Genomic DNA, 115,343 nt, shown 5'->3' with positions numbered 1-115,343 from the left:
GTCCATGCTGTCGGAATCGGAGTACACGGCCCGCCCGGACAGGCCCAGGCGGCGGCATCCGGCCTCCCAGCCCCGCAGCCGGTCCGCGCCCGCGCCCATCATCACCCGCTTTCCCCAGCCCACGAAGGCGATCCGGCGGTGACCGGCCGCGTGCAGCCTGGTGACCAGCTCGGCGCACGCGGCGAACCCGTCGACGTCCACCCAGGGCCCGGGCTGCTCGCCCTGCCGCGGCCAGGTCCGGCCGAACGACGCGAACCGCACCCCGCGCCCGGCCAGCCACTCGTGCCGCGGATCCTCGTCGACGGTGTCGGACAAGATGAAGGCGTCCACGGTCCGCTGGGCGATCAGGTTGGCGTAGGTCGTGAGTCCCTGGTCGCCGTCGGGAGCGGTGAACAGCAGCATGTGCCGCCCGGTCTCCTCGACCGCCTCGGTGAGGGCGTGCAGGAACTGGTCCATGTACAGGCTGTGACCGGGCAGCCCGGCCAGGCAGTAGCCGATCAGACCGGCCTGGCGGGTGGCCAGGCTGCGCGCGGTGCGGCTCGGCTGGTACCCGAGCGCCTCGATGGCGGACCGGACCTTGGCGAGGGTGACCGGGTCGACGCGCTGCGGGGCGTTGATGACGTTCGAGACGGTCTGCCGGGACACGCCGGCGTGCGCGGCGACCTGCCGGAGCGTCACTGCCTGTCCCCGTTCTGTCATCGCCCTCTCCGGACCCTTGGTCGCGACCCGTGTCTGGTGGCATACTTTCCGCGATTTGACCGGTCAAATGCGCGGCAACTGTGACTCACGCCATTCGCCGGTGTCAAGGCCGCGACGGGGTACTGGGAGGAACTGTGACCGGACCGAACTTGTCCCTGCACAACCTCGTCACCGTCCTGCGGGCGCCGTCGGTGGTGCTGTCCGATCAGGACGGGCAGATTCACGGGGACAGTCTCTGTGGCTGGTTCGCCCGGGACAAACGCGCACTCGCTGTTGTCCAAGTGACGCTCGGCGACTCGGGTGTGGTCACCGTCGGTCATCGGCACGATGAGCCGTCCGTGGCGTCGTTCCACGCCGTGGCAAGGGAATCCGGCGCGCAGTGGCGGGACTCCACGGTTCATGTGCGGCGGGACCGCCGGCTGTTCCCGTCGTCGCTTCAGGAGGACGTTGAAGTCACCAATCATGGTGAGGGCGAACGGTTGTTGACGTGCACGGTGCGGCTCGCCACGGACTTCGCCGGTGTGGACGCGGTGAAAGCGGGCCGCGCCGCCTCCTTCGTGCCGCCGGTCGTCGATGGCGGCCGCATTGCCTGGTTGAGCGGCAAGGATTCGGTGACCCTGAGTGCCGAACCCCGGGGCGAGGTGGAGATCGGTCCCGACGGGGTGGTCCAGGCAATGTGGCAGATCCGGCTGGGCGGTGGCGAGTCGTGGCGGCTGGAGCTGGTCGCGGAATCGTCGTTCGCGGCGGCGGAGTTCGAGCAGGTTCCCGCCAGGACGCAGCCGCAGTGGACGCTACCCGCGAACTCCGGCGCCGGGCCCGGTCTCGCTGACTTGCGGGCGTTGCTGCTGGCCGACCCGGCCGAGCCGGCGGATTCCTACCTGGCCGCCGGAAGTCCTTGGTATCTCACGCTTTTCGGGCGGGACTCGATCTGGGCGGCCCGGCTGTTGCTGCCGCTCGGGACCGAGGTCGCCGAGGGCACGTTGCGGACGCTCGCTCGTCGGCAGGGGAGCGGCCATGACCCGGAAACCGAGCAGCAGCCCGGCAAGATCCTGCACGAGATGCGGTCCGGTGCGATCGACACCGGCCAGGTGCGGCTGAGTTCGCGCTACTACGGGACGATCGACGCAACACCGTTGTGGATCTGCCTGTTGCACGAGGCTTGGCGCGCCGGGATGCCCGACGAACGGGTCCGCGCGCTGATGCCGAACCTGCTGGCCGCGATGGGGTGGCTGACCGGCGCGGACGCCGATCCGGACGGCGACGGCCTGATCGAGTACCTGCCGTCGTCCAGTGGCGGGCTGACCCACCAGGGCTGGAAGGACTCGCACGACGCCTTCCTGCACCACGACGGGCGGCACCCGGCGGCGCCGATCGCGTTGTGCGAAGTGCAGGGATACGCGTACGCCGCCGCACTGGCCGGCGCCGAACTGGCGCGGGCATTCGACGAACCGGACGCTCCACAGTGGACTGCCTGGGCGGCGCGGCTGAAGCGTCGGTTCCGGGACGCGTTCTGGGTGGAGGACTCCACGGGCAGGTACCCGGCCATCGCGCTGGACGCGGACAAGAAACCGGTCGAGGGCGCGACCTCCAACATGGCCCACCTGCTGGGCACCGGCCTGCTCGACCCCGCGGAGGCCGCGCTGGTCGCCGAAAGGCTCGGCCGCGCGGATATGATCACCGGCTTCGGCCTGCGCACCTTGAGCGCGGCCAGCCCCATGTACAACCCGTTCAGCTACCACCGCGGCTCCATCTGGCCCCACGACACCGCCATCGCGATGATCGGCCTCGCCGCCGAAGGCCACCACCCCCTCGCCACGCACCTCGCCACCGGCATCCTCCGCGCCACCACCCACTTCGGCGGCCACATCCCTGAGCTCTACGCGGTCCTGGACGAAACGCCGCTGGCCTACCCCGCCGCTTGCGTGCCCCAGGCGTGGTCAGCCGCCGCTGCGGTCCGCTGCGCGCTCTACCTGTCGTCCACCGCGGCCTGAGCCCGTTTGTGGTCACCCTCACGGGTGGGTGACGGTGCCGGTGGCGGCGGGTTGATCATAAGATGGTCGTCACGGATAACGAGGCGGAACGGGGAGCGGCCCTGGACGCTCGATCGGCCGGCCGGGAACGATGATCGTGGCCGCCCCGGATTCGCGGCGCGGATGCTGCCAGGTGGACCTGGCGAAGTCATGGGTGGAAACCACGCGTTTTCCCGCTCGCGTGGGTGGGTGACGATGCGGAATCTGTCCGGCACTATGCGCTACGAAATGGGACTGGCCTCGCGATTCGGCGAAATATCGTTCTACCTCCGATAACGGGCGGCGGCGACCACCCGGGCCCGCGCGGTGAATAGACCAGCGGAATCGACCCGGTGTCGCAGTGATCGGACGTGCGTTCGGCAGGCGGCCGGGCGGGGTGTGCGCGGCCCCGCGAATTCTCTGACAGCGTTGTCGGTCGACAATGGGACGCAGTGTTACGTGCGATCGGCGGATCGCGTCTACGGAAGGTAATTCCTCCGGCACCTGCGGTCGCAGATCCGGCAATCGGCCTTCCGTCACCGGTGCGCCTCGGCGGGTTCGGGGCGTAGAAATTAGGCGGACGGCACTCATGTCACCAATCCGGCTATCGACCAGGCTGATCGGCGTTACTGGGTCGGATGGGGGAAGATCACAATGCGAGCGGCGGTGACCGGAGCTTTGGATTACTCGAAACGGCGATATTCAACGCGAGCCGTGGCGCTCGTGGACCGCATAGGTGGCACGGGACCTCAAGTCGGTGTCAGTGCGACGTCAGCAACCCGGGGTAGGTTTCGAGGAAGAATAGAGGTGCGGTATTGCCAGATCCACAAAAAGGGCGCCCAGTCGAGAACCCGGGCCCGCGCATGATGCGCAGGGGCCCGAGTCCTCGGCGTTAGCGGGCCGGGCGGAGCGCGCGAGAGAAATGGTCGGGACATGATTGCGATCGAGCGGCTGTGCGAGCTTCCGCCTGCTGAGCGGCGTGCGGGACTCGAAGATCTTGTCGTCGCGGAATTCAGGACGACCCTGATGATGTCCGACGACGAGGACCTTCCGTTTGACATCAGTTATTTCGAGCTCGGTTTCACCTCGCTGGGAATCACGGAGATCAAGGAACGGCTCGAAACGCAGCTCGGTCGCAGCGTGAGCACGAACGTGCTGTTCAACAGCCCGACCATGGAAAGCCTCATCGCGTATCTGGCCGACGAGGTCCTCACCGACATATTCGGCGAGCTACCGCTGTAGGCGAACGCCAGCACAGGCCGCGCCGGTCAGGGAAGCGCGCGGCGCGACGCAGAACTGGCGAAAACCCTGCCAAGCATGGATGAAAGGGATGTGCGGCCGTGAACGACCCGAATTCGCAGACGCTGACCGCCCGGTGCGCCGAACACGCCCGGCAGCGCCCCGATCAGCCGGCCGTCATCTGCGAAGGCCGTGAGGTGACCTACGCGGAGTTCCACCGCCGCAGCAACCAGACCGCGCACGCGCTGCTCGCCGAGGGAGTGCGCCGCGGAGCGCGGATCGCCTACCTCGGCCGCGAGTCCGAGTACTACTTCGAACTCGCGCTCGGCTGTGCCAAAAGCGGAACCGTGCTCGTGCCGATCAACTGGCGGCTGACCTCCCGCGAGGTGGACCACGTCCTGCGGGACTCGCATGCCGAGGTGCTGTTCATCGAGCGCGACTTCCGGCCGGTCGCGGACCGGCTGCGGCCGTCGCTGCCGTCGCTGGCCACAGTGATCGAGATGGACACCGCCGACTCGCTGGCCGACGGTTTTCTGCGTTGGCGGGCCGGTCACTCCGACGCGGACCTCGACCCCGGCACCGGTCGCGACGACGCGTTCGTGCAGATGTACACCAGCGGGACGACCGGCCTGCCCAAGGGCGTCGTGCTGGCCCACCGCGCGTACTTCACCTTCGTGGAGCACATGAACCAGGCCGGGCTCGACTGGATCGACTACAGCCCGGCCGACCGGTCCATGAGCTGCTTCTCCGGCCTGCACTCGGCCGGCATGGGCTGGTTCATGTACGGGTTCGGGGTCGGCTGCACGAACGTGGTCATGCGGATGTTCGTCGCCGAGGAAGCCGTGCGGTGCATCCGCGACCACCAGGTGACGATCATGTTCGCGGCACCGGCGATGCTGCGGATGCTGCTGGCCGAGCGGGCCGCCACGCGGGAGGCGTTCACCTCACTGCGCAAGGTGACCTATGGCGGCTCGGTGATCGCGCCTTCGCTGCTGCAGCAGTGCATGGAGAACCTGGACTGCGAGCTCGCGCAGATGTACGCGGCGGCGGAGTCGGGTGCCGGGGTCACCTGCCTGGCTCCCGCCGAGCACCGGCCGGGCAATCCCCGGCTGAACTCGGTCGGGCGGCCCTGTCCGGGCAACGAGGTGAAGATCGTGGGCCGCGACGGCGAGGTCCTCCCCGCCGGCCAGGTCGGCCAGATCTGGGCGAAGAACCCCGCCACCTTCATCGAGTACTGGCAGCAGCCCGAGGCGACCAGGAAAGCGCTCGTGGACGGCTGGCTGATCATGCCCGACGCGGGCTACCTGGACGAGGACGGTTACCTCTTCCTGCTCGACCGGATGGACGACGCCATCATCGTCGCCGGTCAGAACATCTATCCGGCGGAGGTCGAGAAGGCCCTGTCGGAACATCCGGCGATAGCCGACGCCGCCGTGGTCGGCGTGCCGGACCAGCGATGGGGCCAGGCGGTCAAGGCCGTGGTGGTGTTGCACGAAGAGCAGCGGGCGACCGTGCGCGACCTCATGGTGTTCCTGCGCGGCAGGATCGCCGACTTCAAGATCCCCACCCGGTTCGAGTTCGTGGACGCCTTGCCGCGCAACCCGACCGGCAAGGTGCTGCGCCGCTTGCTGCGGGCGGAAACGCGCTGAAGGGGTGTTGGAGCCAGCCGCACCACACCAGGGGTGCGGCCGGCCTGGCTATTTGTTTTTGGGGTGACACAGAGAGCAAGTCACGGGGACGGGAGCTCCTATGATGATCAAATTCTTTGTACTGGGGCCGTTCGAATGTCAATCGGCGAACCGGCCGCTGAACATCTCCGGAACACTTCAACGAGCACTGCTCGCCACATTGCTGGCCGCGGAAGGGGTACCGGTCGCGGTCGACTCACTGGTCTCGGAACTGTGGGGCGACGAGCCTCCGCCCCACTGGGAGAACGCATTACAGGCGCACATCAGCAGGTTACGCAGGCGCATTGACGCCGTCGTCGACGACCGGTCCACCCGGCTCATCGTCGAGCACTCCGGCTACTGCCTGCAGACAGGTGATGACGCCGTCGACGCCAAGGTGTTCATGCGCGAATTCGACTATGCCCGTTACCTCAACACCTCCGATCCGAGATCGGCGGCGGACGCGCTGCGCAATGCGCTTTCGCTGTGGCGGGGCAAGGCTTTCGGCCTGGTGATCCAGGGATCGCTGTGCCGGATCGTCGCGCAACGCTACGAAACCGCCCGCGTGGTGGCCCTGGAGACGCTGTTCGACCTGGAACTGCGCAGCGGGCGGCACACGGACATCATCCCGTCGTTGTCGGAGCTGGTCGAGGCGCCGTCGCTGAACGAGCGCTTCTGCGAGCAGCTGATGATCGCGCTGTACCGGTCCGGGCAGCAGGCACGCGCATTGAGCGCTTACACCCAGATGCGCGACCGGCTCCATGAGGAGCTCGGTGTCGAACCGACGGTGACCTTGCGCAATCTCTTCAACGCCATACTGAACCACCACGAGGCACTTCGCCTCGGTGCCGATCACGCCGTGCTGCGCACGTGACCGGTACGGCAGACGCTTGATGACGCTGGTAGTGAGTCGTTTCGCACAGATCGACTCGCGGCGGCGGGCCCGGATGTACCTGGGAGCCTGCTCTGGGGGCCAGCGCAAGAACTTCCGGAATTACCGCGACCTGACTCCCAGCGGGAGTCTGGCACCGCATGACAGATCTCCGCGCCGGCGCACCTCGCGAGGACCGCCAGCGCCTCTCAGCAGGACGGGCCGCAAGAGCCACCGCCGCCACGGCTGCCGGATCCCCGCGCCGATGAGCAACCTGCTGCAGCGCATCGAGAATCGCCGGATTGTCAGGCACCCTCTTCGTCGGCGAGCCGGATCAGCCGCCGGGTGAAGTCCGACATGACCGCGGCGGCGTGCTCACTGACATAGAAATGCGCGCCCGGATACTCGTGGTGCCCCAGGTACTGGCGGCTGCGTTCGGCCCAGACCTTCATCGCGTCCGGCTCGACCAGCAGCGGATCCGTGTCACCCGCGTAACTCACCAGCGGGCAGTCGAGCACGGCATCGTCGTCCTTGTACTGCACGGCGATCCGGAAGTCCGCGATCACCGGCGGCAACACGAGATCGAGCATGTCCGGATCGGTCCACAGCTCCTCGGGGAACGCGCCGAGGTCCTTGAACATGTCGCCGAACTCGTCCATCGACAGCTTCTCGTGGCCCGCGGGCGCGGTGAAGAAACCCCTGGGCGCCCAGCTGGACATACCGAGCAGCAACGGCGGCTGCTCGCCTCCGGCTTCGAGCCGGGCGGCGATCCGGTAGGCCATCATGGCCCCGGTGCAGTGCCCGAACATGGCGTACGGCCGCTCATCATCCACTGTGGACAGCACCGCGTGGTACAGGTCGTCGAGGAGGGTCTCCCAGTCGGTGGGCAGCGGTTCGGCACGCCGGCCCTGCCGCCCCGGCAGGGTCAGTGCCTGCGCACTGACCCCGGCCGGTAGCAAGCGGTTCCAGGTGCGGTAGGCGGCCGCCCCGCTCCCGGCGTGCGGCATCAGGAGCAGGCGGATCCGGGCCTCGTCCGGCAGCCGCGCGGGAGTGAACCAGCGGCCCGCCGTGACGCCCCGGTCATCCGGCGTCCGCGTGCCTGCCGGGCGCTCGGTCGTGCTCATCGCTCATCCCACCTTCTCTAAGCACCCGTCGAGGAACTCGGCGAGCGCGAGCGGAGTCGGGTTGCTGAAGATCTCCGGTGTGGCGAAGGAGATCGACAGCGACGCGCAGAGCTCCTTGCGGAGCCTGACCGCGAGCAGGGAGTCCATCCCCAGGTCGGTGAAGTCGGTGTCGGCCCCGACAGCGGCGAGGTCGTCGAACTCCAGGACCGCGGCGACCTTCTCGCGGACCAGCGTGGTGATCGCCGTCCGGCGTTCGCCCTCCGGCGTGGGCAGTACCGCCATCTCGACGGCACCGTTGCCGTCAACCGGATCCGTTACCGCTTCGGCGGCCTGACTCACCCCGGCGGCCGGACCGCCGCGTGATGTCCCCACCGGCAACCGGTACGACCCACGATCGAACGCATACGTCGGGAGCTCGACCCGTCGCCGGTGCTGTCCGCGGTGGAAGGCGGGCCACGAGATCGGCTGACCGGCCGCGTAGGCCTTCGCGAGCGCGTCGAGGACGGCGTCGCCGCCCTGGTCGGACGGCCGGACGCTGGCGAGCCAGACGTGCTTTCCCTGCGGGACACACCGTTTGCCCAGCGGAGTCAGTGTCGATGACGGGCCGATCTCGATGAACAGATGCTTGCCCCGCCTGTCCAGCGCCCGCATCGCGGCGACGAAGTTCACCGGTTCGATGATGTGGCGCACCCAGTAGTCGATCGAGAAGTCGCTCTTCCGGGCGATCTGGCCGGACACCGTCGAGACGAGCGTGATCGCGGGCTCGGTGAACCGGATGCCGTCGATGGCCGCCCGCAAGTCCTCGGCCACCTCGGTCATCAACGGGGAGTGGAACGCTTGCGACACCGGGAGAACCGTGAAAGCCATGTCCTGGGCGGTCAGGCCGGCGGTGATCGCCGCAATGGAGTCACGGCCACCGGAGATCACGCATTGCTGTGGCGCGTTGACCGCGGCGATGGTGACGTCCGGGTAGCCGTCCAGCAGCGGGGCGACCGCTTCCATGCCCGCCCCCACGGACACCATGCGGCCAGGGGCGCGGACCGAGTCGATCAACCTGGCTCTGGCGGTGATCAGCGTGGCGGCATCGGCGAGGCTGAACAGCCCGGCCACCGCGCCGGCCACGATCTCGCCCATGCTGTGCCCCGCGACCACGGTCGGCTTGACACCCCACGACATCCACAGCCGGGCCAGCGCGTACTCGAAGGCGAACCGGACCGGTTGTTCGTACCGGACCTGGCTGAGCGCCTCGGCGTCCTGCGGTCCGCCGGTGCCGAGCACCATGCTCTTGACCGGACGCCCGACGAGCGGCGTCAGGAGCTCGTCGCAGGCATCCAGTTCCGCGGCGAACGCCGGGTGCCGCCGGTACAGCCCCGCGCCGATGCCGGGACGCAGCGCCACACCCATGCCGGAGAAGAGGAATCCGACTTTGCGCGGGCCGGATCCGGGCAGCTCGCCGCGTTCCACGGTGCCCAGCAGCTCCTCGAGCCGGGCGGCGAGGTCCTGCGGCCCGGACACCGCGGCGGACACCCGATGACGGAAGTGAGCCCGGCCGACATTGGTGGTGTAACACAGATCCGCGACGTCGGCCGAAGCCCGTTGGTAGCTGCGAAGCTGCGCGGCGAGTGCCGGGACCGACTTGGCCGAGACGGTCAGCACGTGCCCGCCAGGTTCGGTTGCCTGAGGCTCCGGTGGCACTGATGGCACTGCTTTCGGCGCCTCCTCCAGCACAGCGGAGGCGATGGTTCCGGTGAACCCGAACGAGTTCACCAGCCCCCGGCGGACGTCGGCCGCCCACGGCTCCGGCTCAGTGGGAACGCGGACCGGCCAGGTGTCCCAGGCGATGCGGCTGGACGGCTTGTCCAGGTTGATGTGCGGGAACAGGGTGGCGTGCCGCAGTTGCAGCACCGTCTTGATGACGCCGCCGATCCCGGCCGCGGCCTCCATGTGCCCGATGTTGGTCTTGAGCGAGGCGACCAGCAGCGGGTCCCGCCTGCTGTGCGAGGGCCCGAACACCTCGGCGATCGACGCCATCTCGATCGGGTCGCCCAGCGGTGTGCCCGTCCCGTGCGCCTCCACGTACTGGATGTCGCCCGGTTCGAGCCTCGCGTTGGCCAGCGCGGCGCGCATGAGCGCTTCCTGCGCGATGCCGTTGGGGGCGGTGAACCCGGCGCTTTCGCCGTCCTGCCGGACCGCGGTGCCGCGCACCAGCGCGAGCACGGTGTCGCCGTCGCGCTCGGCGTCGCTGAGCCGCTTGAGCACCACCACGCCACAGCCTTCGGCCCGCCCGTAGCCGTCGGCCGACTCGTCGAAGGTCTTGCACCGTCCGTCCGGCGCCAGCGCCTGCATGTCGGTGAGCAGCATGCTGCTGTAGGGGTGGTGGATGACGCTGACGCCACCGCACAACGCGAGCTCACACTCCTTGCCGCGCAAGGCGTTCACCGCCAGGTGCAGCGCCACCAGCGACGAGGAACACGCGGTGTCCACCGACATGCACGGACCCCGCGTGCCCAGGAAGTACGAAACCCGCCCCGACACCGCCGCGTTCAGCAGCCCACCGGCCAGGTAGCCCTCCATGTCCCCGACATCGAGCCCGCCGATCTCCCAGGCGTAGTCCGTGCCGCTGGCGCCGAAGTAGACCCCGACGTTGCCGCGCCGCAGCCCGGCGGGATCGATGTTCGCGTTTTCCAGTGCCTCCCAGGAGGTTTCCAGGGCGAGCCGCTGCTGTGGGTCGATGCAGCGGGCCTCCTTGGGGGAGATGTTGAAGAACGACGTGTCGAACTGGTCGATCCCGGTCAGGAACCCGCCGCTGGCCGAGGCCACGGTGCCGGTGCCGTCGCCCTCGGCGAACTCGCCGGCGTTCCACCGGTCCGGCGGGATGGGCGCGATGGCGGAGCGGCTCGAGGCGAGGTAGCCGGCGAAGTCGTCCAGGGTCGCGCTGCCGCCGGGCATCCGCAGGCCGACTCCCACGATCGCGATGGGCTCGTGCTTCTCGGCGGTCAACTGTGCTATCCGCGACGAGTACTCGCGAATGGTCGCGCGTGCCGCGTCGAGTTCGGCCTCGATCGTCATGAGGGTGCCGTTCCTCCGGTGTAGGGCCCTAAAGAGCGCTGCGGGCGGCGCCGCGCAGCGCGTGGTTGCCGTCGCAGAACGGCTTGAGGGCGGACAGGCCGCACCGGCAGAGCGCGATGGTCTCCCGGCCGGGGTCGATGTCCTTGCGCTCGTTGTCCTGAAGCTTGTAGGCGCCCCGCACGATGACCGGTCCGTTCTCGTAGACCGTGATCTCGACCGGTGGCTGGTCGTCCCGCATGAGTCGCTCCCGTTCTCTCAGACCGCTTTGTCAGACGGCTTTGTCAGACGGCGGCCAGCTCGCGCAGCGATGTGCCCCCGGCCGCCCACGGATCGACGACCGACCTGGCGAACAGGGCCCGGACGCTGAGCGTGGCCAGTGCGCCGATGACCACGCGGTCCCACTCGTCCGGGTAGTCGGCCACGAACGAGCCGCACATGTCGTGGGCGGCCAGCTGCTCGTGCACGGCGTCGGCGAGGATGTGCTCGTCGTAGAACCAGCGCGACCTCTTCGACCCGCCCACCCGGGCCAGGCCCTCGCTGAAGTGGCGGTTGATCAGCGACGAGCCGATCTCGGTCGCCGCGAGGTTGCCGAGGATCCCGCCGCGCCAGCGGCGGTGCAGGCCGAAGAACGACCGGAGGTTGTGCAGGACGATCGCGGCGGCCGGGATCTGCTCGATGTACGCCCCGTACTCCGGGTCGAGGTCCAGTTCGGACATCAGGATCGCGTACAGCTCGGCGTGCAGGCGGCCCGGCATGCCGCCGCCGTACTCGTCGGCCTGGATCTCGATCAACGCGGCCTTGGCGCGGCCGTTCACCCGGGGGATGCCCCACGTGTGGGCGTCGCCCTCGTGCAGGGCGTCGATCGACCGGGTGATCACCAGTTCCTTGAACTGCTCGATGGTCGCTTCCTGTTGCATGAACTTCAGGAACGCGGCCGGGGAGGTGGCGCCGCAGCGCTCCATCAGGAACGCGGGCACCCTTTCCGGAGTCAGGTCCGCCGGAACCTGCGCCTCGGCAAGCAGATCCCGCTCGAACACGGCCTCCAACGCGCCGCGCACGGCCAGCAGCGACGGCTGCCACTCCCACCGCTCGTCGACGCCGTCGAAGCCTTCGTAGGTGAGCCCGTAGCAGACCCACAGGCTGATTTGGACGTCCTCATCGGACCGGGCGTCGGCAGTGGTCACCGGCAGCGCGTCGAGCAGCTCGGTGAGCCGCGACGGCACCGGTCCGGGTTCGCCGGACAGGCAGGCGAACAACTCGGTGCTGATGGGTCCTCGGGGAGCGGGGAGCCGCATGGCGTTCTCCGATCTGGTTGGCCGGCGCGATGACGCGGACCTGTCCTCGCGAGGCCCAATATGCCAACCGTTCTTGACATATCGCTGGCCCGGCGCTGACGTAGAACACGGGTCAGGCCGGTGTCAGCGGCCGATAAGAAGGCCATGCGACTCTTCGGTCAAGACGCCAGCCAATCATTTGGAGTCCTGCCGTGGCCGATCCCTTTGAAATCGAGGACGCGAGCTATCTGGTCCTGGTGAACAACCTTGGTCAGCATTCGCTCTGGCCGGAGGTCATCGACGTGCCGCCCGGCTGGCGGGTGGTGTTCGGTGGCGGTGCGCGGCAGGCGTGCCTCGACTACGTCGCCGCCAACTGGACGGACATCATGCCTGGTGAGCGGGTGTCCGCGCGATGACGGACACCATCGCCGCGACCGAGGCCACGGTGTGCCGGATCCTGGCTGAGGTACTGGAGCTGCAGTTCGTCCACCCCCAGGACGGCTTTTTCGAGGTGGGCGGGGACAGCGTACTCGCCGTTCAGGTCGTGGCCCGCGCGCGCGAAGCCGGTCTCGTTTTCACCGTGCGCGATCTTTTCGACTACCAGACCGCCGAGACATTGGCCGCGATGATCGGCGAACGTCCCAGTGCGGAAAGCGATTCCGCGAGCTCCGCGGCGCCGGAGAAATCACCGTTGCTGAGTTTCGAGGACGGTGAGTTCGGTGAGTTCGGTGACTTCGACCAAACCGGTGGCGCCGACAGCGGTACCGAAGCCGAGTGGGAGACCATCACGTGAGCCAGGCCAGCATCGAGTGCGTCCTGCCGCTGACCCCGTTGCAGGAGGGGCAGTTGTTCCACGCCGAGTTCAACGAGACCGGCGCCAGCCTGTTCAACATGCACCTGTCGGCCCTGCTGTCCGGGCCCGTGGACGTGGCGGCGCTGCGAGCCGCCTGCGCACGGATGCTGGCCCGGCACCAGTGCATGCGGGCCTGCTTCCGGCAGGACCGGGCGAACCGGACCGTTCAGGTCGTCCTGCGCGAGGTGCCGCTGATCTGGCGGCAGGTCGACCTGTCCGCCGTCCCGCAGGCCGAGCGCGGGGCGCGGCTGGACGAGCTGACCAAGGCCTTCGTGGCGCAACGGTTCGACCTCACCAAGCCGCCGCTGACCCGGTTCCTGTTGGTCCGGCTCGCACCGGACCAGTATCGCTTCGTCCTGTGCACGTACCACGCCGTCCTGGACGGGTGGTCGTCCTTGCTGCTGCTGGGCGAACTGGCGCGACTCTACGAGCGGGGCGGTGATGACACCGGCATGCCTGCGCCCCCGCCGTTGGAGGACTACTACCGCTGGCTGTCCACACAGGACCGTGCGGCGGCCGAGAACGCTTGGCGCGCGGCGCTTGCCGGACTGGCCGGCCCGACCCTGCTGGCACCGTCCACTCCGGACCGATGGCTGACTCCCAGCGAGACACTGGACTTCGAGGTACCCGCCGGACTGGTCACGAAGGTGCGCGCCTTCGCCCGCGGCCACGGCCTCACGATGAACAGCGTCTTCCAAGGGGCGATGGGACTGGCCCTCGGCACCGTCACCGGCCGCACCGACGTGGTGTTCGGCGGCACGGTCACCGGCCGTTCCCCGGAGGTGCCGGGCATCGAGAACATGGCGGGAATGTTCCTCAACACGCTGCCCGTCCGGGTGCGCCAGGAGCTGTCGCGGCCCGAGACGGTGGCCGGCCTGATGACGCGGATCCAGGCCGAGCAGTCGCGGCTGATTCCGCACCACCATCTCGGCCTGGTCGACGTCCGGCTCGCGGCGGGACAGCCGGAGCTGTTCGACGCGCACATGTCGTACCAGAACTTCCCCGGGGCCGGCACGACCAACGGTTTCCCGATGACCGACGTGCGGACCGACGTCAAGACCAACTACACCCTGAGCATCGCCGTGCAGCAGCTGGGCGACGCGATCGACATGGACATCGAGTACCGGCCGGACCTGTTCGACCGGGAGCGGGCGAGATCCCTGGCACAGAGCCTGGTGCGGGTGCTGGAAGCGGTGGTGGCCGACCCGGGCGTGCTGGTGAGCCAGGTCCAGGTGCTGGCGCCGCGAGACCGCCAGGCGCTGCTCGACCTCGGCAAAGGCGACTCCGCCGCGGCGGAACCGGAACTGCTGCCGGATGTGTTCGCGGCGCGGGCCGCGCAGGCGCCGGACGTCACGGCGTTGGTGTCCGGCGACGTGTCGATGTCGTTCGCGGAGCTGGCCGGCCGGGTGAACCGGGTGGCTCGCTGGTTGATCGCGGCGGGCGTGGGACCGGGCGACCCGGTGGCCGTGTTCCTGCCGCGGTCGGCCGACGCGGTGGTGGCGTTGCTCGGAGTGCTTGCCGCCGGGGCGATGTACGTGCCGGTCGAAGTGTCCTATCCGGACGAACGAGTGCGGTTCATGCTGGCGGACGCGGCGGCGCACGTGGTGATCACGACCGCCGGACTGGCTCCCCTGGCGGCCGGTTCCCAGTTGCTGGTACTGGATTCCGCCGAGGCACAGGCGGAGCTGGCCGCGCTGGCGGACGCGCCGGTCGGGGCGGCGGAGCGCCGCGGGGTGCTGGCGCCGCTCGACGCGGCGTACATGATCTACACGTCGGGATCGACCGGCCGGCCCAAGGGCGTGGTGCTGACGCACCAGGGTCTGGCCAACCTGGCCGCTTTCGAGCACCGCGAGAAGTTCGAGCCCGCCGCCCGGCGGGCCGGGCGGCGGCTGCGGGTGATCATGGTGGCGGCGCTGTCGTTCGACGCCGTGTGGAACCCGGTGTTGTGGCTGCTGGCCGGCCACGAACTGCACATGCTGGACGACGACATCCGCCGCGACGCACACGCCCTCGTCGGCTACGTGCGCGAACACGCCGTGGACGTCCTGGAGATCACTCCCTCGTACGCCGAGCAACTCCTCGAGGAAGGGCTGGTGGACGGGCCGGTCCGGCCGTCGGTGGTGCAGGTCGGCGGTGAGGCGGTGCGTCCAGGGCTGTGGCGGCGGATCGCCCAGGCCGACGGCGTGACCGGCTACAACGTCTATGGCCCAACGGAATGCACGGTGTTCACGACGATTGCCCGGGTGACCGGTGACCAGCCGGTGCTCGGCCGGCCGGTGCCGGGCACCCGGGCGTACGTGCTGGACGAGTGGCTGCGCCCGGTCCCGGTGGGGGTCGAGGGCGCGCTGTACGTGGCCGGGCCGCAGGTCGGCCGCGGCTACTGGAACCGTCCCAGCCTGACCGCGCAACGGTATGTCGCGGACCCCTTCGGGGCGGAGGGCGAGCGGATGTACCGCACTGGCGACCTGGCCCGGTGGAACGGCGACGGCCTGCTGGAGTTCCTGGGCCGGGCCGACGACCAGGTCAAGATCCGCGGCTTCCGGATCGAACCGGCCGAGGTGGCCGCCGTGCTGGCGGAGAACCCGGCGGTCGGCCGGGCGGTGGTGATCGTCCGCGACGGTGCCCTGCTGGCCTATCTGGTGGCGGCCAACGATTGCATCGACGTCGATGAACTGCGCCGCAGCGCGATGGGCCGGCTGCCGGAGTTCATGATTCCGGCTGCGTTCGTGGTGCTGGACTCGCTTCCGTTGAGCCCCAACGGAAAACTCGACCACAGTGCCCTTCCCGACCCCGCCGGGTCGCATTCCCCCGTCGGCCGCGGTCCGCGCAACGAACGGGAAGAGGTGCTGTGCCGGTTGTTCGTGGAGCTGCTCGGCCGCGAGCCGATCGGGATCGACGACAACTTCTTCACCCTCGGCGGTCACTCCCTGCTCGCCACCCGGCTGACCAGCCGGATCCGCACCGAGCTCGGCGCCGAGCTGTCCGTCCGGGCGGTGTTCCAGGCGCCGACCGTCGCCGACCTGGCCGCGCGGCTGTCCGACGCCCGTCCCGCCCGCCTCGCACTGCGGCGGATGAGCCGTCCGGCGATGACCCGATGATCCCGCTGTCCTTCGCGCAGCGACGGTTGTGGTTCCTGAACAAGCTCGAAGGCCCGAGCGCGACCTACACCATGGCGGGAGCGTTGCGGCTGCGAGGACCGCTGGACCGCGCGGCGATGGCGGCCGCGATCAACGATGTCGTCGCGCGGCATGAACCACTGCGGACGGTTTTCCCCGAGGTCGAGGGGGAGCCGTGCCAGCGGATACTGGATGTGGACGAGGCCCGGCTGGAGCTGGAGGTCGCCGAACCCGACGACCTGGCGGCGGCGATGCTGCGCACCGCGAACCGGGTGTTCGAGCTGAGTGACCGGCCGCCGTTCGGGGCGACGTTGTTCGTCGCCGGCCCGGACGAACACGTGCTGATGATCGTGGGGCACCACATCGCCGGGGACGGCTGGTCGACGGGCCGGCTGCTGCGCGACGCCGGGCGCGCCTACCAGGCGCGGTCGCAGGGCCGGGCGCCGGACTGGCCGCCGCTTGCGGTCCAGTACGTGGACTACACGTTGTGGCAGACGGAAATGCTCGGTGCGGCCGACGATCCCGGCAGTGTGCTCGCGGGTCAGCTGGCGTTCTGGGTGAAGGAGCTGGCCGGTGCGCCGGACTGCCTGCCGCTGCCCACTGACCGCCCGCGGCCCGCGTTCGCTTCGCATCGCGGCGACAGCGTGCCGTTGACCGTGGACGCCGCTCTGCACGCGGGGCTCGCCGACCTCGCCCGCAAGAGCGAGGCGACGCTGTTCATGGTGCTGCACGCCGGTTTGGCGGTGTTGCTGAGCCGCTGGGGTGCGGGGCTGGACATCCCCGTCGGGTCACCGTTGGCGGGCCGCACCGATGAGGCGCTGGACGAGCTGGTCGGGTTCTTCGTCAACACGGTGGTCGTGCGCACGGACCTGTCCGGTGATCCGAGCTTCACCGACCTGCTGGGCCGGGTCCGTGAGCGGGTGCTCGCGGTGCTGGAGAACCAGGACGCGCCGTTCGAGCTGGTGGTAGAGCACGTCAATCCGGAGCGGTCGCCGGCCCGCAACCCGCTGTTCCAAGTGATGCTGTCCCTGCAGAACATGCCGCGTGACGCGGACCTGATGCCCGGGCTGGCCGCCGAGCTGGAGGCGGTGCGCACACCGACCGCCAAGGTCGACCTTTCGTTCACGCTGGCCGAGTGCTTCGACGCCGACGGCCGGCCGACGGGGCTGACCGGCGAGATCGAGTACGCCCTCGACTTGTTCGACCGGGAGAGCGCGGCGGCGTTGGCGGCGGGCCTGGTGCGGGTGCTCGAAGGACTGGTGGTGGCGCCGGATGTGCCGGTGAGCCGGGTGGAAGTGTTGGCACCACAGGAAAGCCGGGCACTGCTGGAACTGGGACACGGCGAACCCGCCGCAGCCGGGCCACAACTGCTGCCGGAGCTGTTCGCGGCGCGGGCGGCGGCGGAGCCGGAGCTGACCGCGCTGGTGTGCGGTGGCGTGGCGATGTCGTTCGGTGAAGTGGGCAGCCGGGTGAACCGGGTGGCCCGGTGGTTGATCGCCGCCGGGGTCGGTCCGGGAGATCCGGTTGCCGTGCTGTTGCCGCGTTCGGTGGACTCGGTGGTGGCGTTGCTGGGCGTGTTGACGGCTGGGGCGGTCTACGTGCCGGTGGATGTGTCGTATCCGGTGGAGCGGGTGCGGTTCATGCTGGCGGACACCGAACCCGTCGCCGTGATCACGACGGCCGGACTGGCGCCTCCCGATGTGCGAGCGCTGGTGCTGGGTTCACCGGCGGTGGAAGCCGAACTGGCGGCCCTCGCGGACGCGCCGATCGCGGCGGCGGAGCGCCGGAACGTGGTGGCGCCAGGCGATGTGGCCTACCTGATCTACACGTCCGGATCCACCGGCCGGCCCAAGGGCGTGGCCGTCACCCATCGGGGCCTGGCCAACCTGGCCGCCTTCGAACACCGCGACGTGATCGCGCCCGCAGCGCGGCGAGCCGGTCGGCGGCTGCGGGCGGGCCTGGTGGCGGCGCTGTCGTTCGACGGGTCCTGGGACATGGTGCTGTGCCTGGTCGCCGGGCATGAGCTGCACGTGCTCCAGGACGATGTCCGCCGCGACATGCAGGCCCTCGTCGGCTATGTCCGCGAGCACGGCGTGGACCTGCTGGAGGTCACCCCCTCCTACGCCGAACAGCTCATCGCCGAAGGACTGCTCGGGCCGGGCGGGCCGTCGCTGTTGTTCCTGGGCGGCGAGGCCATGGGACCCGGGCTGTGGGAGCGGCTCCGCCAGGACGAGCGCGTGACGGCGTGGAACTTCTACGGCCCAACCGAATGCACGGTGGACTCGGTGATCGCCACGGTGACCGGTGACCGGCCGGTGATCGGCCGGCCGGTGCCGGGCACCCGGGCGTACCTGCTGGACGAGTGGCTGCGCCCGGTCCCGGTGGGTGTACCGGGTGCGTTGTACCTCGGCGGAACGCAAGTGGCCCAAGGGTATTGGCGTCGCCCCGGGCTGACCTCGGAACGGTTCGTGGCCGACCCCTTCGGCCTCGCGGGGGAACGGATGTACCGCACCGGGGACGTGGCGCGGTGGACTCGCGACGGCGAGCTGGAGTTCCTCGGCCGGGCCGATGACCAGGTGAAGGTCCGGGGGTTCCGGATCGAGCCGGGCGAGATCGCCGCCGTGCTGGCGGAAAGCCCGCTGGTGGGCCAGGCCGCGGTGGTGGTGAACGACGACCGGCTGGTGGCCTATCTGGTGCCGGCCAACGGTTCGGCCGACGTCGAGGAGCTGCGCCGGCACGCCACGACCAGGCTGCCCGGCTACATGGTTCCGTCGGCGTTCGTGGTGCTGGACGCGCTTCCGTTGAGTCCCAACGGGAAGCTCGACCGCAAAGCGCTGCCGGACCCCGCCGGTTCGCACGCCCCGACCGGCCGGGGCCCGCGCGACCACCGGGAAGAGGTGCTGTGCGGGCTGTTCGCGGAGCTGCTCGGCCGCGGGCCGATCGGGATCGACGACGACTTCTTCGCCCTCGGCGGCCACTCGATGCTGGTCACCAAGCTGGTCAACCGGATCAGGAGCGATCTGGGCGCCGAGGTGACCGTCAAGACGGTGTTCCAGGCCCCGACCGTCGCCGGTCTCGGCGAGCGGCTCACCACGGCCAGGGCCGCCCGGCCCGCGCTGCGCCGGATGACCGACCCCGCGGCGACCTGAGTGGCCGCCGCCGGAGACCACTGAGGAGACCCGATGATCCCGCTGTCCTTCGCGCAGCGACGGTTGTGGTTCCTGAACAGACTCGAAGGCCCCAGCGCGACCTACAACATCCCGGGAGCGCTCCGGCTGAGGGGACCGTTGAACCGCAACGCCATGGCCGCCGCGCTGACCGACGTCGTCCACCGGCACGAGGCCTTGCGAACCGTCTTTCCCGACGCCGGGGGAGAGCCGCACCAGCGCGTGCTGCGCCATGAGGATGCCAAGCTGGAGCTGGAGATCGTCGACTGCGACCCCGATGGCCTACCGGCCGCGATCCGCGCGGCGGCGGTGCACACGTTCGACCTGGCCGGCCCCCGGCCGCTGGTCCGCGCGCTGTTGTTCGCGGCCGGCCCGGACGAGCACGTGCTGATGATCGTGATGCACCACATCGTCGGGGACGGCTGGTCGACGGCGCCGCTGCTGCGTGATCTCGCGCAGGCCTACACGGCACGAGCGCGGGGCCGGGCGCCGGAGTGGGAGCCGCTGCCCGTTCAGTACGTGGACTACACGTTGTGGCAGAACGAGATGCTCGGTTCGGCCGACGATCCCGGGAGTGTGCTGGCCGGTCAGCTGGCGTTCTGGGCCAAGGAACTGTCGGGCGCGCCGGAGTGCATCGCACTGCCCACCGACCGGCCCCGGCCACCGTTCGCCTCCTATCGCGGTGACGCACTGTCCTTTGTGGTCACTCCCGCGCTGCACACCGCGCTCGCCGGGCTCGCGCGCAGGAGCGGGGCGACGGTCTTCATGGTGCTGCACGCCGGTTTGGCCGTGTTGCTGAGCCGGTGGGGTGCGGGGCTGGACATCTGCGTCGGGTCGCCGTTGGCCGGACGCGTCGACAAAGCCCTGGACGACCTCGTGGGGTTCTTCGTGAACACGGTGGTCATGCGCACCGACCTGTCCGGCGATCCGAGCTTCGCCGAACTGCTGGACCGGGTGCGCGACACCTCGCTGACGGTGCTGGAGAACCAGGACGCGCCGTTCGACCTCGTGGTCGAGCACCTCAACCCGGAGCGGTCACCGGCCCGCAACCCGCTTTTCCAGGTGATGCTGAACGTCCAAAGTGGATCGATAGCCGCGGATCTGTTCCCCGGCCTGCACACCGAACCGGAGACTGCGCGGACGTCGACCGCCAAGCTGGACCTCACCTTCACCATCACCGAGAACTTCGGCCCCGGCGGCCGGCCCGCCGGGATGGACGGCGACCTCGCGTACGCCCTCGACCTGTTCGACCGGGAGAGCGCGGAGGCGTTGGCGGCCGGACTGGTGCGGGTGCTGGAGGCCGTGGCCGCGGCGCCGGACGTGCCGGTGAGCCGCGTGGCGGTGTTGGCCCCACAGGAAAGCCGTGAGCTGCTGGACCTGGGCCAAGGCCCGTCGGCGATCGCCGAGACGGGCCTGGTGCCGGACTTGTTCGCGACCCGTGCGGCGGCTGAGCCAGAGCTGCGTGCGCTGGTGTGTGCTGACATCGCGATGTCGTTCGGCGAGCTGAGCGGCCGGGCGAACCGGGTGGCCCGGTGGCTGATCGCCGCCGGGGTGGGGCCGGGGGATCCGGTGGCCGTGGTGCTGCCGCGGTCGGCGGACTCGATCGTCGCCTTGCTCGGAGTGCTGACCGCCGGGGCGATGTACGTGCCGGTGGACCTGTCGTATCCGGCCGACCGCGTGCGGTTCATGCTGGCGGACACCGCACCCACGGCCGTGATCACGACGGCCGAACTGGCATCGCCCGGCAGCCAGGTGCTGATGCTGGGTTCCCCGGAGGTGGAAAACGAACTGGCGGCCCTCGCGGACGGCCCGGTCGGCGCGGGGGAGCGGGGCGGTGTGCTCGCGCCATCGGATCCGGCGTACATGCTCTACACCTCCGGGTCGACCGGCCGTCCCAAGGGCGTGGTCGTCACCCACGAAAGCCTGGTCACCTTCTTCGGTTTCCTGCGTGGCGAACTGATGCGGCCGACGGCGCGGCGGACCGGGCGCCGGTTGCGGGCGGGCCTGGTCACCGCGCTGTCGTTCGACGTGTCCTGGAGCATGGTGCTGTGCCTGCTGGAGGGCCATGAACTGCACCTGTTGACCGAGGAGGTCCGGCGCGATGTGCGCGAGCTCATCGGCTATGTGCACGGGCACAGCGTGGACCTGATGGAAGTGACACCTTCCTACGCCGAGCAACTGGTGGACGAGGGGCTGCTGGACGGGCCCGGCCGGCCGGCCGTGCTGATCGTGAGCGGCGAGGCCGTGGGATCCGTGCTGTGGGGCCGGATCCGCGAAGCCGAGGGCACGACCGGGCTCAATGGCTATGGCCCCACCGAATGCACCATCTACACGACGACCGCCCCGGTGGCGGGCGACCGGCCGGTGATCGGGCGTCCGGTGTCGGGCACCCGCGTGTACGTGCTGGATGAGCGGCTGCGCCCGGTTCCGGTCGGCGTGCCGGGCGCGTTGTACGTGGGCGGAACGCAGGTCGCCCGGGGGTACTGGCGTCGCCCTGAGACCACCGCTGAGCGGTTCGTGGCCGATCCTTTCGGGCTTGACGGGGAACGGATGTACCGCACCGGTGATGTGGTGCGGTGGACGCGCGACGGCGGGCTGGATTTCCTTGGCCGCGCCGATGATCAGGTCAAGATCCGCGGCTTCCGGATCGAGCCGGGTGAGGTCGCCGCCGTGCTGGCGGACGACCCGATGGTCGGCCGGGCCGCGGTGGTGGCCAGGGACGGCCGGCTGGTCGGCTATGTGGTGCCTGCCAACGGCTCCGTGGACCTCGGCGAACTGCGCGACCACGTGGTGACCAAGCTGCCCGACTACATGGTCCCATCGGCGTTCGTGGAACTGGACTCGTTGCCGTTGACCCCCAACGGGAAACTCGACCGCAAGGCGCTCCCGGACCCGCAGTACGCGGCGACCGCGGCCCGCGCCGCCCGCACCAGCCGCGAAGAGGCGCTGTGCTCCTTGTTCGCCGAGGTGCTCGGCCTGGACTCGGTGGGCGCCGACGACAACTTCTTCGCGCTGGGCGGCCATTCGCTGCTGGCCACCCGGCTGGTGAGCCGGATCCGCGCCGCGCTGGGCACGGACCTGTCGGTCCGCGTCCTGCTCCAGGCGCCGACCGTTACCGGCGTCCTCGCCTCGCTCGCGGCGGACCCGGCCACGCAGGCCCGGATCGACCCGGTGCTGCCGATCCGCACGTCCGGCGACCAGCGGCCGCTGTTCTGCGTGCACCCGGTGTCCGGGGTTGCCTGGTGCTACTCGGGCCTGCAGCGGCACCTACCCGCCGGGCTGCCCATCTACGGCCTGCAGATGGTGCCGGAGCACCCGGGAGATCTCGCGGAGCTCACCGCGAGCTACGCCGGCCGGATCCGCGAGATCCAGCCGGACGGCCCGTACCGTCTGCTCGGCTGGTCGTTGGGCGGAAGCATCGCGCACGCCGTCGCCGCCCGGCTGCGGCACGAGGGCGAGCAAGTGGAGCTGCTGGCCCTCCTTGACTCCTATCCCGCCAACGACCAGCTGCTGGGCCTGGATCCCGCCGCCCGGCTGGACGCGGTCGAGCAGTCGATTCTGCTGACCATGGCGCAGGATCTCGGCCTTGCCGTGCCCGCCGTCGACGATCCAGGGGCACGGCAACGGATGCGGCAGGCGGTCGCCCATGGTTTCGGCCTGCCCGGACGGATCCTGGCCGACCTTCCGCGTGCGGCCGGGAACCTGATCCGGATAGCCCAGGGTGACGAGCACGAGGTGTTCGACGGAGACCTGCTTTTCATCGAAGCGGCACAGGGGAGAACCGGCATCTCGGAGTTGTGGCGGCCCTACGTCACCGGTGCCATCGCCAACCAGGCTGTCGACTGTGGACATTTCGAGATGATGAAACCCGGGCCGGCCGCCGAGATCGGCGCACTGCTCACGGCGAGGCTCGGTGCCTGATGACCACGGACACGACGACTACCACCACCAGCGGTGGCGCGTTGCGGGGACGGGACTTCCGGCTGCTGTGGACGGCCGAGTCCGTCAGCAAGACCGGCAGTGCCGTGACCACGTTCGCGTTGCCTTTGGTGGCACTGCAGACTTTGGGTGCGAGCACGCTGATGATGGGCGTGCTCAACGCCATGGTCTGGTTGCCCTGGCTGGTCATCGGGCTGCAGGCGGGAGCGTGGGCCGATCGCCGGCGCAGGCGGCCGCTGATGATCGGCTGCCAGCTGTCCTCGGCGCTGCTGATCGTGAGCGTCCCCGTGCTGGCCTGGCTCGGCGCGCTGTCCATGGAGTACGTCCTGGTGATCGCGTTCGCGGTCGGCTGCTCGAACGTCCTGTTCACCGCGGCGTACAACGCCTTCGTGCCGTTGCTGGTCGGCAAGGGTGAGCTGCTGCGGGCGAACACGCGCCTGATGGGCAGCGAACAGGCGGCCAACATCGCCGGGCCGGGCATCGGCGGGCTGATCACCCAGCTCTCCTCGGCCGTCGTCGGGTTGTTCGTCGACGCGTTCAGCTTCCTGGTCAGCGCCGCGTGCCTGTGGTCGATCCGGGCGCGGGAACCGTCCGATCGCCCGGCTGACCCGGCCGGCGGAACAGAGCGGCCGCGCAGCACGTTCCGGGATGACGTCCGGGCGGCGATCGGTTTCGTGGCAAGGGATCCGTACCTGCGGATCATCACGCTGAGCAACGCCTGCACGAACCTGCTCATGGGCGGGATCCAGGCACTGGGCGTCGTTTTCCTGATCGAGGGCGCCGGGCTCACCGCATGGGCGGTCGGCGCCGTCACGATCATGATCAGCGTCGGCGGGCTGCTCGGCGCCATGCTCGCGGCCAGGGTGAGCACCCGCCTGGGGTCCGCCCGGACCCTGTTGACGGCCCCGGTCACCGACTTCTTCCTGCTGCTGTACCCGTTCGCCCGCCCCGGCGTGGCGCTCGTGCTGGCGTTCGCCGGAACCCTGGTGTGGGCCACCGGCGTGGTCGTGCGCAACGTGACCGCGGGTGCGTTCCGGCAGGCCTACTGCCCGCCCGGAATGCGCGGCCGGGTCGCCATGACCATCCGGTTCGTCTCCTTCGGTGTCTGGCCGCTGGGCAGCCTGCTCGGCGGTGTGCTCGGCACCCTCGTCGACGTCCGCACGGCGATGTTCATCCTGGTGATCGCCAACGTCCTCACCGACGTCCTGCTGTTCATCGGTCCGATGAAGCACCGCCGGGAATTGCCCGCCGAACCGGACGGCGTCAGCGAAATGACGGTCGCCTGACCAGCCGGTCCGCTTTGTGCATCCAATTACGTCAGCTCCGTGTCAGCGTCGGCTGCGATGATATTCAAAGGTTGACATGCGATTTATCGGCGCTGTCTAAATCGACCCGAAAGGGAATTTCCGTGGTCAGCGAGAAATGGTTAGAAGAATGAAGGCAGGGGCAATGCGTGTGCGTAGAACTCGAATGGTGACGGCGCTGGCCGCGGTCGCCGGCCTGGCCGTCACCCTGACGGGATCGCCGGTGTCCCAGGCCACGGAGTCGGGGAGGCCGGCCAAGGCCGCCCTGATGAGCGTGGACGACCCCACCGGGGTGTACCAGCGGAACCTGCAGGCCATGCCCACCATGGCGGTCGACCCGGTCAACACGCACGTCATCGCGGCGACCGCGAACGATCTGATCGACATGCAGCCGTGTTCGATGCAGGCCGCCACCAACGGAGCATCGTGCGGCCTGCCGGCCGATCCCCAGTCCGGCGGAACGTTCAACAAAGGCGTCAGCTACAGCGGGTTGTACTTCTCGTTCGACAGTGGCCGCCGCTGGGCTCAGCCCACCTATCAGGGGCTGACCGCGGCCGGGTGCGACGCCAAGGTGGAGCCCTGCGTCCCGCAGGTGGGCAAGATCCACTCGGTGCCCAACTACTACGAGAACGGCCTGCGGGCGGGCGGTGGGTCCTCGGTGGCCTTCGGCCCGGTGCTGAAGGACGGCAGGTTCTCCTGGGCGAACGGCTCGCGGCTGTACTTCTCCACCCTCACCAACAACCTGACCAACACGGCGATCCAGCCGGGCCGCATCGAGTCGGTGCGGACCGTGGCGGCGTCGCACATCGACAACCCGACACCGGCGCGGCTCGCCGACGCGAAGAACTGGTCGAACCCGGTCCTCGTGCCGCCGACCGCACCCGTCCAGCACCGGCCCACCGAGGACCAGATCTGGGCCGACAACGCCAGCACCAGCCGGTACTTCGGCCGGGCCTACATCTGCTACAACGACTTCCAGTTCGTTCCGGTCGCCGGGAACGTGGGCCCGGTCCAGCCGACGGTGGCCGTGTCCGGTGACGGTGGCGCGACGTGGGCGACGCACGGCATCGCCCCGCCGATCAACTCGAACACCGATGGCTTCCGCCTGGGCTGCACCGTTCGCACGGACAGCCGCGGCGTGGTCTACGTGGTCTTCACGCGCTTCCCCGCCGGGTTCCCGTCGTTCGGGCTCAACGGGTCGCAGACCCTGATGAAGTCCTACGACGGTGGCGCCACGTGGACGACGCCGGTCGAGTTCATGCAGTTCAACACCGGATGCTTCTTCGTGGACACGGTCGGCGACCGGTGCACCTCGGACGGCAAGGCGGGGACCTCGGACGAACCGCACCCCAGCCTGAGCATCGCCAACGGCGCCCCCACCGGCTGGGACGCCACGGACGAGATCATGTTCGCCTGGACCGATGGCCGGCTCGGCAAGTACCAGGAGGCCGCGTTCCTGGCGTACTCGAGGGACGGCGCCAGGACGTGGTCCAAGCCGCAAGCGGTGTCCCTGCCGGGTGAGCGAGCGGTGCACGCCTCGGTCGCCATCGCGCCCGACGCCTCCCGCGTGTACCTGACCTACAACGCCTATACGACCCCATTCAACGAGTCGACGTCGGCTCCGCGGATGCTGCATGGGGCCTTGCGGTCGTCGCCGGTCGGCTGGCGCGGTGCGCCGACCGGCTGGACCACCAAGTACACCGGCCCCAGCGGTGACGCGCGCGGCACCAGCTTCGCCGTCTGGAACTACCCGCAGTTCCTCGGTTTCTTCGCCTACGCCGTCGCCACCCGCGACTACGGGGCAGGCGCGTGGACCGACGTGTCCCGCACGGCTGATTGCCCGGCCGTCGACGCGTGGCGGCAGGCGTCCTTCGACGCTGACAAGGTGATCACCCCGGCGCCGTGGCCGAACGCGGACTGCCCGGCGAACTTCGGCAACTCCGACGTGGTGAGCGCGACAACCGCTCGGTAACCGCTCGTCAGCGCAGAACACCACCGTCCGTCGGCAGAGCGCTTCGATCCGAACGGGCGGTGGTGTTCGCGGGCTGTCAACGCTGACACCCAGTATCGAAAGGACACCAGCTCGGTGGACAACACGCTGCACCAGCACTTCGCTGACATCGAATACCTGCCCGGCGCGACGGCCGCCGACTACCTCGACGCCTGTCGCGTGAAACACCCCGCGCTGTACGCGCGGCTGAGCCTGGACCGGATGCGCGCCAACCGCGCGGTCTTCCAGCAGATCGACTCGATGTCGACCACCTTCGAGGGCACGGACAAGGGCGGCCGGGGGGAGACCTACCGGCAGACCCAGGTGCGCTACCCGCTGGCCAGAACCCTTGGCATCAAGTCGCTTTTCGACATCCTGATGCCGGACGGCGGCTCGGGCAAGTACATCCTGGACGTCCTCGGCGGCAACGGAACCCTCACCCGGACGATGCGCCTGGTGACCCCGCCCGCCGACATGCCGGAGATCTTCACCGGCGACAGCGCCGGCTCGATGGTGACCGACGCCCTGGCCCGTGGCTTCCCCGCGGTGCGGCAGCTCGCGCAGTCGCTGCTGCTGGCGGACCGGACGATGGACGGCGTCATCTTCGCCTACGGCACGCACCACGTGCCCGTGCCCGACCGGTTGACCGCCCTGACCGAGGCACACCGGATCCTGCGCCCCGGCGGCCGCGTCCTGGTCCAGGACTTCGTCGAGAACTCGCCCACCGCCCGGTGGTACTCCGAGGTTCTCGAGAAGTACACCCTGACCGGGCACGACTGTGCGCACTTCACCGAGGACGGGATCAGGACGCTGCTCGAGGACGCCGGTTTCGGGAACGTGCGGGTCACGAAGGTCTACGACCCCTGCGTCGTCTGGGCGGACAGCGCGGACGAGGCGTGGGTCGAGCTGCTGAAGTACCTCGTCGACCTGTTCGGGCTCGAGGGCTTGCGGCCGAAGAACGACCAGCAGGGCCACGACCACTGGCGAATGGTCCGCGAGATCCTCAGCCCCTACGCGGAGTACCTGGCCGGCGACGACGCCGGGCAACTGGACTCGATAAAACTGTGGCAGGACAACGGCCGGCACGCCGCGGAACTTCCCCGCGTGGCCCTGGTCGCCACCGGCGACAGGCCGGCCTGAACAGCGCGCGGGCGAGCCACGAGCCCAGACCGCGGGGTCGGTCTGGGCTCGTGGCTCGCCTGGTCTGGTGCCGTCGGGGAGCAAAGCGCGGCCCGGTCAGGAAACCGGGCGCTCCGGAGGGGCAACGCTCAGCTGCTGGATGAGGCCGGCCAAGGCTCGCAGTGTGGGATAGTTCGTTGCCTGAACGGTGTTCGCCATGCCGGACAGGCCGTACCGCCCCAGGGCCTTCGCGACGAGCTCCTCCTGGGACAGGGAGTCGACGCCGAGATCGTCCGTGAGGTCGGCATCAGCGGTGACCCTGCCGATCGGGATCTCAGCGGTCTCCGCGCAGATCCGCCGCAGCTCCCCGAGGAGTTCCGCGGCGGTGGGCACGTGTGTGGTCATTGGCTGGATCCCTTCTCTGACAACGACAACCCGGCAGCGGCGGCCAGCAGCCGCTCGAGTCGCATCAGCGCTTCGTCGGCCGCTCGCCCGGTCTCCACGTCATCGGGGGCCGCTGCGCACGCGCCGAGCATGTCGACGACCTGCTGCCCGGCCGCGGCGATCTCATCCGGCATCTCTGTGCTCCCTGAGTGCTAGACGGCGTTGCAGGCCCGGAAAACGGCCACCAGGGCCGGGATGCTGGCGCCGTGCTGGAAGGCGATGTACTCGGGCAGCACGACGTCCTGCTGCCACTTCTCCTTGTAGGCGTACTGGGTCTGCGCCGGGTAGATGTGCCCGCCGTTGGCCCAGAGGTCGTGCATGAACCACTGGAAGGCGCGGCTGTGCCCGGGCAGTTCGTGGTCCGTCGAGAGCCCGGAGAAGGGCGTGTATCCGAAGTGGAGCCACGGCACGCCTTCCGCCTGGAACGTCTCGATGGCCGTCTTGTTGATCGCCTCCATGACGCCCGGCGGGCATTCCGGCCTGCGGCGGCTGAGGTCGTGCATCCACCCGGGCCGCGAGCCGTAGACCGGTGAGTACGAGATGTAGCCCGTCAGCTCGTCGCCGTGCACACCGACGAAGAGCCGGCGCAGGTGCTGGTAGCGCCCGCCCATCTGGCCCACGAGGAACTCCAGCGGGTTGGCCCCGCCCTTGGTGCCCAGCCAGCCGGCGTCCAGCTCCCTGATCGCGGGGTGCCAGCGGTCGAGCGGCACCTCGCTGATCGTCATCCCGCTGCGCACCGCCCGCGCGATCTTGTTGCGCAGCCGCACGAACGCCGTGCCCCGCAGGCTGAACGTGTCCAGCCGGAGCGCGTAGGACCCGCCGATCTGGTTGACGGTGAAGCCCGCGTCCAGGTACTCGGGCGCGTCGGCACCCTGCAGCTGGATGGACACGATCTCCCGGTCCTGCTCGGCGGCCAGGTCGGCAAAGGCGCGCAGCAGGCGCGGCCGTGCCTCTTTGGGCGCGAACGGGCCGCCGAACTGCACCAGGTAGCGCCCGGTGGGCCGGTAGACGATCACGCCCGGCGTGTCCGGCAGCCGCAGGTAGCTGTTGCCCTCGTTGACCGCGAGGAACGAGCTCGGATTGTCCGCGTCCGGGTATCGCTGGATGGCGTCCAGGGCGATGTCCGAGGCGATGTCCGCGGCCGTGAGCGATTCGATCATCTGCTGCCCCATTCCTGGCATGGCCTTTCCGGCCGCGGTCGATGAGGGCCGGCGGGTGCGTTCATTCGACACCACGTCAAACGGCTCGGCACTCGCATCTGTTATTGCACGAGAGCGCTCGGATATCAAGGGCGGAAAGGGTCAGTAACGAGTCAGCAGGACATCAGAGTCATCCGTCATCATGGTTTCAGCACAAGCGAACAAATCAAAACCCGGCCCAGGAGCGGGCCACCCCAGGAGAGGTTCCCAAAGTGGCCTAATGGGGTCCGGCGTCAGCCGGGCAGGTACCAGTTGCCTACGCAGGTTCGAATCCTGCCCTCTCCGCGACGACAGGCATAAGGAGCCCCCGTTGCTCCTTGTGCCTGCCGTTTTCGCCCGCGCCTGCACCGGGTGTTTCCACCAACCGACAAAGCTGCGATGCCTGCCGGCCTCGTACCGTTGCTTGCTAGGAGAATTCGTGGGAGACACAACCGCGGGCGACGCCGCGAGCCCGCACCGCAGCCGGCCGGCGTGGGCGGGCCGGGCCCCTCAAGGTGAGTCGTACCCCAGCTCATGACCACGACCTCATCGACCGCCTTGTTCGCCCCCGGTCCGGTCTCCCTGGTCGCGGCCGGCCGGAGACCCGGTCAGCCGATCCCGGTTTCCGACGTGCCGGAATGGCTGGCGGCGCTGGTGCGGGACCTGCCCAAGCCGAGCGAGTACCGCCTGGCGGCGGAGTACGTCCGCGCGGTCGTCGACTTCTGCCTGGAGAGATGGCGGGTCGCGAGCTCGTCCGAGGCCCCGTCCGTCGAGGAGGCCGCCCACCGGTTCCGCGGCTCCATGACCGCCGCGAACGACCTGTCCCATCGCCAGGTGGACCAGCTGTGCCACCGCACGTTCGGCGCGCAGGGCGACCTGCCGGCCTGGCTGTGTGAGACCACCGAGCGGTTCCTCACCCTGATCAAGCCGTGGACTCCCGTCTGGTACGGCTTCACGAACTGGGCGCTGCGCTGGTGCCGGCAGAACTCGATCGAGACCCTGGTGTTCCTGGCCCGCGACGCGCTGCCCTTCTTCGTGGCGGCGACCGCCACGGAACAAGGCCGTCACCTGCATCTCGCACACGTTTCCAGGGCCATCCGGACGAATGCGCTGACATTGGGCCCGGTTCTCCGCCAGCCGTCCATCGCCCTCATCGACTCCGGCTGTTATGGGACGTGTATCAATGACCTCCGGCTGCACCGGCTGGCGGCTATCGAGGACCACGAACCCGACGGCCTGGCCACCCTGTTCTACTACAGCCGGAATCCCCAGCTGTTCGGCTATCTGAACTATGTGATGTGCCAGGACATGCTCGTCAGCCCGGAGACGATGGACAGTGCCGGGGAGTTCATCATCCACGCGGGTGATCTGCTCGAGGCCCTGCCGAAGCCATATCAGTACGCCGCCGACGACCCGGCCATGGTGATTCCGAGCGACCTCGTCAGTTTCACCATTTCGATCGCCGCACTGAGCGAGATGGACAGCATCGCCACGGCGAGCACATTCCTCGACCCGGAACGGCTGAACGACGCGCACGAACAGGTGCGGCCGCTGTACCGGAACTATCAGCTCGCCGCGCACCGCGATGAACTGCGGAATGGCCTGCTGTTCGACGGGCCGACGCCCAAGAGCCTGCCCGTTCCCGCCGCATTGTCCGGCCTCGACTTCCTTGAGATCCCGCCGCAGAGCCACATTTTCGGCACTGTCAGCGGTTGATTCCCGTGCCACCGACCACGAGAGGAGCTGTTCCCGCGATGGCATTCCCGGCCAGTTCTCCGACGCTGCTTCCGGCCAGCGCGACGCTGCGCTTCCTGAAATCCCGCTGGCAAGGGCCGGGCCGCTACCTGGAGGCCCGCGAGGACGAGCCGACCCTGGAGGCACTCCGGTGGGCGGCCGAGATCACCGCGATCCTGTCCGGCGAACCGGTCACGCTCGCCCCGTTCATCGACGAGTGCCGCCGGCCCGGCGGCGTGTTCGCCATGACGACGGCGGCCGTCGAGCCTTCCCGGGCCGCGAGCTACTACGCGGTGCGCGCGTACACGCTCGCCGGCCGCGGTGACGAGATTCCCGGCGAGCTCGCGGCCTGGTTCGTCAGCGAGCTGGCCACGCCCGGCCTGCCTGCCACTTCGGACATCGACGAGATGTTCTATGTCCTGCGCGCACTTGAGCAGCTGGGCGCACTCGGCCTGCTCTCGCCCGAGGTGACTCGTTCGCTCGTCGGCTTCATCCGGGACTGCCGGGCCGGCGACGGCGGCTACGGGGGCATGCCGGGCCTCCCGTCGGACACCGAGCACACCTACTGTGCCATCTGCAGTTTGTCGCTGCTGGGGCACCCACTTGATGCCGCCGAGAGCCGCGCCACCGCTGAATGGCTCAGGGCGCGGTTCGACACGCCGACCGGGCTCGCGACGCTGACCGAGGCCGATGACACGCCCCTGCTTTCCGCGTCCTACTGGGGTTTCCGGGCGGGCGAGGTGCTGAGCTGCACGGTCTGGACGGATCGGCTCGCGCCCGCGGTGAACGCTTACGGCAAGCCGGACGGCGGTTACGGGGCACGGTCGTACGCCACGTTGTGGGAGTCGTACTGCGCGCTGCGCATCGTGTCCACATTGCTCACGTTGCACAGGGGCGGACAATGAGCCTGTCGCGGCTGTCGGACGTCATCAACGGCAACTCCAGGCGCGGGGACCTCGCCGTCGGGATCTACCTCGTGCCGGGCTTCCCGTCCTGGAGCGCGAGCCTGGAAGCGCTCAACCTGTGCGTGCGCCATGGCGTGGACTTCATCGAGTTCCCGGCGATCTCGGACGCCCGGTGGTCGCCCAGGACCGGCCCGGTGCTCGCCCGGGCACTGCGGGAGGCCGAGCCCGGCACCGAAGACCAACGGGTCGAATGGCTGTTGCGCGCTCCCGTGCGGGTGGCCATCGTCTACGGGTCCGCGTGGCTCTCGCCCGACGTCTGGTCGGCGCCACTTTCCTTGCGCACCGGCGTTTCCGGCTACCTGTTCGAGACCGACCCGCCGGACATCACCGACTTCGCGATGGTCGCAGCCGAGGACGGCGCGGTCGTCATCCCCGCGGTGGACGCCACCGCCGACGGACTGTCCAATGGGGACCGGCGCGTGATCTCGCGGGGCGGCGGCTTCGTGTACGCGTCGCTGGGGCCGAACACCGGAGCCCGGTCCGCCTCCATGACGGATCTGCACCGCAAGCGTGCGGAACTCCAGTCGTTCCGGCCGGAGCTGCCGGTCTGCGCCGCCTTCGGCATCAACGAACCCGTGGATGTCGAAGAGCTGCGCAGCAGTGGCGCCTGTGACGGGGTCATCATCGGCACCGCCGCCGTGGCCAGGCTGGAGGAGGGAACCGAGGCGTTCGCCCGGTGGCTCAAGGGAATCATGGCCGCAGCGAAGTAGGAACGGGACATCCATGCACACTCTGGACCACCAGCTGGCCCGGCGCGTCTTCGACGAGTGCCTGCGGCAGCTCAGCCTGGACGAGGTTCCGCTCAAGACCGGGGGAGACCGCAAGCGGCTCGCGGAGACGCTGGCCGGGCTGATCAAGCCGGCCGGCAACGACCCCGAGGCGGTCCTGTCGGTGTTCCTCCGGGACGTCGCGCCGGCGATCATCGCTTGTGACACCCCACGGTTCATGGCCTTCGTGTCGTGTGTGCCGTCGAAGACCTCGATTCTCATCGACGTGCTCGCCACCTGCTTCTCGCTGCACGGCATCTCGTGGCTCGAGGCCTCGGGGCCGGTGGCGGCCGAGAACCAGGCGCTGCGCGCGGTGGCCGACGCCGCCGGGTTGCCGGCGAGTGCCGGTGGTTGCTTCGTGTCCGGTGGCTCCAGCGGCAACCTGTCGGCACTTCTGGTCGCCCGTGACACCGGCCTGAGCCGTCGGGGCGGGCGCGGCGGACGGCCGAAGGTGGCGATCACGGTGGAGAGCCACAGTTCGGTGGGCAAGGCGCTGCACCTGCTGGGCATGGATCCGTTGCTGGTACCCGCGCCCGGCCACCGGATGACGGCGCAGGCGTTGCAGGACACCTTGGCCCGTGAGCCCAACCGGGACGATGTCGTGGCCGTGGTCGCCACTGCGGGCACGACGAACGCCGGTCTGCTCGACGATCTCGCCGGGATAGCCGAAGTGGCGCAGCAGCAGGGACTGTGGATGCATGTCGACGCTGCCTACGGCGGCGCCGGGATCTTCGCGCCCTCGGTGCGCGATCTGTTCACCGGCATCGAGCGGGCCGACTCCCTGGTCATCGATCCGCACAAGTGGCTGTTCTCGCCGTTCGACTGCGCCGCGCTGATCTACCGTGATCCGCCGACGGCACAAGCGGTGCACGCGCAGCGTGCGTCCTATTTGGACGCCATCCACGATGACGTCGACGAAGGCAACCCGAGCGACTACGCCTTCCACCTGACCCGCCGGGCCCGCGGCCTGCCGTTGTGGTTCGGGCTGGCGATCCACGGCACCGACGGGTATCGCGACGGCATCGAGAACACCCTCACCATGGCCCGCTACGCGGCCGACCGCATCACCGCGACCGAGGGCCTGACGTTGGTCTGCGAGCCGGAGCTCTCGGTGGTCCTGTTCCGGCGGGACGGGTGGGCCTGGGACGACTACGAGAGCTGGTCGGCCCAGCTGCTGGCCGACCAGATCGCCTTCGTGCTGCCGACAACCTGGGACGGCCAACCGGTGGCCCGGCTGTGCTTCGTCCACCCGGAAACCACCAAGCAACTGGTCGACGAAGTGATTTCCAGTATCGATCCCGCACAGAAACAGTGAGCACCAAACACTCTGGCCGGCGCCCACGTAAGGGCGCCGGCCAGTTGGCGTTGACGGGGGCTGGACCTCCGGCGGGCGGAGGTCCAGCGGTTCCTATCTCGGGGGCAGGGCATCCACGACGACCACCTCGTCCGGCACCCGGTCGGCGGGCAGGCGAGCGGAAAGCCAGTCCAGCACGTGCTCGGGCTGGACCGCTCGCGCGGTACCGGCTGCCGCCACCACCTTCCGCGGGTCACTGTCGTAACCCGGCCGGATCGCGTAGACGGCATAGCGGCCGGTGTCGCGGAGCATCTCCTCGATCTCCACCTTGACCTGGAACCCCTCGTCGGTCAGCCGCTGGGTGACCTGCTGGACCCGGCCGTCGGTGGGGGAGCCGGCCTCGTCGTGGACCTCCATGCTGATCTGCTGGACCAGCGGCCAATGGCGGTCCTCGATCCCCTTGAGCACGTCGTACTCGGAGCGCTGCACGTCGATCTTGAGCAGGTCGATCACGCCGACCCCGGCCTCGTCGATCACGTCCGAGATCCGGCGCAGCCGGCACTGGCACTCGGTGAACTCGAAGTCCTTGGCCGCCAACCCTTCCACGTGCGCCAGGTGCTCCTCGCGACCGGGCGGGCCGTTGCGGCGCTCGTTCGCCACGTACAGGTTGATCAGGTCGACCTCGTTGTCCCAGTTCGTGTAGTCGTGGCGGGTCGACATGATCGAGATGTCCGGGTAGTAGTAGAACGAGACGTCCTGTTCGCGGTCGGACAGCCCATAGTTGAACGGCCGGACACCGAGGCCGCGCTCGTCGACGTTCCGCTGGAGCTTGGCGAACACCTCGGGAACGGGTTCGAACGCGTACACCGTGGCCGACGGGCAGCGCGCCCCGACGAACAGGCTGAACATCCCGATGTTCGCGCCGACGTCGAACACCACCGCGTTTTCGCGCAGGACGATCCCGCCGCGCAGGTACACCTCGTTGACGAAGATCTCGTCGTGCAGGAACCGGGTCTCGGCGATGTTCATGACCGCCAGGTCGGCGAGAACGCCGGTGTCGGCGGTGACGGAATACGTGCCCCATGGCAGCACCTGTGCCACCAGCCGGTCATCGGCATCGCGGAGAACGCGGGCTCGCGCTATGCCGGGATAACAACGCAGCGCCTCCTCGATTTCGGTCTCGATCTGCCGGAGTGGCGGCGTGTTCTGGATGGTCATAGGCGTTCCTCACATCGTGCCGTGCCGCGGTGTCGGGCATATGCCGGGTCCATCTTGTCAGGAGCGTTCGACGTATTGCTGACATTTCGCTGACTCGCCGTCGTGGGGAAATGATCAGCACAGTGAATAGGTATACACGGTTTGGTAATTGCATCGGGCCGGTATACCTGTCAGCATGGACGAAACACAAACCGGCGAAAGGATACAAATGTCCAGTGCCGTGCCGGCCAATGCGTTCAACGGCGCCATTGGCCGTGTTCACATGGTCGGTTCCCGGTCCGGGCCGAACCGCCGCGCGCTCACGGGGCCGCGTTGATGGACGACGCGATCCAGATCGGCGCGGACGGAGTCCGCAGATGTCCTTGGGGTCTCGCGGCGCCCGAGTTCCAGACCTACCACGACCGGGAGTGGGGGCGACCGGTCGGCACCGACGAACGGGTCTTCGAGAAACTGTGCCTGGAGGGGTTCCAGAGTGGCCTGTCCTGGCTGACGATCCTGCGCAAGCGGGACGGTCTGCGCCGGGCCTTCGCCGGGTTCGACCCCTCCGAGGTGGCGCGGTTCACCGACACCGACGTCGAGCGGCTGCTCGGGGATTCGGCGATCGTGCGCAACCGCGGCAAGATCCTGGCCACCATCGGCAATGCCCGGGCGGCGGTGCGCCTGTGGGAGCAGGGCATGTCGCTGGCGGGGCTGCTGTGGAGCTTCGAGGCGCCGGCCTGCGAGCCGGCCCTGACGGTGGCCGCGTTGCCGGACTCGACTCCCGAATCGGAAGCATTCTCGCGAGAACTGCGCCGGCGCGGGTTCGTCTTCGTCGAGCCGACGAATGTGTATTCCGCCATGCAGTCGCTCGGCGTGGTGAACGACCACCTCGACGGATGCCGCTTCTGGGTGGTCTGCGATGACGAACGGCGCGCGTTCATCCGGCCCCGCTGAGCACCGGTGATCTGTACCGGTTCTCGTCAGGTCCGTGTCAGCGGCGGCTGCGATTATAGGGGGAGAATAGGGCGAGTGCCTTCGCCTGATCTGTCGAACAGGAAGCTCTCGACGATCACCTCCAAACAGATGGGAAACTTTTATGCGCTCCCTTGATGAGGCGCGTAATGTCTGCGAGCGCTACCACCCAGGTATGTGTGCCGCGCTCGCGGACATCTCACTGGCCGAACGTGAGGCGCCGGGCGGGCCGGTTCTCGACATATTCCGCAAGTTCGGCGGACCGGGGTTGATGGTCCCGGCCGAATACGGCGGAATGGGGGTGGGCGCGCTCGAAGCGGCGCGCATCGTACGGGCGATGGCGTCGTACTCGCCGTCATTGGGGGCCGCCACCACCATGCACCACTACACGGTGGCGACCCTTTTCGCGCTCGCCCGCCGGGCCGGGCGGCTGACCGACGCGCAGCTGGAGCTCCTGGCCGACATCGCGCCGGGCAATCTCCTGCTGGCCTCCGGGTGGGCAGAAGGGAGTCCGGGGGCGAACATCGTCATCCCGGCCGCGACCGCCCGTCCTGCCGAGGGCGGCTACCTGGTCAACGGCGGGAAGAAGCCGTGCAGCCTGTCCCGGTCGATGGACGTGCTCACGGCCAGTGCCGCGGTGCCGGTGGACGGGGTTCCCACGCTCGCGCTGCTGCTCATCCCGGCGCGCTCCGAGGGCGTCACCGTGGAGAAGTTCTGGCTGAGCAACGTCCTGGCCGGGGCGGAGAGCGACGAGGTCCGGCTCACCGACGTGTTCGTCCCCTCGGACCTGGTGATCCACACCGAGCCCGACGCCCCCGACCGGCTCGACGACCTGCAGACGATCGGGTTCGCCTGGTTCGAGATGCTGGCGACCTCGGTGTACGTGGGCGCCACGAGCGCGCTGGTCGAGCAGGCGCTGGGCAACGGCCGGGGGAGTGTGACCGACCGGGCGCAGGCCGCGATCCAGCTGGAGTCGGCGGTCGCCCTGGTCGAGAACGTCGCCCGCGCGATCGGCGAGGGGCTCGCCGGTGACGCCGCCGTCTCGGCGGTCCTGGTGGCCAGGTACTCGGCGCAGCAGGCGCTCCGGCAGGCGGCGGACATGGCCGCGGAACTCCTCGGCGGCATCGCGTTCATCCGGTCGCCCGACATCGCCTACCTCATCGCGGCCGTCCGCGCGCTGGCCTACCACCCGCCGTCGCGCACCGCGATGTCGGAGGCGCTGGTCGACTACCTCACCGGCCTGCCGCTGCGGCTGACCTGACCACCCCCATTGTTTTTCCACAGTCTCATCCGCACACCGAGGATTCCGCCATGGACATGAAGAATCCGTTCGAGAGCCCGACCACGTTCAAGCTGCACCGGGCCGAGTACGCGGTCGGCTGGGTCGTCACCAGCGTGCTGATCGTTCTGCACTGGAACGAGATCCGCCTGATCCCGGCGATCCTGCTGTTCCTCTACATCGACCTGATCGGGTACATCCCGGGGGCGATCGCGTTCCGGCGCAGCCCGGACGGCCGGATCTCGAAGAACTACTACATCGCCTACAACACCATGCACAGCTTCATCACGCAGGGCGCGGTCGTCGCGATCTGGGGGTTCACCATCGGCTGGGAGTGGGCGCTGCTGCTGATTCCCTGGCACGTCTTCGCCGACCGCGGTATCTACGGCAACTTCCTCAAGCCGTTCAGCCTGCCGTTCGAGCCGCACGCGGCCCCGGGCTACCGCAGGCTGATCGACGAGCTGTCCGCCGGAACCCCTGGTGTGTCGGGGGATCGCCCTGCGGAAGCCGCCGCGGTACCCAGCACATGACTGCGGCCGATCTCGATGTGATGCTGCGCCAGGCGGTTCGGCGGCTCGCGACCGGAGTCGCGGTCGTGACCGTCTGGCACGGCGACCTTGTGCACGGCACCACGGTCTCGTCGGTCGCCGCCGTGTCGCGGGAGCCGTTGCTGCTCGGCGTGTGCCTGCGCGAGGCGTCGAGCATCACCCAGCCCATCGCGGCGGCGGGGCGGTTCGCGGTGAATGTGTTGTCCACACGGCAATCGGCCCTCGCGGGCTGGTTCGCCGATCCCAGCCGGCCACACGGGCTGGCCCAGTTCGACCACCTGGAATGGGAGCCCGACGCGTTCAGCGGGGCGCCGTGGATCTCCGGTTCGCTGGCGTCGCTCGGCTGTCATCTCACCGCGACCGTCCCGGCCGGTGACCACAACCTGTTGCTGGGCAAGGTCGTCACCGCCCGCGACGGGCAGGGCGGCCCGCTGCTGCACTTCGCCGGGCGGCTGCACGACGGAACGCTCCGCGTGCTGCCCCGGGAAGCCCCCTCGCCGCCCAGCCAGGTCGCCGCACTGGGCCGGTCATAGCAACGACAGAAAGGTTCGGCATGACGGATTCAGTCCCCCGGGAAGCCGATTTCGACCTGGCCCCCAACCTGCTCGACGGCGCGATGAACCTGAACATGACCACCCGCGACTGCGATCTCGTGTACTGGCTGACCGCCGTCGCCCAGGGCACCCTCAACGGACGCGCCGCCAAGGGCCACGCCGTATCGGCGCCCACACCCGAGTTCATGCGCGAGCCGGGGCCGCTGCGCGAGGCGCTGATCCTGGAGCTGGGCTGGCGGTCGGTCGCCGAGGAGCGGGCGGTCCGGACGCTGTCGTACTTCGTGGCCGACGCGCCGGGGATCCCGGAGATGGAGTTCTTCGCGACGCAGGTGCTCGACGAGGCCAGGCACTCGCAGATCTTCCGCGACCACCTCGTCGAGCTCGGTGTGCCCGCGGACCGGTTGCACGAGACCATCGCCGAGCTGTCCGCGGAGTACACCGCCGAGGTGCTCGCCCCCATCGAGGAGTTCGTGGTGCGCACCATCCGCGACGAGGGCGACTTCGTCGGTGCGGTGGCGGCCTTCACGATCGTGGTGGAAGGCGTGCTGGCGCCCGCCGCGGAGCTCAGCGAACGCAAGTGGGACCGGCTCGACCCGGCGGCGGGCGAGATCGCCCGGGGCGCGGGGATCGACGAGATCCGGCACCTGACGGTCGGCAGCTCGATCGTGCGTGAGCACCTCATCCGCAACCCGGACTACCGCTCCCGGGTCATGGAGATCGTGACCGCCGGCCGCGAGCTGTGGGACCAGGTGCCCGTCCTCAAGTACGTGCTGCGTCGCGAAGACCTGTTCCAGGAAGGCATGCAGGACCACAAGGACCTGCTCGACGGCTACGAGGTGTTCCCCGGCCGCAAGCTGCTCGACACCACCCCGATGGAGCGTTACGACATCGCCGAACGGTGGACCGACGAGATGGCCGAAGCCCGCCTGCGCTACATGGACCTCGAAGAAGCAACAGCAATCCTGGCAACCACCCCCCGCTCCTGAGAACCCCTTGGTGTGATCACCCTTGCGTGGCAGGAAGGGTGATCACACCAAGGCGTTCGCCCCCCGCCGCCCACAGTGGACACCGGATGCCCAGTGCACCGTGGCGGTGGATATTCGCCCGCGTCCCGCGCCGGAAGTGGCTAACAACCCGGATATCCCAAAACCACGCCAAAATCCTACGCCGGTGAAATTTTGCCCGATTCAAGCCTGAATACGGATTTCTTTCGGGAATCCGGAAGCCAGGTCTTTCACCGCTCTTTCACGGCTCTTACACGGGGCCTGAACTGCGCTGATGAGGCGGTTACCCTGAGCGCGTTTGGCCAGTCCTGGTCTCGTACGGTGGGGGAATTGGGCATGTCTCGAAACGCGCTGATGGTGTCTCGCGCTCGTTTTCGCCGTGCGATCGCGGTTGTTCTGTCGACCGTTCTGGTCACCACGGTGGTGTCCGAGCTGCCGGCCGGCGCCGCCAAGGGGAAGGCGCCCTCGGTCACGCCGACGAAGGCCATCGGCCACGGTGACGCCCCCTTGGTGCACGCCAAGGCACCGGACATGCCGCCGCAGGCCACGCCTGCGGCGGTGGACTGGCCCGATGCCGGCGAAGCGGACCTGGCGATCGCCGCTCCCGCTGGGGCGAACTCCAGACATGCGGACCTCGGCGAGTCCACAGCGGACGCCCGGGCCGGCGGCCTGCCCGTCCGGGTAAGCGGCCGGCAGGGCGCGAAGGTCCGGGTCAAGCTCGCCGACCAGACCGCCGCCCGGAAAGCCGGTATCACCGGCGTTCTGCTGTCGGTCGACGGCGCCCCAGGGCGCTATCAGGTCGGCCTGGACTACACCCAGTTCCGCAACGCCTCCGGTGGCGGCTTCGGTGACCGCCTCAAGCTCGTCAGCCTCCCGGCTTGCGCCCTGAGCACGCCCGAGCAGCCGGCCTGCAGGCAAAGCACGCCGCTGGAGTCCACAAACGACCGTGCCGCCAAGACCGTTTCGGCCAACGTCACCCTCGCGCAGGGCGCGCAGGTGCTCGCCGCGGAGGCCGACGCGGGCGGCTCCAGCGGGACCTTCGCGGCCAGTTCGCTGGGCCCGTCCGGCAGCTGGTCGGTGACCGACGGCACCGGGGCGTTCGCCTGGACCTACCCGATCGAGCTGCCCCCGGCGGCCACCGGAACCGCGGTGGCGCCCAAGATCGACCTCGCCTACAACTCGGCCGCTGTGGACGGTCGCACGGCCGCGACCAACGGCCAGACCTCGTGGATCGGCCAGGGCTGGGACTACGAACCCGGCTTCATCGAGCGCACGTACCGCGGCTGCTCGGACGACGACTCGCTGCCCGACGCCCAGAAGACCGGCGACCTGTGCTGGGCGGGCCAGATCCTCACGATGAGCCTCGGCGGCCACACCACCGAACTGGTCCGGGACGACGCCACCGGCACGTGGAAGGCCGCCGGCGACGACGGCTCGCGGATCGAGCAGCTGAAGACCGCGGCCAACGGCGCGCTGGACGGCGAACACTGGCGCGTCACCACGATCGACGGCGTCCAGTACTACTTCGGCCTCAACCGGCCGCCGGGTTACACCAACCAGGAGCAGACCAACTCCACGTGGACGGTCCCGGTCTACGGTCCGCACCCGGACGACCAGTGCCACAACGACGCCGGGTTCGCCAAGTCGGTGTGCACCCAGGCGTGGCGCTGGAACCTGGACTACGTCGAGGATCCGCACGGCAACGCGACCGCCTACTACTACACGCCCGAGACGAACTACTACGGCGCCAACAAGGACACCAAGGCCGTCTCGTACATCCGCGGCGGCACGCTCAAGCGCATCGACTACGGCCTGCGGAAGGTCAACGGCAGCATCTACGGACCCGTGGCACCCGGCCAGGTTGTCTTCGACACCACCGAAAGGTGCGTCCCGTCCGGCGCCATCACCTGCGACCCGGCGCAGTTCACCAAGGAGAACGCGAAGTCGTGGCCGGACACCCCGCAGGACCAGGAGTGCAAGGCCGACAAGACGTGTGACAACCACTCGCCGACGTTCTGGACGACCCGGCGGCTGCAGACCATCACCACCCAGTACAACACCGGCAGCGGCCCGAAGAAGGTGGACACCTACGCGCTGGCGCAACGGTTCCCGTCGATCGGTGACCCGGAGCTGTGGCTGGACTCGATCACCCGCACCGGGTTCAACGCCGACGGCACATCCCTGGCGCTGCCGCCGATCACGTTCACCGGCCAGCTGTACGACAACCGCGTGGTCGGCTACAAGAACATGCCGAAGCTCGCGCACTGGCGGCTGACGAACATCACGTCGGACACGGGCCTGATCATCACCGTGACGTACAGCTCGCCGGACTGCACGGCCACCACGGTTCCGTCTGACCTGCCGAACAACAAGACCCTGTGCTACCCGGTCTACTGGGGCCTGCCGACGGCCAAGGACCCGATCCTGGACTTCTTCCACAAGTACGTGGTCAAGCGGGTCCAGGTCGAGGACGCCAACAAGCTGTCGCCGACCCAGGTCACCACGTACGACTACGTCGGCGACCCGGGCTGGCACTCCGACGACAACGAGGTCGTCAAACCGAAGTACCGCACCTATGGCCAGTTCCGCGGCTACCCGCAGGTCGACACCCGCACCGGCGACCCGAACAACAGCATCGACGGCGTCCAGGACACGAAGACCTTGACCCGCACCATGTTCTTCCGGGGCATGGACGGGGATCCGTTGCCGGGCGGCGGAAAGCGGTCCGTCTCGGTGTCCAGCTCGCTCGGTGACTCGATCCCGGACGACAACGCCTTCGCCAGTTCCACGCGCGAGACGCAGATGTTCAACGGCGACGGTGGAGCGCGGATCTCGACTGCGGTCAACGACGTCCAGAAGATCGCCACCACCGCCACCCGCAACCGGTCCGGCCTGCCGGCCCTGACCGCCAACGTGGTCAAGGAAACCCGGGTCCGGACCGTCACGGACATCGCCGGTGGCGGCACACGGACCAAGACCACGACCCAGCGGTACGACAAGTACGGCCGCACCACGGCGAAGACCGAGTCCGGCGACGGCGTCCCGGACAAGTGCGTCGTCACGAAGTTCGCGGAGAACACGACCGCGTGGATCCTGGACCGTTCCAAGGAAGTCCTGACCTCCACCGAGGTCTGCCCGGACGGCGACCCGACCGCGGCCAAGGTCATCGCCGCCGTCCGTACTTACTACGACAACAAGGACGACCTCGGTGCTGTCACGGGACCCGGCGACGCGACCCGTGTCGAAACCGCGACAGCCAACAACAATGGCACGCTGACGTGGGCCACGACCGGGCGCACGACGTATGACTCGGCGGGCCGGTCCACCTCGTCGACCGACGCTCGTGGCTTCACCACCCGGATCGCGATGACGCCTGCCGACGGCGGCATCCTCAGCAAGACGGTCAAGACCAACCCGAAGAACCAGACCGAGACCGTCGAGGTCGAACCCGCGCGCGGCAAGACGACCGGGAGCGTCGACGTCGCCGGCCGTCGCACCGACGCGGAGTACGACGCCCTGGGCCGGGCCACGAAGGTGTGGAAACCGGGGCAGCCCAAGAGCGGGCCGCCGTCCGGGACGTACGAGTACGTCCTGCGCACCGACGCGCCGCTCGCCGTGGTCACCAAGAACCTCGTCGACTACGGCACCGGCACGAACTACCTGACCACCGTCGAGCTGCGCGACTCGATGGGCCAGGTGCGCCAGCTGCAGACCGACGCCAACGACGGCACGCGGATGGTCACCGACACCGTCTACGACTCGCACGGCTGGGTTCGCAAGTCCAACAACCGTTACCTCACAACGGGTACACCCAGCACGACGATGGTGGCCGTCGCCGATGCGGCGGTGGACAACCGGACCGTCAAGACCTACGACGGCTCCGGCCGGGTCACGGTCGCGACCAACTACAAAGGACTGACCGCCACCTCCAAGGCGCAGACCATCTACGGCGGCGACCGGACGACCACGATCCCGCCGACGGGTGACGTCACCCAGACCACGGTCACCGACGTGCTGGGCCGGACCACCGAACTGTGGCGGTACAGCAGCCCACCGGCGATCAACGGCAACGTGGTCTCCGGCGGCACGCACGACACGACGAAGTACCACTTCAACGCCAACGGCCAGCAGGACAAGGTCACCGACCCGGTCGGCAACGTCTGGTCGTACGAGTTCGACTTCCTCGGCCACAAGACCAAACAGGCCGACCCCGACTCCGGCACCTCGCTGACCGAGTACGACCTGGCCGGCCTGCAGAAGTCCGTGACGGACGGCCGGGGCGTCAAACTCACCTACGACTACGACGAACTCGGCCGCAAGACCGCCGAGTACGCCGCCGACGGCACCAAACTGGCGTCCTGGGTCTGGGACGGCGCGCCGAACGGCGTCGGCAAGATCTTCTACTCGACCCGGTACACCCCGACCGGCAACTGGATCACCGGGGTGTCGGCGTACAACGGTGAGGGCCGGCCGGCGAAGTCGATCATCCAGGTACCGGCGAGCGAGACCGGCCTCGCGGGCACGTACACCACCCTGATGGGTTACACCACCACCGGCCTGCCGACGATGGTGCAGCCGCCCGCCAACGGTGGTCTGCCGAGTGAAGCCATCGCGATCACGTATGACAAGTACGGCAAGCCGCAGACGACAACGGGCTACAACGCCTATGTCACCGCGTCGAAGTACACGCCGTACGGCGAGAACTCGCAGTTCACCCTTGGCCCGTCGAACAACCAGGCGTGGCTGAGCTACGACTACGACCCGCAGACGCGCCGCCCCACCGACGTGAACTTCTCCGTGCAGGCGGCGTCCACACAACAGATCGACGACACCCGGTACACCTACGACCAGGCCGGCAACATCACCAAGTCGGTCAACACCCAGGGTGTCTCGGGCGCCGCCCCGGTGCGCACCCAGTGCTTCGGGTACGACTCGTTGATCCGGCTGTCGGAGGCGTGGACCGCCACCGACGACTGCGCCGCCGCGCCAACGAAGTCCACTGTGGGTGGTCCCAGTCCTTATTGGACCTCGTGGACGTTCAAGCCGAGTGGCCTGCGCGCCACCCAGATCGACCACACCACCGACACGACGACCACGTACAACTACCCAGCCGACGGAGCCGCGCAGCCACACACGCTGCTCAGCGCCACGACGGGCACCACGACAGCGTCGTTCGGTTACGACGCATCGGGGAACACGGTTTCGCGTAACGGCCAGACGCTGACGTGGAACCAGGAGAACAAGCTCGACAAGGTCACCACACCTTCGGGCGACACGACCTACGTCTACGACGCCGACGGCAACCAGTTGCTGCGCCGCGCCCCGGACGCCACCACCCTCACGCTGCCCGGCGAGGACCTCGTCCGGAACGCCAAGACCGGTGTCGTGACAGGGACGCGGTACTACACGCACAACGGTTCCCTGGTGGCGATGCGGGTCGGCGGGGCGAACCCGCAGTACCTCGTGTCCGACCTGCACAACACCGCGACGGCCGTGGTCGACTCGGTCACCTTCGCCGTCACCCGCCGTGCGCTCGACCCCTACGGCAACGCCATCGGTACCGCACCCACATGGACGGACCAACGCGGCTTCCTCGGCAAGCTCAAGGACGACGCGTCGGGCCTGACCGATGTCGGAGCCCGCAAGTACGACTCGGCGACCGGCCGGTTCCTGTCCGTGGACCCGGTGCTGGACCAGCAGAAGCCGGACCAGCTGTGCGGCTACGAGTACGCCGAGAACAACCCCATCACCGGCAGCGACCCGAGCGGCGAGCTGACCCTCGTCGCCACCACCATCGGCGGGCTCTACGCGGCGATGGGGTACATCAGCGACCTCCGGGTGCTGGGCGCTCGCCAGTACAAGGAACTGCACTACTCCATCCAGTTCGGGTACCTGACCAACTGGCGCCCGAACTTCATGGGCCCGCAGATCCCGTGGTTCGTCCCGGCGATCTTCATCAACGTCTGGTTCACCACCATGGTCCGCTGCCCACCCAGCCGCGGTGACCGCACCGAGGCCAGGCCGGACCCCCGGACAAGCTGGGAACGCGCGGCGGACGCACGCAAGCAACCGGCCCCGAAGCCGCCGGACAAATCGGTGCGCGAGCAGGTCCGCGAGATCCTGATGGCCCTCACGGGCGTCGACAAGATGGTCGACTGCGTCCGGGACCCGGGCGTCGGTGACTGCCTTGCGGGCTTCGGTCCGCTGGTGGCCGGCCCGCTCGCCGAAGGTGCGCTGGGCCTGGCCGGCCGGACGATAGCGCGAGGCGCCGGAGAGTCGGTGCACATCGCGAACGGTGCGGGGCACGGCGAAGCATGGTCCATCGCGCAAGGCGCACGTGCCGACGGGCAGACCGTGTTCAGCGGTCACGGCAGCTACAACTACACCTCGGGCGAGTTCATCGTGCCGCCTGGAACGACCATCAGGATGTACGTCGGGCACGGCGAGGGATTGCGTGACAGCATCGGCAAAGCGATCGAGCTGGGCCGCCCCGTCCAGATGTACGAGGAGTTCGGTCCCGGCTCGCGGATCACCAACTATCGTCTGCATCCGCCGGAGGGCCTGAACATCGCGTCCGGGTCCTACACGGTGGGTGAGGAGACACCGCTCAGTGAGCTGCTGGTCGCCGACATGGGTGTCTGCCACTGGGCTGCCTGCCGGAGCTTCTACAACGAGCTGAACCACACTTGGAATCGATGATGACGACCTACCAGGATCTGAGCACTTACGTGTACGGCGACCATGACCCGGCCGCGACCGTGCTGAACGTCGGCTGGCTGGGTGGCCGTGCCTCGTTCACCACCGGCGATGTCGATGCCGAGGTCCGGTACGCGCTGCTGGAGGCGATCGTCCGCGACCAGGTCAACGTGATGCGCGGATGGCACTCGTGTGAGCTGTGCACCGAGCCGTCTCCGGTAGTGGTCCCGTTCGAGCCGGCCCGCGATGGGAAACTGCGGCTGGGCCACGCGGAGGTCCATGTCACCGGCGCGGACGGGGTGGTGTACGCGGCGCCGACGTTGATCGTCCACTACATCGACGCCCACAACTACCGGCCACCACAGCAGTTCATCGACGCCGTCATGGCGAACAGCAGATCCTGGGGGAAATGATGCGTGCGTTGATCTCCGCGGCGGTGGCAGTGGCCGCCACGGTCGTGTTCCTGCCCGCGCCGGCCACGGCGCGACCGGAGGCGCCACCACCACCTGCGGCGGCGCCGCAGGACGAGCTGGCGGTGGCCGCGCGGACCGGCAAGCCCGTTGAGGTGCAGTCGAAAACGACGGAGACCTCGCAGGTGTTCGCCAACCCGGACGGCACGTTCACCATGCGCAGCAACCCCCGGCCCACGAGGGCGAAGCGCGGTGATGGCTGGCACGACATCGACACGACGCTGAAGGTGCGGCCGGACGGCACGATCGCCCCGGTGATGTCCACAACGGACGTTGCCTTCGCCAACGGTGGCACCGCGCCGGTGATCACCGCGGCGGAGGGCGACAAGAAGCTGGCTCTCAGCTGGCCCACGGCGTTGCCCAAACCGGTCCTGGACAAGAACACCGCCACCTACAAGGGGGTCCTGCCGGGGGTGGACCTCCAGGTGGCCGCGACCACCAGTGGGTTCTCCGAGGTCCTGATCGTGCACGACGCCCAGGCCGCGAAGAACCCGGCGCTGGCGGACTTCGGGTTCACCGCCACGACCACCGGTCTCACGCTGCAAGCCGGTCCGGACGGAGCGCTCGACGCGAAGGACAGCGCTGGGGCCACGGTCTTCCACGGTGCCACCCCGTTGATGTGGGACCAGAAGAAGACCACCGCCATGAAGCTCGGCACCCAGCCGAGGATGGCCGCGCGGAGCGCCAATGGCACCGCCACGGACATCCGGATCCGCCCGGACCTGGCGGCGTTGACCGGTCCGGATGTGCAGTACCCGGTGTACATCGACCCGATCATGTCCCGGACCAAGGACGCGTGGCTGGAGGTGACCAGCAACGGGTGGCACTACTGGAACGACGACTCCAAGGAGGCCCAGGTCGGCGACTGCGACGGTTGGTCGGGCTGCGGCTCGTCCGCGTGGACGGCCCGGTCGTACTTCCAGATGCCCGCGAGCGACCTGGCCCCGCGCAACGGCAAGAAGCCGGTTATCTACAGTGGACACTTCTACGCCCTTCAGGTGCACGCGGCGCACGCGTGCACGCCGGAGGACACCGATCTGAAGCTGGCCGGGTACATCAACGCGGACACCCGGTGGCCGGCGACCGACTGGGACTTCCTGGGCCGGATCTCGTCCGCCGCGGGTGACAACTGCGGCGGGCCGGGCACACTCGACTACGACGTCAAGGGCATCGTGCAGCGCGAGGTCGACGAGAACTGGGGGAGCATCACGTTCCTGCTGCGCGCGGCCGGCGAGGACAACCGGTTCCAGTGGAAGCGGTTCGACAACAACCCGACGCTGGAGGTGGTGTTCAGCTTCCCGCCGAACGGACCGACCGACAACCAGATCGTCAACTCGGTGAACTGCGGCGGCAAGGTCGTCACCCCGACCGCCACCCCCACCCTTTCGTCCACGGCCACCGACAACAACAACCCGCCGCTGGGGCTGGGCATGTGGTTCGAGGCGTGGGACGCGGCGCAGAAAACGCGGTACGCCAAGACGACCAGCGCGGTGATCTTCGCGTCCGGCGCCCGGGCGAACTGGCCGGTCCCGTCCGCGCTCGCCGACGGCGACTACACCTTCAGGACGTCCGTGGAGAACAGCTTCCCCGGCGACTCCAGCAAGAACCTGTGGGCGGGGGTGTACTCGCCGTGGCTGAACTTCACCGTACGAGCCAAACCCATCCCGGGTGTGCCGGTGGTGCTGCCTAGTGCGGACTATCCGCCGAACAGCTGGGGCGCCCAGGCCGGTGCGCCCGGCGTGATCAACGTCGAGCACCTCGACGGCGGTCCTGGGCTGGTCGGGTTCAGCTACAGCTTCGACGGCGCCGGATCCCAGCACGCGCCCGCGACGACCGACTGCGACTACACCAAGACGTTCGGCCTGTCCGGTGGGTGGGTGCCGGCGACCAGCACCAACCGGGCGACGATCCAGATCCCGGCCGGGCTGACCCCGGGCTACCACACGCTGTACGTCAAGAGCTTCGACGACGCCCACAAGATGTCGGTCGAGTCGGCGCCGTACATCTTCTACGTGTCCCCGAACACCGGCGGCACCACCACGAGGATCGAGGCGGAGTCGCTGACCATCACCCAGCCGGCCGGGCAGAACGTGCCCGCTGAGAAGCAGACCGGTCCCGTGTGGTCCGGTGGCGGCCAGCAGTTCCTCCGGCCGACCGCGGTCGGGCAGTCGTTCGGCATGCCGTTCACGGTCAGCGCCGACGCCGACTACCGGATCGGCTTGGGCATCACCCATGCCGTGGACTACGGCCAGAACACGTACACGATCGACGGCCAACCCATCGGCCGCCAGACGGAGACGGCCACCGTCGGCCCCTTCGACAACTACGACACCTTTGTCGGCGCCGACTACTACTCGCTGGGCACCCGCCGCCTGACGGCCGGCACGCACACCTTGGGCGTCCAGATCACCGGCACGAACGCGGCGTCCATCGGCGGCCGGTACTACCAGGGGCTGGACTACCTGACCCTGACCACCACCGGCCGGTTCGAGGCCGAGCAGCCGTCCCAGGTCACCGCCGCGCAGCCGGCCGGGCAGGACGCCACGCTTGGGGTCGTGGCCAACCCCGCCTGGTCGGACGCGGCCGAACTGTCGTTCCAGCCGAAGGCCGCGAACACGTCGTTCGACCTGTCCTTCCAGGTGCCGATCGAGGCCGACTACTCGCTGGCCGTGGGCATGACCCAGCAGGACCACGCCGGCCGGCTGCAGATCTCGGTGGACGGCAAGGCGCTGGCCCGTAGCAACGAGGAACCGTGGGACGGGTACGCGTCCGCTTTGACGCCAACCCATGTACGGCTCGGTGGCCAGCACCTGGCGGCCGGAACGCACAAACTGACGTTCCGGGTCGTCGGCAAGAACGACGCGGCCGCGGGCTTCGAGGCAGGCGTCGACTACCTGGTCGCGATCCCGATCAACAACATCACCGTGACCGACTTCGCCTCGGCGTTGAACAACGACGGAATCGCGCCCGACACCGCGCCCGGCCACCTCGATCTGTCCCAGGGCGGTCTGTCCGCGCAGACCATGGCCGCTGTCGGGCTCGTGCCCGGGGCGACCAAGGTGATCAACGGCGCGGCCTTCACCATGCCGCAGCCGAAGGCCACCGGGGAGGACGACGTCGTCGCGTACGGCCAGACCATCCCGGTCGCGCAGGTCAAGGCGTCCGCGTTCGGGCTGCTCGCCACGGGGACCTGCGGTGGGCTGCCCGCGACCACGGCCACGATCACCTACACCGACGGCACAACGCAGAACCCGTACGTGCCCGAGGTGCAGGACTGGGCAATGGGCCAGACGGACAGCGCGGCTTTCGTGCTGCCCTACCGCACGCTGGTGAACAGCGGCGTGGACCGCACAGTCAAACCACGGCTGTACACCATCTTCCTGCCCACCGACCCGTCGAAGACGCTGAAGTCGGTCACCCTGCCCAGCTACGGCACTCCGGGCACGGCCGACTGCCAGAAACCGGCCCTGAACATCTTCTCGATGGCGCCCCGGCCGGTCGCCACGGGCTGGCTGGGTGCCTGGTCGGCGCCGTCGGACGGCCAGGTCGTTCCGCCGGTGGCCCTGAACGGGCAGACAGTGCGGACCGTGGTCAAGCCGTCCATGACGGGCGCGTCGGTCCGGGTGAAGCTGTCGAACCCGCAAGGCTCGTCGGCGATGACCGTGGGTGCGGCCTCGGTCGGCGCCCAGTCCGCGGGTGCGAGCCTGGCGTCCGCGCCGGTCCCCCTGACCTTCGGCGGCTCGGCGTCGGTCACCATTCCCGCGGGCGGTGACGTGGTCAGCGATGCGGCCACGTTCCCAGCCGGTGGCACCGGGAACCTGGTCGTGAGCCTGAACTTCACGTCCGTGGTCGACCGCGTCCCGGTGCACGCCTTCACCACGTCCTACCTGGCGTCGGGCAACCAGACCGCGGCCACCGACGGCGCCGTGTTCGGCTCCACGCTGCCCGGCTCGTACTACCTCGCCGGCGTTGATGTGTCCACAACGGACAGTTCACAGGGGACGGTCGTGGTCCTCGGCGACCAGTTCAGCGCGGGCACCGGCGCGGACAAGCAGACGTGGGTGGACAAGCTGCCGGGTGCGTTGGGTGCCCTGGGCCAGTCCGTTCCGGGCAGTCTGGTCAACGCCAGCCGCTCCGGCGTCCCGGCGACCGGCCTGTGGAAGCTCAACGACGGGTCGGGCAGCACGGCTGCCAACTCGGTGGCCGGTGGAGTTCCGGTGACCCTGTCGGGGACGACCTGGAGCAGCGACCACGGTGGTTCGGCCGTGTTCGACGGGTCGGCCTCGTACGGTGCCACGTCCGGGCCGGTGCTGAGCACGACCAAGTCGTACACGGTCGCCGCCTGGGCGAAGCTCACCTCCACCGCGGGCAACTACACCATCGTGAGCCAGAGCGGCACCAACCAGAGCGCGTTCTTCCTGCAGTACAAGCTGGGGACCGGCTGGGCCTTCGTCAGCCCGTCGGAGGACACGGCCGCTCCCGGTGCGTACGCGATGGTCGCCGGTCCGGCGCCCACGTTGAACACCTGGACTCACCTGGCCGGCGTGTACGACGCGACGACCGAGCAGATGTCCTTGTACATCAACGGAAAGCTGGTCGGCTCGGTGCGCAACCCCTCGGCGTTCGACACCGCCGGGCCGATGGGTGTCGGCGGGGTGAAGGTCATCGGCGGTGCGGTCCGCAACCAGTTCAACGGGTCCATCTCGGACGTCCGGGTGTTCCGGTTCGCGGCCAACGCCGAGGACATCGCCCTGATGTACAAGGGTGACGCGGTCACCACCCCGGGCTTCGGCTCCGGTGCGCCCACCACCTTGCTGGGCGCGCGGACGGTTGACCGCACCGTGACCGGCCAGCCGAACCTGCGGACCGCGATCGTGGCTCTCGGGGCGGACGACGTGCTCAGTGGGAAGAGCAAGGACGAGATCCTCCAGGGCATCCGGACGCTGGCCCATCCGGCCGGCGCCACGGGGCTGCGGAACTACCGGCGGGCCGACGGCACCGTGATCCACGTGATCCTTTCCACGATCCCGGCCCTGGGACTGGGTTCCGGTGACGCCCGGGAGGCGGTCCGCAAGCAGGTCAACGACTTCCTGAAGTCTGGGTACGTCGACCTGGGCGCCGACGGTGTGCTGGACGTGGCCGGAACCGTCGCCGACCCGGCCGCTCCCAGCAACGTGGCGCCGGCGTTGCTGACCGGGGGCGTGCCCAACTCGGCCTTCTACGACAAGATCGCCCAGATGGTGGCCAAGGCGGTGACCGACTTCCCACCGCTCGAACTCTGACGACGATCACCCGGCTGTCGTGACCGCTGCGCGGACCGGGTGAGTGAGCCCCAACCGGACCGCCAGGCGCCTCGGCGCCTGGCGGTCCTGGGCGTCTCGTGCGGGGAGCCGACCGCTCGACGCCGATATTGGCGGGGCCGGAACCGTGGTGTGCTTATAGGTTTGCGGTATGGCTTTCAGTGGGTTCGATCACCGGTTGCTCGGCGAGGTCCGGCGGTTCGGTCTGGGCGCTGGTCAGACCTACCTGGTGCAGCGAATCCTGCGTGCGGTCAGCAAGACGTCGTTGTTCAGCCAGCACGTGTCCAGCCTCGGGAGCATGTCGGCCGAACTGCCCCGGGTGCGGGCCGTGTTGTCCGGCTTCGCCAAGACCGGCCAGCCGGGACGTGCCCTGGTCCGGGCACACTGCGAGGCGGCCGCATATGCCGTGGCGCGATGGGGCGGCAAAGAAGTTCTTGGCGATCTCCGTCCGGCACTGGTGGACACCGCGGCGGTGTTCGCGGTTCAGTCCAACCCGCTCGCGGACTTGAAGGACCTGGCCGTCCGGACCGCGGCGGACATCGAAACGCGGCTCCCCAAGATCCATGCATTGCTGGACGACGCTCTTGCCGAAGCATGGCAGGCCAGCGTCGACCCCGCGTCCGTGGATCTGGTCGCTGACGAGTTCGCGTCTCTTGTGGCCACAGTGGACCGCGATCCAGTCGCGTTGACCCAGGACCTGCTCCGCGCGCTCCGCGCCACAGGCAGCCTGGACGCCCTTGCCCTGCGCGCACTCCTGCTCCCCGAGCCGTCGTCCTACCGCGTGGCGGTCGTCGTCCACGGCGCGGCCGAGCTGACCCGGTTACCGGCACTGCATCCGACGGCAGTCAGTTGCCCTGTGCGGGAGCCGGAAAGCCTCGGGTTCGGCGCCGCGCTCGGTGGTCTGCGCCGGTTCACGCAACAGGTGCCGGTCAATGGCGCCGCGTGTCTCGTCGCCTGTCAGGTCAGTGCTGTCGACGCTCCGAGTGCCGGGCGGGTGGCCCGTCGCGAACTGGCCGAACTGCTGGACCAGTACATGGCAGGCCATCGCCTGGTCGTGTTGTCCCTTGGTAACGACACCTTCGTGTCCGATGTGGACAATGGAAGGCCGACGCACATCCAGTCGCACGCGCCGACCGTCGATCGTGCCGTGCCGCTCGTCTCCCACTGGCCGGACGCGTTGCGGAACGGCCTGCGCATGGCGCATGTCGCACGTGTGACGGAGGCGCCGCTGCCCGCGGCCGCGTTGGCGTGGGCCGCCCTGGAAGCGTGCGGCCTGAACAAGCGTGACGACATTGCCGCGGCGCTGTCCCTGCAGGCGATGCGGCAGCAGATCGTCGAGGCGCATCAGCAGCTACGCCAAGGAGTCCGCCCGGTTCCGGCCGGTCTGGAAGTGGTCGACGGTTATGCCACCACGAACGACTTCAACCGGCTGCACGACCTCAACACGTGGGTCGATCTGCTGCTCCCGGACAGAAACCCGGCTGCTGTCACCGCCAAGGACGCGTTGGCACAGGCGGTTTCACAGACGTCGCCCTTGGCCGCGCAGCAGGTGCGGGACTGGTCGGCACGCCTGGCCGATCCCGCCGAATGCGCCCATTGGCTCGAAGACCGCCAGCAGCGGATCGCGGCCTTCCTGCACGCGCTCAACGCGACTCGCAACATCTCGTTGCACACCGGCGGGTTCCGTGCCTTCGGCGATGTCACGCTCGGCGTCGGAGGCTCGCTGGCGGTCGATTTCACCTTGGAAATACTGGGAAACTGGTACCGCAACGCCGACAGCGAGACGATCACCCTGTCACCGGCCAAAGTCATCGCCCTGCTGGCTCAGCGTCAGCGTGACCTCATCGACAGCCTGCGGACCCATCGCGGCCCGGTGTCCGACCTCAACATCGCCTGGCTGACCAGTCCCGCCCCGGCAGGCATCTGGACACGACCTTGATCACCGAAGCAAACCCGTTCAGCCCGCGCAGGGATCGCGATCGGTGCTTTCCGGCGTGAACTGAGCCCATTCGCCGGCGGTGAGGTTGCGGGACAGGGTGTCGCAGATCCCGCCCGCGATCCGGGCCGGATCCATGTCCCACAGGATGATGGCGCCATCAGCTCCCGCTGATGCCAAGGTCGTGCTGTCCGGGCTGAACGCGATCGCCCTGACCGGCGCCAGGTGTCCGGTCAGCCGCGCGGACACCTGGCGCCGCTCGACATCCCAGAGCAGAACAGTGTTGTCGGCGCTGCTGTACGCGATGGTCCGGCCGTCGGGACTGAACGCGAGACCGTGGAACAATGCGTCCTTGTGGCCGGTGAGCCGGGCGATCTGGGTGCCGGTGGTGGCATCCCAGATGATCACGGTCTGGTCCGCACTGGCCGAGGCGACCAGCCGCCCGTCGGGGCTGAACTCGACCGTCCTGGTCCAGCCGGTGTGGCCCTTCAGCCGCGCTGTGCGAGTGCGAGACGACAGGTCCCACAAGGTGACGAAGTCGGCGTGGTCGGCGACCGCCAGGCGCCGGCCGTCCGGACTGAACGCCACTCCGGCCGCCACGTCGCCGATGTTGAGAGTGGCGGTCTTGGTGCGGCTCGAGACGTCCCAGAGCACCACCGTCTCGTCCTTGCCGGTGCTCGCGGCCGTCCGTCCGTCAGGACTCAGCGCGACATCCATGATCGCCCCGGTGTGACCTGGCAGGCTGGTCGGCGGTGTTGAGGTGGTGGGATCCCAGATCTGCACGTTGTTGCCGGGCTGACCGAGCGGGACGCGTGGATCCTCCGTGCCGGTCACGACGGTTCTGCCGTCCGGGCTGATCGCGACACCGTTCACCACGACGTCGCCGGTGCTCAGGATCCGTTGGGGAGCACGGGTTCGCACATCCCAGAGAGTGCTGTGACCGGAGCCGACCGCGACGAGGCCGTGTCCGTCCGGCGTGAAGGCGAGATCGTTCACCGTGCCGGCGGGCGGACCGGTCATCGCCGCCGCGCGCGGATCCCACAGGATGATCTTGCCTTCCTCGCCCGCCGACGCGAGCCGGCTGCCGTCCGGGCTGAACGCCAGCGTGTAGACGTTCGCCTGGTGACCGGCGAGCACTGCACGGGGCACGCGGTTGGGCACGTCCCACAGCCGGACCACGAGGTCATTGCCCGCGCTGGCGATGGTCCGGCCGTCCGGGCTGAACCTGACGCTGATCACCGCTTGACCCGTGTGGCCGGTGAAGGTGGTGATCTCGGTGCGGCTCGCGAGGTCCCAGACGTGCACCGCCGGGCCGAAGCCCGCGGTGGCGAGCAGGGTGCCGTCCGGGCTGAAGTCGAACGCCCTGACCTTGCCGCCGTTGCCGGCTAGCGTGGCCAGACGTGTCCTGGTCGGAATGTCCCACAACACGATCGACTGGTCGTCGCCACCGGTGACCAGCGTTCTGCTGTCCCGGCTGATGGCGACCGTGGCGACGCCGCCTTGGTGGCCGGTGAAGACGGCCAGGTTCGTGCGTTGTGCGACGTCCCACAGCCGCACGGTTCCGTCGTTGCTGGCCGATGCGACCAGGCGGCCGTCCGGGGCGAACGCTATCTTCCTGATCTCGTCCGTGTGACCGTCGAGGGCGCCGATCAGCTGGCGCTTCTCGAGGTCCCACAGCATGACCCGGGTGTCGTCACCACCGGTCGCCGCGATCCTGCCGTCCTGGCTGACCGCCAAGGCCTTGATCCAGGTGTCGTGCCCGGTCATCGCCGCGATCCGGGTGCGTCGCACGGGATCCCACACCGCGACGGTCTGGTCGCGGCCGGCGCTGACGATCGTGCCGTCCGGCCGGTACGCGAGGTCCGACACGGCACCCGGCTGGGCCTGGATCTCGGTGCGGTACTCGCTGTGCCCGGACATGCTCATCAACGCGCCACGCGCTTCCAGGGTCGGAGCGGTGCGGTATGCCTCCACGCTGAGCAGCTTCGCCCGGCCGGGGTCGGACTCGGCGAGCGTCAACGCCTGTGTGGCGAGCTGTCGCGAGATGGCGACTGCCTGCGCCTGTTCGGCCTGCTCTCGTTCGCCGACGGCGACGACCGAGATCACCGTGACCAGGACCAGCAACACCGCCAAACCGGCGGCGAGATAGCGCAGTTGACGGGCCCGGCGTTTGTCCTTGGCGCTTTCCCGTTCGCCTTGTTCGATACTCGCGTCGAGAAATGCGCGTTCGACCGGATTGAGCGCGGCGCTGCGCGTTCCGGCCCATTCTTTGGCGACGACGAGCCGGGCGCCGCGGTAAAGCGCGCCGGGATCCTGGTCGAGCGCGGACCATTCCTGTGCGGCCTCGATCAGATGACGATGGGTCCGCAGCCCTTCCCGGTCGGCCGTCAGCCATTGCCGCAACCTCGGCCACGCGCGGATCAGCGCCTCATGCGCGATTTCGATGGTGTTGTCCGCGATCGTGACGAGCCGCGCCTCGGCGAGCACATCGAGGACTTCGGCGGTGTCCTCGTCCACTTCGGATCGGGTGATCCTACGTTTCGTGTCCTCGGTTCCGTCGCCGAGCGCGGTCAACCGCACGAACAGGTTCTGTACCAGCTGTTTGCGCGTCTCACTCAGGCCTGAGTAGACGGTCTCGGCGGTCCGGGCGAGCGCGCCATCGATGCCGCCCGCGCTCTGGAACGCGGCAAGGGTGAGGGTGTTTCCCTTGCGTCGACGCCATGTCTCCAACAAGGCGTGCGATAACAACGGCAGCACACCGGCGTTGCCCGCGGCCTGTGCGACGAGTTCGGCCAGCAATGCGCCCTCGACCACGAACCCTTCCCGGACGGCGGGCTGGACGATCGCGCGCCGCAGCTCGTCCGTGGTCATCGGACCCACGGCGACCTGGGCGTCCGCCATCGCCGCAACGAGTCCGGGATGCCCCGTGCAGTGACCGTAGAAGTCGGCCCGCACACCAAGCACAACTCGCGCACGGCTGTTCGGCGTGCTCACGGCGGTGAGCAGCAGATCGATGAACCTGGTGCACTCGGCCTCGTCGCGGCAGAGGGTGAACGCCTCCTCGAACTGGTCGACCACGATCAGCACGTCCTCGTCGACCGCCATCCGCACCGCCCGGTGCAGGTTGTGGACGTCGGCCAGCAGATCGGCGTGCAGCTGCCCGGGAGCGGTCCCGGCGAGCCGTGCGATGTGGACAGCGGTCTCCTCCACCGGATGCGGCCCCGGGGTGAACACCACCACGGGACCGGGCCAGCCCGCCACCAGCCCCGCGCGCAGCAGCGACGACTTACCCGCACCCGAGGCACCGAAGACCACAGCGAACCGCTGACGGGACATGCGGTCCGCGAGTTCGGCGACCGATCGTTCCCGGCCATGAAACAGATCCGCGTCCCGCGGCTGGAACGCCGCCAGACCCACGTAAGGCGCGCGGCTGTCCGGTTGCCCGGGAGCCGGTTCGTCCGGCACGGACTCGGCGGCCACCTCATGCCACCGCTGTTCCCACTCCTCCTCGTCACCGCCACATGCGCGTACATACGCCAACGTCACGGCGAGGCTGGGCAGCTGCCGGCCATTGGCGGCGCTGGACAGCGTCGTCACCGAGAAATGCGCCTGCTTGGCCAGCTCCCGATACGTCGGGTTGCCCGCTTTCTGCCGCAGCGCCCGCAGGTCCGCGGCGAGCCGCAGCAGGGCCGAATCACCCGTCGCCAGCGGGCGTTCAGCTCTTGGCATCGTGTTCCTCCAGGCAGGCGGGTGCGACCGGCATTGTTCCGGGGTTGTTTGTTCCGTGGGCGACCACCGATACGGAACAACCTAAGCCCCGTTAGATCAGGTCTCGGCGCCAGGGTCGGCCTGCGCGCCGCTGACCGGCGCGACGGATCGGTCGGCTCGGCCGGTACGAGGTGGACGGGTGAACAGGGACTTCTAGCGTCGGCGGCACCCGAACGGAAATGCAGTGAACGCAAAGGAGGAAATGGTTTTCAGCGCGCCCCACAGCGACGATGTGGGACGCCAGGATCGTAAGGCCGCGGTGGGGGTCGCGGTCAGTGCGACGAGATCTGATGATGTGCTGGTGTTGATCTGATCCAGCGCTCGGAGAAAGGGCCTCCGCCGGTTCGCTGGGGGAGGCCCTTTCCCGTGTCTCAGGGGCATCCGATCTTGGTTTAAGGTCCTGACAGAATAGATCTTGGAATAGGTTGATCAACATCGGTGTTGAGCTGGGTGTGCTGCCGGTGGTGCCGCGCCGGGCGGATCACCCGGGCCGTAGGCGGCTGGATGACCGCAAAGCCCCGTGCGGCATTCTGTTCGTGCTCTACGCGGGCATCCGTGGGAGTTCCTGCCAGAAGAGCTGGGTTTCGGTTCCGGAATGACCTGCTGGCGACGGTTGGTGACTGGAACGAGGCCGGGGTCTGGCAACGCCTGCACGAAGGCTTGCTGGCCGACCTGCACGCCGCGGGCGGACTGGACTTGTCCCAGGGCGGTGGTTGACGGGTCCCGCGTGTGGGCATTGAAGGGCGGCCCAAAACTGGACCGAGCCCGGTCGACCGTGCCCGCACCGGCTCGCCGCGGTGTCGAGCACGGCTCTGGCCTGGGTGCGCATCGGTGGGTGGTCGAGCAAAGCTTCGCCCTCCTGCACCGGTACCCAGCGGCGTGGCAGCACGTGGAATCCTTTGGTGGCAGAGCGTTTGACGACCTCGATGCGGATACCCCGCCTGGCTCCGTGCTGAATGACCGTGGTGTTGTAGCCACCAAGTACATCGGTGGCGATGTGCCGTGCGCGGCCCTTGATTTTCTTGCCCGCGTCGATGCCCTGACCGGATTCGTTGACATCGCAGGAGGTTTTCACGCTCTGCGAGTCGATGATCGCCGCAGTCGGCGCCGCCGCACGACTTTTCGCGACGCGTTCACGATCTTTCGCAGGTCACGCACCAGTTGATCAAGGTATCAGTCGCCATCGACACGGACCAAGATCAGATGTAGTCGTGCATTTCGTCCCGTTCATGCTCGTAGATCGCGACCACCAGGTCCCGCCCGGCATCACACCCAAACACCGCGCTGTCACAGGAAAATGCCATTCCACGACGGAGTCATAGCCGAGTCGGTGCCGCGTGGGCGTCCACGGCAGGCTAGGTTGCGCGCGTGGCAACCATCTCACGCGACCCCGACCGGCTGGTCCTGTTCACCGACGCGGTGGTCGCGATCGCGATCACCCTGCTCATCCTGCCCCTGGTCGACCTGGCGCGGGAGCCCAAGCCGCACGCGGTCGACCTGATCACCGACAACTGGACGCAGATCCTGAGCTTCCTGCTCAGCTTCGCGGTGATCGCACGGCTCTGGCTGATCCACCACCGGATGTTCCAGCACGTGGCGTCCTACACCCCGGCCCTGGTGCTGGTCAACATGATCTGGATGTTCACCGTGGTCGTGTTGCCGTTCCCGACCGAGGTGATCAGCGCCGCCAGTCCGGACGACAGGTTCCCACCGCTGTTCTACTTCTGCACGATCCTGGCCGGCAGCGTCTGCCAGACCATCCTCAGTCTGATCATCCACCGCAACCCCGACATCCAGGTTCCGGACAACAAGCTCAAGCCCCGGATCGTGGCGGCCGCCGCCATCAGTACCGGCATGCTGATGGCGGGCCTGGTGCTGATGGCGGCGGTGCCACAGGTGAAGTACTACGCCTTGCTGTCGCTGCTGCTGAGTCGTCCCGCGGTCGTGCTGTTGGGGCGGTTCTACCCGTCGGTACGTGAGAAGGAATAGGATCTTGTCCAGCGCCGGGTCGCGTACGGTGGAGACGTCCTCGGCCGTGCGTGGCAAGAAGATGTCGGGCGCGACCCGGATCCCTTGGTTACTTCGCCGTTGGTGGCCTTCTCGTCCATGGACGGCATCCTGATCGGGCTGTTGTCGGACAGGACGTCGCACCGGCCGGACCGGATACGATCCCCGCCGTGCGGGTGCCGATCAACGTCCCCAGTCGACGCGGGCAAGAAAATCAAGGGCCGTATCGAGGTCGTCAAACGCGCTGCCACGCCGCTGGGTAGTGGAACGTGCCCTGACCGGCGAATTCACCAAACCTGGTGAAACGATCCGGTCAAAGCGGACATCGTTGCCTAAACCAAGATCAGATGCCCTCTCCGGGGACCTCGATGGCGGTCGGGCCATGCCTTGCCGACAAGTTATTTTGTCTTGACAATGTGAATTGTCGGTGGGAGGGTTGTCGTATGACGACGCACGAGTTCGAGACCACCCCTCGCGCAGGGAGCGGTGTCCGGGTGTTGGTGGTGGGGGCGAGCATCGCCGGGCCCGCGCTCGCTCACTGGTTGGGCCGGCGGGGCGCCGAGGTGACCGTGGTGGAGCGGGCTCCGTCGCTGCGTCCGGGTGGGCAGGCGGTCGACGCCCGTGGGGTGGCCAAGGAGGTCATCCGGCGGATGGGGCTGGACGCGGCGGTGCGCGCGGCCTGCACCGACACCGCCGGTGCGCACACCGTGGACGCGGACGGGAACGTGCTGGAGACCTTCCGCGCGGACGACGACGGCGGCGACGGGTACATCGCGGACATCGAGATCCTGCGCGGGGACCTGTCCCAGGTGCTCTACGACGACACCCGGGACCGTGCCGAGTACATCTTCGGCGACCGGATCGCCGAGCTCACCCAGGACGCGGACGGCGTCGACGTGACCTTCGCGAGCGGCGACCGGCGGCGTTTCGACCTGGTGATCGGGGCGGACGGGCTGCACTCGTCGCTGCGGGCGATGGTCTTCGGGCCGCACGAGCGGTTCGTCCGCCATCTCGGGCACGTGCTGGCGTTCTACAGCGTGCCCAACGAGTTCGGCCTGGACCGCTGGCTGATCGACCACCAGGAGCCCGGGCGCTCGGCGGGCCTGCGGCCGATCCAGGACGCCACCCGGGCGATGGCGATGTTCTCGTTCACCGCCGCCGACCTCGACGTCGACTACCGCGACGTCGAGGCCCAGAAGCGCCTGCTGCGTGAGCGGATGGCCGGTCTGGGCTGGTTGACCCCACGCATCCTCGCGCACCTCGACGACACCCCGGACTTCTACCTCGACCAGGTCGCCCAGGTGGTGATGGACCGCTGGTCGAGCGGGCGGGTGGGGCTGCTCGGGGACGCGGCGTTCAGCTCCTCGCCGATGTCCGGGCAGGGCACCGGGCTGGCCCTCGTCGGCGCCTACCTGCTGGCCGGCGAGCTGGCCGCCGCCGGGTGGGACCCCGAGGCCGGGTTCGCGGGCTACGAACGGCGGATGCGCCCGTTCGTCGAGGCCAACCAGGAGATCGGCCGGCTGCACGCCCGCAGCCGCGACATCCCCGCTCCGGATGCCGAGCCGACCCCGGAGCCCGACATGGAGTGGCTCACCGACCTGATCGACCGCGCCATCAACGGCGCCGAGCTCCCCGGCTACGAAGGAGCACCGGACTCCGCCGCACCGACAGCGCCATCGGCCACCACCCCGTCGGCCACCACCCCGTCGGCCACCACCCCGTCGGCCACCTCTTCGGTCAGGCCGTAGGCCGCTGCCTTGGCGCGGCTCGCCGTGCCGGGACTCCAGGGTGGCTGGGAGCCTCGAGGGGCGCCGGATTTCGGGGCATCGACCAGAGCGCCGGTCACGCCGTAGCCTCCCTGCCTCGGAGCGGTGCTCAGTGTGTCCGGATCCCGGGCTGGCGAGAGCTGCAAGGCGGGCCTAGCGCCCTCAATCGCGGCGCATCGAGCGGGTGACCTGCTCATCCCGGTGGCCGTCGCTCGCTCACTCGTGGGCGGCCGCTGCCGCGGCGGCGATCGGCTCGAGGGCCGCGATCAGCTCGTCGAGCTCGTCCGTGCTGAGCACGTCGTACGGCGGTGTCGCCAGCTCGTCGGTGAGGGCTTCGATCCGGTCCTTGGTCTCCCGGCCGGTGGCGGTGAACCCACCGGCGGCGTCCACCAGGCCGCGGTGGCGCAGCCCGTCGATGACGGCGTCCAGTTGCGCCTTGGGCAGGTGGTGGATCCGGCCGAACTCCGCCGCCTGCATGCCGAGGGACAGCGCGAGCAGGACGTGGGCCTCGGTGCCGCCGATGCCGTGGGCGACGAGGGCGGCGTTGTGGCCGTCCCCGCGGTGCTCGCGCAGCAATGTCGCCGCGTGCCAGAGCCTGGCCACCGGCTCCGTGGGTGTGTCGAGCGCCCGGAGCCCGGCGTACAGCACCCGGCCTTCGGTCGGTGCGCTGACCGCGGCGCGGGTGGCGAGGTCGGCGGCCCGCGTCAGACCGGGGGAGTCGGCGAGGTCGCCGATCCGCTGCCGCAGGGCGGCGGTGCTGCCCCGCTCGCGCACGGCGATCGCTTCCTCCGGGGTGATCTTTCCCCACACCCACGGGATGTGGCGCGCGACCTCGCCGTCGGCGAAGTTGTAGAAGACCGCGTGCACCACCTCGGCGGGTGCCTGTCCCAGCGGCGCGGCCCGGCCCGCGAAGTACCCATCCCAGTAGTTGCGCATGCCGACGGCCAGGAACGCCTCGTTCGCCACCTCGGAGAAGGTGGCGGTGGCGATCGGCTCGATGAGCTCGAACATGCGGTGGACCTTGGCCTGTGGGTGCGACATCGGTGAGCATCTCCCGTGGTCGTGACAGCGCCCCTCGTGGACGGCGTCTCACCCTGGCTACGAACGGCGCGGCCCGGATACGACATCGCCGGCCGATCCGGCCGAGAGTTGTCGGGCTGTTACACAGCCTGGGACCGCAGGTTCGCGAAACAAACCCTGGGCCTGGTGGGTGCGAGGTGTGTAAAACCTTGGCTCGTGGGTGAACCCGAGCGGTTGTCCTGAGAAGAGCGTCCTGTGCCCGAGCGTGCGATGTATGTCGTCATCGGCGATGACGGCTGGCTGCGGTTCACCAGCAGGTGGCGGGCGCCGCAGCTGGATCTGGATCTCATCGGCGGCCCGGTCGCCGCGCTCCAGCGGATCCGTGACCAGGACAAGACCTATCGCTGGTACGACGACATCTGGACCGAGGCCGCGGCCCTGGTCGACCAGCCGAACCGGATCCTGCTCTTCTTCACGAGGCACTGCGAGGACTACGCGCACCGGGCGGCGGTGCTCTCGATCCTGGCCATCACCTGGCCGGGCTGGCAGGTGCGTTGGGCCTACGACGGTATCGCCGACCTCGTCGCCTACCTGGGCCTCGAGGACATCGAGGTGCGTGGCTCCGATGTCCTCATCGAGCCGGAACCCGCCGAGCTGGGCATGGATCAGTTGGTCAGCGTGACCCGCGAAGACGGCACGACCGACGCGTATGGCTTGGAGCTGCCCGTCAGCGAGCTGTTCCGCTGGGGCCCGGAACACGTCGAGCTGATCCCGGACAACGCCAAGGTCACCGCCTCCGAGTGGATGCCCAGGTCGGGCGTGCACATCGACCACCGTGCCAAGACCGTCGGCGTCTGGACCATCGATTCGTTGAGCGGCCTCTCGGACGCGGTGGCCTGGCCGGGCTGGAAGGTCGAGATCTGGGAGGACCGGTACACCGAGCAACTCGACCGCTGCGATGTGACTGTCCCCGGCTGGACCCTCGCGGACGGCCTGCGCACCCTCGCCGCCCGGATCAGCACGACAACCAACCTGCACCATTCCGAGACCCGCTGAGGCCACGCCACGAGCGCCTGGCGGGGGAGTACGCCAAGGCCGAGTGCCCCTATGGCGTGAAGGCCCGAGGCGTGACCTACACGACCAAGAGGTGACCGGAGGCGCCGCGGCTCCCAGCGGCCACAATCGCCGGATCGGCTGCGGCGCCTGCGTTTTGCGCGTTCGCGCATCGGCTCGTGATCTGTGGTGGTCCGGAAGGTGCGCCGGTAGGCGAGGCGCGCTGGAGGAGGTCCTGATGATCCGCCACGAGAAGCCCAACCTCATCCCGATGCACGAACCCGGTCTCGATGGCCACCCGCGTGTCGCAGCGCCCGGCGGGAATGCCCGAAGGGTCCGGTTCTGAACCGGATGCCGGCCCGGTGCGTAGAAACTCTCCGACTGGATCCCCAACGTGGAGGAGCTCCACATGTCAGGATTTGGACGGGTCGGCCTCGTGGTGGCGATGGTCGCTCTGCTGCCCGTCACGATCTCGCCGGCGACAGCCGAGGTGCCCTCGAACCCGCCGGCCGGTGTACCGCTGGATCAGTTGAGAGTCGTCACGACCCAGGTGGCGTCGGGGTTGGTGCGGCCGGTGGCGATGGTCGCGGCCAACGACCGCAGCGGGCGGCTGCTGATCGCCGAGAAACGGGGCACGGTAAGGGTGTTCCATCCGGTGGACGGCTTGGTGGCCGCCCCGGTGCTGGACATCGGCGACCGGGTGAACAGCGTCGCCAACGAGCGTGGCCTGCTCGGCATCGTCCCGGCACCCGACTTCGCGCAGACCTCGCAGGTGTACGTGGCCTACAGCCGGGTGCCGGACGGGGCCCTGACCCTGTCGAGGATCCCGCTCGGCCAGCCGGCGAAGGAACAGGTGCTGCTGACCCAGGACCACTCCCGGTTCAGCAACCACAACGCCGGGCAGCTCGCGTTCGGGCCGGACGGATACCTGTACTGGAGCCTCGGTGACGGTGGCAGCGCTGGGGATCCGGACGCCAACGCGCAGAATCTGGGGATATTGCTCGGCAAGGTCCTGCGGCTGGATGTGAGCCGTTCGTGCGACGGGCTTGCGTACTGCGTTCCGGCGAGCAACCCGTTCGTCCGTACCCCCGGGGCCCGGCCGGAGATCTGGGCGTACGGCCTGCGCAACCCGTGGCGGTTCTCGTTCGACCGGCTGGACGGCTCGCTCTGGCTGGCCGACGTGGGCCAAGGCTCCTTCGAGGAGGTCAACCACGTCCGCAACGCCATGGGCGGCCTCAACTTCGGCTGGTCCTGCATGGAGGGACCGGCGGTGTTCAACGCGGCGCGCTGCGTCCCGGACGCGAAGTACACCGCACCGGTGTTCAACTACCGGACCGGGGTCGAAGGCTGTGCGGTGATCGGCGGTTTCGTCTACCGAGGCGTGCAACACGTCCGGCTCGCCTACGGCACCTACGTCACAACCGACTACTGCTCGTCGACCGCCTGGGCCATCCGCCAGAACCGCGACGGCAGCCACACCAGCGCCCAGATCGGCCAGTTCCCGGCGGGGGTCACCTCGTTCGGTGCCGACCAGAACGGTGAGCTGTACGTGCTCACCGACCGCACCGGGCAGCTGCACCGGGTCGGCTTCGAGGCGGTCGGCTGACGGTCTGATGGGCGGCGGCGCGCACCGGGCTCATGCGCCGCCGCCCTGCTGTCTGAAATGGACACTTTGGTCCTTCTTCGTGTGGGTGTGAACAAGATATGGCAGCCCCTTCGGGACTGGTCAGGCAGCTGTGTCCCGATGGGCGGGGCGCGACTGCGTTGACAGGTCTAGACCAGAGGTGCTTTGTGTATTAATTTAAGACTTGAAGTATGGCCGCTGAGGCCGATGGCCGGCCGTTCCCTGGCGCTTTCGGTGGTCGCTTCACACCCTGCACCCTGCTCGAAAGGCCCACCCATGCTCGCCGCTTCCCGGCGGCCGGGCCGGCTGGCGCTGAAGGCGTTCGCCTTCCTCGCCGCCTGCCTCGGCCTCACCATCGGCAGTCCCGCCGCCAGCGCCGTGCCCGCCGCGGCCCCGTTCAACGTGCTCGCCTTCTACAGCGGCAGTTTCGACGCGGCGCACATCAGTTTCGAGAAGGAGGCCAACGTCTGGTTCCCGCAGCAGGCGGGTGCCAACGGCTACACCTACTCCTCGACCACCGACTGGAACCGGCTCACCACGATCACCCCGAGCCAGTACCAGGTCGTGATGTTCTTCGACGACCAGCCGCAGTCGGCCGCGCAGTTCGCCGGTTTCCAGCGGTACATGCAGGCCGGTGGCGGCTTCTTCGGCTTCCACGTCACCGCCTACAACGACAACCAAACCCCGTCGTACGCGAACTGGTTCCACAACGACTTCCTCGGCACCGGGCGCTTCACCTCCAACACCTGGGGCCCCACCGCGGAGACCCTGCGGATCGAGAACCGCACGCACGCCTCGACGGTCAACCTGCCCGCGACCATCCAGTCGTCGGTCTCCGAGTGGTACGCCTGGCAGAACGACCTGCGGCGCAACCCGAACATTTCCATCCTCGCGTCGATGGACAGCTCCACGTTCCCGATCGGCACCGACCCGAACCAGACCTGGTACTCCGGGTACTACCCGATCGCGTGGACGAACAAGAACTACAAGATGCTGTACGCCAACTTCGGCCACAACGCGATGGACTACGAGCACAACATCCCGCTGTCGTCCACCTTCGCCAGCGCCGACCAGAACCGGTTCGTCCTCGACGGGCTCAAGTGGCTCGGCGGCGGTGGCGGCACCACCCCGCCGCCGGACGGCACGATCGACCCGTCCGCCTGGTACACCGTGGTGAACAAGGGCAGCAACAAATGCGTTGACGCGGCCGCGGCGAACACGGCCAACGGCACCGTGATCCAGCAGTACACCTGCAACGGCACCAACGCGCAGCGGTACCAGTTCGCCACCACCGACAGCGGCTTCACCCGGATCGGCAACTTCAACAGCCCCAACCAGGTGATCGACGTGACCGGGGTGTCGACCGCGGACAACGCGGGCCTGCAACTGTGGGCGTACGGCGGTGGCGGCAACCAGCAGTGGAAGCCGGTGTCCGAAGGCGGCGGCTACTACCACTTCACCGCGCGGCACAGCGGAAAGTGCCTGACCGTGCCCGGATCGTCCACAGCGGACGCCATCCAGCTGGTCCAGGCAACCTGCAACGGCAGCGCCGCCCAGTCGTTCCGCGTCGCATAACCGGGACCTCGCGTGACAGCAGGCGGCCTCCGGATTCCTGGAGGCCGCCTGCTGGGGTGAAAGTCGGCGTGGTGCAAGGGATTCGTCAGGAGCCGACGTATTCCCCGGTGCAGATGTTGATGTAGTGGTGCGGGTCGAACTTGTCGCCCTGGCTGGGGAAGTACCATTCGATGGCCTGGTACATCAGCTTTCCCTTGCAGACACCCAGGTTGAACGCGCGGACCGTCGCCTTGCGTTGCGGGGCGTCGGCGACGACGGTGTTGCGGGCATCGCTGGCCATCCCGGTGCCGATCGCGACCGGGTCGCCCCACGACTGCCAGTGCACGTCGGTGACCCACCCGGTCGGGTCGCCACCGTTGTAGATCGTCTTCGGGTGTGCGGTGCCGTAGCCCTCCTGGCCTTCGCTCCACACGGTGCCCAGCAGCGGTTCGGGCTTCGGCGCCGGGCGCGGTGTTTTCGTGGTGGGCACGGCCGCGGGCTCGCTGGCCTTGGACGAGTCGGCCACTGGCGCGGCGGGCGCCTCGGCGTGCGTGCTCGACGTGGCGGTGCTCGTCGGAATCGGCGGCGTGCTGCCCTGGCCCGACGATGCGGGCGACGAGTCACAGGCGGACGCGGCCAAACCGACCAGGACTGCCGTGGACCCCACGAGGAACGAAATCCGGGCACGCCGAAGAAACGCGGTATTCATGATGGAATTTCCCCCTACTGAACGGAACAAGCCGACCTTGTTCCCACCAATAGAGACGCACAGACCTCCGGTTGGTTGCTGAGGGGCGTCACGGCGAAGCGGACCTGGCCCGCGACGGCGTCGCCGCGGCAGGCATCAAGGCACTGGCCGGTCTTTGGCGAGCGGCCGGCGGCGATGGGCAACGGGTTCCGCCTCTGCCACTGCACGTCGCCGTCACCGGAAGGTTCGCGCCAGAGACCGATTCTCCGGCGGCCGGACATTCCCGGGTGCCTCGAGATCCCTCGCACCACCTCGTCCTGGCGCCGACGGAATTGGTTTTCCTGACACTCTTCCTGCGGGCGCTATATTGCTCGGCATAGGCAGAAAGCAGGTGGTTCGTGGTGACGCGGTTGCGTTGGCCGCCCGCCCGGAGAGTCCGGGAGCCCGGGTGGCTGGTTCCGGAGGAACGAGATGTCCCGCACGGACAAGACGAAACCGTCGTGGGTACGCCACCGCGAGCATGGTGGCCTGCCTCTGCATGACCACCGGCACGGTCCTTGCGACCTGCCGCCACTCCCGCCACGGCAGGACACCGGCACCCGCTGCCGATGGGCCACGGTCACCGGGATGGCCTCCCCATGGCCTTGCTGCGCACGCACCCAGGAACGTTCGGCCTACAAGGAATGGCAGGGGTGGGTGAAGGCCGCCAACCGCGGGGTGCGCTACGCCGGTCGCCGCACTGCACGTCGCTGGCAGATGGACATGGACTGACTGGGACGTAGCCACCGGCGGCGGATCGGTCCCCGCGGTCACACTCGTTGCCGGTTTGGGTGGTGGCCGGGAGAGCGCCAGCGTGCGACCGGGTCGCGCATTCCGGCCACGAGCACGCAGGCCGCGCCGGCCAGAAGGCCCGACCAGCGTAGGTGAGCGGAGGTCCATTGGGACCCGGAGCCGACCAGCATGGGCGCTTGCGGGATCGACGTCACCAGCAACAGCGAGGCCAGCAGCGCGGGTGTGGTGATGATGCCGGGGTGCTCGAATCCGTGGCGGCGGCCCCAAGCGGTCACGGCCCAGATCACGGTGAGCGCGGTGGCGAGCTCGGCCGTGAGGCCGAGGCCGAGCGCCCACCGGTCGCCGGACGGTGCGGAGGGGAGGAAGCGGGCGAGCATGGCCGTCCACAGTGGAACGATGAAAACTACTGCGGCACAGCCGATGCGCAGCCAGAGCCGGCGGGCCAGGCTGAACGGGCTGGCCTGCAGGGTGACCGCCGCGCCATCGTCGAGCACGTACCCGCTACCCAGCGCCAGCAGCAGGCCCAGCACACGCAGGTCGCCGATGACGTCGTGCGTGTCGCCGCCGCGTGCCGCCAGGAAGGCCGCGACGGCGACCACGCCGGTCACGAAGGGGGCCAGGCGCAGGCTGCGGACCAGGTGGCCGCCGCGGATGAGTTCCCAGGTGACGGACCGTGTCATGGCACCTGGAACCAGCCGACGACCAGGGTGGCGGCCAGGACCGGCGCGCCGATGGCGGCCAGCCGCGGCCAATGTGCGCGATCGCGGTAGACGGCGGCGAGAGCGGCGCAGACGCAGAGCCCGGCCAGATACCCGACGTGCAGCCACGGACGGCCGGGCACCCGCACCTGATCCTCGAACGTGGCCCCGGTCGACCACCACATCCACCACATCCCGGAGTGGAACCGCCCGAACACCACGACACCGCCCAGGGTCGCGGCGACGAAGGTGACCACCGCGCCGCCCGCGAAGGTCAGCCACCGGGCGCCGAGGACGCCGAGCAGCCCCGCGCCGGCCAGGATGAACGGAATCTGGGCGAGCTCACCGGCGGACTGCAGGTCTTGCGGCGGGATGTTGCTGACGCTGTCGATGAAAGCCATGGCGCCGGCCGCGACGGCGCCGACTGCGGCCGGCGGGAGCGCGACACCGAGACACATCGCCCAGGTCCGGCGCGTGTCGGTGGCCGGGGTGACGTTCAGCATCTCCTCGGCCCGGCTGCGGCGGGCACCGCTGGCGACCAGGTTGGCCGCGAAGAGGACGAACATGGGCGAGAAGAACGCGACGGCGACGAAGATGGTGCCGTACCAGTAGCCGATGGTCCGGCCGCCGGTGGCCCCGTCGAGCGCGGAGGTCACGACGATGACGACGGGCAGCGGCCACAGCACGGGGTGCCGGGCGAGGCGGCGGGCCTCCCAGCCGGTCAGTGGCGCCAGCCGGCGGCCAACGGCGGTGTCCACAGTGGTCATGGGTGGGTGACCTCCAGTTCGGGTTCGCCCATGAGCAGGAGGTACGCGTCCTCCAGCGTGGGTGGGATCAGCTCGGCGCCTTCGGGCGGGTCGCCGACGTTGCGGTAGGTACCATCACCGGTGCGCCACGCCGCGAGTGCGGCCGGCGACCGCTGCGTGTCCGTCCACACGCGATCCGCGGCCTGCGCGGTTAGCTCGGCGGGGGTACCGGTGAAACGGACCCGGCCCTGCTGGATCACGGCGATCCTGGTGCACAGGGCGGTGATGTCCTCGGTCTGGTGGCTGGACATGACCACCGTGCGCCCCTCACCGGCGCGCGAGATCATCTCCCGGAACCGCAGCCGCTGCTCGGGATCGAGGCCGACTGTCGGCTCGTCGAGGACGAGCAGGCCGGGATCGCCCAACAGGGCCTGCGCCAGCCCGACCCGCCTGCGCATCCCGCCGGAGAGGGCCCGGATCCGCTTCCCGCTGACCGGCTCCAGCCCGGTCAGCGCGATGACGCGGCGGACGTCGTCATGCCGGGCCCGCCGGTCGGTCATCTCCTTGAGAATCGCCACGTAGTCGACGAACTCGAAGACCGTGAACCCCCGGTGGAAACCGGCATCCTGGGGCAGGTAGCCCAGGCGTTCGCGGATCCGGGTGCGGTCATCGGAGCGCGACGGGTCAAGGCCCAGCAGGGTTACCGTGCCCCGGTCCGGCGCCAGCACGGTGGCGATCGTCCGGAGCAGGGTGGTCTTGCCGGCCCCGTTCGGCCCGAGCAGCCCGGTCACCCCTGTGCCGGCTTCGAAGTCGACGCTGTCCAGCGCCGTCGTGCGACCGAAGGACTTGGTCGCGCCATGCACGCGAACGCCTGTCATGTGGTTCTCCCCAGCTTGATCCTGAAGGTGTCACGGGTGAGCCAGATGCCGCCGCCGACCGCCACGGCGAGCCAGAAGATCTGGGCACCGGCACCGAACGCGAGATCGAGGCGATCGGTGACGGCGGCCGGGGCGGTCACCAACACCCATGCCGCAGCCACGACGGCGACCGCGGCGACGGGCGTCATGCGGCCGGTCAGGGCCAGCGCGGCGCAGGTGAGTCCGGCGGTGGGCAGCAGCCAGGCGGCCGCCAGCCAAGCGGAGCCGGGCAGCGCGAGCCCGGCCGCGGCCACGATCGGCACCGTGACCACCAAAACCGCGGCCGTACGGATCAGCAGCAATCGCAGTCCCGAGTACGGCGCGGCCAGCCCGATCTCCCGGGTCGGATCCAGGCCGCCCGCGAAGGCCACCGCGACACCCGCCAGCGGCCCGAGCGGGGCGACCACGAGAAACATCCGCAGGAAGCGCTCATCGACTCCGGCCGCCCACACCGAGAGCGCGAGGACGGCCGCGACGGCCAGCAACCACGGCCCCCGCAGCGTCGGTGTCGCGGCCACGAGACGCGCCGTCGCCTCGCTGACGCCGAGCCGGACCAGCATCCGTTCGGGCCGGCTCCGCCGTGGCGTGTCGACCCGGTCGACCACCTCGCGCCAGATCGTCTCCGCCCGCCGGGTGTCCACATAGGACGAGACAACGTCCCGGCAGGCCGCGCATCTCATCAGATGCGCCTCGGCGGACGCGGCCAGGTGCGGCGGGGCGGCTCCCTGCGCGTACCGGCGGATCTCCTCCGGATCCAGGTGCCATGCGGTCATCCCAGCCTCCCCGTCATGCCAGCCGCTCCCGCAACAGGGCGCGGGCGCGCATCATCCGTGTCTTGACCGTGCCGGGCGGGATACCCAGCAGCCGGGCGGCCTCCTGTGTCGTCAGTCCATCGAGGACAGTTGCCTGCACGACGGCCCGTAGCTCCGGTGACAGGCTTGCCAACGCGCCGCCCACATCGCCGTACTGGACCGCGAGCAGCACATGTTCCTCGGCTGATGTCTCGACGCCGGCGAACTCCATCAGCTCACCGGCCGCCGGCCGGCTCCGCCGCAGCGCGTCGACCAGGCGGCGGATACCGATTCCCCAGATCCACGCGGCCACCTCACCCCGGCGGTCCCACCGCCCGGCCGACCGCCAGACCGCCACGAACGTGTCCTGCACGGCCTCGTCGACGAGCTCCGGCGACGAGCACCGCCGCCCCAGCCGCACCAACAGCCACGGCAGGTGCCGCCGGTACAGCTCAGCGAACGCCGCCCGGTCACCGTCGGCGATCGCGTCGAGGAGCTGGGCATCCTCCCGCGGATCCGGTGGCCGGGTCACCACGCGTGACGTCCCGGCACCCGCGGCTCGGCGACGCACCCGCGCCACGAGGCCCAACGATCGAGCAAACTCCCATCCACACCCTGTTCGTCGTACCGAGCGGGGCGAACGGTTCACCAACACCCGGTCGAGCAGGTGTACGGCGCCGAACAGCGCGGAGGGATGGTCCGGCCGCGGGCGGTGCGGTCAACGCGGCGGCCGGGTCTGGGTGAAGCACCGGCGCGCTGCGGACGCTGGATCGGTTCGACGGGGTCCGTCGCTGACGTCAGCTAGCGGCTGGTGCCGCGAGGACCGGTAACGTGCCCGGCAGGGACCTTTGCTTGTTCCGCCGTTTGTTGTCGCCGGATCGTGCCAGCTGAGGTATCCGCCTCGGAGTACCTGTCGCGGCTCGGTGAGGTTGCTGGTGAAGCTGTACCGCACGCCGTCTTGTCTTACCGGATCGAAGTAGTGCGGGGTGTAGAAGTCGGGCACCAGGACGTCGTTGACGGTGTAGGCGAAAGCCTCGTCCTGCGACGGGTCGCATACCTCTACCAGGAATTCGACCCGTCCTTGTCCCGGCTTCGGTGACCGACCGGAGAACCTCTCGCGTCGGCACGTCAGCCACCTCGGGAACGAGGGCAACCTGTCTGATGAGCATTCCCATTTGACGTAGTCGTCATCCGGCTGTTGGGCCGTATGGCATCTCGTGGCTGATCTGGCTGCGCGGCGGGCGCTGTGGCGACCGCCGCGCAGCCAGGAACAGTGCGTCACTTCACCTGGTAGGCCCGGATGATCGTCTGGGTCAGGGTGTTGCCGTCCTGGTCGGCGGCGCCGGCGCGCAGTGACACGAACCCGGAGGCGGGGTTCTGGATGACCGCCCACCAGGTGCCGTTGAGGTTCAGCAGCGGCACCCGTTGCCAGGTTTGCCCGTCGTCACACGACATTTCGACCTTGGTGGGCTCGGCCTTGCCGCCCGGCGCGCCCGGCTGGCGGTCGACGCGGAACGGCACCGGGAACAGCGCGTTGCGGGGCGCGTGGTTGGTCAGGTCGAGCTTGGGGTCGAAACCGATGGACAGCAACGGCAGCGGGGTGGCGGCCGTGGTGTGCGCGGAGCGCAAGCCCCAGTCCGCGCTGACCTTTGTGGACAGTGGCCAGCCCGGGTTGGTGCGGCTCGCCTCGGTGGTGAGCCGGATGTTCGCCGCGCCCGCGGGCACCGTGAACTGGCCGCTGCCGGGCTGGCCGCTGCGCGCGATCTCCTTGCCGTCGGCCGACAGCACGGTGTCGCCGGTGTCACCGGGATCGGGGAACCCGGAGTGCCCGGCCGAGTCGGAGAACAGCGGGAGGTGGGCGTTGATCGTCTCGCCCGTGCGGTACGCAAGGTACGGGTCGGTGGAGAAGAAGCCCACCGGCCCGGTGACACCCGGCCCGATCACGGCCTTGCCCCAGTCTACAGTGGACTTCTCACCGGGCTTGAAGGTCCGCTTGGTGGCCTCGTAGTCCTGCGCGGCACCGCCCGCCAGCACGCTCACGGAGTTCGCCCAGGTGACGGGGGAGTAGTACTCGGTCCGCTCGCGGGGAAGCGGGGTGGGCGTCGACTCCAGCCCGCCCTCCAGGTCGTACTTGCCGTCGGTGGCGAACATCGCCGTGTAGCCCACACCGTCCACCGACGCCCGGTAGGTCGTCTTCACGGTGGCCAGATCGCTGTTGCGCGGCCGGTAGGTCACGTTGGCGGGAACGTCGCCGTAGCTGGGGAACACCAGCTCGTACCGGTACGGGCTCACGGGCAGGCCGGTCAGCGTCACGGACGCGTTGGGCAATTTCGCCAGCCGGGCGCCCTCGGGGCCGAACGTGGCGGTCAACGGCAGTGGCGGTGCCTCCATCAACCGCACGGGGCTGCCCGAGGAGTGGAACAGCGCGGCGTTCGCGCCCGCCTCGGCGATCGCACGCACCCGCGGGCTGAACTCGAGGCCCTCGCCGTCGCCCAGGGTGAACACCGCGAGTTTGCCCTTGAGATCGGCCGCGGCGATCTCGCCGGGGGTGGCATGCCCAACGTCCACAGCGGACAGTGCGCGGGTGTCGGCCGGCTGCGGCGAGCCCGGTACCCACTCCACGGGGATCTCGAACGACTCGGGCTTGTCGACCGTCAGCCGGACCTGGGGCCGTTCGAGCTTCATCCGGTCGAAGTAGCGGAATTCCTTGGTGTGCTTGGTGGTCGGCGCGGTGTAGTCGTTGTAGTCCGACTGACTGTAGTAGCCCACCCCGCGCGCTCCGGTGTCGACGACCATCCCGTTGGTCCAGGAGAACGGGCGGGCGTCCTTCTCGTCGGTCTGCACGGTGACCTTCTTGCCGTTCCTGGCGTCCAGCGTGACCACGGTGTCCTTGTGCAGATCGACCTCCGGATCGGCCACCCTGGTGCTCGTCGGCAGCGGCTGACCGGCAACGGGCGTCTGGATCGTGCCCAGCACGGCGTACCGGCCCGCGGGCAGCCGCACGGTGCTGTTGTTCCCCACCACGTCGAAATCGTCCTGGCCGGTGCCCAGCGGAACCCAGATCGCGCTCGCCAACAGCCCATCGGCCGGCGCGGCACCGTTCTGGTCGATCAGCTTCACCGTCAGGTCATAGCTTTCCGGTTCCTTGTACGCGCCGACGGGCGTCTGGATCACCGTGCCGTCGCCGCTGCTGGCGACCAGCCTGCCGCCGTAGACCCCGACCTGTGCGGCGGCGTGGTCGAAGGTGACCGTCACCGTAGCCTCGCCGTTGGCGGGCACCGTGACCTGGTCGGCGTTCGTGTGGAACGCCGGGACGTCCAGGCTCAGCTGCAGCGAAACCGGTGCGCTGCTGGTGTTCCTGTACGTGATCTGTTTGGTCAGCGCGGGCTGGTTGTATGGCCACCGCACGAAACCCAGGCTCAGGCTGCCTGTGCTGGGGATGAGCGTCTGCCGGGACGCCCGGGCCACGTCGAGCCGGCCGGAGCCTTGCTGGTAGATCGTGGCGTCGATCGGGTGCGCGCTGCCCATCAGCGCGGCCTTGATCTGCTGGCCGGTCCAGTCCGGGTGCTGCGCGGCCAGGATCGCCGCGGCACCGGCGACGTGCGGCGTCGCCATGGAGGTGCCGGACAGCCGCGCGTAGTACTCGTCGACCGCATGGTCGGCCAGCGTGCCCTGGGCCCGTGCGGCCACGATGTCCTCACCAGGCGCGGCGATGTCCGGTTTGACGGCGTAGTCCTTGAACCGCGGTCCGGGCTGGGAGAACCGGCTGTACTTGTCCTGCTTGCTCACGCTGGCCACGGCCAGCGCCGCGTCCGCGGACGCCGGGCTGGAGACCGGCCTGCTCTGGCCGTCGTTGCCCGCCGCGATCACGAACAACGTGCCCTTCTCGGCCGACAGCCGGTTGACCGCGATCTCCAGCGGGTCGCTGACGCCGTCGCCGGACCCGCCGCCCAGACTCATGTTCACGACCTTGGCGCCGCTGTCCGCGGCCCACTGCATGCCCGCGAGGATCGCGTCGAACGGGCAGCCGCTGTTCTGGCAGACCTTGCCGATCAGCAGGTCCGCGCCCTTGGCGACGCCGGTGTACTTGGCGCCGCGGCCCGCGACGGTCGAGGCCACGTGCGTGCCGTGTCCCACGGTGTCGACGATGCCCTCGCCGGTGAAGTCCTTCTCGCCCTTCACGATCCCGGCCAGGTCCGGGTGTTTCGGGTCGTAACCGGTGTCCAGGACCGCGACGGTCGCGCCCGCGCCGGTGTACCCGGCCTGCCAGGCGGCCGGCGCGCCGACCTGCGGCACGCTCACGTCCAGCGAGGGCTGGGCCTTGCCGTTGAGCCAGATCCGGCCCGCGCCCGCCTTGTCGAACAGCTCCGCGGCCTTGTTCTTCGGCGTGGCCACCGCGGCGAGCCGGACCGACGGCAGGTCACGGGTGACCTTGCCGAGCGCCCGGGCGCCGGTGGACTCGACCAGCAGCGGGATTTCCGGCGTGTGGGCATCGTCGTAGCCCAGCTCGATCAGGCCGGTCACGTCGAACAGCTTGCGATCCAGCTTGCCCGCCCGGATCAGCGGCTCGGCGACCGACGGGATCACCGTGACGCCCTTGGCGCTGACCGACTTGATGAACCGCACCGGCCCGAGCCGCCCGGCCGGCTCGATCTTCGCGTCCCAGGAGCCGTCCTTCCTGGCCACGGTCACCTTGTCGCCGGTGATCAGCGTGACCGTCCTGGGTGTCTCGCCCGGCGCGGAGGTGGGTTGTTGCGCGGCTGCCGGTAAGACGGCCGCACCGGTGGCCACCACGGCGAGGACCGCCGCATGGATGAAACCGCGTTTGTGCACAGATCGCCCCTTGTGACATCGGCTGGTATTTCCCCTACTGCCTCTATGACTCGGTAGTGGGCCGGCCTGTGCACTCCAGCGGGCGACTTTCTCCGATCATGAGCCCCGAGACGAGGATGGACTCAGCCGGTCACGGCAGTTCGCCGGGCCCGGTCGGGACCAGGACAGCCCGGCCACGGATCCGGCCCGCTCGCAACCGGTCGAGCGCGCTGTGAGCCGCTGACAGGGGGAACAGCTCGGTCTCGACGCGGAGACGGCCGGTCCGGGCGAGGGCGATCACGGCGTGCAGTTCCGGCTGGGTGCCCCAGAACGGCAGGGAGAGCGTACCGCCCTGGGGCAGCGGCCCCGGTTTGGTGATGGTGAGCTGCCCGCCGCCGCTGCCGACCCGTACGAGGTCACCGCCTGCCCGCAGGGCGCGGGCGCCGAGGGCGAGGGTCTCGTCGTTGCCCACGAAGTCGAACACGGCGTCCACTCCGGTCCCCTCGGTCGCGGCGCGCAGGACCTTGCCGGAGTCGGGCCTGGTGAGGGTGGTCAGGTCCGCGCCGGACCGGTGGGCGAGTTCCAGGGCGTCGTCGCGGACGTCGACGGCGAGTACCCGGCTGGGTGTGATCGCCTTCAGGATCTGGATCGCGAGGTGACCGAGGCCGCCTACGCCGATCACGGCGACAGTGGTGCCCTCGCGCAGCTTCCCGGTCAGAGCGGCGATCGCGTGATACGGCGTCAACCCGGCGTCGGTCAGCGGCGCTGCTTGGGCGGCGTCCAGATCGCCGATCGGAACCAGGTAACGCCGGTCGGGCACGAGCATGTGCTCGGCCATTCCACCGTCACGGCCGAGCCCCGCTCCCGACCAGCTCAGCGATCCGCGGCGGTCGCAGTAGTTGTCGTGCCCGATGGCACACCGTCCACACTGGCCGCACCCCCATGGCCCGTAGACGGCGAATCGTTCTCCGACGGCGATCCCCGTCGCTGCCGGGCCGGCGGCGGCAACGTGCCCGGCGACCTCGTGGCCCAGGGTGAACGGGACCGGATACGGCAGGTGGTCCGCGGCCGCGTCGAGGACGTGCAGGTCGGACTGGCAGATCCCGGCTGCCTCCACCCGTATCAGCACCTCGGTGTCCCGGGGGACCGGCACCTCGAGATCGACCAGCCGGGGCGGCGCGCCCCAGGCGGTGAGCCGCAGGGCGCCGCTCTTGCGTACCGTCGTCACACCGGCGACCATACTAAAATGAACTCAGTTCGAACAGCGGCCGATCGGTTCGACGGCAAGGTGGCGCTGGTGACCGGCGCCGGGTCGGGCATCGGCGCTGCGGTCGCGCACAAGCTGGCTGCCCTGGGAGCCAAGGTGGTGCTGGCCGACGTGAACGCGGACGCCGTCGAGCGAACCGCTGGGGGAGTGGCGAACGCGCGGGCGCTGGTCATGGACGTCGCCGACGCGGACGAGGTCGACCGGGTGATCGGCGGGATCGGCGGGCTGGACGTGGTCGTCCACGCGGCCGGGGTCGACGATCCCACCGCGAAACAGTGGATCGCGGACGCGATGCTGGCCGGGCGGCCGCCGGAAGTGACCGCCCGGCTGGAGATCGAGGCGTGGCGGCGGGTCATGGCGGTCAACCTGGACGGCACCTTCCACGTCCTGCGAGCGGCCGTGCGGGCGATGACCGGCGGCGTCATCGTCGTGGTCGGGTCCTCGTCGGCGTTCGACACGCCCGCCGGCTATCCGCACTACGCCGCGTCCAAGGCGGGGGTGCACGCGCTGGCCCAGGCGGTCGCCAAGGAAGCCATCGCCTTCGGTGTCCGGGTCAACGTCGTGGCGCCCGGGCCGACCGAGACCGGGATGGCCGCCCGGACCCCCGCCGCGTTGCGGGAGGCGTTCACCGGGGCCTACGCCACGCCGGCGGAGATCGCGGACATCGCGGTGTTCCTGGCCGGTGCGGAGTCCTCGAACCTGGTAGGCGCCGTGTTGTTGGCCAACGGTGGCCGGTTCACTGTGTGAGCTGGGGCTTGCCACCGGCGGCACTGGCGGCTACCGTCAACTGAACTGAGTTCACTTTGTCCTCAAGGGAGAGGAACGCCGTGGATCAACTCCTGCTCGTGCTGGTCAACGGTGTCGCGAGCGGCGCCATCTACGGCCTGATGGGCCTCGGCCTGGTGATCATCTACCGGGCCACGGACGTGGTGAACTTCGCGCTGGCCGGCCTGGCCACCGTCGGCCTGTACGCGGCGGTCACGTTCCACGACAACGGTGTCGCGGTCGTGGTCGGCGTGCTGGGCGCGGTCGCGGTGACGGTCGTCGCGGGACTGGTGGTCCGCGAGGTGGTGATCAGGCCGCTCGGCCAGGGTCAGCTGTTCGCGGCCCTGGTGGTCACGATGGGCGTGGCGTTGATCGCGGAGAGCGTGATCGGTTCGGTCTGGGGCACGCAGCCGAAGTCGTTCCCCAGCCTGATCGAGGGAACCGTCGGCGTCGGCGACGCGGCTGTCCCGGCGCAGAGCCTGCTCACCATCGCCGTCGCCGGGGTGGCGATGGCCCTGGTGGCCTTCCTGTTCGGCCGGACCACGCACGGCTCGGCGATGCGGGCGGTGGCGGAGTCGGCGGACACCGCCACAGTCATCGGCGTCAACGTGCAACGCGTCGCCAGAATGGCGTGGGCACTGGGTCTCGGACTCGGTGCCCTGGCCGCGTGCCTCTACGCCCCCAAGGCGGGGCTGGCGCCCGCCGTGCTGGCCGCGCCCCTGTTCCGGGCCTTCGCCGGAATCTTCCTCGGCGGGCTCAACAGCATGTACGGCGCCGTGATCGGCGGCCTCGCCGTCGGCGTGCTGGAGAACATCGGCGCCACGTACGTCTCGGCGAGCTTCCGGGACACCTTCGTCTTCTCGTTCACCATCCTCGTGCTGCTGATCCGGCCGCAGGGCCTGTTCGGTACGCGTACCTTCCAACGGGTTTGAGGCGGATCATGACCTTTCTCCGTTCGAGGCCGGCCAGGGCCGCCCTCGCGTTGATCGCCGCGGTCCTGCTCGTCGTGGTGATGAATTCGGGTGCGATCCCGCCGTACCAGGCGTATTCGGTGGCGTTGGCGGCCGTCTACACGATCGTCGTGCTGTCGGTCGGCCTGCTGGCGGGCTGGTCGGGCATCTGGTCGGTCGGTCACCCGGCGTTCTTCGCCCTCGGCGCCTACTTCGCCGCCTACGGCAGCGCACACGCCTGGTCGCTGGAACTGATCGTGACCGGCGCGATCGCCGCGAGCGCGGTGCTGGGCGGGTTCCTCGGCTTCGCCGGGGCGCGCTTCTCCACGCTCTACATCGCGTTGCTGACCCTCGCGTTCAGCCTGGTGTCCCTCGAGGTCATCAACAGGTGGACGGACGTGACCGGCGGCGACCAGGGCGTTCCGGTGTCGCAAGTGGACAGTCTGGCCGGGGTGCTGCCGAGCGGCGGAGCGGAGGCACAGGGCCTCGCCGTCGCGGCCGCCGGTGTGTGCCTGGCGATCGCCGTCCTGGTCAAGGGTTCGGCCCTGCGGATGCGGCTGGTGGCGGCCAAGTCGCACCCGATGGTCGCCCAGTCGGCCGGGATCGCGCCCGAGGCGCAGTCCGCGCTGTCCTTCGCGGTGAGCGCCGCGTTCACCGGGTTCGCGGGCGTGCTGCTCGGCCTGATGACCGGCTTCGTCAGCCCCGATCCGTTCTCCCTGACCATGGGCATCTCGCTGATCGCGTCCTGTGTCCTCGGCGGCGCCGGGACGGTCCTGGGCGCCGTCGTGGGCGGTGCGTACCTGGCGTGGTCGCCGACGCTGGCCGGTGCGGCCGGGCTGCCGCAGCCGGTCGTGCAGGGCATCGTGCTGATCGCGGTGCTGATCTTCCTGCCCAGCGGGGTGGTGCCGTTCCTGGGCAAGCTCGTCGGCCGGTTGTCGCCGTCCCGTACGACGAGCCCGCGGGACGACGACCCGCAACCAGCGCCCGTGGCACGTGACAGGGCGGTCTCGCCGGACAGTCCGCCGGTGCTGACACTGAGCAACGTGTCCGTGCGTTTCGGTGGCCTGAAAGCACTTGAGGACACGTCACTGTCGGTGCGGCAGGGAGAGGTGCTTGCCATCATCGGACCGAACGGTGCGGGCAAGACGACGCTGATGAACGTCCTGTCCGGACTCACCGGCGGCGGCCAGGTGGACGGAACCGTTGACTACGCCGGAAAACAGTTGCTGACAATGAGGCCGACCGCCCGCCGCCGACTGGGGATTGGACGCACTTTCCAGCACGCGGAGGCGTTCAGTGAGCTCACCGTGGCCGAGAACGTGCTGTGCACGCACCGCCGGATCACCGCGCGCCAGCGCGACGTCGTAGCGGAACTGCTGGGCCGGGTGGGCCTCGCGGACGTGGCCGGCCGCTACCCGGCGGACCTGTCGTTCGGCCTGCAGAAGCGCCTGGATCTGGCCAGGGCGATGGCCGAGGAACCCGCGCTGCTGATCCTGGACGAACCGTTCGGCGGCCTGGACGCCGAGGAGCGCGCCATGGCGGCGCGGCAGATCGAGCGGCTGCGCGACAGCGGGGCGACTGTGATCATCATCGACCACGTGCTGGACGACCTGTTCGCGGTCGCCGACCGGGTGATCGCCTTCGACTTCGGCAGGCCGATCGGGGAAGGGCCGCCGGGCGAGGTTCTGCGCAACAGCGAGGTGCTGTCGTCCTATCTCGGCACGACGACCGCACGTACCGCGCCGCCGGAACGCAGCGGCGACGAACCGGTCGCCATCAGGCTGACCGGAGTCGATCACCACTACGGCGGTGTCGCGGCGCTGCACGCGGTCGATCTCGAGGTCCGGACGGGCGGCGTGCTGGGCATCGCCGGTGCGAACGGGGCGGGCAAGAGCACGCTCGGCCGCATCCTGCATGGTTCGCTGCGCCCGTCCGGCGGCCTCCGCGAGGCCGGCACGGCGCGGGCCAGTGTCGTGCCCGAGGGCCGGGCCTTGTTCAAGACCCTCACCCTGCGCGAAAACCTTGAAGTCGCCGCGTATTCGGCCGGTCTCAAGGGCGCGCGGCTGCGGGACAAACTCGACGAGACGGCGCACTGGCTGCCGCCGAGGCTGCGCGACCGGCTGTCGGTCCAGGCCGCCGCACTCAGCGGCGGCGAGCAGCAGATCCTGGCCATCGCCCGCGCGCTGATGGCCGGTCCGGACGTGCTCATCGTCGACGAACCGGCCCTCGGCCTGGCGCCCGCCCTCATCGACGAGGTCTACGAGCGGATCAGCCGCCTCGCCGACGACGGCATCACGGTGGTGCTGCTGGAACAGCTGCTCAGCCGGGCCATGACGGTCTGCCATGAGGTTGTCGTCCTGCACGAGGGTGCGATCGTCGCGCGCGGTACGCCCTCGGACTCCTCGTTCGCCGCCCTGGCCGAAGCGGCGTACTTCGGCGGCGAGCGGGTGACGGCACTGGAGGTGGGATGACATCGCCGCGGATCGATCCCTCAAGGCTCACGGAAACCTTGGAGCAGCAGGAACTTCGGGCCGTGCTGCGGGAGTTCTTCGCCGCGCACCACGACGCCGGCCTGTGGTCACGCATGGCCAAGGAGCTCGAGATCCAGGGCCTGGCGATCCCCGAGGAGTACGGGGGATCCGGGTACTCGTTCGCTGAACTCGCTGTGGTCCTGGAGGAAGCCGGGCGGGTGCTGTGCCCGGCGCCGTTGCTCTCCACGGTCGTGCTGGCCGGATACAGCCTTGTGCACAGCGGCGATGCCGAGGCCCGTGCCCGCTACCTGCCCCGGATCGCGGACGGAAGTCTCACCGCGACAGTGGCGTTCGGAGCCGACGTGACCGCCGGGCACGGCGCCGCGGGATGGACGCTGGTCGGGTCCGCGGACTTCGTGCTGGATGGCGGGCAGGCCGAGCTGGTTCTGGTACCGGTGGGGGACAGGCTGTTCGCGTGCGAGTCCGAAGTGGAGCGAACTCCGCTGCGGGTGCTCGACGAGACCCGTCCGCAGGCACGCCTTGAGTTCCGCGGCGTGCCCGCCGTGCCCATCGAGCAACCGCCGCAGGTCGGCCGGGTGCTCGACATCGGCCGGGCCGCGGTGGCGGCCGAACAGGCCGGCGGGATCGGGCACGCGCTACAGGCCACCGTGTCCTATGTGGGGCAACGAAAACAGTTCGGCCGGCCGATCGGGTCGTTCCAGGCCGTCAAGCACCGGCTGGCCGGCCTGCTGGTCTCCTACGAGGCGGCAAGGTCCGCCTCGGCCTACGCGAGTGCCTGCGCCGCAACGGATTCCCCGGAACTCCCGGTCGCGGCCGCGGCGGCGTCGATGGTGTGCTCCGGCGCCTACCGCCTGGCCGTGGCGGAGTACGTCCAGCTGCACGGCGGAACCGGCTTCACCTGGGAGCACCCGGCGCACCGGTACGTCCGCCGGGCCCGGTCCACCGAGGTGCTCTTCGGCACCGCGCAGGACGACGCCGCACGCCTGGCCACGGCGCTGGGTCTCGATTAGCGACCCGCACCACACCATCGGCCGGTTGACACCGGCACCGTCCGGCCCGAACAATCAAACTGAAGTCAGTTCAGTTAGGAGAACGAGATGGCTGTCGAAGACGAGATCCAGTTCGAGCGCGACGGGCACGTGGCCCGGGTCTGGCTGAACCGGCCCTGGAAGAAGAACTGCGTCACCGTGCCGATCCTCGAGCGGCTCGACGAGATCATCACCGAGGTCGACCGGGACCCGGAGCTGCGGGTGCTGGTGCTGCGCGGCCGGGGCGGGACGTTCTGCTCCGGCTTCGACCTCGACAGCCTGCAGGCCGAGTACATCGGCAGCTCGACGGCGATGGACGTGGCGGTCATCTCCGCCAAGATCTGCGACCGGCTGTACTCGATGAACACGCCCTCCGTGGCGGTGCTGGAGGGCTACGTCACCGCGGGCGGGTTCGAGCTGATGATCTCGTGCGACTTCGCGATCGCGGCCGACGACGCCAAGATCGGTGACTTCCACATGCGCCGGGGGCTGTTCGGCGGCGCCGGCCCGATCTACCGCGTGCCCCGCATGATCGGGATCCGCAAGACCAAGGAGCTCATGCTGACCGGCAAGCTGCTGACCGGCGTGCAGGCCGCCGACTTCGGCCTGGTCAACGCGTCCGCACCGGCCGGCGAGCTGGACGAGACGGTCGAGGAGTTCATCGGCCACCTGACCGACAAGAGCCCGTTCCAGATGCGGATCACCAAGATGACCATCGACCGCAGCCTGGACGCCGACGTCCACTCGCTGATGGTGATGGAGCACCTCGCGGTCGGTGTGACGCTCAACTCCGAGGACGCGGCCGAAGGGGTGGCGGCGTTCCTGGAGAAGCGCGAGCCGAAGTGGACCGGCCGCTGATGAGCGCCGAGGGCAGGCTGTGGACCTTCACCGTCCAGCGGTTCGCGCCGCCCTCGCCGCCCTACGTCCCGCCGGCGGACGGCTTCCGGCCGTTCGCGCTCGGCTACGTTGACATCGGCGCGGAGCGGGTGGCCGCCGTGCTCGACGCGGAGCCTGCGACCGTCCACATCGGAATGAGGCTCCGCGTGGAGCAGACGGGCGGAGTTCCCCGGGCGACACCGGTCGAGGACGACTCATGAATGATGTGCTGGTTTGCGGTGCCGCTCGGACACAGTTCGGCCGGTCCGACAGGACGGGGCGGGAGCACGCCATCGCGGCGGCGAACTCCGCGCTGGCCGACGCGGGCATCCCGTGGTCGCGGGTGGGGGCGGCGTTCGGCGGCAGTGACGCCGCCGGGCTCGCCGACACCCTCGTGGCCGATCTGGGCCTGACCGGGCTGCCGTTCATCAACGTCAAGAACGGTTGTGCCACCGGCGGAAGCGCGTTGATCAGCGCGGTCAACGCGATCCGGGCCGGGATGGCCGACGTGGTGCTCGCGGTCGGGTTCGACAAGCACCCGCGGGGCGCGTTCGACCCCCGGCCCGCCGACTGGGGCCTCGACGAGGCCTACGGACGGGACGGGCTGATGGTCACGACCCAGTTCTTCGGCATGAAGATCCAGCGGTACATGCACGACCACGGCATCTCGCCGAAGACGCTGGCGCTGGTGGCGCAGAAGGCGTACCGCAACGGCAGCCTGACGCCACAAGCCTGGCGCCGCAAGGAGATCAGCGCGGCGGAGATCCTGGAGTCGGGCATGGTCAACGACCCGCTGACCCGTTTCATGTTCTGTTCTCCGGGGGAGGGCGCGGCGGCACTCGTGCTGTGCTCTTCCTCGGTCACCAGCACCGGGAACGCCGTGAGGTTGCGCTCGGCGGTGGTGCGGACCCGGCGGCCGGGTTCGTTCGAGGTGTTCAGCCCGCGCATCGACGCGGGGCCGCTGACCAGCGTCAGCCGGGATGCCGCCAGGGGCGCCTTCGAGCAGGCGGGCATCAGTCCACGGGACGTCGATGTCGTGCAGCTGCAGGACACCGAGAGCGGTGCCGAGGTGATGCACCTGGCGGAGTGCGGGTTCTGCGAGGACGGCGAACAGGAGAACCTCATCGCCGCCGGGGGAACCGAGATCGGCGGTGTGCTGCCGGTCAACACCGACGGCGGCTGTATCGCCAACGGGGAACCGATTGGCGCGTCAGGCCTGCGCCAGGTCTACGAGATCGTCGAGCAACTGCGTGGCCGCGCCGGCGCCCGGCAGGTTCCGGGCCAGCCGCGGATCGGGTTCACGCACGTCTACGGCGCTCCCGGGGTCAGCGCGTGCACGGTGCTTTCGCGATGACACCCGACGAGTTTCGCGCGCAGGCCAGGGATTGGCTGCGCAGCGTCGCGGACCCGCTGCCCTCGGCCGGGATGTGGGGCACGGGTGACGACTCGGTCGCCGTGTTCGACAACTGGACCGAGCAGCAGGAGCTCGAGCACACCGAACGCGGCCGGGCCTGGGAGCGGACCCGGTTCGACCAGGGCTGGGGTGCGCTGAGCTGGCCCGCCGAGTTCGGCGGCCGCGCGCTGCCGGTGTTCTACGAGCAGCTCTACCGCGCGGAGGAGTCGGCGTTCGACGTGCCGCGCCGCAGCGAGATCTTTCCGGTCACCCAGCAGCTGGTCGCACCGGCCATCGGGATCTGGGGCACTGAGGAACAGAAGCGGCGCTGGCTGCGGCCGATGCTGCGCGCGGACGAGCTGGCGTGCCAGCTGTTCTCGGAAACCGAGGCAGGGTCGGACCTCGCCGCCGTGCGCTGCAAAGCCGTGCGGCAGGGCGACACCTGGATCCTGGACGGCCACAAGGTGTGGACATCCGGCGCCCGGGTGGCGACCTGGGGCGTGGCCGTGTGCCGCACCGATCCGGACGTCGCCAAACACGCCGGAATCACGGTCTTCCTGGTCCGGATGGACGCGCCGGGCGTCACGGTGCGGCCGATCCGGCAGATGACCGGCGGGTCGAGCTTCAACGAGGTCTACCTGGACGGTGTCGTCGTGCCCGACCACGACCGGCTCGGGCCCATTGGACAGGGCTGGCGGGTGACCCTGAGCGTGCTGGCCGCCGAACGGCTGGACTCGGGTTCGCTGGGCCTGGGCAACGCCGACCGCGCGATCGACCTCGCCCGCAACGCCGGCCGCCGGCTGACGGACACCGAACGCCAGCAGACCGCGGAGTTGTTCGTGCGCACGCTCGTGCAGCGGCTGATCGGGCTGCGGGTGACGGCCGCGCTCGTGGCCGGCCGGCAACCCGGTGCGGAGGCGTCGGTGGGCAAGCTGTACGCGACCGAGACCATGCGCAGGACCAGCGATCTGGTGCTGCAGCTGCTCGGGCCGCGGCTGGTCGCCGACACCGGCGAGTGGGGCACGTTCGCCTGGACCGAGCACCTGCTGGGCGCGCCGGGCTACAGCATCGCGGGTGGTTCCGACGAGATCCAGCGCACCATTCTCGCCGAGCGGGTGCTCGGCCTGCCGAAGGAGCCGTCGCGATGAGCCTCGCCGCCAGGGTCGCCGCGCGGCTGGGCCTGCCGATCGGCGAGCTGGAACCGTTGCCGGGCGGGCATTCCGGGCTGACCTACACGACCAAGGCCGGTGTGCACCAGTACGTGGTCAAAGCCGTGCCGCCCGGGCAGAAACCGGTGGGCCGCAACGACATCCTGCGCCAGGCGCGGATCCTGCGCGCGCTGGCCGGGTCCAGGGTGCCGGTGCCCGGCGTCATCGCCGTGGACGAGCAGGCGCCCGCCTGGTTCGCGATGGAGTTCGCCGAGGGCGAGGCGATCGAGCCCGTCCTGGACGCGCACACCCTCGCGCCCGAGCTGGCCGGGTCCAGAATGCTCGAAGCCGCAAGGGTCCTGCGGAATCTCCATGAGGTCGCGCCGCCGCCGGAAGCGCCCATCGGTGCTGCCGGTGAACTGGAACGGTGGACCCGCACGATGCATGCGGTCCCGGCCGAGCTACGCCCCGGGGCCGAGGACCTGCTCAAGCGCCTGGCGGACGTCCCGGGCGATCTGCCGCCGGTGCTGGTGCATGGGGATTTCCGGCTGGGCAACGTGTTGTTCGCCGGTGACCGGGCGAGCGCGGTGGTGGACTGGGAGATCTGGAGTGTGGGCGATCCACGCGTCGATCTCGGCTGGTTCCTGCTGTTCGCCGACCACCGCAACTTCCCGGCACTGGGCACCCCGGTTCCCGGACTGCCCACCGAGTCCGAACTGCTGCACGCCTACCAGGGGAAGCACGCGGTGCCGGAGATGCGCTGGTTCCGGGCGCTGAGCCGGATGAAGATGGCCGCGATCATGGGCCACAACCTGCGCCGGCACCGCGAGGGCAAACACCACGACCCGGATCAGGAGCGGCTGCCGCCGACCATCGCCGCGATGATCCGCACCGCGACCGACCTGCTGGCCTGAGGAGGAAACCGTGGATTTCGCATACTCCGCTCGGGCGGCCGGGCTGCAGGAGCGCCTAAGGTCCTTTATGGACGAACACGTGCTGCCCGCCGAACCGGTGTACGACAGGCAGATCGCCGAGTCCGCGAACCCGCACGCGCTGCCCCCGGTGATGGCCGAGCTGAAGGAGAAGGCGCGCGCCGACGGACTGTGGAACCTGTTCCTGGCACACGGTGACTGGGGCGCGGGACTGACGAACCTCGAGTACGCGCCGCTGGCCGAGCTGATGGGCCGGTCGATCATCGGCAACGAGGTGTTCAACTGCTCGGCGCCGGACACCGGCAACATGGAGCTGCTCGCCCTGTACGGCACCGGCGAGCAGCGCGAGCGGTGGCTGCGGCCACTGCTCGACGCGCGGATCCGGTCGTGCTTCGCGATGACCGAGCCGGATGTCGCCAGTTCGGACGCCCGCAACATCCGCACCCGCATCACCCGCGACGGCGACCACTACGTCGTCAACGGCCGCAAGTGGTACACCTCCGGCATCCTCGACCCGGACTGCGAACTGATCATCCTGATGGGCGTCAGCGATCCGGCCGCGCCTGCCTACCGGCAACAGAGCATGATCCTCGTCCCCAGACACACGCCCGGCGTCACCGTGCTGCGCGACCTGCCGATGTTCGGCTACACCGACCGGCTCGGGCACGGCGATGTGCTGTTCGACAACGTCCGGGTGCCCGCGGCGAACCTGCTGGGCGGCGAGGGCGAGGGGTTCGCGCTCGCGCAGGGCCGCCTCGGGCCCGGCCGGATGCACTACGCGATGCGCGCGGTCGGTTTCGCCGAACGCGCGTTGGGGCTGATGTGCGAGCGCGCGCTGTCCCGGGTCGCGTTCGGCGGCCCGCTCGCCGACCAGGGCGTGGTCCGGGAATGGATCGCCCGCAGCCGCATCGAGATCGAGCAGCTGCGGCTGCTGGTGCTCAAGGCGGCCTGGTTGATGGACACGGTCGGCAACGCCGCGGCCCGGATGGAGGTCGCCGCGATCAAGGTGGCGGCGCTCGATGTCGCGCACCGCGTGGTCGACCGCGCCGTCCAGGCGCACGGAGCGGCGGGGGTCAGTGACGACACCGTGCTGGCCCGGCTGTTCTCGATCACGCGGGCGTTGCGCATCGCGGACGGTCCCGACGAGGTGCACCTGCGCACCGTCGCCCGTCAGGAACTGGCCAAGTACAAGGAGAAGACCCCGTGACTGTGCTGGATGGGCAGGTGGCCGTGATCACCGGCGGTTCGCGGGGGATCGGCTTCGGCATCGCCAAGGCTTTCCGGGCCGCGGGCGCGCACGTGGTGATCTCGGCCCGCAAGGCGGATGGGCTCGCCGAAGCGCGGGCCGAACTGTTGCGCACCAAAGGCGATGGCGATGTGCTCGACGTTGTGGCCAACGCGGGCGAACCGGAGCAGGCGCAACGCTGCGTCACCGACGCGATGGTCCACTTCGGACGGACGGACATCCTGGTCAACAACGCGGCGACCAACCCGTACATGGGGGACCTGCTCGACCTCGACCTCCCGCGTGCGGAGAAGACCGTGCGGGTCAACCAGTACGGGATGATCGCGTGGAGCCGGTGCGTGTGGCGTGCGTGGATGGCCGAGCACGGTGGCACGATCATCAACATCGCGTCCGTCGGCGGGCTGATCGTCGATCCCCAGATCGGCTACTACAACGCCACCAAGGCGGCGATGTTGCTGATGACCCGGCAACTCGCGTACGAACTCGGGCCAACGGTGAGGGTCAACGCGATCGCGCCCGGAGTCATCAAGACCGAGCTCGCCAGGGCGGTGTGGGAGGCGCGCGAACCGGTGCTCACCGCCAAACTGCCGCTGCGCAGACTCGGCACGGTCGAGGACGTCGCCAACGCGGCGCTGTTCCTGGCGAGCGACGCGTCGTCGTGGATGACCGGTCAGACCCTCGTGCTGGACGGCGGCGCGACCGCCTTGCCGATCGCGGTGGACTGATGAGCGACCTGTTCTCCTTGGCGGGCAGGACCGCGGTGGTGACCGGTGCGTCGTCGGGGCTTGGCGCGAGGTTCGCCACCGTGCTCGCCGAGGCGGGAGCGACCGTGTACGCCGCGGCTCGCCGGACCGACCGGCTGCGCGCACTGGGACCCGCGATCCATCCGGTCGGCTGCGATGTCTCCGTGGAGCGAGACCGGATCCGGCTGACCGAGACGGCGTTCGCGGAAACCGGGCGGCTGGACGTGCTGGTCAACAACGCCGGTGTGCCCGGAGCGGCGATGGCCGAGAAGGAGTCGGCCGCGGACTTCGCCGCGGTGCTCGCGGTGAACCTGGTCGCACCGTTCCACCTGGCCAGGCTGATGGTCGAGGGACGTGCCGCCGGGGGCACGGCCAGCATCATCAACGTCGCCTCGATCCTCGGCCTGGTGTCGGCCGCGCCGATGGGCGGAGCCGGTTATGCCGCGTCGAAAGCGGGTCTGATCGGCCTGACCCGGGAGCTGGCTGGGCAGTGGGGCGCGGCCGGGATCCGGGTGAACGCACTGGCCCCCGGCTGGTTCCGCTCGGAGATGACCGGCGAGTTGTTCGCCGACGAGCGATCCAGCCGCTGGGTCGGCCGCAACACCATGCTCGCCAGGGGTGGCGAGAGCGGCGAGCTCGACGGCGCGTTGCTGTTCCTGGCCTCGGACGCGTCCTCGTACTACACCGGCCAGGTGATGGTCGTGGACGGCGGCTGGACCGCTCGGTGAGACCGTCCCGACAGGTCAACCTGTATTGAGTTCAGGTTGGTACTAAGCTGAGGGGCCGACACGGACGGGCCGGGAGGGGTGGCGGATGACCAGGGCCAGGCTAGAGGAACCCGACGAGGGGCCGCGGTCCAAGCGCGCGGCGATCCTCACCGCCGCCATCGAGTACTTCGGCGAGGCCGGCTACGAGGCCACGAAGTGGTCCGCGATCGCGGGCCAGGTCGGGATCGGCCAGACCGCGCTGTACCACTACTTCGAGTCCAAGGCGCACTGCCTGCTCACGATCATGCGGCTCGAGCTGCAGCGCTCGCGGGCCCGGTTCGTCGAGGCGACCGGGCAGACCTCGGACCCGACGGAGGCGCTGCGTGCCGCGGTCCGCGCCGCGTTCGCCGTGTCGGACCACGAGATCCTGCAGATGCGCATCCTGCAGAACAACATCTCGCTGCTGGCCGGGACCAGGACGTCCAAGCGCGAGGAGACCGAACGCCAGGCGGCGCGGGAGCTCGTGCAGCTCATCGAGCGCGACTGGGTCCGGCTGCTCACCCAGGGCATGTCGCGGGGCGAGTTCCCGGTCCGGGACGCCCACACCATGGCCCTGGCGTTACTGGGCATGATCGTCAGCGTGTGGCGCTGGTACCGGCCGACCGGCACCACCCCGCTCGCGGAGGTCAGCGAGCTGATCGAGGGCTGCTGCGTCCGCATGGTGACCCAATAGCCAGCGGTTTTCCGGCCCCAGTCGCGTTTGGATAGTTTTCCAGCGGCCCTTGCCGGGCCGGGGAGCGGCATCTACAGTCAAACTGAACTGAACTCAGGTTGCTAGGAGCCCACGATGCGCCTCCGCTCGACGCCCGTCAAAGTCGCCAGCGTCGCCGCCGCACTCGTTCTCGCCGCCGGCGCCTGCGGGAACGCCAACTCCGCGGGCGGGAACGACAGTGAGATCAAGATCGGTGCCTGGTACCCGCTCAGCGGTGCGGTGAGCGCCTCGGGCGTGCCACAGCGGGCGGGTGCCGACGCCTACTTCAAGATGATCAACGACAAGGGCGGGATCAACGGCCGCAAGGTCACCTGGATCGTCAAGGACAACGCGTTCGACCCGCAGCAGACCGTGCAGATCGCCCGCGAGCTGATCGGCCAGGACAAGGTCGTCGCGATCGTGGCGGCGAACGGGACATCGCAGGCCGAGGCCGCGTTCCCGTTCGTCCTGCAGCAGTCCAAGGTGCCGATCCTCAACGAGCTCGGCGGGCTCGACTCCTGGTACAACCCGCCCCGCGCCGGCCTGTTCGGCACCCAGACCCTCTACGAGGACCAGGCGGCCGCACTCGGCGCCTGGGTGACGCAGGACGGCCGGAAGAACGTCGTCGTCGTGCACAGCGACCCCGCCGCGTTCGTGACAGTCGCCAAGGCCGCGCAGAGCGTGGCCACCAGGACCGACCCGTCGGCGAACGTGAGCCTGCTGCCGGTCAAGTTCCAGTCCACCGACTACAGCCCGGTGGTCAGCCAGGTGAAGGCGAAGTCGCCGGACGCGATCGTGCTGATCCTCGCCTCACCCGAAGCCGCGGCGTTCATGAAGGAGGCCAAGCTGCAGGGCCTCGCCGCACCGACCTACAGCTACGCCCCGGTCGCCGCCCAGTCGACGCTCACCCTCGCCGGACCCGCCGCGGAAGGCGCCCGTGCGGTGCAGTTCGTCAAGTCCCCCAACGACACCGACCCCTCCGTGCAGGAGTTCCGGGACGCGATGGCCCGCTACGAACCCGGCCAGCCCGCCGACTTCATCGCGCTCTGGGGCTGGACCGGCGCGAAGGTCTTCAGCCAGATCGCGCAGACCATCCAGGGACCGGTCACCGCCGAGTCGCTGACCAAGGCCTACGAGCAGGCCAAGAACATCGATCCCGGCGTGGGTCCGGTGATGAGCTTCGGCGCGGACAAGCACATCGGCACGCGGGACGTGCGCAAGGTGGTCGTCAAGGACGGCAAGTGGGTGTCCGAAGGAGACTTCTTCACCCCGCCCGCGCGCTGAACGCCTGATACTCGAAGGAGAGTATGACCGTGGCGTTGCAGGAGTACCTGAAGCGGATGGACGGCCAGGACCCGGCCCTGGCGCTGGAACTGATGGAGCCGGACCTGCGGTTCCTGATCGCCCTGCCCTCCGGTGAGGTCAGTGGAACGTCCAAAGCGGACTTCGCCGCGTACATCGCCGGGCGCAACGCCGTGGAACGGGTGCACGAGGTGCTCCGGTACTCGGCCGACGGCGACACCGAGATGGTCTACGGCGTAGTCACCGAGTCCGGCAGGCCTGTCGGCGCCTTCCTGTCGGCGGCGGTCGTGTCCCCCCGTGGGCTGATCGCCCGGTACCAGTCCTTCTTCAGCACGTCGTTCGCGCTGATCGACTGGCCGGAGGGCGGATGAACGCCGGGACCATCAGCACCGACGTCGTCGTCCTCGGCGCCGGGCTCGCCGGGATGTCCGCCGCGGTCACCGCTGCCGAGGCGGGCGCCAGGACCGTTGTCCTCGAACGAGGTCCGACGGTCGGCGGGTCGGCGGCCATCTCGGGCGGGTACGTCTGGGCGATCGAGAACGTGGACCGGCTTCGCGCCGAGGACCCGGGCCGGTTCCAGCGCCACGGTCACCTGGTCGTGGACGGCTACGCGGGCGCGATCGGCTGGCTCACCGGCTATGTGCCCCCGCTGACCGGCGAGGAGCGGGCACTGGCCGGCCGGGGGCACAAGTTCGACATGCCCTTGGTGATCGCCCACCTCATGCGGGCCTTCGGTGCCGCCGGCGGGCAGGTCATCGCGGGCACCGAGACCCGCGAGATCGTCCGGACCGGCGACGGCTACGTGGTGGTCACCGACACCCGGCGGATCGCGACCCGGGCAGTGGTGTTCGCGACCGGTGGGCGGCAGGCGGATCCCAAGGTCCGGGCCGAGCTCGTCGGCGGCGCATTCGTGCCGCCGCTGCGCGGCAACCCGTGGTCGCGGGGCACCGGCGCGGAACTCGCCGCCGCCCTGGGCGCCGCGGTGAACACCGCGAACACCGGCTTCTACGGGCACCTGTTCCCGCTGGGCGTCGAGCCGCTCAGCCCGGTCGACTACATCACGTTCGCGTTGTACCACAGCAGTTCCGGCATCCTGCTCGGCCCGTCCGGGCGGCGGTTCACCGACGAGACCCGGGGCGATCACAACAACACGATGGCGCTCGCCGCGCAGGGCGGCAGGGGACTGCTGCTCTGGTCCGAGGCCGTGCAACGCGATGCGGCTCAGGCGCCGTTCGTACCGGGCAGCCCACGGATCGACCGCTGGGCCTTCGCCAGGGACCGCGGCGGCCGGGTCGGCGTCGCGGAGTCCGTGGCGTCGTTGCCAGAGTCGTGGGGACCGGTCGAGCTGGACGCGCATGCCCGTGCACGGCTGGGTGACGGCCGCGTGTTCATGGCCGACGTCGTTCCGGCGATCACCTTCACCTTCGGTGGCATCGAAGCGGACGGCTCGGGGCAGGCACTCGACACCGCGGGCGAACCGATCCCCGGGCTCTGTCCGGCGGGCGCGGATCTGTCCGATGTGTACCACGAGGGCTACGGCGGTGGCCTGTGCCAGGCCGTGGTGACCGGCCGCCGGGCAGGCCGGCTGGCTGCGGCAAGGAGGAACTGACATGGCCGAAGCACCCTTCCTGACCGCCTGGTTCGAGATCCTCGACGGGGACACCCCGGAGCAGATCCTGGACCTGATCAGCGCCGACTTCTCGTTCTCCATCCTGTTCTCCACCGACACCGGCGCGACGGACTTCGCCGGCGGCCGCCCGGCCATGGAGGGATACCTGGCGCAGCGGGAGAAGGGGACGCTCACCCATCACCTGATCACCGCCAGTTCGACCGGGCGCGAGGAGCTGTACCTCGGCGAGGTGCGCCGGGCCGGCGCACCGGTGGCGAGTTTCGTGGCGGCAGGCAGGATCAACGCGGACGGTCGGCTGGACCGCCTGCTCATCGGGCGCTCACCCGCGGTCCGGTTCGAGTCGTCGGGAGGTGCTTGATGTACAACCTGGTACTGCTGGCCGCCAAGCCGCCGGACTGGACGCACGAGCGGTTCATCGCCTGGTGGCGCGGTGAGCATGCCGAGCTGACCTACCGCCTGCCGGGCTTGCGGGCCTGGCGGCACACCGAGGTCGAGGCGGCGCTGGAACCCCGGTCGGAGGGCTGGGACGGCGTGTCCGTGCTGAGCTTCGACAGCGAGGAGGACCTGCGCAAGGCCCTGGCCAGTCCGGAGTGGGCGGCCGCTGTGGAGCAGGTCGGCGACATGCGGGGCCGCCGGATCGCTGTCATGGGTGGGGAACGGGAGATGTTCGGCGGATGAGGCAGGCGGTACTGGACTTCCAGAAGCGCGCCGAGCAGGCGGACTTCGTCGCGGTCATCGACGATTCCGGCGAGCACACCGCGCGGGACCTGCTGGCTCGGGCCGGCGAGCTGGCCGGGCTGCTGGGCGACGGCCGGACGGTCCTGGCGCAGGCGGACAACACCTGGCGCACGGTTGTCACGGCGCTCGCGGCAGGCCGGACCGGCAGTGTGCTCGCGGTGGTCAACCGGCACACCACCAGAGCCGAGTTCGCCGACGCGATCGAGGACATCCGGCCGGACGTCGTCGTCGCCGAACCGTCCGCAGTGGACGAATGGGCGGTTCCCGGTGACGCCAAGCCGGTGCTCGACGGCTGGTCCGCACTGTCGACTGCGGAGCCTTCGGACCTCTCCCGCTGGGACGGCGGGGTGTTCGTCGGTCTCACCTCCGGCTCCACCGGGCGCGCCAAAGGTGTTGTCCAGTCGGAGGAAGCACTGCACTACGCGTGTTCGTGCACGATCGAGGTCAACGGCCTGCGGCCCGGGGACACGATCGCCGCCATCGTGCCGCTGTCCTCGACCGCGGCGTTCTGTTTCGGCGTCTACTGCTCGTTGCTGCTGGGTGGCCCGCTCGTGCTCAGCGCCAGGTGGGATCCCGCGGCGGTGCTGGCGCGCCTGGCCGAGACGAACGCGCGGTGGACGATGTGCGTGCCCACGATGGCACTGCAGATGGGAGCCGTGCACCCACCGGTGCCCAACGGGATCCGGTCGATCACGGTCGGCGGCGGCCCGATGGACCGGACCGCGCTCGCGCGTGCCGAACAAGCACTTGGTACCAAGATCCTTCGGGTGTTCGGGATGTCGGAATGCCTCGGCCACACCTCGCCCGGACCGCACGAGTCCGAGGAGATCCGGCTCGGCCGGGACGGGCGGCCGTTCCCGGGAACCGACCTGCGGGCCGTGTCACCCACGGGCGCCGTGCTCGGGCCGGGGGAGACCGGACGTGCCCAGGTCCGGGGACCATCGCTGTTCCGCGGCTACGCCCGGGACGGCCGGGTGCAGCCGCCGGAGCTCACCGCGGACGGCTACTTCCCGACCGGTGACCTGCTCCGGGTCGACGACGACGGCATGGTCACGATCATGGGCCGGGAGAAGGACGTGATCATCCGGGGCGGCCGGAACATCGACATCATCGAGATCGAACGAGCCGTGGCCGGCTATGAGCGGGTGAACCAGGCGTGTGTGGTGCCGATCCCCGACGACGTGCTCGGTGAGCGGGTCGCGTTGCTCGCCGTCCCCCGCGACGACGGCCGCCTGTCGCTCGAGGAGATCACCGGTCATCTGGCGGACCTGGGGCTGGCCAAGACGAAATGGCCGGAGTTCGTGTACACAGTGGACAGCCTGCCGCAGACCGCCGTCGGCAAGCTGGACCGCAGGGGTGCCCGTGAGCTCGCCGGCCGGCTGCACACCGGGGGACCCGATGAGTCTTGACCGAGGCGAATGGGCCACCGGCGGGCCGCGGACCGTCGCACCGGGCGTCCATCGCGTTCCGCTGCCGCTGCCCAACGACGGACTGCGCGCGGTGAACGTCTACGTCCTGGAACGGGACGATGGCCTCGTGCTCGTGGACGCCGGCTGGGCGATCCCGGAATCCCTTGTGGCGCTTGACAACGCCCTGACCGATCTCGGCCGGTCGGTGGCGGACATCACCGACGTCCTGGTCACGCACATCCACCGCGATCACTACACCCAGGCCGTCGAGCTGCGCCGGCGCGTCGGTGCGACGGTGCACCTGGGGGCAGGAGAGCGGCCCGGTCTGAAGATGCTCGACACGCTGCGCACCGACATCCCGGTGAGTTCGCTGGAGGTGCTGCGCCGTGGCGGCGCGGGCGACCTGGCCGAGCGGATCGAGAACTCCGAGACTTACGGCGAGTTCGACCCGTCCGGCTGGGAACCGCCGGACCGGTGGCTGCACGCGGGCCCGACTCCGTTCGGCCTGGAGGTGATTCCCACCCCCGGGCACACCAAGGGACATGTGGTGTTCCTCGACCGGCCGCGGGGGCTGCTGTTCTCCGGTGACCACGTGCTGCCCCACATCACGCCCTCCATCGGGTTCGAACTGGGCGAGCCGGGACTTCCGCTTGGCGACTACCTGGACTCGCTGCGGCTGGTGACGACGTTTCCCGACACCCACCTGCTGCCCGCACACGGCCCGGTCACCGCCAGCGCCCACCAGCGGGTCACCGAGCTGCTGGCCCATCACGACACCCGGCTGGCCGAGGCCGAAGCCGCACTCGGCGGTGGCTGGCTCGACGGCCGCGCGGTCGCCCAGCGCCTGGCCTGGACCAGACGGACCGTCCGGTTCTCGGACCTGAACGACTTCAACCAGATGCTCGCCGTCAACGAGACCATGGCGCACCTCGACGTTCTGGTGGCCCGCGGCCGGGCCGTGGCTTGCGAATCGAACGGCGTGGTCCGGTACTCGCCGGCTTGGTTCTCAGGCAGATGATCGAGCAGGCCGGGCTGAGGATGGCCTGGTGGACTTCGGCTCGTCGTTCGGTGCGGAGACCGAGTCACCGCAAGCCTTTCGGCCACGCGCAGTGGAGTGTTCTGGAACCACTGCTGCCTGTCGGCCGTGAGCCTGGCCGCCCTCCGAAGTGGACCAAGCGCCAGCTCGTCGACGGGATATCCCGCTAATGAAACACGCCCTAGTCGACCCGGATCTCCTCACGCACGTCGTGATCGTGGAACATCCGGCGCCACAGGCGAAGCCGACACGCCAGCTCATTGCGAACTGACCATTCAGGCCGCGGTGAACCCGCCGTCGACGGGGTAGAACCCGCCGTTGCAGAAGGAAGCGGCGTCGGAGCAGAGCCAGGCCACCAGTTCGGCGACCTCTCGTGGTTGGCCGAGCCGTCCACTGGGGTTTCCCGCTGCCAGCGCCCGCTTACCGGCGTCATCCTGGTGTGCCTCGACCAAGGGCGTCAGGATGACACCGGGGCCGACGGCGTTGACCCGGACGCCTTTGGCGGCGGAGTCGAGCGCGGCGGCCCGGGTCAGCCCGAGCACACCGTGTTTGGAGGCCACATAGGCCGGCAGCGAGCGCTGCCCGGCGACGGCGAAGATCGAAGCCATGTTCACCACCGACCCGTTGCCCTGAGCCACCATGTGTTTCAGCTCGGCACGCATGCAGTAGAAGACGCCGTCGAGGTTCACTGACAACACCCGCCGCCAATCGTCCACATCGTACTGTTCGACAGGCTGGTGGCCGCCGCCGATCCCGGCGTTGTTCACCGCGATGTGCAGATCCCCGAACTCACCGATCACCCGGTCCACCATGGCTTGGCACTGCTGGGGATCCGTGACGTCAACGGCCAGTGCCAGCGCGGATCCGCCCGCCTGCTCGATCTCGCGGGCCACCACGCCGGCCGCGTTGCGGTCCCGGTCCGCGACCGCCACCACGGCGCCGCGAGCAGCCAGCGTCCGGGCGCATTCGGCGCCGATGCCGGAACCGCCGCCGGTCACGACCGCCACACTGCCTCGCATGATCACTCTCCCTGCCCGGTCCCGGGGAACCGCCACCGTCCAGCCCGCGATGTCGAACCGAACTTGATTCTGGCTTCTTGAACTGCCACCGTCTAGTCCGAACTGACTTCAGTTCGGGCCCGCAGACCGGAATGCGGGCGCTGGCAGGGGTCCGGCGCCCACACCGTGAGGGGTGGGCGCCGGACCGGTTCGGATGGGGTGTCAGCGTTGCAGGGTCAGCAGACCCGGCCGGTAGGGCAGAAGCCCGTAGTCACCGCCGGAGCTGGGATTGCGTCCCTGGTAGAGCAACTGCAGGTTGCAGGGATCGATGGTCTTGGTCTGGTCGGGGTTGCTGCGGATCAGGTCGCCGTGGCTGATGTCGTTGGTCCAGGTGGCGCCGCTGTTCGCCTTGCCGGCGAAGGGGTTGCTCTCGCTGGCGGCCTGCGGAGTCCACGAACCGCTGAGGCTGCTGGAGGTGAACGACCGGAAGTAGCGCCCGTTGGCACCGATCGCCTCGACGATCATGAGGTACTGGTTCTGGCCCTGGACCTTGTACACCTCGACCGCTTCGAACAGGTTGTTCGTGCTGTCGCTCATGATCTGGGTGTACGAGGAGCCGAAGCTGCCCGGGAAGTTGCCGATCGGCATGCTGGCACGGTAGATCTTGCCGTTGTCACCGGCGAAGAACAGGTACATGTTCGTGCCGTCACCGATGAGCGTCTGGTCGATGGGTCCCGTGCCGGAGCCGGAGATGCTGCCGGTGAACAGCGTCTGCGGCGCCGACCAGCCGTTCGGGTTGGTAGGGTCGCTCGACGTCCGGTAGCTGAACGCGGGGCCGCCCCACTGGTAGGCGAGCACCCAGATGTTCTTCGGGGCGAAGTAGAGCAGCGTGGGTGCGACGGTGCCGGAGCTCATCCCGTTCTGGCCGGCCGAGGCCATGTCGGACCAGTTGGTGAAGGTGCTGAAGTTCATCGAGCCCCAGCTTGTCCGCGTGTCGTGGGTCGTCGCGTAGACCAGGTGCTTGCCGTTGTAGACGACGTGGGTGAAGTCCTTGAGCGAGACCCAGCCCGACTTCGGCGTGGCCAGCGGGCCCGTCGACGACCAACGGTAGGTCGACGGAAGCGAGCACGTGCCGGGCGGCGGGGTGTCGCCCACCCGGACGAGCTGCCACTGCTGGCTGGACCTGTTCTGGTCACCGTTCTGCACGACTGCCGCTCCGTCCGCGGTCGACCCGCCGGTCACCTCGATGGCTTTGCCGCTGTTGCGGTTGACCAGCCTGACGTAGCCGCTGTCGGCGTCGGCGAGGCTGAACTGCTGGTTGGTTCCGTTGAGGTCGGTCCACTGCTGGACTTTCGCGCCGTCGGCGGTCGACCGCCGGTCGACATCGAGGACCTTGCCGGAGTTCTTGGACTTCAACCGGTAGTAGCCGTCACCGGAGTCCACGAACTGCCATTGCTGGTTGGCTCCGTCGTGGCGAGCCCATTGCTGCACCACCGCTCCGTCGGCGGTGGAATTGCCGGAGACATCCAATGCCTTGCCACTGTTGCGGTTGACCAGCACATACCACGCACTCGTGTCGACGGTCGCCGCCGACGCCACGCCGACATTGAGCGCCATCGCCACGGCAGCCGCGAGCAGGGTGATGAGCACACGCGCCCCACCGCGATCCGGACGATGAGGTGCCGCCCGGGTCGGCAGGGCCTGGCCCATGGACCTCATGGTGATTCTCCTTCGGTGTCAGCCCCGCGCGGCCCGATATGCGTGACAGGGAGGCCCGATCCCCGCGTTCCCGGGTTGTTTTCCCAGCGGGAGCGCGGGATCTGCTCAGCAGGGCGCGTTGCTTTGGCCGGGCATGCTCATCCGAACTGGGAAGCGGTGCCCGGCACCGGTTGTGTTAGCGCTAACACTCAAGCCCCCGCACCATGTTCGGTCGAATAGGGACATTGGCGGGAACGGTGAGCGTCGCCGCTTCGTGAGGTTGCCAGATCGGGTCCGAACCTTCAAGAGACGACCGTGAATCAGCCTTATTTTCAGAAACTAAGGATGAAACCCGCCGGAGCGGTTTCGCCGGCCGTTCGCCGGACAATACTTTTCGAGCCGGTCAGCAGGCATTGCCGACCGATGAGATCGGACAGCTATGCACGTTGGACCGATGACCGCCGTTCGCGTGATGCCCGTAGGTACCCCATGACCAGTGACTCCAGGTCGGGTTCGATGGCCGCCCAGCCTTCGGGTGCCGGGGTGGCCTCCCGCAGCAGCAGGGTGGACTGGCGTTCGGTGCGGGTGGCGTTGATCAGCGTTCCGCCGACGGCGGACTCGCCCGCGGCCGGGCCGATGAGGATCCTGTGCTGTGCGAGGACGTCCTCGATGTCGCCGGTGAGCTGAACCCGGCCCTCGTCGATCAGCAGGATGTGGTCGCACACCTCGCGCAGGTCGCTGAGCAGGTGCGAGGACATCACCACGGTGGTCCCGCGGTCGGCGACCTCGGTCATGATGATCCGCAGCGTCTCGTCGCGGGCCACCGGATCCAGGTCGGACAGCGGTTCGTCGAGCAGCAGCAGCCGGGGGAGACGGCCCAGCGCCATCGCGATGGCCACCTGGCTCAGCGCGCCCGCGGACAGGGTGGCGACCTTCGCGTCGTAGTCCACGCCGGCCAGCAGCCCGAGGACCTCGCGGACCCGGCCGGCGGACCAGCGGTCGTTCATGGCCGCGCAGGCGCGCGCCAGTTCGCGGACCGTGAGCTCGCGGTAGAGCGCACGGTTCTGCGGCAGGAACGAGACGTCCGGGTGGATACGGCCGTTGACGGGAGTGCCGAAGGTCCTCAGCTCGCCGGTGGTCGGGCGCACCAGGCCCGCGGCCATGCGCAGCAGGGTGCTCTTGCCCGCGCCGTTCGGGCCGACCAGGGCGACGACCTTGCCCTCGGGGATGGCGAGGCTGCAGTCGCGGACCGCCCAGCGGGTGCGGTATCGCTTGCCCACAGCGGTGGCGGTCAAGGGGTTCATCGGCGTTCCTCGGCGGGGTAGTGCTCATCGCGGACCGCGGCGTACAGGGCGTCGACGTCCTCGACGAGCAGGCCGCGCTGCCGGGCCCGGCCCATCCAGCCGGTCAGCTCCTGGCGCAGCGGTGCGTCGTCGCCGGTCGTGGCCGCGGAGGACAGCGACTTGGTCACGAAGGTGCCCAGGCCGCGGCGGGCCTCCACCAGCCCGTCCCGTTCCAGCTCGCGGTAGGCCTTGAGCACGGTGTTGGGGTTGATGGCGGTCGCCTCCACCACCTCCCGCGCGGTGGGCAGCCGGTCACCGGGGTTGAGCAGCCCCAGTCGCATGGCCTGCTTGGCCTGCTGGACGATCTGCATGTACGTGGAGGTCCCGGAGCGCCGGTCGATCCGGAACTCGATCACATCGGTCAGCATAGGTGCTCCCGCAGCTCAGGGCCGCCGCCACGCTCAGTTCTGCCGCCGCAGCACCCAGGCGGTACCCGCCAGCAGCAGAACCGCGAGCCCGCCGAAGATCGCCGCGTCGGCCAGGTGCACCTGCCAGGCCTGGCTCTCCGGGATGAAAGACGCGTACCGCTTGGCGAGGCCGTGCTGCGGCAGGCACGCCAGGAACCCCTCCTGCGTGTTCGGCGTCCCACCCGGAGCCGACTTGCAGGCCTGGACCAGGGCGCTGGCCTTGTCGTCGGCGACCGGTCGTCCGGCGGCGTCCAGCCAGCCCTCGTCGAGCACCAGGCTGCCGTTCTCGTGCACCCGAACCTGCCGGTCGGCCGTGACCTCCAGGCGCTCGGCGCCGATCAGCCGGTTCACCAGGCCGGACAGGGCGAAGCGCGCGACGATGAACGCGCCGAGCCCCGCGGTCATCGCCACCAGGGTGCGGCGGGACACCACGCCGAGGAAAGTGCCGAGCGCGAAGGCGAACAGCGCGTAGCCGACGGGCGAGGCGTGCTCGATGCCGAAGTTCAGGGCACTGAACGAACCGTTCTTCCGCGGACCCAGCGTGCCGGCCGCGGACAGCCACCACGAGACCAGCGACTGCAGCACGATCAACACGATCAACGCGGGAACGAGCGCGATCACCAGCTTGCTCACCATCCACCGGGTCCGGCTCACCGACTGGGTGAAGGCCAGAACGTGGGTGCCCTGTTCCAGTTCCCGGGCGAACAGCGGAGCCCCGATGAACACGCCGATCAGGGCCGGTATGCCGATGATCAGGGCCTGCCCCAGGCTGAGCGTGGTCGACCACTGCTCCTGGAAGGCTTTCGCCGCCTCGGGTGCCGGGCACTGCTGGAGGTCCTGCGTCACGCATTGGGCGAGCTGCGACGAGGCGATGGTGCCGATCATGTTCGACCGCAGCAGGATGATGGCGCCCGCGCCGACGACCAGCAGTCCGAGCAGGGTGATCAGCTGCGCGCGTTGCCGCCGCCAGGAAACCCAGATCATGCCGCTTCCTCCTGCACTGCCTGGCGCATGCGGTTGAGGGCCAGCTCGCCGAGCGGGACGCCGCCCGCGCCGAGCCGGCCGACGTCCCCGGCCAGCAGGACTCGTCCTCTGTGGAGCAGGATCAGGTGATCGCACACGCCTTCCAACTCTGCCAACACGTGCGAGGACAGCACCACGGTGATGCCCTGTGTCCTCGCCTCGGTGATCAGCGTGCGCAGCACTGTCTCACGGGCCAGCGGGTCCAGATCGGCCAGTGGCTCGTCGAGCAGCAGCAGACCCGGACGCTTGCCCAGGGCCAGTGCCAGGGCGACGCGGGTGCGCTGGCCGCCGGACAAGGTGCCGACCTTCGCGGTCATCGGCACCGCCGCCTGGTGGACCAGGTACTCGGCGTAGCGCTGGTCCCAGGTCGGGTTGGTCCGCGCCCCGAACCGCAGCGTCTCGGTCACGGTGAACTGCTGGTACAACGGTTTCTGCTGGGCCAGATAGGACACCGCGGGGTGCAGCCCCTTGCCGGTCGGACGGTCACCGAAGACGGTGAGCCCGCCGGTCGTCGGCCGCAGCAACCCGGTGATCAGCCCCATCAGCGTGCTCTTGCCCGCGCCGTTCGGGCCGACGAGGGCCACGATCCGGTTCGGCGGGATGACCAGGGACGTCTGCTGCAGTGCCCACCCCCTGCGGTAGTGCTTGCCCACACCCTCGGCGCTGACCGGAAGCGCCTGGTCAGGCTGCCTGCGCGGAGTCATGGCCATCTCCTTTCCGTCGTCGGCGGCGCCAAGGTAGCACCTTTCACTAGTTAATTAGTGGAATGGTGATCTCTGCCTCGCGCAGGCAACCCCAAGGCAACGGGGCCACTGGTAACGTCGTGTGGATCCATCCGGTCGGAGGAACCCATGCGCAACACCGAACTCGAGAAGCTCGGCGGACTCGTCGGCGTGTGGACGACGACGATGTCGGACGCCTGGTTCCTCGATCCGCCGGGCCAGGAAGTGCGCGGCCAGACCACTATCGACTGGCTGGGGGAGTCGCTGCTGGTCGTGCGGTCGGCGATGGGCGAGGGCGCGCACCACTCCGAGATGAGCCTCGTCATTGGACGCAGCGATCCGAACGACGCTTACTTCGTGCTGTACCAGGATGATCGCGGTGTGTGCCGGCTGTACGCCATGACCTTTGACGGCGGGCGGTGGATCATGAGCCGGGAGGACCCGGATTTCCACCAGCGGTTCATCGCCGACGTCCAGGGCGACCGGATCGCCGGCCGTTGGGAGGCGTCCGAGGACCAGGGCCAGACCTGGCGCAAGGACTTCGACCTCACCTTCGACCGGGCATGAGCTGGCGCGCCTTTCTGATGGTGTACCAGCGGACGTTAACGTTTGACCTATGAACAGCAAAGCGCAGTCGTGGCCGCCGGTGCCCACTGAGCCGGTGGTCGCCCACCCGAAGGCGCCCTTGCCGGGGACCGAGCTGCCGATGCACTACGCCGAGTGCTTCGGCTGCGGTGCGGACCTCGAAGGCGGGCTGCACATGCGGTCCACTGTGGGCGAAGGGCACACCGTGCGGGCGCGGTTCACCGTGACCGAGGCCCATCAGGGTGCACCCGGGCTTGCCCACGGTGGTCTGCTGGCGTGTGCCTTCGACGAGGCGCTCGGCTCCCTGGTGGGAAACCTGCTGCGCCGGCCCGCGGTGACCGGGCGGCTGGAGACCGACTTCCGGCGTCCGGTGCCGGTCGGGTCGACGCTGTTCATCACGGCCCGGCTGGACGGTCTGGCCGGGCGCAAGATCTACGTCAGCGCGGACGGGCACCTCGACGCCGAGGACGGCCCGGTCGCCCTCCAGGCCAGGGCGCTGTTCGTGATGGTCGGCTTCGAACACTTCACCACCCACGGGCACCCGCAGGCCATGGCGAAACTGGTCGAGGCGAGGCGCGAGAAACCGGAAAGGGACTGGGACATCAACCCATAGCCACTCGGCCGGAAACCACTGGGGGATGCCGATGAACAAGTGGGAGAGCGAACGACGCCAGCTGCTGACAGCCAATGCTGGCGACCTGGCCGCGGTGGCGTTGGCGAACATCGTGCGCGAGTACCCGCACTGCGAGTTTCACTGGCACATCGAGGGAAAACCCATCCTCACCCCACGGGAACTGCACCCGTGTTTCTACGGCAGCGTCGACTGGCATTCCTGTGTCGAGATGTTCTGGGTGCTCGTGCGCCTGCTGCGCCGCCACAGCGAACTCGTGCCGGCTGCGGAGATCCGCCGCAGGCTCAACGAGCACCTGACCATCCAGGCACTCACCGCCGAGGCCGCCGCCTTCGCCCCGGACGAACAACGCACCACCCAACGCCCCTACGGCTGGTCGGCGCTGCTGGAACTCACCGTCGAGACCGCAACCTGGGACGACCCGGACGCCGCACGCTGGTCACAAGCCCTGCACGAGCTCAGCGCGATCTTTGTGACTCGCTACCTCGACTGGCTGCCCAAGGCCGCTTATCCCATCCGCCACGGGGTGCACACCAACAGCGCGTTCGGGCTTTCCCGCGCCCTGCCCTACGCCCGCTACCTCGCCCACCATGGCGAACCTCAGCTGCGACAGGCCATCACCGAGACCGCCTGGCGGTGGTTCGTCGCTGACTGCGACTACCCGGGCTCCTGGGAACCCTCCGGGGCGGACTTCCTGTCCCCGGCACTGGCGGAAGCCGAGCTCATGGCCCGGCTGCTGCCCGCGGCCGAGTTCGCCGGATGGTTGCACCGGTTCCTGCCCGGCATCGCCGAGCGGGAACCGGTCGCACTGTTCACCCCGGTGACCGTGATCGACCCCTCGGACGGGCTGATCGCTCACCTGCACGGGCTCAACCTCCACCGTGCCTGGTGCTGGCACCGCATCGCCCACGCCCTGCCCACCGGCGACGACCGGATCCCCGCGGTGCTGGCCACCGCGAGCAGCCACACCCACGCTTCACTGCCACAGATCACCGGCAGCCACTACATGGTCGAACACTTCCTGGCCTACTACGCCCTCCTACTGCTCGGTTGAGCGGCATCCAGCGTCGCGACCCATGTGCTTGAACACTTGTCCCGCGAACCGCACGTCAGCCAACCGGGTCGTTCGCTATCTCCAACTGGACCGGACACCTGTCGCTGAGGTTGTTTCCGGGCGGGCAGTTTCCCCGGCTCGTCCGTCTATTTTGGACAGCAGGGGGAGCCGCTGCTGCGATGCTGTCGTCACCGCGCTCGATGGGGCTGTCGTTCTGCAATTTCCGCGATTGGCTGGTTCAGGGGCCGTTTGGCGGAAGCCACATTCTGCGGCATGTCCTGGGTCACCACGGCGTGGCCGACCGCGAGTTCTCCACGGAAGGTGCTTCGATGCGTGTGCGGAAAATGGTTGTGGCGACTGGGTTACTCGCGCTCGCGGCGGTCGGGTGTGGTTCGGCGAAGTCGAGCGGTGCGCAGACCGGCGAGGCGGCAGCGGCGCCGGGCAAGCAGGGCCGCACGGGTGCAGTCGATCAAAGAATGCGTTGAGTGCCAAGGACAGTCCGGCTTGACCGCCACGGTGCCGTACGAATTCGAGTACGACGGCAACAAGACCACCACCACGCTCGAGGTCACGGCCGTCTCGGTGGAGAAGGCCGTGATCGCCGACTGAAGGGCTTCACCCTGAACGCCGAAGAGAAAGCCACCGACCCGTACTACGGGACGATGAAGTACGGTCCGGACTGTCCACATCAGACCCGAGTTCGGGTCGTGCGGATGTTCGCGCATACGGCGGATGGTGTAGGCCGAGCCCGGGATACCGCGTTGGTTGGAGACGAACCTCAAGTCCCAGTGGGACGACGAGGCCATGAACCGTTCGTATCGTGATGTCTTCGAACCGCCAGAAGGGGGACATCATGAAGGTAGGGAGCGGATTGGCCGCCGTCGCCACCGCCGGGACACTCGGCGCCGGCATGCTGCTGGCCGGCCCGGCCACCGAAGCACACGCGGCCGACACTCTTGCCTGTGTTCGCGTCTCGAACAACGCCGCCGGAGCGTGCATCTACGACAACGGTTTCGGGCACTACGAGATCAGGCTGTGGGACAACAAGTGCGACCACCACGGCGTCTACACCCAGTACAACTTCACGATCCTGGGCAACCACAAGTTCGGCCCCGAAACGAAGTGCGGACACAACTACAGCCAGAAGTACTACGACGGCAACAGTTATCCCTTTGGCAGCATCAAGGTCTGCATCGAGGACTGGGGACCGAACACCTGCTCCCACTGGGTCGATTGGGAACGCTACTGACACCGGCCGGAGCGGAGTTGTACCTCCGCTCCGCTGCGGCACAACCAAAACCGCCGGTGTGCGTTCAACTTCCGTACTCGCGCGAGGTTGGCGGTGACCTCCACGCCGACCTGCCGCGCTAGTCGGTGCCGGCGTCGCGGTCGTCCCGCTGGGGTACGGGGACGGGAATGCGGGTCTCCGGGCCGGCGCCGGCGGGGTCGGCGCCGGACGGTTCGGGTTCGATGGTGAGCTCGACGTCGAAGCCGCTGCGCACCTCGAACTTCTTGGCCGTCTCGCGGGTCAGGCCGGCTTCGGTGAGGGCGTCGTTGTGCCGCTTGACCATTTCCTCGGAGGGTGCCTCGCCTTCCCATTTGGCCAGCAGGTCGGACAGCATGCCGCGGGTGCCGCCGGTGACGTGGGCGCGGGTGATGCGGCCGCTGCCGGCCTCGCCCAGGGCACGTTCGTTGTAGGTGACCGAGTCGATGTTGCGCGCGGCCGCGTCCACGGCGGGGTTGGTGCTGCCGACCGGTTCACCCGGTGCGGCTTTCTCCAGCTGGATGACCGAACGGATGTGTTCGACCTCGACGATGCGCATCTTGCGCAGGGTGGCGGCGGGGACCTCGAGCAGCCGCATGATCCGCAAGGTCAGGTAGTCGCTCAACGGCATGGGTTTGCCGCCCACCTCGACGGTCCGTGCCTCCTTCGGGATCTGCCCGAGGTCGATCTCCAGGGCCTGGAACTCGCCGGTCTGCGGGTTGTAGCCGCGCTCGGCGTGCCCGAAGCTGCCGTCGGAGGCGGTGACCTCGACCCGCATCGCGGGGGTGCCGTCGGGCAGGGTCTTCGGCACGTTCTTGATCGTGAGCTCGCCGACCTCGGGGGCGTTGGGGTCGATCATGTCCTTGCGGCCGCCGCCCTGCTTCTTGGCGGCGGCCTCTTTGAGCTTGTTGGCGTCCTCGGTGGCCTTGGACTGCGACTCCTTGGCCTCGTCGGCCTGTTTCTTCAACGCCTCCGGATCGGCGTTCGCCGGGTCCTCTGTGGACCCCTTGAGCCCCTTGATGACCCGGCCGAGTCCCCGCAGCAGAGCGGCCAGCGCGGCGATGACCCCGAGGGCGGTGATGTCCTCGCCGATCTCCTTGCTCTCGTCCTCGTGCTCCTGCGCGGTGGTCGCCGCACCCGCCTCGCCGCTGTCGAGCAGGAACTTGACGATCGTGAGCACGATGGCGACCACGCCGCACCAGGTCGCGGCGGTGAGCAGGGCCGCGGCCACGCCCTCGATCGCGATCCCCGCGGGCAGCGTGATGACACCCGCCGACACCGCGACGCCCACCAACGCGACCACGCCCGCCGCCACCAGCAGCCACATGCCCAGCGTGCCGAAGATGTCGCGCAGCAGGGCCACGACGCGGTCTGCCGACGGCTGCTTGATGGCCTGCTCGGCGTCGTTGATGTGCTTGGCGATGGTGTCGATGGGATGGATGATCGGCTGCAACAGGCCCATGATCAGGCCGCCGAGCGAGAAGTTCCTGACCGCCGAGTTCCAGCCCTCCTTGAGGCCCTCGCCGAGGTTGTCCCAGAAACCGCGGTTGAACACGACCAGGTCCTTGTTGAGCTCCGGGTCGTTGAGCGGCTTGAGCAGGGCGGTGAGGCGCTGCTTGGCCGCGTCGTCGTCGATGTGGTCGAACAGGCGCTGTTTGAGACCGAGCGCCTTGACATCGGCCATCATCGCGGCCAGGTCGCCGCCGCTTGCCTCCAGGATGTCGATCATCCGCCCTTCCTCGGCGGCGTTCGAGCTCCACATGTCGAGCATGATCTGCAGCAGACCGGTTCGCTGTTGTTTGGTGGCACTGCGCAGGTCTGTCACGGGGATGCGCTGGACGTCCTCGGACTTGCGGGAGGTCAGGGCGGCCGCGACCGGGCCGGTGCCGCCGTCCGCCGTCGCGCCGAGCAACCCTTGCAGTTCGGTGTGCAGGGCCTCGTCGTCGACGCTGTCGAGCAGTTTCTGGCGGTAGCCCAGCCCATCGAGATGGGCGAGCACGGCGGCGTGCTCACCCTTCAGCCTGACCAGCTTCATGGTGCACTGCTCGTCGGCCTTGTCCGTCCACAGCTGATCGGTGAGGATCTTCGCCAGGCCCGCGCGTTGCGCCGGGTTGGTCGTGGCCAGTTCGGGGTCGCCGAGCTTGCGCACCTCCTTGCCCGAGCCGCTGCCGAGCGCGTGCTTGACCTTGTCCTCGGGCGTGGAGTCCTCGGGCTCCCGCTGGATCCGCACGACGGGCGGCGGCACCGGGGTGTCCGGCTCCGGTGTGTCCGGCGCGGGCCCGTTCGCCCGGGCGAGCATCCGCGTGACCGCGCCGTTGCCGGCACACCGCTGGAGCACAAGAAGATCAGGGACGGGGGCCGCCATCGCAGGCTGGGCCGCCGTCGCCGCTGTCGGCTGCCCGGCTTGCGTCGCTGGTTCGACCGCATGTTCCCGCATGGCAGCCTCGCCCCCTCAGCTCAGACCTGCCTCGGTCCACGCTACGAACCCCTCCAGCGCCAGACCAGCCCCCACGGGCGGCCCTTTCGGGCAGACAATCGGGCAGCTGCCGCCCGGGGCGGTGCCGTGCAGCGCAGGTCACACCGGGGAGAAGTGGGCCGCGTCGCCGGTGATCGTGGTGCTGGCGACACCTTCGATGCTGACGGGGACGTCGCCCGCGATCGTGATGCGGTGCAGGCGGCGATGGGCGTCGTCGTAGTCGGCGACACCGTAGTGCTGGGTTGCCCGGTTGTCCCAGATCGCCACGTCGCCGTCCGTCCACTGCCAGCGGACCGTGTTCTCCAGGCGCGTCACGCGGTTCTGCAGCAGCTCGAAGAGTGTGCTGCTGGCCTTTGACCGTGGGGTGGGCGAGCGTCGGCTCGCCGAGCAGCCACGCGAACGCGAGCTGGCCGGCGTCGTCGAGGTGGTGCTGGTCGCAGAAGAACACCACCTTGTGCGCCAGCAGCGCGGACCTGATCCCGGCGACGGCGTCCGCGGGGAGTTCGCCACCGAGGCGGACCCCGTCGATGCGCGCACCGATGCCAGCGCCCAGTTTGTGGACAGTGATGGTTCCGGGAAGCTGTACCTCCCCGAACCCGGGATCGTCGGCGGCCCGCCGACGCGGTCTTTCGCGCCGGGACACCGAACCCGATCCCTGGTGTTCCGGTTGTGACTCAGGCCACTGGCCCCGTCCGGGTAAGAGGACCGGGGATGTCCTCTATGGCCGCGAGGATGACTGTGTGCGGATCATCCACCGGGCGCTGGACGCCGGGATCAACTTCGTGGCGCAGCTTGACGACCTGCTTGCCGGGGCGGGCACGGTGCCGGATGACGATGTCCTCGACCGGATCGGCCAGATCATGCCGCCTGGTACGGACTTCGGCCCGCTGGACGTTTCGTACGTCCCGCCTGCCGTGGAGCGCGCGATCGTGCGTCGGCGCCCGTCCGGCGACCGAGCGGCTGCGTGATCGCCATGTCCACCCGACTCGGCCCGCGGGCCCTCAACCGGGCCACGCTGGCCCGCCAGCTGCTGCTCGAGCGGTCGGACCTGCCGGTCGCGGACGCCGTGGCGCATCTGGGCGGCATGCAGGCGCAGGCACCACAGGAACCCTTCATCGGGCTGTGGTCGCGGCTGCGCGCGTTCAACCCGGCGGAGCTGTCCGGCCTGCTGCTCGACCGTCGCGTAGTGCGCACCCACCTGATGCGGCGGACCGTCCACCTGGTCACCGCGCAGGACGCGCTGGGCTGGCGGGCCCGGCACGACGCGATGCTGCGGCAACGCGTGCTGGGGGTGTACCGGCCTGAGCTCGGCGGGATCAACCTCGATGAGCTCGCGGCGGCCGGCCGGGAGATCATGGCCGACGGCGAGCCGCGCACGATGGCCGAGATCGGCCGCGCGCTCGCCGTCCGCTGGCCGTCCGCCGGCGAACGACCGCTTGGTGAGGCGGTGGTCGCGGCGCTGGTGCCCATGGTGCAGTTGCCGCCGCGGGGCCTGTGGCGGACGACCGCAGGGGTACGGAACGCCTTGCTGTCGTCGTGGCTGGGCCGGGACATCGACCCACTCGCCCAGGACGGCTCCGATCCGGCCGGTCAAGCGCTGGTGCGGCGATACCTCGCCGCGTTCGGGCCGGCCGCGACCGCCGACCTGCGCGCTTGGTGCGGCCTGGCAGGCCTGCCGGGCGCGGTGGCGGCGGTCCGCGAGGAGCTGGTCTCCTTCCGCGACGAACGCGGCCGTGAACTGCTGGACCTGCCCGGCGCGCCACGTCCTGCCCCGGACATCCCGGCCCCGGTTCGATTCCTGCCGGCCTTCGACAACGCGATCCTCGGCTACGACGACCGCGGCCGCATCATCGACAAGGCGCACCGGTTGCTGTCCGTCCAGGGCGAGCGTGCCGTCCTGGTGGACGGGCGGGTCGCCGCGACCTGGACACAGACCGACGACATCGTGGTCGTGCGGCCGCTTCGCCGGTTCACCCGGGCCGAACGCAGTGCGGTCGCGGACGAAGGGCAGGAAGTCGCGCGGTTCCTGTCGGAAGGCGAGCACCATCGCGTACGCGTCGAGATGTCACCGCCGTGAGGGAAAGCGAGGCGTGTCGGTAAGAAGCCGTCGAGTTCTGTTGCGAAGGTGGCTGCTATGACTCAGGCATCCGGCCGGTTGCTGTCCCTGCTCTCGTTGCTGCAGGCGCGGCGTGACTGGCCCGGCCACCTGCTCGCCGAACGGCTCAACGTCACGCCGCGCACGGTGCGCCGTGACATCGACCGGCTGCGTGAGCTCGGCTATCCCGTCCAAGCGGTGAAAGGCCGGGACGGCGGCTATCGGCTGGAGGCAGGCACCGAGGTGCCGCCGCTGCTGTTCGACGACGATCAGGCCGTGGCGGTCGCGGTGGCGTTGCAGATCGCGGCCGGCTCGGGCGCGGACATCACCGACGCCGCCGCGCGTGCGCTGGCCACGATGCGCCAGGTGATGCCCACACGGCTGCGGCACCGCATCGACGCGGTGCAGGTGACGGTGGTCGAGCGGAGCGGCACACGGCCGACGGTGAAGGTCGACAGCGCGGTGCTGCTGGCTCTCAGCGACGCGGTACGAGCCCACGAGGTGCTGCGCTTCGACTACGCGGGCGAGCGGCCGCAAGCCGAAGGCCACCTCATACCGCCGCGACGCGTCGAACCGCACCACCTGATCACCCGGGCCGGGCGCTGGTACCTGGTCGGCTGGGACCTGGACCGCGCTGACTGGCGCGTCTACCGCGCCGATCGGATGACTCCGCGCACGCCCACCGGGCCCCGGTTCAGCCCGCGCGAAGTCCCGGGCGGTGACGTCGCCGCGTTCGTCAACGCCAAGTTCAAAGGCGCCGCGGCCGGGGCGGACGCCTGGCCGTGCCAGGGGGAGGTGGTGATCGACCTGCCCGCCGACGAGGTCGCGCCCTACGCCGGCGACGGCATCGTCGAGCCGCTCGGTGACGACCGCTGCCGGCTCATCGCGGGTTCCTGGTCGTGGGCCGGTCTCGCTGCCTCACTGGGCCGGTTCGACGCCGATGTGCACATCGTCCGCCCGATCGAGCTGCGCAACGCCGCCATGCTGCTCGCCCGCCGCTACCGCGATTCGGTCACCTGACGCCAGTACGGAGATGCTTTCGTGTCCCAAGTGGACTGTCGTCGTAGTGCTCGCGGTTCTACGTCAACGCCGTGGGGGAACGCGGTGAGCATCGTCCGGCGAGACCGCTCCGTTGTGCCGATGGGGCCAATCCGGTTACGTCCGCAGGACTTGCTGAGCGCGCACTGCTTCGGCAACCGCGCGCAGAACGCCGATCGGGTCTTCGCCCATCGCGTGCAGGCCGACGTGGCCGGCCCCGGCCGCCAGTTCGGCGTGGATGCCGTCCGCGATGGTGGCGGCGTCGCCGTGCAGGACGAGCGCGTCGATCAGCCGGTCGCTGAACGGGTCGGTGAGGTCCAGGTCGGTGTAGCCGATCCGCCGGAGGTTGTTGGCGTAGTTGGCGATCCCCAGCATGGGCCGGACCGCGGCCCGGCCGGTCGCGCGAGCCCGGTCGGCGTCGGCGTCCAGCAGGACGCCATGTCCGGGTATCACGAGCTTGTCCGGGCCGAGGATTTCCCTGGCGCGGCGGGTGTGCTCGGGCGTCACTTGGAGGGTGACGGTGCCCGCGGCGCGGTCGGCCGCCAGCCGGAGCATCTTGGGTCCGAGTGCGGCCAGCAGCAGCCGGTCGGCAGGCACGCCGGCGGCAGTCAGGGTGTCCAGGTAGCTGGTGATCTTCGCGACGGGGGAGGTGTATCCGGCGTCGTGTTCCCGGTGGCCGGCGCCGATGCCGATGACCAGGCGGTCGGGGTGCTGGGCCGCGATGCGGTGGTAGGAGTCCGCGACGGTGTCCGCGTTGGCCTGCCACACGTTGATCACGCTGGTGCCGACCACGATCCGGTCGGTGGCGTCGAGCAGCCGCTGCGCCGCCATGAGGTCGGCGGTGGGTGAGGCGGCCAGCCAGACCGCGCCGTAGCCGGCCTGCTCCAGCGCGGCGGCCTGCGCGGCGGTCGCCTCGGCGGCGGTGAGGTAGGCGCCGAGCAGTCCCAGTTCGAATGTCATGGCCTCGACTTCAGCACCGGCCGGGCAGGGTGAACCAGACGCAACCGGCATGCGCTGCGATAAGCTCGGCTTATCGTTGGTGGTCTTACGGGTGGGGTGCGATGGAGCTACGGGCGCTGCGCTATTTCGTCACCGTCGCCGATGAGCTGCATTTCGGCCGGGCGGCCGAGCGGTTGCACATCGCGCAGCCGGCCGTCAGTCAGCAGATCGCCCGGCTGGAACGGGAACTCGGGGTCCGGCTGCTCGACCGGTCCCCGCGGCGGGTGCGGCTGACCGTGGCCGGGCAGCGGGTGCTCGACGCGGCCCGCACGACGCTCGCGGCGGCCGAGCAGGTGCAGGTCGCGGCCGGACAGGTCGTCACGACCGTGCGCATCGGCACCGCGGCCGGCCTGACCGCCCGGCTGGAGCGGGGGATCGACGCTCTGCGTGAGCGCGCGCCCGGGTTCGACGTGGTGCTGGTCGATCTGCCGGTCGAGGCCCGGCTGAATGCTCTGCGGCATGGTGAGCTCGACCTGGCGCTGACTCGTGGCGTGCATTCCGTGCCTGGGCTCACGGTGCTGCCGACGTGGACCGAGCGGCTGTTCGCGGTGGTATCCCAGCACCACCCGGCCGCCGACCGCGACGCCATCAGTCTTGCCGAGCTGGCCGATCACACGTTGCGGCTTCCTGCCCGCCAGCATGACCCGGCGCTGCACGACGCCGTGGCCTTCGCGCTGCGCGAGACCGGGCTGTGTCCTCCGGCAGGTCGCCCGGCCGGCACGCTGCAGGACACCATTGTCGAGGTCGGCTCGGACCCACGGAGCTGGACGGTGCTGCCCGCCGACCAGGCCGCCGAAATCCGCTCCACCCGCGTCCGGTCGATCGCGGTCGAACCGGCGATCACGATCGCGGGCAGCATCGTGGTCACCGCCGACAACGCCAGCAGTGCGGCCGAGTGCGCGGTGACGGCTTTCCGCGACCACGTGGCTGGTTGACCTCCACCGTCCACAGTGCTCTTGGCCGCGGCTGTTGTTGTTGCAGCCGCGGCCAATGCTGGTGTCAGGCGGGGGTGTAGCTGGCGGCGATGTCGAGGACCCAGGTGATGCCGAAGCGGTCTTTGAGCATGCCGTACAGCGGTGCCCAGGCGGAGGCGGCGAGCGGGACGACGATGGTGGCGCCGTTGGACAGCTTGTCCCACAGGGCGGAGATCTCCTCGGCGGAGTCACCGCGCACCGAGACGAAGAACGGGTCGTCGCCGCGGCTGAACGGGCGGCCGGCGGGCACGTCGTAGGCCATGACGTGGAAGCCGTTGGCGGAGCGGACCTGGCCCCAGACCACCTGGTCGGCCTCGTCCGGGTTCTCCAGGTTGCCCATGTCCTTGTAGGTGATGATGGTGAGCTCGCCGCCGGAGACGGACTGGTAGAACTCCAGTGCCTGGCGGGCGTCGCCGCGGAAGTTGAGGTGGGTCGCGGTGGTGACGGACATGAGGTGCTCCTGACGAGGTGGTGATGGTGCGTCCGGCGTTCGCTGTGCCGTTCGTGTGATCACCCTTTCGCGGTCACAGGACACCGGTTGTCCTACAACCGGCCGAGCCACTGCGGCCTGGATCACACTCCGTCCCCGTCGGTGCTCCTCCTGGTTTTCTCAGCAGACGCTTGACACAATCTGCAGTCCGCACTATAAGAAAAATATCGGTCAGGAACCTGGTGAAGACCCCCTGGGAGTGATCGAGGTGGACGGCACGAGCGTGGTGCGCCCCGCGGAAGTCGAACGCGGCGGGCCGCCCGGCTTCGCCGAACTGGTCTGCGCCGACCCGGCGTGGGTGCAGGCGGAGTTCGACGCCATCATCGCCGCCAACTTCGGCGCCGCCGAGCAGCCCGAGATCCCCCAGCGTCGTCCACCACGCCCGCCAAGGGATCGCCGTGATCGCTCCGGCGGTGCCGGCCGGAGGTTCGGTCCGCCGGCTCGCACGGGCGGAGGTGATCTCGCGCGGACTGGCTGCCAGGTGGTCGTCCGGGATCGGTCTCCTCCGGGCGTTGCGCCACTGGGTAAGCACGACAGGAGACAGGGCGAGTGGTCGGCAAGGAGGTGATGGCAGGAGAGCGCGGCGGCGAGCTGCGATGAGTCTGCTGTGGACGGTCAGCCCATTTGCCCGCCGGCAACCCCAGTGCGGACCGCCGGCCCGGCGTCTCGTGACGCGATCCAGCTGACAGGTTCCGCGCAGTGTTCACGCATCGGTCGCCAACCAACCCTCCGGCACGAGTTGCGTTTCCCTTCTGCGAAGTTGAGTCCGATTCGCCCGCCACAGCCGCGCTGCGGCGGGCATCGGACTGTCCGGGGAGGACGGACACACAGATCGGCACTCGAGATCCTGCAGCAATGGGAACAGGAAATCTGGGCGGGCCGTTGTCAAAGGCGTACGGCGGATGGACCGCCGATCCCGATTGGCGAGTGGTGTGGAAGGAGACTGTGACATGTTGATGCGTACCGACCCGTTCCGTGAGCTCGACCGGCTGACCCAGCAGTTCTTCGGCACCAACGGGACCCTGACCCGCCCGGCGGCGATGCCGATGGACGCCTACCGCACCGGTGACGAGTACGTGGTGGCCTTCGACCTGCCCGGCGTGCACCCGGACTCGATCG

Annotated in this window: 90 protein-coding genes, 1 tRNA gene and 3 pseudogenes (1 of these 94 running past the window's edge); 64 read left to right on the top strand and 30 right to left on the bottom strand. The window is 69.3% G+C overall.

The window, feature by feature from the left end:
• On the bottom strand, positions 1 to 699 hold the 5' portion of the coding sequence (locus AB0J95_RS38315) for a substrate-binding domain-containing protein (protein ID WP_364769492.1). 336 nt of this gene lie to the left of the window's left edge; only the first 699 of its 1,035 coding nucleotides appear in the window; it begins with the start codon at positions 697 to 699; its stop codon lies off the left edge, out of view.
• A gap of 134 nt (positions 700 to 833) precedes the next feature.
• On the opposite strand from AB0J95_RS38315, the gene AB0J95_RS38310 reads away from it, so the two are divergent.
• The 4 genes from AB0J95_RS38310 (at position 834) to AB0J95_RS38295 (ending at position 6,488) form a co-directional block, all read left to right on the top strand.
• Positions 834 to 2,690: a glycogen debranching N-terminal domain-containing protein gene (locus AB0J95_RS38310; protein WP_364769490.1), complete on the top strand. Its 1,857-nt coding sequence runs from the start codon at positions 834 to 836 to the stop codon at positions 2,688 to 2,690.
• Positions 2,691 to 3,641: 951 nt separating this feature from the next.
• Positions 3,642 to 3,950 carry an acyl carrier protein gene (locus AB0J95_RS38305; protein ID WP_364769488.1) on the top strand — a complete coding sequence of 103 codons (309 nt, stop codon included), beginning with the start codon at positions 3,642 to 3,644 and terminating at the stop codon, positions 3,948 to 3,950.
• 98 nt (positions 3,951 to 4,048) lie between these two features.
• Positions 4,049 to 5,596, top strand: a complete 1,548-nt coding sequence (locus tag AB0J95_RS38300) for a long-chain-fatty-acid--CoA ligase (RefSeq protein WP_364769486.1) — start codon at positions 4,049 to 4,051, stop codon at positions 5,594 to 5,596.
• Between the two features lie 100 nt (positions 5,597 to 5,696).
• The gene (locus AB0J95_RS38295) at positions 5,697 to 6,488 is read left to right on the top strand and encodes an AfsR/SARP family transcriptional regulator (RefSeq protein WP_364769484.1); all 792 of its coding nucleotides are present in this window, start codon (positions 5,697 to 5,699) and stop codon (positions 6,486 to 6,488) included.
• Positions 6,489 to 6,790: 302 nt separating this feature from the next.
• On the opposite strand, the gene AB0J95_RS38290 is transcribed toward AB0J95_RS38295, so the two are convergent.
• The 4 genes from AB0J95_RS38290 to AB0J95_RS38275 are packed head-to-tail and all read right to left on the bottom strand — an operon-like array spanning position 6,791 to position 11,973.
• On the bottom strand, positions 6,791 to 7,609 hold the full coding sequence (locus AB0J95_RS38290; RefSeq protein ID WP_364769482.1) for an alpha/beta fold hydrolase: 819 nt from the start codon (positions 7,607 to 7,609) through the stop codon (positions 6,791 to 6,793).
• 3 nt (positions 7,610 to 7,612) lie between these two features.
• Positions 7,613 to 10,678, bottom strand: a complete 3,066-nt coding sequence (locus tag AB0J95_RS38285; protein WP_364769480.1) for a beta-ketoacyl synthase N-terminal-like domain-containing protein — start codon at positions 10,676 to 10,678, stop codon at positions 7,613 to 7,615.
• A 28-nt stretch (positions 10,679 to 10,706) separates the two neighbouring features.
• The gene (locus AB0J95_RS38280; protein WP_364769478.1) at positions 10,707 to 10,916 is read right to left on the bottom strand and encodes a CDGSH iron-sulfur domain-containing protein; all 210 of its coding nucleotides are present in this window, start codon (positions 10,914 to 10,916) and stop codon (positions 10,707 to 10,709) included.
• A 43-nt stretch (positions 10,917 to 10,959) separates the two neighbouring features.
• Positions 10,960 to 11,973 (bottom strand): iron-containing redox enzyme family protein, encoded by a 1,014-nt coding sequence (locus tag AB0J95_RS38275; protein WP_364769477.1) that lies wholly within the window; start codon positions 11,971 to 11,973, stop codon positions 10,960 to 10,962.
• Between the two features lie 191 nt (positions 11,974 to 12,164).
• Between AB0J95_RS38275 and AB0J95_RS38270 the strand changes: the two genes are divergently transcribed.
• The 8 genes from AB0J95_RS38270 to AB0J95_RS38235 all read left to right on the top strand — a co-directional run bounded on the left by AB0J95_RS38270 (position 12,165) and on the right by AB0J95_RS38235 (position 27,461).
• Positions 12,165 to 12,368, top strand: a complete 204-nt coding sequence (locus tag AB0J95_RS38270; RefSeq protein ID WP_364769475.1) for an MbtH family protein — start codon at positions 12,165 to 12,167, stop codon at positions 12,366 to 12,368.
• Positions 12,365 to 12,745, top strand: a complete 381-nt coding sequence (locus tag AB0J95_RS38265; protein ID WP_364769473.1) for a phosphopantetheine-binding protein — start codon at positions 12,365 to 12,367, stop codon at positions 12,743 to 12,745. The genes AB0J95_RS38270 and AB0J95_RS38265 overlap by 4 nt, the downstream gene beginning before the upstream one ends.
• Complete coding sequence (locus AB0J95_RS38260) at positions 12,742 to 15,903, top strand: amino acid adenylation domain-containing protein (protein WP_364769471.1); 3,162 nt, start codon at positions 12,742 to 12,744, stop codon at positions 15,901 to 15,903. Before AB0J95_RS38265 ends, AB0J95_RS38260 begins: the two co-directional genes overlap by 4 nt.
• Positions 15,900 to 19,070 (top strand): amino acid adenylation domain-containing protein, encoded by a 3,171-nt coding sequence (locus AB0J95_RS38255; RefSeq protein WP_364769469.1) that lies wholly within the window; start codon positions 15,900 to 15,902, stop codon positions 19,068 to 19,070. Before AB0J95_RS38260 ends, AB0J95_RS38255 begins: the two co-directional genes overlap by 4 nt.
• A gap of 33 nt (positions 19,071 to 19,103) precedes the next feature.
• Positions 19,104 to 23,009, top strand: a complete 3,906-nt coding sequence (locus AB0J95_RS38250; RefSeq protein ID WP_364769467.1) for an amino acid adenylation domain-containing protein — start codon at positions 19,104 to 19,106, stop codon at positions 23,007 to 23,009.
• Positions 23,009 to 24,313 (top strand): MFS transporter, encoded by a 1,305-nt coding sequence (locus tag AB0J95_RS38245; RefSeq protein WP_364769465.1) that lies wholly within the window; start codon positions 23,009 to 23,011, stop codon positions 24,311 to 24,313. Before AB0J95_RS38250 ends, AB0J95_RS38245 begins: the two co-directional genes overlap by 1 nt.
• Before the next feature lie 163 nt (positions 24,314 to 24,476).
• Positions 24,477 to 26,303 carry a sialidase family protein gene (locus AB0J95_RS38240; RefSeq protein WP_364769464.1) on the top strand — a complete coding sequence of 609 codons (1,827 nt, stop codon included), beginning with the start codon at positions 24,477 to 24,479 and terminating at the stop codon, positions 26,301 to 26,303.
• A gap of 114 nt (positions 26,304 to 26,417) precedes the next feature.
• Positions 26,418 to 27,461 (top strand): methyltransferase domain-containing protein, encoded by a 1,044-nt coding sequence (locus tag AB0J95_RS38235; RefSeq protein WP_364769462.1) that lies wholly within the window; start codon positions 26,418 to 26,420, stop codon positions 27,459 to 27,461.
• Positions 27,462 to 27,557: 96 nt separating this feature from the next.
• On the opposite strand, the gene AB0J95_RS38230 is transcribed toward AB0J95_RS38235, so the two are convergent.
• The 3 genes from AB0J95_RS38230 to AB0J95_RS38220 are packed head-to-tail and all read right to left on the bottom strand — an operon-like array spanning position 27,558 to position 29,044.
• On the bottom strand, positions 27,558 to 27,845 hold the full coding sequence (locus tag AB0J95_RS38230; protein WP_364769460.1) for a phosphopantetheine-binding protein: 288 nt from the start codon (positions 27,843 to 27,845) through the stop codon (positions 27,558 to 27,560).
• Positions 27,842 to 28,018: a hypothetical protein gene (locus AB0J95_RS38225; RefSeq protein WP_364769458.1), complete on the bottom strand. Its 177-nt coding sequence runs from the start codon at positions 28,016 to 28,018 to the stop codon at positions 27,842 to 27,844. Before AB0J95_RS38225 ends, AB0J95_RS38230 begins: the two co-directional genes overlap by 4 nt.
• Positions 28,019 to 28,036: 18 nt before the next feature.
• Positions 28,037 to 29,044 (bottom strand): DUF2156 domain-containing protein, encoded by a 1,008-nt coding sequence (locus AB0J95_RS38220; RefSeq protein WP_364769456.1) that lies wholly within the window; start codon positions 29,042 to 29,044, stop codon positions 28,037 to 28,039.
• Between the two features lie 236 nt (positions 29,045 to 29,280).
• On the opposite strand from AB0J95_RS38220, the gene AB0J95_RS38215 reads away from it, so the two are divergent.
• From AB0J95_RS38215 to AB0J95_RS38195, 5 genes are all read left to right on the top strand, one after another.
• A tRNA-OTHER gene (locus AB0J95_RS38215) sits at positions 29,281 to 29,368 on the top strand.
• Between the two features lie 228 nt (positions 29,369 to 29,596).
• On the top strand, positions 29,597 to 30,778 hold the full coding sequence (locus tag AB0J95_RS38210) for a hypothetical protein (RefSeq protein ID WP_364769454.1): 1,182 nt from the start codon (positions 29,597 to 29,599) through the stop codon (positions 30,776 to 30,778).
• 38 nt (positions 30,779 to 30,816) lie between these two features.
• Positions 30,817 to 31,701 (top strand): prenyltransferase/squalene oxidase repeat-containing protein, encoded by an 885-nt coding sequence (locus tag AB0J95_RS38205; RefSeq protein ID WP_364769452.1) that lies wholly within the window; start codon positions 30,817 to 30,819, stop codon positions 31,699 to 31,701.
• Entirely contained in the window at positions 31,698 to 32,471 is a 774-nt protein-coding gene (locus tag AB0J95_RS38200; RefSeq protein WP_364769450.1) for a tryptophan synthase subunit alpha, read from the top strand. Before AB0J95_RS38205 ends, AB0J95_RS38200 begins: the two co-directional genes overlap by 4 nt.
• A gap of 13 nt (positions 32,472 to 32,484) precedes the next feature.
• Positions 32,485 to 33,843 (top strand): pyridoxal-dependent decarboxylase, encoded by a 1,359-nt coding sequence (locus AB0J95_RS38195; protein ID WP_364769448.1) that lies wholly within the window; start codon positions 32,485 to 32,487, stop codon positions 33,841 to 33,843.
• Positions 33,844 to 33,936: 93 nt separating this feature from the next.
• On the opposite strand, the gene AB0J95_RS38190 is transcribed toward AB0J95_RS38195, so the two are convergent.
• Positions 33,937 to 35,040 (bottom strand): FkbM family methyltransferase, encoded by a 1,104-nt coding sequence (locus AB0J95_RS38190; protein WP_364769446.1) that lies wholly within the window; start codon positions 35,038 to 35,040, stop codon positions 33,937 to 33,939.
• Positions 35,041 to 35,355: 315 nt separating this feature from the next.
• Between AB0J95_RS38190 and AB0J95_RS38185 the strand changes: the two genes are divergently transcribed.
• The 9 genes from AB0J95_RS38185 to AB0J95_RS38145 all read left to right on the top strand — a co-directional run bounded on the left by AB0J95_RS38185 (position 35,356) and on the right by AB0J95_RS38145 (position 53,781).
• Complete coding sequence (locus tag AB0J95_RS38185; RefSeq protein WP_364769444.1) at positions 35,356 to 35,973, top strand: DNA-3-methyladenine glycosylase I; 618 nt, start codon at positions 35,356 to 35,358, stop codon at positions 35,971 to 35,973.
• Between the two features lie 193 nt (positions 35,974 to 36,166).
• Positions 36,167 to 37,252: an acyl-CoA dehydrogenase family protein gene (locus tag AB0J95_RS38180; protein WP_364769442.1), complete on the top strand. Its 1,086-nt coding sequence runs from the start codon at positions 36,167 to 36,169 to the stop codon at positions 37,250 to 37,252.
• Positions 37,253 to 37,302: 50 nt separating this feature from the next.
• Positions 37,303 to 37,800 carry a hypothetical protein gene (locus tag AB0J95_RS38175; protein ID WP_364769440.1) on the top strand — a complete coding sequence of 166 codons (498 nt, stop codon included), beginning with the start codon at positions 37,303 to 37,305 and terminating at the stop codon, positions 37,798 to 37,800.
• On the top strand, positions 37,797 to 38,351 hold the full coding sequence (locus AB0J95_RS38170) for a flavin reductase family protein (RefSeq protein ID WP_364769438.1): 555 nt from the start codon (positions 37,797 to 37,799) through the stop codon (positions 38,349 to 38,351). The genes AB0J95_RS38175 and AB0J95_RS38170 overlap by 4 nt, the downstream gene beginning before the upstream one ends.
• 20 nt (positions 38,352 to 38,371) lie before the next feature.
• Positions 38,372 to 39,358, top strand: a complete 987-nt coding sequence (locus tag AB0J95_RS38165; protein WP_364769436.1) for a VlmB-like protein — start codon at positions 38,372 to 38,374, stop codon at positions 39,356 to 39,358.
• Between the two features lie 354 nt (positions 39,359 to 39,712).
• Positions 39,713 to 46,075 carry a putative adhesin gene (locus tag AB0J95_RS38160; RefSeq protein ID WP_364769434.1) on the top strand — a complete coding sequence of 2,121 codons (6,363 nt, stop codon included), beginning with the start codon at positions 39,713 to 39,715 and terminating at the stop codon, positions 46,073 to 46,075.
• Positions 46,072 to 46,485 (top strand): hypothetical protein, encoded by a 414-nt coding sequence (locus AB0J95_RS38155; RefSeq protein WP_364769432.1) that lies wholly within the window; start codon positions 46,072 to 46,074, stop codon positions 46,483 to 46,485. Before AB0J95_RS38160 ends, AB0J95_RS38155 begins: the two co-directional genes overlap by 4 nt.
• Positions 46,482 to 51,824, top strand: coding sequence for a LamG-like jellyroll fold domain-containing protein (locus AB0J95_RS38150; RefSeq protein WP_364769431.1), 5,343 nt, complete (start codon positions 46,482 to 46,484; stop codon positions 51,822 to 51,824). The genes AB0J95_RS38155 and AB0J95_RS38150 overlap by 4 nt, the downstream gene beginning before the upstream one ends.
• A gap of 169 nt (positions 51,825 to 51,993) precedes the next feature.
• On the top strand, positions 51,994 to 53,781 hold the full coding sequence (locus AB0J95_RS38145; RefSeq protein ID WP_364769430.1) for a hypothetical protein: 1,788 nt from the start codon (positions 51,994 to 51,996) through the stop codon (positions 53,779 to 53,781).
• Positions 53,782 to 53,799: 18 nt separating this feature from the next.
• Here the strand turns inward: AB0J95_RS38145 and AB0J95_RS38140 are convergent, their stop codons facing one another.
• On the bottom strand, positions 53,800 to 57,507 hold the full coding sequence (locus AB0J95_RS38140) for a helix-turn-helix domain-containing protein (RefSeq protein ID WP_364769428.1): 3,708 nt from the start codon (positions 57,505 to 57,507) through the stop codon (positions 53,800 to 53,802).
• Positions 57,508 to 57,971: 464 nt separating this feature from the next.
• Between AB0J95_RS38140 and AB0J95_RS38135 the strand changes: the two are divergent.
• Positions 57,972 to 58,411 (top strand): annotated as a pseudogene (locus AB0J95_RS38135) (transposase); the annotation flags it as partial.
• 3 nt (positions 58,412 to 58,414) lie between these two features.
• Here AB0J95_RS38135 and AB0J95_RS38130 read toward each other — a convergent pair.
• Positions 58,415 to 58,669, bottom strand: a pseudogene (locus tag AB0J95_RS38130) (IS5/IS1182 family transposase); the annotation flags it as partial.
• 245 nt (positions 58,670 to 58,914) lie between these two features.
• Between AB0J95_RS38130 and AB0J95_RS38125 the strand changes: the two are divergent.
• Together AB0J95_RS38125 and AB0J95_RS38120 are read left to right on the top strand one after the other, a co-directional pair.
• Positions 58,915 to 59,535 carry a TMEM175 family protein gene (locus tag AB0J95_RS38125; RefSeq protein WP_364769426.1) on the top strand — a complete coding sequence of 207 codons (621 nt, stop codon included), beginning with the start codon at positions 58,915 to 58,917 and terminating at the stop codon, positions 59,533 to 59,535.
• A gap of 461 nt (positions 59,536 to 59,996) precedes the next feature.
• Positions 59,997 to 61,301, top strand: coding sequence for an FAD-dependent monooxygenase (locus AB0J95_RS38120; RefSeq protein WP_364769424.1), 1,305 nt, complete (start codon positions 59,997 to 59,999; stop codon positions 61,299 to 61,301).
• Positions 61,302 to 61,535: 234 nt separating this feature from the next.
• Here the strand turns inward: AB0J95_RS38120 and AB0J95_RS38115 are convergent, their stop codons facing one another.
• Complete coding sequence (locus AB0J95_RS38115; RefSeq protein WP_364769422.1) at positions 61,536 to 62,330, bottom strand: MarR family transcriptional regulator; 795 nt, start codon at positions 62,328 to 62,330, stop codon at positions 61,536 to 61,538.
• A gap of 264 nt (positions 62,331 to 62,594) precedes the next feature.
• Between AB0J95_RS38115 and AB0J95_RS38110 the strand changes: the two genes are divergently transcribed.
• The 3 genes from AB0J95_RS38110 (at position 62,595) to AB0J95_RS38100 (ending at position 66,591) form a co-directional block, all read left to right on the top strand.
• Positions 62,595 to 63,395, top strand: coding sequence for a hypothetical protein (locus tag AB0J95_RS38110; RefSeq protein ID WP_364769420.1), 801 nt, complete (start codon positions 62,595 to 62,597; stop codon positions 63,393 to 63,395).
• 406 nt (positions 63,396 to 63,801) lie between these two features.
• Positions 63,802 to 64,998, top strand: a complete 1,197-nt coding sequence (locus tag AB0J95_RS38105; protein WP_364769418.1) for a PQQ-dependent sugar dehydrogenase — start codon at positions 63,802 to 63,804, stop codon at positions 64,996 to 64,998.
• A 294-nt stretch (positions 64,999 to 65,292) separates the two neighbouring features.
• On the top strand, positions 65,293 to 66,591 hold the full coding sequence (locus AB0J95_RS38100) for an RICIN domain-containing protein (RefSeq protein ID WP_364769416.1): 1,299 nt from the start codon (positions 65,293 to 65,295) through the stop codon (positions 66,589 to 66,591).
• Between the two features lie 85 nt (positions 66,592 to 66,676).
• On the opposite strand, the gene AB0J95_RS38095 is transcribed toward AB0J95_RS38100, so the two are convergent.
• From AB0J95_RS38095 to AB0J95_RS38060, 8 genes are all read right to left on the bottom strand, one after another.
• A complete protein-coding gene (locus tag AB0J95_RS38095) occupies positions 66,677 to 67,279 on the bottom strand; it encodes a hypothetical protein (protein WP_364769414.1) in 603 nt (200 codons plus the stop codon).
• Positions 67,280 to 68,067: 788 nt separating this feature from the next.
• The gene (locus AB0J95_RS38090; protein ID WP_364769412.1) at positions 68,068 to 68,730 is read right to left on the bottom strand and encodes a hypothetical protein; all 663 of its coding nucleotides are present in this window, start codon (positions 68,728 to 68,730) and stop codon (positions 68,068 to 68,070) included.
• On the bottom strand, positions 68,727 to 69,515 hold the full coding sequence (locus tag AB0J95_RS38085) for a hypothetical protein (protein WP_364769410.1): 789 nt from the start codon (positions 69,513 to 69,515) through the stop codon (positions 68,727 to 68,729). The genes AB0J95_RS38090 and AB0J95_RS38085 overlap by 4 nt, the downstream gene beginning before the upstream one ends.
• Positions 69,512 to 70,372, bottom strand: a complete 861-nt coding sequence (locus AB0J95_RS38080) for an ABC transporter ATP-binding protein (RefSeq protein ID WP_364769408.1) — start codon at positions 70,370 to 70,372, stop codon at positions 69,512 to 69,514. The genes AB0J95_RS38085 and AB0J95_RS38080 overlap by 4 nt, the downstream gene beginning before the upstream one ends.
• On the bottom strand, positions 70,369 to 71,184 hold the full coding sequence (locus AB0J95_RS38075; protein ID WP_364769406.1) for a hypothetical protein: 816 nt from the start codon (positions 71,182 to 71,184) through the stop codon (positions 70,369 to 70,371). Before AB0J95_RS38075 ends, AB0J95_RS38080 begins: the two co-directional genes overlap by 4 nt.
• A 13-nt stretch (positions 71,185 to 71,197) precedes the next feature.
• Entirely contained in the window at positions 71,198 to 71,782 is a 585-nt protein-coding gene (locus AB0J95_RS38070; RefSeq protein WP_364769404.1) for an RNA polymerase sigma factor, read from the bottom strand.
• A gap of 698 nt (positions 71,783 to 72,480) precedes the next feature.
• On the bottom strand, positions 72,481 to 76,035 hold the full coding sequence (locus AB0J95_RS38065) for a S8 family serine peptidase (RefSeq protein ID WP_364769402.1): 3,555 nt from the start codon (positions 76,033 to 76,035) through the stop codon (positions 72,481 to 72,483).
• Between the two features lie 130 nt (positions 76,036 to 76,165).
• Positions 76,166 to 77,242 (bottom strand): NAD(P)-dependent alcohol dehydrogenase, encoded by a 1,077-nt coding sequence (locus AB0J95_RS38060; RefSeq protein ID WP_364769400.1) that lies wholly within the window; start codon positions 77,240 to 77,242, stop codon positions 76,166 to 76,168.
• A gap of 18 nt (positions 77,243 to 77,260) precedes the next feature.
• On the opposite strand from AB0J95_RS38060, the gene AB0J95_RS38055 reads away from it, so the two are divergent.
• The 20 genes from AB0J95_RS38055 (at position 77,261) to AB0J95_RS37960 (ending at position 96,409) form a co-directional block, all read left to right on the top strand.
• Positions 77,261 to 78,028 carry an SDR family NAD(P)-dependent oxidoreductase gene (locus AB0J95_RS38055; RefSeq protein ID WP_364769398.1) on the top strand — a complete coding sequence of 256 codons (768 nt, stop codon included), beginning with the start codon at positions 77,261 to 77,263 and terminating at the stop codon, positions 78,026 to 78,028.
• A gap of 80 nt (positions 78,029 to 78,108) precedes the next feature.
• A complete protein-coding gene (locus tag AB0J95_RS38050; RefSeq protein WP_364769396.1) occupies positions 78,109 to 78,978 on the top strand; it encodes a branched-chain amino acid ABC transporter permease in 870 nt (289 codons plus the stop codon).
• An 8-nt stretch (positions 78,979 to 78,986) separates the two neighbouring features.
• Positions 78,987 to 81,467 (top strand): ATP-binding cassette domain-containing protein, encoded by a 2,481-nt coding sequence (locus tag AB0J95_RS38045; RefSeq protein WP_364769394.1) that lies wholly within the window; start codon positions 78,987 to 78,989, stop codon positions 81,465 to 81,467.
• On the top strand, positions 81,464 to 82,498 hold the full coding sequence (locus AB0J95_RS38040; protein ID WP_364769392.1) for an acyl-CoA dehydrogenase family protein: 1,035 nt from the start codon (positions 81,464 to 81,466) through the stop codon (positions 82,496 to 82,498). Before AB0J95_RS38045 ends, AB0J95_RS38040 begins: the two co-directional genes overlap by 4 nt.
• A gap of 87 nt (positions 82,499 to 82,585) precedes the next feature.
• Positions 82,586 to 83,374 carry an enoyl-CoA hydratase/isomerase family protein gene (locus AB0J95_RS38035; RefSeq protein WP_364769390.1) on the top strand — a complete coding sequence of 263 codons (789 nt, stop codon included), beginning with the start codon at positions 82,586 to 82,588 and terminating at the stop codon, positions 83,372 to 83,374.
• Entirely contained in the window at positions 83,359 to 83,613 is a 255-nt protein-coding gene (locus tag AB0J95_RS38030) for an OB-fold domain-containing protein (protein ID WP_364769388.1), read from the top strand. The genes AB0J95_RS38035 and AB0J95_RS38030 overlap by 16 nt, the downstream gene beginning before the upstream one ends.
• A complete protein-coding gene (locus AB0J95_RS38025) occupies positions 83,610 to 84,746 on the top strand; it encodes a thiolase family protein (protein WP_364769386.1) in 1,137 nt (378 codons plus the stop codon). Before AB0J95_RS38030 ends, AB0J95_RS38025 begins: the two co-directional genes overlap by 4 nt.
• A complete protein-coding gene (locus AB0J95_RS38020; RefSeq protein ID WP_364769384.1) occupies positions 84,743 to 85,933 on the top strand; it encodes an acyl-CoA dehydrogenase family protein in 1,191 nt (396 codons plus the stop codon). Before AB0J95_RS38025 ends, AB0J95_RS38020 begins: the two co-directional genes overlap by 4 nt.
• Positions 85,930 to 86,847, top strand: a complete 918-nt coding sequence (locus AB0J95_RS38015) for a phosphotransferase family protein (protein WP_364769382.1) — start codon at positions 85,930 to 85,932, stop codon at positions 86,845 to 86,847. The genes AB0J95_RS38020 and AB0J95_RS38015 overlap by 4 nt, the downstream gene beginning before the upstream one ends.
• 10 nt (positions 86,848 to 86,857) lie before the next feature.
• Complete coding sequence (locus tag AB0J95_RS38010) at positions 86,858 to 88,072, top strand: acyl-CoA dehydrogenase family protein (protein WP_364769380.1); 1,215 nt, start codon at positions 86,858 to 86,860, stop codon at positions 88,070 to 88,072.
• Positions 88,069 to 88,836, top strand: a complete 768-nt coding sequence (locus tag AB0J95_RS38005; protein ID WP_364769378.1) for an SDR family oxidoreductase — start codon at positions 88,069 to 88,071, stop codon at positions 88,834 to 88,836. Before AB0J95_RS38010 ends, AB0J95_RS38005 begins: the two co-directional genes overlap by 4 nt.
• Complete coding sequence (locus tag AB0J95_RS38000) at positions 88,836 to 89,582, top strand: SDR family oxidoreductase (protein ID WP_364769376.1); 747 nt, start codon at positions 88,836 to 88,838, stop codon at positions 89,580 to 89,582. The genes AB0J95_RS38005 and AB0J95_RS38000 overlap by 1 nt, the downstream gene beginning before the upstream one ends.
• Positions 89,583 to 89,667: 85 nt before the next feature.
• A complete protein-coding gene (locus tag AB0J95_RS37995; protein ID WP_364769374.1) occupies positions 89,668 to 90,294 on the top strand; it encodes a TetR family transcriptional regulator in 627 nt (208 codons plus the stop codon).
• A gap of 114 nt (positions 90,295 to 90,408) precedes the next feature.
• Positions 90,409 to 91,596, top strand: coding sequence for an ABC transporter substrate-binding protein (locus AB0J95_RS37990; RefSeq protein WP_364769372.1), 1,188 nt, complete (start codon positions 90,409 to 90,411; stop codon positions 91,594 to 91,596).
• Between the two features lie 23 nt (positions 91,597 to 91,619).
• Entirely contained in the window at positions 91,620 to 91,985 is a 366-nt protein-coding gene (locus tag AB0J95_RS37985) for a nuclear transport factor 2 family protein (RefSeq protein WP_364769370.1), read from the top strand.
• On the top strand, positions 91,982 to 93,223 hold the full coding sequence (locus tag AB0J95_RS37980; RefSeq protein WP_364769368.1) for an FAD-binding protein: 1,242 nt from the start codon (positions 91,982 to 91,984) through the stop codon (positions 93,221 to 93,223). The genes AB0J95_RS37985 and AB0J95_RS37980 overlap by 4 nt, the downstream gene beginning before the upstream one ends.
• A 1-nt stretch (position 93,224) precedes the next feature.
• Positions 93,225 to 93,602, top strand: a complete 378-nt coding sequence (locus AB0J95_RS37975) for a nuclear transport factor 2 family protein (protein ID WP_364769366.1) — start codon at positions 93,225 to 93,227, stop codon at positions 93,600 to 93,602.
• Positions 93,602 to 93,922 carry an EthD family reductase gene (locus tag AB0J95_RS37970; protein WP_364769364.1) on the top strand — a complete coding sequence of 107 codons (321 nt, stop codon included), beginning with the start codon at positions 93,602 to 93,604 and terminating at the stop codon, positions 93,920 to 93,922. The genes AB0J95_RS37975 and AB0J95_RS37970 overlap by 1 nt, the downstream gene beginning before the upstream one ends.
• On the top strand, positions 93,919 to 95,391 hold the full coding sequence (locus AB0J95_RS37965; protein WP_364769362.1) for a class I adenylate-forming enzyme family protein: 1,473 nt from the start codon (positions 93,919 to 93,921) through the stop codon (positions 95,389 to 95,391). Before AB0J95_RS37970 ends, AB0J95_RS37965 begins: the two co-directional genes overlap by 4 nt.
• Complete coding sequence (locus AB0J95_RS37960; protein WP_364769360.1) at positions 95,381 to 96,409, top strand: MBL fold metallo-hydrolase; 1,029 nt, start codon at positions 95,381 to 95,383, stop codon at positions 96,407 to 96,409. Before AB0J95_RS37965 ends, AB0J95_RS37960 begins: the two co-directional genes overlap by 11 nt.
• 293 nt (positions 96,410 to 96,702) lie before the next feature.
• Here AB0J95_RS37960 and AB0J95_RS37955 read toward each other — a convergent pair whose 3' ends face one another.
• The 6 genes from AB0J95_RS37955 to AB0J95_RS37930 form a co-directional block, all read right to left on the bottom strand.
• A complete protein-coding gene (locus AB0J95_RS37955; protein ID WP_364769358.1) occupies positions 96,703 to 97,446 on the bottom strand; it encodes an SDR family NAD(P)-dependent oxidoreductase in 744 nt (247 codons plus the stop codon).
• Positions 97,447 to 97,647: 201 nt separating this feature from the next.
• Complete coding sequence (locus tag AB0J95_RS37950; RefSeq protein ID WP_364769739.1) at positions 97,648 to 99,042, bottom strand: non-reducing end alpha-L-arabinofuranosidase family hydrolase; 1,395 nt, start codon at positions 99,040 to 99,042, stop codon at positions 97,648 to 97,650.
• A 518-nt stretch (positions 99,043 to 99,560) separates the two neighbouring features.
• Positions 99,561 to 100,427 carry an ABC transporter ATP-binding protein gene (locus AB0J95_RS37945; protein ID WP_364769356.1) on the bottom strand — a complete coding sequence of 289 codons (867 nt, stop codon included), beginning with the start codon at positions 100,425 to 100,427 and terminating at the stop codon, positions 99,561 to 99,563.
• Entirely contained in the window at positions 100,424 to 100,822 is a 399-nt protein-coding gene (locus AB0J95_RS37940) for a GntR family transcriptional regulator (RefSeq protein ID WP_364769737.1), read from the bottom strand. The genes AB0J95_RS37945 and AB0J95_RS37940 overlap by 4 nt, the downstream gene beginning before the upstream one ends.
• 45 nt (positions 100,823 to 100,867) lie before the next feature.
• On the bottom strand, positions 100,868 to 101,857 hold the full coding sequence (locus AB0J95_RS37935) for an ABC transporter permease (RefSeq protein ID WP_364769354.1): 990 nt from the start codon (positions 101,855 to 101,857) through the stop codon (positions 100,868 to 100,870).
• Positions 101,854 to 102,600, bottom strand: a complete 747-nt coding sequence (locus AB0J95_RS37930) for an ABC transporter ATP-binding protein (protein WP_364769352.1) — start codon at positions 102,598 to 102,600, stop codon at positions 101,854 to 101,856. Before AB0J95_RS37930 ends, AB0J95_RS37935 begins: the two co-directional genes overlap by 4 nt.
• 147 nt (positions 102,601 to 102,747) lie before the next feature.
• On the opposite strand from AB0J95_RS37930, the gene AB0J95_RS37925 reads away from it, so the two are divergent.
• From AB0J95_RS37925 to AB0J95_RS37905, 5 genes are all read left to right on the top strand, one after another.
• On the top strand, positions 102,748 to 103,185 hold the full coding sequence (locus AB0J95_RS37925; protein ID WP_364769350.1) for a hypothetical protein: 438 nt from the start codon (positions 102,748 to 102,750) through the stop codon (positions 103,183 to 103,185).
• Positions 103,186 to 103,234: 49 nt separating this feature from the next.
• Positions 103,235 to 103,816 carry a PaaI family thioesterase gene (locus AB0J95_RS37920; protein WP_364769348.1) on the top strand — a complete coding sequence of 194 codons (582 nt, stop codon included), beginning with the start codon at positions 103,235 to 103,237 and terminating at the stop codon, positions 103,814 to 103,816.
• A 31-nt stretch (positions 103,817 to 103,847) separates the two neighbouring features.
• Complete coding sequence (locus AB0J95_RS37915) at positions 103,848 to 104,888, top strand: DUF2891 domain-containing protein (RefSeq protein WP_364769346.1); 1,041 nt, start codon at positions 103,848 to 103,850, stop codon at positions 104,886 to 104,888.
• Between the two features lie 179 nt (positions 104,889 to 105,067).
• Positions 105,068 to 105,373 (top strand): hypothetical protein, encoded by a 306-nt coding sequence (locus AB0J95_RS37910; RefSeq protein WP_364769344.1) that lies wholly within the window; start codon positions 105,068 to 105,070, stop codon positions 105,371 to 105,373.
• A gap of 368 nt (positions 105,374 to 105,741) precedes the next feature.
• On the top strand, positions 105,742 to 106,137 hold the full coding sequence (locus AB0J95_RS37905) for a hypothetical protein (RefSeq protein ID WP_364769342.1): 396 nt from the start codon (positions 105,742 to 105,744) through the stop codon (positions 106,135 to 106,137).
• A gap of 118 nt (positions 106,138 to 106,255) precedes the next feature.
• Here AB0J95_RS37905 and AB0J95_RS37900 read toward each other — a convergent pair whose 3' ends face one another.
• Positions 106,256 to 108,589, bottom strand: a complete 2,334-nt coding sequence (locus AB0J95_RS37900; protein WP_364769340.1) for a hypothetical protein — start codon at positions 108,587 to 108,589, stop codon at positions 106,256 to 106,258.
• A gap of 138 nt (positions 108,590 to 108,727) precedes the next feature.
• Positions 108,728 to 108,943, bottom strand: coding sequence for a TauD/TfdA family dioxygenase (locus AB0J95_RS37895; protein WP_364769338.1), 216 nt, complete (start codon positions 108,941 to 108,943; stop codon positions 108,728 to 108,730).
• Positions 108,944 to 108,968: 25 nt separating this feature from the next.
• Between AB0J95_RS37895 and AB0J95_RS37890 the strand changes: the two genes are divergently transcribed.
• The 4 genes from AB0J95_RS37890 (at position 108,969) to AB0J95_RS37875 (ending at position 111,743) form a co-directional block, all read left to right on the top strand.
• The gene (locus AB0J95_RS37890) at positions 108,969 to 109,301 is read left to right on the top strand and encodes a hypothetical protein (RefSeq protein ID WP_364769337.1); all 333 of its coding nucleotides are present in this window, start codon (positions 108,969 to 108,971) and stop codon (positions 109,299 to 109,301) included.
• Positions 109,302 to 109,368: 67 nt separating this feature from the next.
• On the top strand, positions 109,369 to 109,596 hold the full coding sequence (locus AB0J95_RS37885; RefSeq protein ID WP_364769335.1) for a hypothetical protein: 228 nt from the start codon (positions 109,369 to 109,371) through the stop codon (positions 109,594 to 109,596).
• A 5-nt stretch (positions 109,597 to 109,601) separates the two neighbouring features.
• The gene (locus AB0J95_RS37880) at positions 109,602 to 110,705 is read left to right on the top strand and encodes a winged helix DNA-binding domain-containing protein (protein WP_364769333.1); all 1,104 of its coding nucleotides are present in this window, start codon (positions 109,602 to 109,604) and stop codon (positions 110,703 to 110,705) included.
• 57 nt (positions 110,706 to 110,762) lie between these two features.
• Positions 110,763 to 111,743: a WYL domain-containing protein gene (locus tag AB0J95_RS37875; protein WP_364769331.1), complete on the top strand. Its 981-nt coding sequence runs from the start codon at positions 110,763 to 110,765 to the stop codon at positions 111,741 to 111,743.
• 135 nt (positions 111,744 to 111,878) lie between these two features.
• On the opposite strand, the gene AB0J95_RS37870 is transcribed toward AB0J95_RS37875, so the two are convergent.
• Positions 111,879 to 112,721 carry a TIGR03620 family F420-dependent LLM class oxidoreductase gene (locus AB0J95_RS37870; protein WP_364769329.1) on the bottom strand — a complete coding sequence of 281 codons (843 nt, stop codon included), beginning with the start codon at positions 112,719 to 112,721 and terminating at the stop codon, positions 111,879 to 111,881.
• Positions 112,722 to 112,822: 101 nt separating this feature from the next.
• Here AB0J95_RS37870 and AB0J95_RS37865 point away from each other — a divergent pair, with 101 nt between their 5' ends.
• A complete protein-coding gene (locus tag AB0J95_RS37865; protein ID WP_364769327.1) occupies positions 112,823 to 113,695 on the top strand; it encodes a LysR family transcriptional regulator in 873 nt (290 codons plus the stop codon).
• Between the two features lie 64 nt (positions 113,696 to 113,759).
• Here the strand turns inward: AB0J95_RS37865 and AB0J95_RS37860 are convergent, their stop codons facing one another.
• Entirely contained in the window at positions 113,760 to 114,185 is a 426-nt protein-coding gene (locus AB0J95_RS37860) for a VOC family protein (RefSeq protein WP_364769325.1), read from the bottom strand.
• Positions 114,186 to 114,423: 238 nt separating this feature from the next.
• Here AB0J95_RS37860 and AB0J95_RS37855 point away from each other — a divergent pair, with 238 nt between their 5' ends.
• On the top strand, positions 114,424 to 114,792 hold the full coding sequence (locus AB0J95_RS37855; RefSeq protein WP_364769323.1) for a hypothetical protein: 369 nt from the start codon (positions 114,424 to 114,426) through the stop codon (positions 114,790 to 114,792).
• 382 nt (positions 114,793 to 115,174) lie between these two features.
• Positions 115,175 to 115,343 (top strand): annotated as a pseudogene (locus AB0J95_RS37850) (Hsp20/alpha crystallin family protein); the annotation flags it as partial.

The organism is Actinocrispum sp. NPDC049592 (assembly GCF_040675465.1).
Classification (GTDB): domain Bacteria; phylum Actinomycetota; class Actinomycetes; order Mycobacteriales; family Pseudonocardiaceae; genus Kibdelosporangium.
The sequence above is the reverse complement of the archived record's forward strand: the minus strand, read 5'-3'. Positions and strand labels throughout refer to the sequence as shown.

Excerpts from the sequence above, each read along its gene's own strand:
- AB0J95_RS38150 (WP_364769431.1), top strand. The coding sequence starts at position 46,482 with ATGATGCGTGCGTTGATCTCCGCGGCGGTGGCAGTGGCCGCCACGGTC.
- AB0J95_RS38190 (WP_364769446.1), bottom strand. The coding sequence starts at position 35,040 with ATGACCATCCAGAACACGCCGCCACTCCGGCAGATCGAGACCGAAATC.
- AB0J95_RS38105 (WP_364769418.1), top strand. The coding sequence starts at position 63,802 with ATGTCAGGATTTGGACGGGTCGGCCTCGTGGTGGCGATGGTCGCTCTG.
- AB0J95_RS38100 (WP_364769416.1), top strand. The coding sequence starts at position 65,293 with ATGCTCGCCGCTTCCCGGCGGCCGGGCCGGCTGGCGCTGAAGGCGTTC.
- AB0J95_RS37915 (WP_364769346.1), top strand. The coding sequence starts at position 103,848 with ATGAACAAGTGGGAGAGCGAACGACGCCAGCTGCTGACAGCCAATGCT.
- AB0J95_RS38180 (WP_364769442.1), top strand. The coding sequence starts at position 36,167 with ATGTGTGCCGCGCTCGCGGACATCTCACTGGCCGAACGTGAGGCGCCG.
- AB0J95_RS38020 (WP_364769384.1), top strand. The coding sequence starts at position 84,743 with ATGACACCCGACGAGTTTCGCGCGCAGGCCAGGGATTGGCTGCGCAGC.
- AB0J95_RS38165 (WP_364769436.1), top strand. The coding sequence starts at position 38,372 with ATGACGGATTCAGTCCCCCGGGAAGCCGATTTCGACCTGGCCCCCAAC.
- AB0J95_RS37925 (WP_364769350.1), top strand. The coding sequence starts at position 102,748 with ATGCGCAACACCGAACTCGAGAAGCTCGGCGGACTCGTCGGCGTGTGG.
- AB0J95_RS38140 (WP_364769428.1), bottom strand. The coding sequence starts at position 57,507 with ATGCCAAGAGCTGAACGCCCGCTGGCGACGGGTGATTCGGCCCTGCTG.
- AB0J95_RS38115 (WP_364769422.1), bottom strand. The coding sequence starts at position 62,330 with ATGTTCGAGCTCATCGAGCCGATCGCCACCGCCACCTTCTCCGAGGTG.
- AB0J95_RS38305 (WP_364769488.1), top strand. The coding sequence starts at position 3,642 with ATGATTGCGATCGAGCGGCTGTGCGAGCTTCCGCCTGCTGAGCGGCGT.
- AB0J95_RS38175 (WP_364769440.1), top strand. The coding sequence starts at position 37,303 with ATGGACATGAAGAATCCGTTCGAGAGCCCGACCACGTTCAAGCTGCAC.
- AB0J95_RS37875 (WP_364769331.1), top strand. The coding sequence starts at position 110,763 with ATGACTCAGGCATCCGGCCGGTTGCTGTCCCTGCTCTCGTTGCTGCAG.
- AB0J95_RS38015 (WP_364769382.1), top strand. The coding sequence starts at position 85,930 with ATGAGCCTCGCCGCCAGGGTCGCCGCGCGGCTGGGCCTGCCGATCGGC.
- AB0J95_RS38035 (WP_364769390.1), top strand. The coding sequence starts at position 82,586 with ATGGCTGTCGAAGACGAGATCCAGTTCGAGCGCGACGGGCACGTGGCC.
- AB0J95_RS38155 (WP_364769432.1), top strand. The coding sequence starts at position 46,072 with ATGATGACGACCTACCAGGATCTGAGCACTTACGTGTACGGCGACCAT.
- AB0J95_RS38195 (WP_364769448.1), top strand. The coding sequence starts at position 32,485 with ATGCACACTCTGGACCACCAGCTGGCCCGGCGCGTCTTCGACGAGTGC.
- AB0J95_RS38025 (WP_364769386.1), top strand. The coding sequence starts at position 83,610 with ATGAATGATGTGCTGGTTTGCGGTGCCGCTCGGACACAGTTCGGCCGG.
- AB0J95_RS38055 (WP_364769398.1), top strand. The coding sequence starts at position 77,261 with ATGAACTCAGTTCGAACAGCGGCCGATCGGTTCGACGGCAAGGTGGCG.
- AB0J95_RS38170 (WP_364769438.1), top strand. The coding sequence starts at position 37,797 with ATGACTGCGGCCGATCTCGATGTGATGCTGCGCCAGGCGGTTCGGCGG.
- AB0J95_RS38160 (WP_364769434.1), top strand. The coding sequence starts at position 39,713 with ATGTCTCGAAACGCGCTGATGGTGTCTCGCGCTCGTTTTCGCCGTGCG.
- AB0J95_RS38120 (WP_364769424.1), top strand. The coding sequence starts at position 59,997 with ATGACGACGCACGAGTTCGAGACCACCCCTCGCGCAGGGAGCGGTGTC.
- AB0J95_RS37860 (WP_364769325.1), bottom strand. The coding sequence starts at position 114,185 with ATGTCCGTCACCACCGCGACCCACCTCAACTTCCGCGGCGACGCCCGC.
- AB0J95_RS37980 (WP_364769368.1), top strand. The coding sequence starts at position 91,982 with ATGAACGCCGGGACCATCAGCACCGACGTCGTCGTCCTCGGCGCCGGG.
- AB0J95_RS38040 (WP_364769392.1), top strand. The coding sequence starts at position 81,464 with ATGACATCGCCGCGGATCGATCCCTCAAGGCTCACGGAAACCTTGGAG.
- AB0J95_RS37920 (WP_364769348.1), top strand. The coding sequence starts at position 103,235 with ATGAACAGCAAAGCGCAGTCGTGGCCGCCGGTGCCCACTGAGCCGGTG.
- AB0J95_RS38255 (WP_364769469.1), top strand. The coding sequence starts at position 15,900 with ATGATCCCGCTGTCCTTCGCGCAGCGACGGTTGTGGTTCCTGAACAAG.
- AB0J95_RS37900 (WP_364769340.1), bottom strand. The coding sequence starts at position 108,589 with ATGCGGGAACATGCGGTCGAACCAGCGACGCAAGCCGGGCAGCCGACA.
- AB0J95_RS37955 (WP_364769358.1), bottom strand. The coding sequence starts at position 97,446 with ATGCGAGGCAGTGTGGCGGTCGTGACCGGCGGCGGTTCCGGCATCGGC.
- AB0J95_RS38095 (WP_364769414.1), bottom strand. The coding sequence starts at position 67,279 with ATGAATACCGCGTTTCTTCGGCGTGCCCGGATTTCGTTCCTCGTGGGG.
- AB0J95_RS38245 (WP_364769465.1), top strand. The coding sequence starts at position 23,009 with ATGACCACGGACACGACGACTACCACCACCAGCGGTGGCGCGTTGCGG.
- AB0J95_RS38265 (WP_364769473.1), top strand. The coding sequence starts at position 12,365 with ATGACGGACACCATCGCCGCGACCGAGGCCACGGTGTGCCGGATCCTG.
- AB0J95_RS37880 (WP_364769333.1), top strand. The coding sequence starts at position 109,602 with ATGTCCACCCGACTCGGCCCGCGGGCCCTCAACCGGGCCACGCTGGCC.
- AB0J95_RS38290 (WP_364769482.1), bottom strand. The coding sequence starts at position 7,609 with ATGAGCACGACCGAGCGCCCGGCAGGCACGCGGACGCCGGATGACCGG.
- AB0J95_RS37960 (WP_364769360.1), top strand. The coding sequence starts at position 95,381 with ATGAGTCTTGACCGAGGCGAATGGGCCACCGGCGGGCCGCGGACCGTC.
- AB0J95_RS37935 (WP_364769354.1), bottom strand. The coding sequence starts at position 101,857 with ATGATCTGGGTTTCCTGGCGGCGGCAACGCGCGCAGCTGATCACCCTG.
- AB0J95_RS38225 (WP_364769458.1), bottom strand. The coding sequence starts at position 28,018 with ATGCCGGATGAGATCGCCGCGGCCGGGCAGCAGGTCGTCGACATGCTC.
- AB0J95_RS38080 (WP_364769408.1), bottom strand. The coding sequence starts at position 70,372 with ATGACAGGCGTTCGCGTGCATGGCGCGACCAAGTCCTTCGGTCGCACG.
- AB0J95_RS37945 (WP_364769356.1), bottom strand. The coding sequence starts at position 100,427 with ATGAACCCCTTGACCGCCACCGCTGTGGGCAAGCGATACCGCACCCGC.
- AB0J95_RS38285 (WP_364769480.1), bottom strand. The coding sequence starts at position 10,678 with ATGACGATCGAGGCCGAACTCGACGCGGCACGCGCGACCATTCGCGAG.
- AB0J95_RS38090 (WP_364769412.1), bottom strand. The coding sequence starts at position 68,730 with ATGACACGGTCCGTCACCTGGGAACTCATCCGCGGCGGCCACCTGGTC.
- AB0J95_RS37865 (WP_364769327.1), top strand. The coding sequence starts at position 112,823 with ATGGAGCTACGGGCGCTGCGCTATTTCGTCACCGTCGCCGATGAGCTG.
- AB0J95_RS38085 (WP_364769410.1), bottom strand. The coding sequence starts at position 69,515 with ATGACCACTGTGGACACCGCCGTTGGCCGCCGGCTGGCGCCACTGACC.
- AB0J95_RS37950 (WP_364769739.1), bottom strand. The coding sequence starts at position 99,042 with ATGGCGCTCAATGTCGGCGTGGCGTCGGCGGCGACCGTCGACACGAGT.
- AB0J95_RS37870 (WP_364769329.1), bottom strand. The coding sequence starts at position 112,721 with ATGACATTCGAACTGGGACTGCTCGGCGCCTACCTCACCGCCGCCGAG.
- AB0J95_RS37905 (WP_364769342.1), top strand. The coding sequence starts at position 105,742 with ATGAAGGTAGGGAGCGGATTGGCCGCCGTCGCCACCGCCGGGACACTC.
- AB0J95_RS38275 (WP_364769477.1), bottom strand. The coding sequence starts at position 11,973 with ATGCGGCTCCCCGCTCCCCGAGGACCCATCAGCACCGAGTTGTTCGCC.
- AB0J95_RS37930 (WP_364769352.1), bottom strand. The coding sequence starts at position 102,600 with ATGACTCCGCGCAGGCAGCCTGACCAGGCGCTTCCGGTCAGCGCCGAG.
- AB0J95_RS38295 (WP_364769484.1), top strand. The coding sequence starts at position 5,697 with ATGATGATCAAATTCTTTGTACTGGGGCCGTTCGAATGTCAATCGGCG.
- AB0J95_RS37910 (WP_364769344.1), top strand. The coding sequence starts at position 105,068 with ATGCTGTCGTCACCGCGCTCGATGGGGCTGTCGTTCTGCAATTTCCGC.
- AB0J95_RS38210 (WP_364769454.1), top strand. The coding sequence starts at position 29,597 with ATGACCACGACCTCATCGACCGCCTTGTTCGCCCCCGGTCCGGTCTCC.
- AB0J95_RS38205 (WP_364769452.1), top strand. The coding sequence starts at position 30,817 with ATGGCATTCCCGGCCAGTTCTCCGACGCTGCTTCCGGCCAGCGCGACG.
- AB0J95_RS37970 (WP_364769364.1), top strand. The coding sequence starts at position 93,602 with ATGTACAACCTGGTACTGCTGGCCGCCAAGCCGCCGGACTGGACGCAC.
- AB0J95_RS38185 (WP_364769444.1), top strand. The coding sequence starts at position 35,356 with ATGGACGACGCGATCCAGATCGGCGCGGACGGAGTCCGCAGATGTCCT.
- AB0J95_RS38250 (WP_364769467.1), top strand. The coding sequence starts at position 19,104 with ATGATCCCGCTGTCCTTCGCGCAGCGACGGTTGTGGTTCCTGAACAGA.
- AB0J95_RS38230 (WP_364769460.1), bottom strand. The coding sequence starts at position 27,845 with ATGACCACACACGTGCCCACCGCCGCGGAACTCCTCGGGGAGCTGCGG.
- AB0J95_RS38145 (WP_364769430.1), top strand. The coding sequence starts at position 51,994 with ATGGCTTTCAGTGGGTTCGATCACCGGTTGCTCGGCGAGGTCCGGCGG.
- AB0J95_RS38000 (WP_364769376.1), top strand. The coding sequence starts at position 88,836 with ATGAGCGACCTGTTCTCCTTGGCGGGCAGGACCGCGGTGGTGACCGGT.
- AB0J95_RS38075 (WP_364769406.1), bottom strand. The coding sequence starts at position 71,184 with ATGACCGCATGGCACCTGGATCCGGAGGAGATCCGCCGGTACGCGCAG.
- AB0J95_RS38200 (WP_364769450.1), top strand. The coding sequence starts at position 31,698 with ATGAGCCTGTCGCGGCTGTCGGACGTCATCAACGGCAACTCCAGGCGC.
- AB0J95_RS38280 (WP_364769478.1), bottom strand. The coding sequence starts at position 10,916 with ATGCGGGACGACCAGCCACCGGTCGAGATCACGGTCTACGAGAACGGA.
- AB0J95_RS37975 (WP_364769366.1), top strand. The coding sequence starts at position 93,225 with ATGGCCGAAGCACCCTTCCTGACCGCCTGGTTCGAGATCCTCGACGGG.
- AB0J95_RS38045 (WP_364769394.1), top strand. The coding sequence starts at position 78,987 with ATGACCTTTCTCCGTTCGAGGCCGGCCAGGGCCGCCCTCGCGTTGATC.
- AB0J95_RS38240 (WP_364769464.1), top strand. The coding sequence starts at position 24,477 with ATGCGTGTGCGTAGAACTCGAATGGTGACGGCGCTGGCCGCGGTCGCC.
- AB0J95_RS38220 (WP_364769456.1), bottom strand. The coding sequence starts at position 29,044 with ATGATCGAATCGCTCACGGCCGCGGACATCGCCTCGGACATCGCCCTG.
- AB0J95_RS37965 (WP_364769362.1), top strand. The coding sequence starts at position 93,919 with ATGAGGCAGGCGGTACTGGACTTCCAGAAGCGCGCCGAGCAGGCGGAC.
- AB0J95_RS37985 (WP_364769370.1), top strand. The coding sequence starts at position 91,620 with ATGACCGTGGCGTTGCAGGAGTACCTGAAGCGGATGGACGGCCAGGAC.
- AB0J95_RS37990 (WP_364769372.1), top strand. The coding sequence starts at position 90,409 with ATGCGCCTCCGCTCGACGCCCGTCAAAGTCGCCAGCGTCGCCGCCGCA.
- AB0J95_RS37995 (WP_364769374.1), top strand. The coding sequence starts at position 89,668 with ATGACCAGGGCCAGGCTAGAGGAACCCGACGAGGGGCCGCGGTCCAAG.